This is a genomic window from Blastococcus jejuensis (assembly GCF_039534705.1).
In the GTDB taxonomy this organism is placed as follows: domain Bacteria; phylum Actinomycetota; class Actinomycetes; order Mycobacteriales; family Geodermatophilaceae; genus Blastococcus_B; species Blastococcus_B jejuensis.
The window spans coordinates 281,126-396,468 of record NZ_BAAAVV010000002.1 but is presented as its reverse complement, the minus strand read 5'-3'; the positions used below and the strand labels follow the sequence as shown (position 1 = coordinate 396,468).

Genomic DNA, 115,343 nt, shown 5'->3' with positions numbered 1-115,343 from the left:
CATCAGCGCCTTCCGCCGCGTCTGGCCGAGGCCGGGGACGTCGTCCAACAGGGACACCAGCATGCTGGTCGACCGCTTCTGCCGGTGATAGGTGATGGCGAACCGGTGCGCCTCGTCGCGGACCCGCTGGAGCAGGTACAGCGCCTCGGAGGTGCGCGGCAGGATCACCGGGTCGCTCTCCCCCGGCAGCCAGACCTCCTCCATGCGCTTGGCCAGCCCGCAGACGGCGACGTCGACGACGCCCAGCTCGTCGAGCGACCGGCTGGCCGCGGCCACCTGGGGCGCTCCGCCGTCGACGACGAGCAGGTTCGGCGGGTAGGCGAACCGCCGCGGTCGGCCCTCCTCGGCGGCGACGCCTTGCTCGTCGCGCCGGTCCTCTTCCTCCTTGAGGTGCCGGGCGAACCGGCGCCGCACCACCTCGGCCATCGCGGCGGTGTCGTCGGTTCCGTGTGTGACGGAGAACCGGCGGTAGTCGGACTTCTTGGCCAGGCCGTCCTCGAACACGACCATGCTGGCCACGACGTTGGTGCCCTGGACGTGCGAGACGTCGATGCACTCGATCCGCAGCGGGGCGTCGGGCAGCTCGAGGGCCTCCTGGAGCTCGCTCAGGGCGAGCGAGCGGGCGGTCAGGTCGCTGGCTCGCTTGACCCGGTGCCGGGCGAAGGACTCCTTGGCGTTGCGCTCGACGGTCTCGAGCAGGCTGCGCTTGTCGCCGCGCTGCGGGACGCGGAGGCTCACCCGGCTGCCGCGGAGCTCGCTGAGCAGCTCCTCGTAGACGTCGGCGTCGTCCGGGAGCTCGGGGACCAGCACCTCCTTGGGCACCGCCTCCCCCGCCTCGCCGATGCCGGTCTGCTCGTCGACGCCCCCGTAGACCTGCAGCAGGAACTGCTCGACCAGTTCGCCGGTGGTGACCGCCTCGACCTTGTCGACGATCCAGCCACGCTGCCCGCGCACCCGGCCGCCGCGGACGTGGAAGACCTGGACCGCGGCCTCCAGCTCGTCCTGCGCGAAGGCGACGACGTCGGCATCCGTCCCGTCACCGAGGACGACGGCCTGCTTCTCCAGCGCGCGGCGGAGCGCCCCGAGGTCGTCGCGCAGCCGAGCGGCCTTCTCGTATTCCATCGCTTCGGCGGCGGCGGCCATCTCCCGCTCCAGGCGCCGGATCATCTGCTCGGTGCGACCGGCCATGAAGTCGCAGAAGTCGTCGACGATCGCGCGGTGCTGCTCGGCGCTGACCCGGCCGACGCACGGCGCCGAGCACTTGCCGATGTAGCCGAGCAGGCAGGGCCGGCCGATCTGGTTCGCCCGCTTGAAGACGCCGTTGGAGCAGGTGCGGGCGGGGAAGACGCGGGTGAGGGTGTCGAGGGTCTCGCGGATGGCCCAGGCGTGCGCGTAGGGCCCGAAGTATCGGACGCCCTTCTTCTTCGGCCCGCGCATCACCTGCAGCCGCGGGTACTCCTCGTTGAGCGTGACCGCGAGGCTCGGGTAGCTCTTGTCGTCGCGGTAGCGGACGTTGAACCGCGGATCGAACTCCTTGATCCAGTTGTACTCGAGCTGGAGGGCCTCGACCTCGGTGCCGACGACGGTCCAGTCGACGCTCGACGCCGTCGTCACCATCTGCCGCGTGCGCGGGTGCAGCCCGGCCACGTCGGCGAAGTAGCTGTTCAGCCGCTGGCGCAGGCTCTTGGCCTTGCCCACGTAGATGACCCGCCCGTTCGGGTCGCGGAACCGGTAGACGCCGGGCGACTCGGGGATGCTGCCGACCGCCGGGCGGTACGTCGACGGGTCGGCCATGGGTCCAGATTAGGTCGGCGTGCCGACAGACCGCGGAGGTGTCGGCTCCCCCGTCACGGGCGTCACAGCGGTCGGGTGATCCCCGGGACGGTCTCGAGGTCGGAGAGCAGGAGCGCCCGGTCGTCGGCGTCCGCGATGTCGACGGCGAGAGCCAGGGAGACCTCCGCCTGCGCCGCCGCCGCGTCCCCCGCCAGGGCGTGTGCTCGCGCGAGAGCTTCGTGGGCGAAGCCCAGGTCCCAGTCGCCGATGCCGTGCTCCTCGCAGAGCTCGAGGACCCGCCGGGCGTGGTGGAGACACGGCTCGGCCCGGCCGAGCACCGCATAGACCCGGGAGCACTGCCACTCGCCGCGGGCCAGGTTCGCCGGCGCTCCGACCTGCTCCCAGTGGTAGCGCGAGGCATGGGCCATGTGCAGCATCCGGTCGTCCTGGGCCGGCGTGCGGTCCTCGGTCTCCATGAGCCGCCAGACCCCGTTGAACAGGTCGACGGCGAGCGTGCGCTCGTCGGAGCCGGCAACTGGAGCGCCGTCGTCCGGCGGCGGCGCGGGCAGGCCAGCCGGTGCGGTGGCGGGCTCCACGTCGGCCTCCATGCTGGCCTCCATGCTGGCCTCCATGCCGGCCTCCATGCCGGCCTCCATGTCGGTCAGCAGGTGGGTGAGCCGGTGCAGGTCGCCGCGCACGCGGGCACTCCGCGCCTCCAGCCGACGCTGGTGGGCCCGGAGCACCCGCTCGACGACCTCGGGGTCACCACCGGACTCCAGGCACTCGGCGACGCCGTCCAGGGGCACGCCGACGGACCGCAGACGCGCGAGGAGGCGTGCCTCCCGCAGCCGGTCGGCCCGGTACCAGCGGTAGCCGTTGCCGTCGTCGACGCCGTCGGGCCGGAACAGGCCGACGCGGTCGTAGTGCCGCAGCGCCTTGGGGGTCACGCCGACGGCATCGGCCAGCTGGCCGACGGTCATCCGTGTGCCTGCGCTCTCCATGGCGGCGACGGTAGGACCTTGCCCCGCGGCAAGGTCCAGCCCGCTCCCCCGATCTCCTGACACCGGCTCCGCCGGTCAGTAAGGCGGTGGATCGGTGCTGACGGTCAGCCCGGTGGGAGTGGTGACGGTGAGCGTGCCGTCGGAGTCGAGCTCGTAGCGCCAACCCGGAGCCTGGTGCTTGCCGCGGTGGTCGGTGGTGCAGTAGCCAGCCAGGTTCGCCGCACTGGTCTCCCCGAGGGGGTGGCGGGTGTTGTGGTCCAGTTCGCCACCGCGCGGCACCCTGCGGCGGCAGCCGGGGAAGCGGCAGCGACGGTCACGGGCGCGGACGAAACGGTCGAGCGGAGCGGATGGCCGATAGCCGTCGGTGGGGCCGGGCGGGCCGAGTCCGGGGCGACCCGTGAGGTCGTGGGTGCAGCGGTCGGGGTGCCGTGTGCACGCGGGCCGGCTGCAGTGCGCCGTGCGCCGGAGTTCGGGCAGGTCGGTCAGGGCGAGCAGGGCACCGGTGAGCGCGTCGGTGACCGCGATGCGCGGCCGGTCGACCAGTCCCCCGCCGCCCGTCGCAGCCAGCAGGCCGGCCAGCCAGGCACGCTGCGTCTCCTCAGCGGCGGCGAGCGCGTCCAGGGCGTCGACGGCTGAGCTGACCCGGCCCCCGGGGCCGGACTGCCAAGCGGACTCGTCCGCCGTGTCGGCGGCGGTCGCGGTGCGCACCGCCTGCCGGGCTCGTCCGAGAGACCGGGCGGCCTCCAGCGCCGCCAGTCCTGCCTCCTCGACGGCCCGGTCCGCGGCAGCCCACCACCCGTCGCGGACGGGCTGGCCGTTCACCCCCTCTGCAGCGGCCGGCAGATCGGCCGTTCGCTGGGCGGCTGCGGCCGGGTCGTTCGCCGGTTCCGCAGCGGCCGGCGCGACAGACCTAGCCACGTCGTCAGGGTCGCGGCCGGGTGGGTCATCGTGGAGCGCGTCGTCGGCCATCCACGCCAGGAAGAGCGGATCGATCGGACCGGCGCCGATCTGATCGTCGGGCAGCGGCTCGGGATCGGGATCGACGAGCTCGTCGGCGAGCACGCGCCGCTCCATCTCGTCCCACCAATCGGCCAGTTCCGCATCGTCGGCCAGTTCGGCCACGAAGGACGGCTCGGCATCGGACGCTGCCGCGGTCGGCGCATCCGCGCGCCGGTGCGGAGGCGGCTGGGAGTCGGCGGGGTCGTCGATGCCCGTGGGATCGGTGGCCGGCTGATCGCCTCGGTGGCCGGCGAGGGTGCGCAGCAGGGCGCGGACCATCTCGGCGGGCACCACCTGCCCGTCGATCTCCGCCGGCTCGTCCCCGCCGGCCAAGCCGGCGACCGACGCGACCACGGTCAGCAGCACACGCACCGGCGGCAGGTCGTGCTCACCGGGCCGCAGCACCAGGTCGAGCAAGCAGTCGGCCATCTTCTGTCCCCGGGTGCGCACCGGCCCATCCGGGTCGTCGGGGAGCGCATCGGCGTAGGCACCCAGGGCGCGGTACAGCGCATGCGCCTCGGGAACGGTCAGGTCCGAGGTCACCGAGGACATCCCGTCGGTCGCCGCCGACCGCAGGCGCACGCCCCGCTCCGCGATCGCCCGCTGCAGCCGGCGCAACGCGGCCCGGCAGTCCCGCCGGGTCACCTCTCGGCGAGCCTTAGCGCCGAGTTGTGCCGGCGTGGTGATCCGCCCGGCCGCCCAGCGCAGCAGCTCGGCCTCGACCTCCGCCCGCACCCGGTCGTCGGCGATCGGCGCGACGTGCTCGAGCATCGGCCACAGGTGCCCTTGATGCAGTGCCCCGGCCTCCAGCGCGGCCAGCGTGCCGGGCAGCCGGTGGACCAGGGTCAGCGACCTGGTCAGCAGCGACTCGGCGGCCCCCGCGGTGATCGACAGCGCCACCGCGAGCTCCTGCATCGCCCACTCGCTCACCGGGCGCAGCACGTCGGGACGAGCGGCCCACCGAGCCGCGCTCATCGCCCCCGGCTCCCCCTGCGCTCTGTCGGCGGTCGCCGGCCGGGACTCCGCGAACTCCGCCACCGCGCGCGCCCGGACCGAGGTCAGCCGGGCGATCTCCCGGTCGGCGGCCTGGACCGCTCCCAGCGGGCCCTCCGACAGCGCGACCGGCGGAGCGAACTCGGGCCACTCGGTCGATGCGGCCCCTGCCCGCCGGCGTCGGCTCGAGGCCACCGCACGGCGGCGCGCCTCCGCGTACCAATCGCCCGCCGACCCCTCCGTCATGCGTTCGATCATACGTTCGAACAAGCCACGCCACAAGACGAACGCCCTGGTCAGCAGGCATCTGTGGACGACCGGACCGTCTGTGGACGGCGCACCCATCGCTGCCTGTTCCGGGGCGCCCCGCAGCTTCGTCTTCACGCTCGCGCCGGCGATGGGGAGACCCCATCGCCGGCACGAGCGGGTCAGCTGGCCTTCTTGCGACTCCGCTTCTTCGGCGCCGCGGCCGCCGCGACGGCTTCCGGGTCGAGGATCGGGACCAAGTACCGCCCCGTGTGGCTCTCCGGCACCGTCGCGAGGAACTCCGGCGGCCCCTCCGCGACGACGGTGCCGCCGCGGAATCCGCCTTCGGGCCCCATGTCGATCAGCCAGTCGGCGCTCTTGATCACGTCGAGGTTGTGCTCGATGACGATGACCGAGTTGCCCTTGTCGACCAGGCCCTGCAGCACGAGCAGCAGCTTGCGGATGTCCTCGAAGTGCAGACCCGTCGTCGGCTCGTCGAGGACGTAGATACTGCGCCCGTTGGACCGCTTCTGCAGCTCGCTGGCCAGCTTCACCCGCTGCGCCTCGCCGCCGGACAGGGTCGTCGCCGGCTGGCCCAGCCGGACGTACCCCAGCCCGACCTCGGTGAGCGTGCGCAGGTAGCGGGCGATCGCCGGGATCGCGGCGAAGAAGTCGGCCGCCTCCTCGATCGGCATGTCGAGGACCTCGGCGACGGTCTTGCCCTTGTAGTGCACCTCGAGCGTCTCCCGGTTGAACCGGGCGCCCTTGCACACCTCGCAGGGGACGTACACGTCGGGCAGGAAGTTCATCTCGATCTTCAGCGTGCCGTCGCCGGAGCACGCCTCGCAGCGGCCGCCCTTGACGTTGAACGAGAACCGCCCGGGCAGGTAGCCCCGCATCTTCGCCTCGGTCGTGCTGGCGAACAGCTTGCGGACGTGGTCCCAGACACCGGTGTACGTGGCCGGGTTCGACCGCGGGGTGCGACCGATCGGCGACTGGTCGACGTGCACGACCTTGTCGAGGTGCTCGAGACCGGTGACCGTCCGGTGCCGGCCGGGGACCATCCGCGCACGGTTCAGCTGGTTGGCCAGCGTCGTGTAGAGGATGTCGTTGACCAGGCTGGACTTGCCCGACCCCGAGACGCCGGTGACCGCGACCAGCATGCCCAGCGGGAAGGTGACGTCGACGCCCTTGAGGTTGTGCTCCCGGGCGCCCTTGACGACGAGCTCGCGACCCGGCGTCGGCTCGCGCCGCTCCTTGGGGATCTCGATGGCCATGCGCCCGGACAGGTACGCCCCGGTCAGCGACCGCTCGCTCTTCATCAGGTCCTCGAGCTGGCCGCTGACGACGATCTCGCCGCCGTGCTCACCCGCGCCGGGACCGATGTCGACGATCCAGTCGGCGACCTTGATCGTGTCCTCGTCGTGCTCGACGACGATCAACGTGTTGCCCATGTCGCGCAGGCGGACGAGCGTCTCGATCAGCCGCGAGTTGTCGCGCTGGTGCAGCCCGATCGACGGCTCGTCGAGGACGTAGAGGACGCCGACCAGGCCGGACCCGATCTGCGTGGCCAGCCGGATGCGCTGGGCCTCCCCACCGGCCAGCGTCGCGGCGGGCCGGTCGAGGGACAGGTAGTCCAAGCCGACGTCGACGAGGAAGGACAGCCGGGCCTGGATCTCCTTGAGCACGCGGTCGGCGATCGCGCGCTCCCGCTCCCCCAGCTCCAGGGAACCGAGCCACTCGGAGGCCTCACCGATCGACAGGCCGGTGATGTCGGCGATCGAGCGGTCGTTGAGCTTGACGGCGAGGATCTCCGGCTTCAGCCGGGTGCCGTGGCACACGGGGCAGGGCACGTCGCGCATGTAGCCCTCGTACTTGTCCCGCATGTAGTCGCTGTCGGTGTCCTCGTGCCGGCGCTCCAGGAACGGCAGCACGCCCTCGAACGCGGCGTAGTAGCTGCGCTCGCGGCCGTACCGGTTCTTGTAGCGGACGTGGACCTGGTCCGGCGACCCGTGCAGGACCGCCTTCTGCACCTTGGCCGGGAGGCGCTCCCACGGGGTGTCCATGGAGAAACCGAGCTGCTGCGAGAGACCCGTGAGCAGCCGGGTGAAGTACTCGTTGCTCATCGACCCGGCCCACGGCGCGACCGCGCCCTGGCCCAGCGACTTCTCCGGATCGGGGACGACGAGGTCGGGATCGACCTCCTTGCGCGTGCCGATGCCGGTGCACTCGGGGCAGGCGCCGAACGGCGAGTTGAACGAGAACGACCGCGGCTCGAGGGCCTCGAACGACAGCCCGTCGTCGACGCAGGCGAGGTGCTCGGAGTACGTGCGCTCCCGGTGCGGGTCGTGCTCGTCGAGGTCGACGAAGTCGAGGACGACGAGGCCCCCCGCGAGCCCCAGCGCGGTCTCGACCGAGTCGGTCAGGCGCCGCTTGGCGCTCTCCTTGACCGTCAGCCGGTCGACGATCACCTCGATCGTGTGCTTCTCCTGCTTCTTGAGCTTCGGCGGCTCGGTCAGCGGGTGCACGACACCGTCGACGCGGACGCGGGAGAAGCCCTGGGTCTGCAGCGAGCTGAACAGGTCGACGTACTCGCCCTTGCGGGCACGGACGACCGGCGCGAGCACCTGGAAGCGGGTGCCCTCCTCCATCGACAGCACCTGGTCGACGATCTGCTGCGGCGTCTGCCGGGAGATCGGCTTGCCACAGTTCGGGCAGTGCGGCTGCCCGGCGCGCGCGTATAGCAGCCGGAGGTAGTCGTAGACCTCGGTGATGGTGCCGACGGTCGACCGCGGGTTGCGGTTGGTCGACTTCTGGTCGATCGACACCGCCGGGGACAGGCCCTCGATGAAGTCGACGTCGGGCTTGTCCATCTGCCCGAGGAACTGGCGCGCGTACGCCGACAGCGACTCGACGTAGCGGCGCTGACCTTCGGCGAAGATCGTGTCGAACGCCAGGCTCGACTTGCCCGAGCCGGACAGGCCCGTGAACACGATCAGCGCGTCGCGGGGCAGGTCGAGGTGGACGTCCTTGAGGTTGTGCTCGCGGGCGCCGCGGACGACGAGGCGGTCCATGAAATCCCTGTCGGTCGCTGTTGCTGGGAACGCTGGCTGGAGAATGCTCATCACTGGGGCCAAGGAACCGCGCGGGCGCGCTGTTCCGGAACACCGGCGCGTCGCCGTGTCGTCCCCGTCACGCCGGGTGACAGGGGGCGGACGGCGTCAGACGGGTGCCGTGGCCGGGGGTGCGGTGGCCTGGGGTGTCAGGGGGTCGAAGACAGGCGCGTGACGGCGCCACGGTTGCTGACGCTCCAGCTCTCCGGCGATCCAGAGTAGCCGCGTCTCGGCGCCGGGGGGCCCGACGAACTGGACCGCCAGCGGCAGCCCCTCGGGGCGCATGCCGGCGGGGAGGACGACGGCCGGCAGCCCGGCGAGGTTCCAGGCCGCCGTCCACGGGGCCCACCGCGCGTTGGCCGTCACGTTGGCCAGGAACGACCGCTCGTGCCACGGGCGGGCGGGCAGCGGCGGGCCGGTCGTCACCGGGGTCAGCAGCAGGTCGACGTCGTCGAAGAAGCCGCTCATGCGCTCGCGGAACCGCTCCGCCGTCCGTGGGCGGACCAGGCCGGCCCGCCGGACCGCCCGCCCGATGCGGGCGTGCGTGCGGCTGCGGGGCTGCAGCGCCGCGCGGTCGATGCCGAGGTGCTCGGCGTCGTCCTCGGCACCGGCCATCCACCGGGCCAGTGCCCCGGCGGCCGCGCCGGTGCTGATCGGCGGGTCGCGGCGGACGACGGTGTGCCCCGCGGCGGTCAGCAGCGCCACGACCGCGTCGACGGCGGCGCGCGTCTCGGCGTCGGCGCGCACCCCCGGCACCGGGGACCGCGTGCTGACGGCGATGCGCAGCGGCCCCTCGGCGTGCGAAGCGGGCTGCTCCTGCCCGGCCATCACCGCGTGGGCGACCGCGACGTCGGCCACCGTCGTCGCCAGCGCGCCGTTGACCGCCATGCCGGACCAGTCGTCGAAGCCGATGTCGGCCGGTACGACCCCCAGACCCGGCTTGAGCGTGACGAGCCCGCAGGCGGCGGCGGGGAGCCGCAGCGAGCCCATGCCGTCGTTGCCGTGCGCCAGCGGGACCGACCCCGAGGCGACCGCCGCCGCGCTGCCACCGGAGCTGCCGGCCGGCGACCGCGCGGTGTCCCAGGGGTTGCGCGTGACCGTGCCCGGACCGTCGGTGGCGGCGTACAGGCACAGCTCGGGGGCGCGGGTGATGCCGACGACGACCGCCCCCGCGGCGCGGAGGCGGGCGACCACCGGGTGGTCGGCCGTGGCGGTGCGCTCGGGGCAGGCGGGCGAGCCGTCGGTGCACACCTCGCCGGCGACGTCGACGTTGTCCTTGACCGCGATCGGCACGCCGGCGAGGGGCAGCGAGGAACGGTCGGGCGAGGCGTCGACGGCGGCCGCCTCGGCGAGCGCCGCCTCGGTTCGGACCACCCGGAACGCGCCGATCCGGGCGTCGACGGCCGCGATGTGCTCCAGGTGCGCCCGGACCGCCTCCACGGCGGTGAGGCGCCCCGAGCGCACGCGCTCGGCGATCTCCGTGGCAGGCAAGCCGACGACCTGAGCCGTGTCGAGACCTCCGCTAGCGTCCATGACGCCGACCGTATCGGCGGCCACTGACACTCACCGATCGGAGTCCTCGATGACCTACACCGGCGACGTCGAAGTGGGCGGTCCGGCCGACGTCCGCGAGCTGCCCGCGCTGACGATCTCCAAGCTGGCCGTGAGCGAGATGGCCAACAACGCCTACCTGCTCCGCTGCACGGCGACCGGCGAGGGGCTGCTGATCGACGCAGCGGCCGAGCCCGCGGCGCTGCTGGAGCTGATCGGCGACGGCGGTGTGCGCACGGTCGTCACGACGCACGGGCACTGGGACCACCACCGCGCCCTGCCCGAGGTGGTGGCGGCGACCGGCGCCGACACCGTCGCCCATCCCGCCGACACCGGCGACCTGCCCGTCCCGGTCACGCGTCCCGTCGAGCACGGCGACACCGTGCGGGTCGGCGAGCAGACCCTCGAGGTGATCCACCTGCGCGGGCACACGCCCGGCAGCATCGCGCTGGTCTGGCGGGGCGGCGACGCCGGCACGCACGTGTTCACCGGCGACAGCCTCTTCCCCGGCGGCGTGGGCAACACCCAGAAGGACCCGGCGCGGTTCGCCAGCCTGGTCGACGACGTCGAGGAGCGGCTGTTCGGCACGCTGCCCGACGAGACGTGGGTCTACCCCGGCCACGGCAAGGACACCACGATCGGCACCGAGCGCCCGCACCTCGGCGAGTGGCGCGAACGGGGCTGGTGAGGGGTCAGTCCTCCTCGAACAGGGCGATGAGGTCCTCGGCCGGTTCCGCGGCGTACAGCGGCACGACCGAGACCTCCCATTCCGGCCGCCGGTCGGCCACCTCCACGGCCAGGTCCCAGGCCTCCCGCGCCGACAGCGGGCCGAAGCACGCGTCGTCGTCGTCCTCGCCGAGGTCGACCTCGACCAGCCACTGGTCCGACAGGTCGGCGGCGAGCTCGCCGAAGTCCGGCGCCGCGTCGTCCGACGGCTCCGGGGAATCGGCCTGCACGGGATAGATGAGCGCCATGCGGGGACCGTAGCGGCCCGGGGCGCCGACGGTCAGAGCTGGATGCCCCGGGTCAGCGCCCCGTCGACCACGAGGTTGGTGCCGGTCGTGAAGCTGGACACCGGGCTGGACAGGAAGACCACCGCCCGGGCCATCTCCTCCGGCCGGCCCATCCGCCCCGTCGGGTTCAGCCCCAGCGCCATCGAGAACAAGTCGGGCATGCCCTTCTCGGCCCCCTGCCAGAAGCCGTCGTCGAAGTAGGTGTTCCCCGGCGAGACGACGTTGGCCCGCACGCCACGACCGGCCAGCTGGAACGCCAGCCCCGAGATGTAGCCGACGATCGCCGTCTTCATCGTCCCGTACGGGCCCGAGGCGAAGTCCGCCTCGCGCCCGGAGACGCTCGAGATCGCGACGATCGATCCGTTGCTGCTCGCCTCCAGATGCGGCAGCGCCGCCTGCGCGAGCCGCACGGTGTGCATCAGGTCGACGTCGAAGGAGGCCTTCCAGTTCTCCTCCGTGTCGGGGACGGCGAGGGCGCTGACGTTGGCGACGACGGCGTCGATGCCGCCCATCCGGTCGGCCGCCGCGGCCACCCAGCCGGTCAGCGCCGGGCCGTCGGCCACGTCGAGCTGGACGCCCGTGGCCCGGCCCGCGCGCCCGGCCAGGGCCTTCTCCGTCGCCTCGATCTCCGCGGCGTTCCGGGCGCAGAACTCCACGACGGCGCCCTCGTCGACGAACGTCTCGACGATCGCCCGGCCGATGCCGCGGGTGCCCCCGGTGACGAGCACGCGGGAGCCGGTGAGCTGCAGATCCATGACGGGGTCCTCCGGGAGACGGTCAGTGCGGGATGGTCAGAGCAGGGTCGCGGCGCGGCGCCGCAGGTCGTCGTGCAGCCCGCCGAAGGCCGTCGCCGGCGGGAGGAGCGCCTTGCGGGCCTTGACGACGGCGCTGTAGTTGGCGTCGACCACGTTGGCGATCGGCACCTCGGTGATCTGCGACAGCAGCTGGTAGGCGTCCATCGCGTGCAGGCCGTACAGCTCGCGGAACCAGTGCACGAGCTCGGTCTGGCCGATCCGCCAGGCGTCCTCGAGGGGCCGGCTCGACCCGACGGTCATCCAGTGCGTGTCGTCCTCGATCCGCGGCCAGCCCGGGGCGCCACCCTTGATCAGCTCGACGATCAGCGTCGTCGTCATCGCGCCCTCGACGGCCGTGCCGCAGGCCTCCCCCTCGCCCTGCCGGTAGTGGCCGTCGCCGACGGAGAACATCGCGCCCTCGACGTTGACGCCCAGGAAGCAGGTGGAGCCGGCCCGCATCTGCGGGGTGTCCATGTTGCCGCCGAACCGGTCGGGCACCAGCGAGCTGCGCACCTCGCCCCCGGCGGGGGCGACGCCGACGGTGCCGAGCATCGGCTCCACCGGCAGGTCGATCCGCAGATCGCTGTGCTGCGCGGCGAACGTGACGGTGTTGCGGGCCCGGTCGAGCTCGTAGATCCAGGTGGTGTCGGGCAACGGGTCCTGCAGGGTGGCGACGCGGTCGGTGCTGGTCAGGCCCCCGAAGAACGGGATCGCGGCGGAGGCGCCCCAGTCGCGGGCGGGTTCCAGCGCGACGAAGTGGAGCGCGAGGGTGTCGCCCGGCTCGGCTCCCTCCACGTAGAAGGGCCCGGTCTGCGGGTTGACGAACCGCAGGTCGACCTTGTCCGACGACAGGTCCTTCGTCGAGCGCAGGGCGCCGCAGAACGCGTCGTCCGACCAGAGCCGCAACGCGGTCCCCGGTGCGATGCGGCGCAGCGGCGCGACGCCGCCGAAGGTGAACGCGTACTGCTCGAACGTGGGCACGACCTCGACGACGTCCATGAGCCACCCTAGGAAGTCGCAGGTCCCGGCGGCAATGGCTCTCTTCAGGCCCGCAGTCGGACCCGGTCCGGGGTCAGCTCGGCGACCGACGCCACCCCGAGCAGCTGCATGGTGCGGGTCATCTCGCGGGTCATCAGGTCGACCACCCGCTGCACCCCGCGCTCCCCGCCGGCCATGAGGCCGTACAGGTACGCCCGGCCGATCAGGCAGCCCCGGGCCCCGAAGGCGACGGCGGCAACGACATCGGCGCCGTCGAGGATGCCGCCGTCGAGGTAGACCTCGGCCCGGTCGCCGACGGCCTGCACGACCGCGGGCAGCTGCTCGAGCGGCGTCGGCGCCCGGTCGAGCTGGCGGCCGCCGTGGTTGGAGACGACGACGGCGTCGGCGCCGGCGTCCACGACCGCCCGCGCGTCGTCCACCCCCTGCACGCCCTTGACGATCAGCGCGCCCGGCCAGGTCTCGCGCAGTGCCCGGACGTCGGCGATCGTCGCGGCCGGCTCGAACACGCGGTCCACGAGCTCGGCGACCGTGCCCTTCCACGCGCGCAGCGAGGCGAACTCCAGGGGCTCGGTGGTCAGCAGGTCCACCCACCACTGCGGGTGCCGGGCCGCGTTGGCCATCGTGCGCAGCGTGAGAGCCGGCGGGATGGTGAACCCGTTGCGGACGTCCCGCAGGCGCGGCCCGGCCACCGGGGTGTCGACGGTGAGGACGAGCGCCTCGTAGCCGGCCGCCCGGGCCCGCTCGACCAGCGCGGCGCTGGCCTCGCGGTCGCGCCACAGATACAGCTGGAACCACCGGCGCGCTCCGGGCGCCTCCGCGGCGAGCGCCTCCAGCGAGGTGGTGCCCATCGTCGACAGGGCGTGCGGGATCCCGACCCGCTCGGCCACCCGGCCGACGGCGAGCTCGCCCTCGACGTGCATGAGCCGGGTGAAGCCCGTCGGGGCGAACGCCAGGGGCAGCGCCGAGCGCGCCCCCAGGACCGTCGTCGAGGGGTCCACCGCGGAGACGTCGCGCAGCACGCTGGGCCGGAACTCGACGCGGCGGAAGGCCTCCCGGCTGCGGCGGAGGCTGATCTCCTCGCCCGCCGCCCCGTCGGTGTAGTCGAAGACGGCCCGGGGCACCCGGCGGCGGGCGATCTCGCGGAGGTCGCCGACCGTCGCGGCCCCGGCCAGCCGCCGCTCGGTCGCGTTCCCGACCGGCCGGCGGGGCCGGATCAGCTCCCGCAGCTCGGACCAGCGCGGCACCCGGCGATCCACCCCGAGCACGCTAGTGCCGCGACGCTCAGTCCACCCGGGTTGCCCGCACGGTGAGCGGCTCGACGGCGGGCTCGCCTTCCGGCACGCCGGCGTCCGACGACGGCGCCGGCTCGAGCTCGGCCACCTCACCGCCGTTCTCGGGGGTCGGCAACCAGCGCGCCCACCACCGGAGCACGTGCTCGAACCGGGCCAGCCGATGCCGCGGCCGGCCCGACCGGGACAGCTCGTGGCCCTCCCCCGGGAACAGCAGCAGCTCCGAGGGCACGCCGCGGCGCCGGAGCTCCACGAAGAGCCGGGCGCCCTGCTCGACCGGGCACCGCCAGTCCTCCTCGGAGTGGATGACCAGCGTCGGCGTGGTGATGCCGGGGGCGGCGGCCAGCGCGCTCTGCGCCGCGAGCCGGGCCGGATCGGTGCCGAGGTACTGGTCGGAGAAGACCCACCCGATGTCGGAGGACCCCACGAAGCTGACCGGGTCGAGGAAGGCGCGCTCGCTGATCGCCGCCGCGAACCGGGTGGTCCGGCCGATGAGCACCGTCGTCAGGTAGCCCCCGTACGAGCCCCCCATCACGCCGACCCGGTCGGCGTCGAGCGACGGGTCCTCCAGCGCGGCGTCGAGGAACGCCAGCACGTCGGCGGCGTCGCGGTCGCCGAACGCACCCCGGATCGCCTGCCCGTGCGCCGCCCCGTACCCGGAGGACCCGCGGGGATTGCACTGGACCACCGCGTAGCCCGCCGAGACGTAGGCCTGCGTCTCGTCGAACAGCTGCCAGCCGTACTGCGCGAACGGCCCGCCGTGGATGGTCAGCAGCACCGGGTGTGGACCGGGCCCGGGCGGCGCCGTCACCCACCCGTGCACCGGGTGACCGTCCGGGGCCGTCGCCGTCCGCTCGATCATCCGGTGCACCCGGCCCGTCTCGCCCAGCTCGCGGCCGAAATCGGTGAGCAGTCGGCGCCGCCCCGGGGTGATGGCGATGAGCTCCCCCGCCGACCGGTCGTGCGCGACGCAGGCCACCACGACGCCGCCGGCGGCCGCGATCCCGCGCACGGTGAACGGCCCGTCGACCAGGACGTCCGGCTCACCCCCGGCCAGCGGCACCCGGAGCAGGTCCACGGCCCCGCGGCGCTGCACGCCGACCAGCACGGCGTCGTCGACGACGACCGTCGCCCGCGTCTCGTCGCCGCGGTGGTGCAGCTCCGGATCGAGCAGCGGCCGCAGGGCGCCGGTGGCGGCCTCGACCCGGCACGGCACGGCCTGCCGCGCGACGAAGTCGACCCCGTCGGGTCCGAGGTCGGGGACGGCCGTGACGTAGAGCGTGCCGTCGGGCGCGAAGGTGGGCAGGGCGCAGTCGCCGCGCGATCCGGTCAGCCGCCGCAGGTCCGAGCCGTCGGGGGCGACCAGGTACACGTCGCGGACCAGGTCGCGGTCGGCGCGGTCGTGCCGTGCCGAGACGAATGCCAGCGCGGCGCCGTCGGGACGCCAGGTGACGTCCTCGCAGTCGGCGTCGCCGGTGGTGACCTGCACGGGTGCCGGGACCGGCGCGGTGTCGTCGGCGAAGTCCCGCGGGAGGTCGAGCACGAAGACCTGGCTGCGCCGGTCGACCAGGAAGCCGACACCGTCGCGGCGGTACTGCAGCGTCGTGATCAGCCGGGGCGGCTCGGCGGCGGGGGTCACTCCCTCGACCGTCCCGTACCGGCCGTGCTCCGGGACCCGGGCGGTGTAGGCCACGCGTCGGGAGTCCGGCGACCAGACCGGCGCCCCGGCGCCGAGGGGGTGGTCGGTCAGCCGCCGGCCGACGCCTCCCGCGGTCGGCAGCACGTGGATCTGCGGCTTGCCGCCCGGCTCGCTGCTCAGGTACGCCAGCCAGCGCCCGTCCGGGGAGAAGGCGGGATCGCTGTCCCGCTGCGTGGCCGTCAGCGGACGGGCCGGGGCGGAGGCGTCGGTGGGCACCGCCCAGAGCTGGCCGCGGTACTCGTCGGCCTCGAGGTCGGGGCGGGACACGGCCACGACCGCGATCCGACCGTCGGGCGACACGGTCGGGACGCCCGGGACCCGGAGCAGGGCGAGGTCGGTCGGCCGCATGGGGGCCGACGCTAGCTCAGCGCCGCGTCCGCTCCTCGTCGGCTTCCTCCGCGAGCTTGGCCTCGGTGGCGGCCGCCGCCTCGGGCCCGCCCGTGGGGATCTGCTTCGCGGTGTCGGTGTCGACGACCGGCTCGTCGACGTCGACCAGCTGCCCCCGCGTCTTCAGCAGGCTGGCGACGGTCGCGATGACCAGCACGCCCAGGATGATCGTCAGCGACAGCCAGATCGGGATGTGCGGCACCGCGTCGATCGGCTCCCGCTCGCCGGCGAACGGCAGCTGGTTCTCGTGCACGGCCTCCAGGATCAGCTTGACGCCGATGAAGGCCAGGATCACCGCCAGGCCCATCGACAGGTAGACCAGGCGCTTGAGCAGGCCGCCCAGGAGGAAGTAGAGCTGGCGCAGGCCCATCAGGGCGAACACGTTCGCGGTGAACACGATGAACGGCTCGCGGGTGAGGCCGAAGATCGCGGGGATGCTGTCGAGCGCGAAGATCAGGTCGGTCGTCCCGAGCGCCAGGAAGACGATGATCATCGGCGTCCAGTACTTCTTGCCGTCCTGCTTCACCCGGATCTTGGCGCCGTGGTAGTCCTGCGTGATCGGCAGCACCTTGCGCATCCGCCGGATGAGCGCGTTCTCCTCGTAGTCGTCGTCCTCGCCCCGGTGTCGGACGAGGTTCCACGCCGTGTAGATCAGGAAGACGCCGAAGATGTAGAAGACCCACACGAACCGCTCGATGACCACGGCGCCGAGCAGGATGAAGATCCCGCGCAGGACGAGGGCGATGATGATGCCGACCATCAGGGCCTCCTGCTGCAGGTGCCGGGGCACCCGGAAGCGGGCCATGATGATCACGAAGACGAACAGGTTGTCGACCGAGAGCGAGTACTCGGTGAGCCAGCCCGCGTAGAACTCCGTGGCGTACGTCGTGTTGGTGAACGCCAGCAACAGGACGCCGAAGATCAGCGCCAGGCTGACGTAGAAGCTGACCCAGAGACTCGCCTCCTTGATGGAGGGCTCGTGCGGGCGACGAGCGACGATGGCGAGATCGGCGAGCAGCAGGACGGTGAGTCCGACGAACGTCGCGATCTCGAACCAGACGGGAAGCTCCATGCGGGCGTGTTCCTCCGGGGACAGGCTGTCGTCAGCACCGGAGGTCTCTCCCACCGCGGGCCCGGAGGCCTACGACCGGCAGCACCGGAGGCCATGGGACCTCGTGATGACGACGCTGCCGCGGGGGGATACTCCCCTCCTGCGCATCCCCCCGGCGGCGTGACCGTCAGTGGTCGCGTCGGCCTGGGTTCGCGGCGCTCACCGTACCCGTTTCCCGGACGCCGTTCTCGCTGGCGTCCGGGAGCGCGTCGGCCGGGTCTCGTCCGCCGGCCGACAGTGAGGTGGGGCCGGACGCCGCGGCGTCGGCGGCGACCCGCTCCCGATCGTCGCGGCGCGCCCGCAGCAGGCTGGCGACCGTGGTGACGACGAGCGTCACGAGGATCACCAGCAGCGAGACCGACGTCGGCACCTCCGGCAGGAGGGTGACGTGCTCACCGCCGTTGATGAACGGCAGCTCGTTGGTGTGCAGGGCGTGGATGACCAGCTTGACACCGATGAAGCCGAGGATCACGGCCAGGCCGTAGGCGAGGTAGACCAGCCGGTCGAGGAGCCCGTCGATCAGGAAGAACAGCTGCCGCAGGCCGAGCAGCGAGAAGGCATTGGCCGTGAAGACGAGGAAGGTCTCCTGGGTCAGCCCGAAGATCGCCGGGATCGAGTCGACGGCGAAGATGACGTCGGCGGTGCCGATGGCGATCAGGGCGATGGCCAGCGGGGTCAGGAACCGCTTGCCGTCGAGCTTCACGGTCATGCGGTCGGAGTGGTACTCGTCCGTGGTCCGCAGCCGCTTGCGGGCGAACCGCAGGACGGCGTTCTCCTGGTAGTCCTCGTCGTCGCCGTGGCCGCCGCTGCGGGCCTGCACCCAGGCGGTGTAGATGAGGATGGCGCCGAACAGGTAGAAGACCCAGCTGAAGTTCGCGATCGCGGCGGCACCGACGACGATGAAGACCGTGCGGAGCGCGAGCGCGAAGGTGATGCCGAACAGGAGCACCTTCTGCTGCAGCTCCCGTGGCACACCGAAGCTCGCCATGATCAGCACGAACACGAAGAGGTTGTCGACCGACAGGCTCTTCTCGGTGACGTAGCCGGCGAAGTACTCGCCGGCGAAGCCGGCCCCCCAGCCCCACCAGACGAGGAAGCCGAACAGGATGGCGATCCCGACGTAGACGGCCGACCAGATCGCCGACTCGCGCAACGTCGGCGCGTGCGGCGTCCGCACGTGGCCGACCAGGTCGAAGACGAGCATGGCCACGATCGCGCCGACCGTGACTGCCCACACCCAGAAAGGGACGTCCAAGGCTCACTACCTCCGGAGACTCGGCGACGCCCGGGGACGTCGCACAGGGTCAGATCCGGAGGTCTCTCCCGTCGCCTCGGTGGACGACCGGCACCGCCGGAGGTCCACGGGGACCTCGTACTGACGACGGCGCCGCGGCGGGATACTCCCCTCCACAGCAGGACCACGTGCCCTCGAGAGGTCGCGTGGTCCTGCCGGTTCGAACGACCGGACCCGCCGTTGTGTTCCCGGGCGGCGTAACTTCCCCGGGCGGCGGAGCTTTCGCTCAGGCGTGCGCGGCGTCGAGCTGGCGGAGCTCCTTCTTCAGCTCGGACAGCTCGTCGCGCAGGCGGGCGGCGACCTCGAACTGCAGCTCGCGGGCGGCGGCGAGCATCTGCTCGTTCATCTGCGTGATGAGGTCGGCCAGCTCGTTGCGGGGCAGTCCCTGCACGTCGATCGCCCCGGCCTTGCTCTTGCCCTTCTTCGACGAGAGGCCGGGCACCGGCGACTTGCCCCGGGACTGCTGCCGGCCCGAACCGCCGATCAGCTCGCTCGCCTCGGAGTCCTCCGCCTCGCGGTAGATGCCGTCGAGGATGTCGACGATCTTCTTGCGCAGCGGCTGCGGGTCGAGCCCGCGCTCGGTGTTGTAGGCGATCTGCTTCTCGCGGCGCCGGTTGGTCTCCTCGATCGCGTGCGCCATCGACGGCGTGATCTTGTCGGCGTACATGTGCACCTGACCGGAGACGTTGCGGGCCGCGCGCCCGATCGTCTGGATCAGCGACGTGCCGGACCGGAGGAACCCCTCCTTGTCGGCGTCGAGGATCGCCACCAGCGACACCTCGGGCAGGTCGAGGCCCTCGCGCAGCAGGTTGATGCCGACCAGCACGTCGTACTCGCCCTGCCGCAGCTCCCGGAGCAGCTCGACACGGCGCAGGGTGTCGACCTCGGAGTGCAGGTAGCGCACCTTGATGCCGAGCTCGAGCAGGTAGTCGGTGAGGTCCTCGGCCATCTTCTTGGTCAGCGTGGTGACCAGGATGCGCTCGTCCTTCTCCGTGCGGATGCGGATCTCGTGCACCAGGTCGTCGATCTGGCCCTTGGTCGGCTTGATCACGACCTCCGGGTCGATCAGGCCGGTGGGGCGGATGACCTGCTCGACGAACTCACCCTGGGTGCGACCCAGCTCGTAGGGCCCCGGCGTCGCGGACAGGTAGACGGTCTGGCCGATGCGGTCGGTGAACTCCTCCCACTTCAGCGGGCGGTTGTCCATCGCCGACGGCAGCCGGAAGCCGTGCTCGACCAGCGTGCGCTTGCGGCTCATGTCGCCCTCGTACATGCCGCCGATCTGCGGCACGGTCACGTGCGACTCGTCGATGACCAGCAGGAAGTCGTCGGGGAAGTAGTCGATGAGGCAGGAGCCTGCGGAGCCCGGGGCGCGGCCGTCGATGTGCCGAGAGTAGTTCTCGATGCCGGAGCAGAAGCCGACCTGTCGCATCATCTCGATGTCGTAGGTCGTGCGCATGCGCAGCCGCTGGGCCTCGAGCAGCTTGCCCTGCTTCTCGAGCTCGGCCAGCCGCTGCTCCAGCTCCGCCTCGATGCCGCCGATCGCCCGCTCCATGCGCTCGGGACCGGCGACGTAGTGGGTGGCCGGGAAGACGAACAGCTCCTGCACCTCGCGGACGACCTCGCCGGTCAGCGGGTGCAGGTAGTACAGCCGCTCGACCTCGTCGCCGAACATCTCGATCCGGACCGCGAGCTCCTCGTAGACCGGGAAGACCTCGATCGTGTCGCCCCGGACCCGGAAGGTGCCGCGGGTGAACGAGAGGTCGTTGCGGGTGTACTGCTCGGTGACCAGGGTGCGCAGCAGCTCGTCGCGGTCGCGCTCCTCCCCCACCGAGATCTTCAGCGCGCGGTCGACGTACTCCTGCGGCGTGCCCAGGCCGTAGATGCAGGACACCGTGGCCACCACGACGACGTCGCGCCGGGTGAGCAGCGCCTGCGTGGCCGAGTGCCGCAGCCGCTCCACCTCCTCGTTGATCGAGGAGTCCTTCTCGATGTAGGTGTCGGTCTGCGGGACGTAGGCCTCGGGCTGGTAGTAGTCGTAGTAGGAGACGAAGTACTCGACGGCGTTGTTCGGCAGCAGCTCGCGGAACTCGTTGGCCAGCTGCGCGGCGAGCGTCTTGTTCGGCGCCATGACCAGCGTCGGCCGCTGCACCTGCTCGATCAGCCACGCCGTCGTCGCCGACTTGCCGGTGCCGGTGGCCCCGAGGAGGACGACGTCCTTTTCCCCGCGGTTGACGCGTTCGGCGAGATCCTTGATCGCAGCCGGCTGGTCGCCCGAGGGCTCGAAGTCGCTGACGACCTGGAAACGCCCCTGGGTCGGCCGGATGTCGGTGGTCGCGCGCACGGGGACGACGGTACGACGTACCACCGACAGGACGACGCCTGTGACAGAACGGGTGCCTGCGCCGTCCGGGGCGTCCGAGCGCGGCTGGGACGGGTGTGGGACGCGGGCTACTTGTCCCCGACGGCGGTCCCGGCCTAGCGTGCCTGGTCGCAGAGCGGTTCCGCTGCGGGCCAGCGCCACCCGGGCCTTTCCCGGGCGAGGTCGGCCGCGCGGAGCCCTGCGCACGATGCCCCCCGCGGCCCATGGCTGCGGGGGGCATCGTCGTCGCGTGGGGAGCCCGCCGGCCACGGAGACAGCGGTGGGTCTCACACGAAGTCCAGGTGTGCGGGAAGCTGGAGCAGGGCACCGACGCACAGCCACGCCCGACCCGACCTGCCCCCGCACCCCGGGGGCGCACGCAGGAGGAACGCCCAGGATGACCCAGGTCTGGCCCGGCAGTGCCTACCCCCTCGGGGCCACGTACGACGGCACCGGCACGAACTTCGCGATCTTCAGCGAGGTGGCCGAGAAGGTCGAGCTCTGCCTGTTCGACGACGACGGCAACGAGGAGCGCATCCGGCTCCCCGAGATGGACGGCTTCGTCTGGCACGCGTTCCTCCCCGGGATCCACCCCGGCCAGCGCTACGGCTTCCGGGTGCACGGCCCCTACGACCCGTCGCAGGGCCTGCGCTGCAACCCGAACAAGCTGCTGCTCGACCCGTACGCCAAGGCGATCGACGGTCAGATCGACTGGGATCAGGCGTGCTTCGGCTACGACTTCAAGACCAAGAAGCGCAACGACGACGACTCGGCGCCGCACATGCCGAAGTCCGTCGTCGTCAACCCGTACTTCGACTGGGGCGTGGACCGCCCGCCCAAGACGCCCTACAACAAGACGGTCATCTACGAGGCCCACGTCAAGGGCCTGACGATGACCAACCCGCGCATCCCCGAGGAGCTGCGCGGCACCTACGCCGGCGTCGCGCACCCCGCGACGATCGAGTACCTCACCGAGCTCGGGATCACCGCCATCGAGCTGCTGCCGGTGCACCAGTTCGTGCAGGACGACACCCTGGAGCAGAAGGGGCTGCGCAACTACTGGGGCTACAACACGATCGGCTTCTTCGCGCCGCACAACGAGTACGCCAGCGACACCACGGCGGGCCAGCACGTCCAGGAGTTCAAGGGCATGGTGCGAGCCCTGCACGAGGCCGGCATCGAGGTCATCCTCGACGTGGTCTACAACCACACCGCCGAGGGCAACCACAACGGCCCGACCCTGTCGTTCCGCGGCATCGACAACCGGACGTACTACAAGCTCGTCGAAGGCGACGAGCAGTACTACATGGACTACACCGGCACGGGGAACACGCTCAACGTCCGGACTCCGCAGTCGCTGCAGATGATCATGGACTCGCTGCGGTACTGGGTCACCGAGATGCACGTCGACGGGTTCCGGTTCGACCTCGCCTCCACCCTGGCCCGCGAGCTGCACGCCGTGGACCGCCTCTCCACGTTCTTCGACCTCGTCCACCAGGACCCGGTGGTCAGCCAGGTCAAGCTCATCGCCGAGCCGTGGGACGTCGGCGAGGGTGGCTACCAGGTGGGCAACTTCCCGGCGCTGTGGACCGAGTGGAACGGCAAGTACCGCGACACCGTGCGCGACTTCTGGCGCGGCGAGGACGCCACCGTCGGCGAGTTCGCCAGCCGGATCACCGGCTCGGCCGACCTGTACCAGCACTCGGGACGCCGCCCGTTCGCCAGCATCAACTTCGTCACCGCCCACGACGGCTTCACGCTCAACGACCTGGTCTCGTACAACGAGAAGCACAACGAGGCCAACGGCGAGGGCAACAACGACGGCGAGAGCCACAACCGCAGCTGGAACTGTGGCGTCGAGGGCGACACCGACGACCCGGAGATCCTGCAGCTCCGGGCTCAGCAGCGGCGCAACTTCATCGCCACGCTGATGCTCAGCCAGGGCGTGCCGATGCTGCTGCACGGTGACGAGCTGGGCCGCAGCCAGGGCGGCAACAACAACGGCTACTGCCAGGACTCCGAGCTGACCTGGATCGACTGGGAGAACGTCGACGAGGGGCTGCTGGAGTTCACCAAGGCGGTGACCAAGCTGCGCACCGACCACCCGACGTTCCGCCGCCGGCGCTTCTTCCACGGCCGGCCGGTGCGCCGCGGCCAGGGCGAGCCGGTGCCCGACATCGACTGGCTGACGCCCTCCGGCGACTCGATGACCGACGAGGACTGGGACGCCGGCTACGCCAAGTCGCTCGCGGTCTACCTCAACGGGCTCGGCATCCGCGAGACCGACGAGCGCGGCGAGTACGTCAAGGACGACCACTTCTACCTGGCCTTCAACGCGTCACACGAGCCGATCGACTTCGCCCTGCCCAGCGACGACTACGCCTCGGCGTGGACGCCGGTGATCGACACGTCGGCGATGGGTGACGTGGAGCCGAAGGACCTCAAGCCGGGCGACTCGGTCACCGTGGAGGGTCGTTCGATCGTGGTCTTCAGCGGTCCCGCGCTGTGACCGGGGCACACGGGGGAGCTCACGGGGGGGCTCACGGGGGTCCGGTCGTCGTCCCGGGCGGCGAGCGGCAGCGGGGCGTGCCGGCCGCGACCTACCGGTTGCAGGTGCACGCCGGGTTCCGGCTGGAGGACGCCGCCGAGGTGGCCGGCTACCTGGCCGACCTGGGGGTGACCCACGCCTACTCCTCGCCGCTGCTGCGCTCGGCCGAGGGCAGCAACCACGGCTACGACACGGTCGACCACGCGCACATCGACGAGGCGCGCGGCGGGTCGGCCGGGTTCGACCGGTTCGTCGCCGCCCTGCACGAGCACGGTCTGGGCCTGGTGCTCGACCTGGTGCCCAACCACATGGGCGTCGCCGATCCCGCGGCCGCCCCGTGGTGGTGGGACGTGCTGCAGCACGGGCGCGACAGCGAGCACGCCGCTGCGTTCGACATCGACTGGGAGTTCGGCGGCGGGAAGCTCCGCATCCCGGTCCTCGGCTCGGCGGACGACCTCGACGCGCTCGAGGTGGCGGACGGCGAGTTGCGCTACTACGACAACCGCTTCCCGATCGCGCCCGGGACCGGGGACGGGACCCCCCAGGAGGTGCACGCCCGCCAGCACTACGAGCTCGTCGACTGGCGGCGCGCCGACGGCGACCTGAACTACCGCCGCTTCTTCGCCATCAACACCCTGGCCGGCCTCCGCGTCGAGGACCCGGCGATCTTCGACGCGACCCACGACCTCGTGCTCCGGCTCGTGCGCGACGGCGCCGTCGACGGGCTGCGCATCGACCACCCCGACGGCCTGGCCGACCCGAAGGGCTATCTCGACCGGCTGGCCGAGGCATCGGGCGGCCGGTGGACGGTCGTGGAGAAGATCCTCGAGCCCGGGGAGGACCTGCCCGACGACTGGGCCACGGCCGGGACGACGGGCTACGACGCGCTCGCCGAGGTCGACGAGGTGCTCGTCGACCGGGCCGGCGAACCGGCGATCACCGCGCTGGACACCGAGCTGTCCGGCGGCGCCGTGGACTACGCCGCGCTCGTGCACGACTGCAAGCGCGAGGTCACCGACGGGATGTTGGGCTCGGAGGTGGCCCGGCTCGTGCGGGTGATCGGTGACCTGCCGGGTGTCGAGACCGCCGAGCAGACCGAGGCGCTCGCCGAGCTGCTGGCGACCTTCCCCGTCTACCGCAGCTACCTGCCCGACGGCCGCGAGCACCTGGACGCGACGGTTGCCGCCGTCCGCGACCGGCGTCCCGACCTGATCAAGGCCGTCGACGCCCTGCACCCGGTCCTCGCGCAGGCCGGCACCGAGGCGTCGACCCGGTTCGAGCAGACCAGCGGCCCGGTGATGGCCAAGGGCGTCGAGGACAGCGCCTACTACCGGTGGGCCCGCTTCGTCGCGCTCAACGAGGTCGGCGGCGACCCGGCGCGGTTCGGCAGCACGGTCGAGGAGTTCCACGCGGCGCAGCGGCGCCGGGCGCAGCGCCGTCCGCAGTCGATGACGACGCTCTCGACGCACGACACCAAGCGCAGCGAGGACGTGCGCGCCCGGCTGGCCGTGCTGGCCGAGATCCCGACCGAGTGGGCGCACCTGGTGCGGGGCTGGCTGGCCCGGCACCCGCTCCCCGACCGGCCCCTGGCCCACCTGGTCTGGCAGAACCTCGTCGGAGCGTGGCCGCTCTCCCGGGAACGGGCGCACGCCTACGTGGAGAAGGCGGCGCGCGAGGCGGGCACCTCGACCACGTGGACCGCCCCCGACGAGGAGTTCGAGGGCCGACTGCACGCCCTGGTCGACGCCGCCTTCGACGACCCGGAGACGGCCGGCGAGATCGAGGCCCTCGTCGCCCGCATCGCACCGTTCGGCTGGTCCAACTCGCTGTCCCAGAAGCTGCTGCAGCTGACGATGCCCGGCGTCCCCGACGTCTACCAGGGCACCGAGCTCTGGGACTTCTCGCTGGTCGATCCCGACAACCGCCGTCCGGTCGACTACGCGCTGCGGCGGAAGCTGCTCGCGCAGGTCGACGCCGGGGAGGTGCCGGCGGTCGACGCGACCGGCGCCGCCAAGCTGCTCGTCGTCTCCCGCGCCCTGCGCGCGCGGCGGGACCGGCCGGAGCTGTTCACCGGCTACGAGCCGGTGGCGGTCACCGGCTCGGGCGCCGACCACGCGGTCGCCTTCGACCGCGGCGGGGCGGTGACGGTCGCGACCCGCCTCCCGCTGGCACTGGCCGACGAGGGCTGGGGCGACGCCGCGCTGCAGCTGCCCACCGGGGCGTGGCGGGACCTGCTCACCGGCGAGCGGGTCGTCTCCGACGTCGCCGGGGTGGCGGTCGACGCCCTGCTCAGCCGTCTCCCGGTGGCGCTGCTGGTGCGGGACTAGCAGGGACCCCGCGAGCCGCGGCGAGCGCGCGGTCCCAGTCGGGATCGAGCCAGTAGTCGCTGTGCCCGCGGATCCCCGCGACGGCGCTGGTCTGGAACCGCCGGTCGGACGCCGGCGGGTCCAGCAGCCGCCACTCGCGGCCGCTCACGCGGCGGCCGGTGCACGGGTCGACGTCGTCGGGCACGGGCTCCGGCGGGCCACCCAGGCGGCAGGACCGGAGGACGCCGGCCGCGTCGCGGGTGTGCGCCCAGCTCGTCACGGGTCCGGCGATCGGGTCCGTGTCGCGGTACAGGCTGATCCAGTTGTGCCGTTCGGTGAGGGTGAGCAGGTCACCGGGCCGGACGTAGTGCGGGAACGCGCGGGGGAACTGCTGGCGCAGTTGCGAGCCGAACGTCACCCACCGCACCTTCGACCGGAGGTGCGGGGGCAGGCGGAGCAGCGCGGCCAGCGAGATCAGGCTCCCCTGGCTGTGCGCGGCCACGACGACCAGGTCGACCGGATGCGGGTTCACGTCGCCGCCGTAGCCACCTCCGTCGGCCGCGGCCGCGCCCGCGGGCTCCTCCCCCGGCGCGGCCGTGTCGGGCAACGGGTCGGGTTCGCCGAGGTGCCAGCAGATCCGCCGGATCAGGGCCGGCACGACCTCCTGGGCGTAGGGCGGCGGGACGAACGGGTGCACCGACCGCGGCCAGAACGCGATCACGTCCCAGACGACGTTGAGCGCGCGCCGCGGGCCCTCGGCGCGGATCGCCCCGCGCGCCAGGAGCACGGCGCCACCGGCCAGTCCGAGCAGCATGATCTGGCCGAGACCGATCACGATGTCGTCGCCGACCACCGGCTCCCCGGCCGCCGACGCGCTGCCGGTGAACCAGTCGACGACCGTCAGCGCTCCCCCGCCCATGCCGTCGGTCAGCCGCTCGAGCAGGTAGTCCACGGCCGCCGCGAGGGCCAGCACGGAGCCGACCGCGCCGAAGATCCAGAACACCAGCTCGAGGTGGTTCTTCAGCCGCGCGATCTGCATCGCGCGGCCGACCCGGGCCAGCCACAGCGGGTGCATCCGGGGCCGCGGGGCCTCGCCGTCCGGGGCCGGCCCGAAGGTGTAGGCGGCCGAGGCCGCCGCCACGAACCGGTCGCGCCGGCGGCGCAGGTGCCACACGGCGGCCCCGCCCAGGCCGACGACGACGACCGCGGTGACCCCCCAGGTGAACGACACCCGCTGCAGCACCTCCGGCGCGGCGACCGTCGGCCGGTTCTGCAGCCGGTTGAGGGCGCCCTGCACCGCGAGCGCGGAGCCGGCGGTCAGGCCGATGCCGACGAAGAACCCGACCGATGCCGCCAGCCACGCCGTCATGCCGGCGGCGAACCGGCCGAACGGCGCCGGCACCGGGCCGAGGGACGTGCGGGTGGACCGGGCCAACCCGAGGACGGCGACGAACAGCAGCAGCACCACCACGGCGCCGCCCAGGCCACCCAGCGCCGCGGCGTCCTCGATGCCCGGCAGCGGCCCCGCGCCGCCGGGCAGTTCGCCGGTGCCGCTCACCGGCGCCACGGCGATCGCGAACGCGGCCGAGAGCGCCGCCGCCAGCCCGAGCCGGTGCAGGAAGCGCGCGACCCGCTCGCTGGGCGGGTCACCTGCCCGCGCCTCGCCGTCGGCGGAAATGCCGTGCCACCAGCGTCGCCAGCCGCCGTCCCCGCCGGCGACGGTGGTGGTGCGCTCGGGGTCGCCGAGGACGACCACGACGACGACGGTCACGGCCAGCCCGATCCCCGGCGTCCACCGGCCGAGGTCGGCGAGCATCGGGCGGGACCCGGCGACGGCCGAGACGCCGACCCAGGAGACCAGGAACAGGGCCGCGGCGCGGTGCAGGTGCCGCAGCGAGGGGCTGTCGGGGTCCCCGTCGAAGAACGCCGTGTCCCGCAGGTCGGGCAGCCCGTCGGCCTCCATCGCCGCCCCGTACCGGCGGCGGCCCGCGTGCGACCGGCCCAGGAAGCTCAGCCCGTAGACCGCGACGACGGCGACGAGGACGGCGGGCGCGAGGACGACCCGGTCGTCACCGGGCAGGTCCATCCGCGCCAGCCACTGCCAGGCGAGCAGGTCGACGACGATCACGCAGACGCCGATCGCGAACAGCAAGGTCAGCAGCAGGGCGAGCAGGCGCAGCACCGCGCCGCTGGACGCGTGGAAGAAGCGGGACGAGGTCCGGTCCCCCGGCGAGGGCAGCATGAACTGGGCGGCGTTGACGATGCCGAACGGGATCAGCAGGATCCACAGCGCCTGGGTCCAGGACCCCGACGTCCAGCGGCCCCAGTGGAACGCCTCGACGACCTGGCCGTCCGGCCCGCGGGTCTCCCGCCCCTGGGCGTCGGTGGGCCGGAAGCAGCGGCTCCGGTCGTCCCCGGCCACCTGGCACACGTGCGCGCTCGCCAGCATCGACTCGGGCGGGGTGCCGCTGACTCCGTGGACGCGCAGCTCGACCCAGCCCGCTCGGTGCGCGTGCTCGTCCCGGTCCGGCATGACCGCTCCCCCGCCCCGGCGCGGGCCGTGTCACATGCGCGGTTGGGCACCGGGACTGCGGGCATGATGCTCGGAGCCGGTCGTCACTGACCAGCACCTTCCGCGCGTTCCCCTTGGAGGCACCCCGCATGTCCGCTCCCGTCGAGTTCGCCGTCTGGGCGCCCCTGCCCGAGCGGGTGCGGGTGCAGGTCGACGGTGCCGTGCACGACATGACCCGGGGCGAGGGCGGCTGGTGGCGGGCCGAGGTCGAGGCCGGCCCCGAGGCCGACTACGGCTTCCTGCTCGGCGACGGCGACAGTCCCCGCCCCGACCCGCGCTCGCGCCGCCAGCCCGACGGGGTGCACGGCCTCTCGCGGCGGTTCGACCCGGACACCCACGAGTGGGGCGACAGCACCTGGACCGGCCGCCCGCTGGCCGGCGGGGTCGTCTACGAGCTGCACGTCGGCACGTTCACCCCGGAGGGGACGCTCGACGCGGCCATCGGCCGGCTCGGCCACCTCGTGCGGCTCGGGATCGACTTCGTCGAGCTGCTGCCGGTCAACGCGTTCAACGGCACGCACAACTGGGGCTACGACGGCGTGCTCTGGTACGCGGTGCAGGAGTCCTACGGCGGTCCGGCCGCCTACCAGCGGTTCGTCGACGCCTGCCACCAGCAGGGTCTGGGCGTGATCCAGGACGTCGTCTACAACCACCTCGGCCCGTCGGGGAACTACCTGCCGGAGTTCTTCCCGATCTTCGCCGAGGGCGGCGCGAACACCTGGGGCAACTCGATCAACCTGTCGGGCCCGGACTCCGACGAGGTGCGCCGCTACGTCATCGACAACGCGCTGATGTGGCTGCGCGACATGCACGTCGACGGGCTGCGGCTCGACGCGGTGCACGCGCTGGTCGACGAGCGGGCCACGCACGTGCTGGAGGAGATGGCGCAGGAGGTCGACAAGCTGTCGGTCGCCGTCGGCCGGCCGCTGACCCTGATCGCCGAGAGCGACCTCAACGACCCGCGGATGGTCACGCCGCGGGTGGCCGGCGGCCTCGGCCTGACCGCGCAGTGGAGCGACGACTTCCACCACGCGCTGCACTCCGTGCTGACCGGCGAGGGCCAGGGCTACTACTCGGACTTCGCCGAGGCCGGCCTCTCCGGCCTCGCGAAGACGCTGACCGGCGCGTTCTTCCACGACGGCGCGTGGTCGAGCTTCCGGCGCCGGCACCACGGCCGGCCCGTCGACACCGCGACGCTGCCCGGCTGGAAGTTCCTCGGCTACCTGCAGGACCACGACCAGATCGGCAACCGGGCGGTCGGCGACCGGATCTCGGCGACCCTCTCCCCCGGCCTGCTGGCCGTCGGCGCGACGCTGGTGCTGACCAGCCCCTTCACCCCGATGCTCTTCATGGGCGAGGAGTGGGGGGCGAGCACGCCGTGGCAGTTCTTCACCAGCCACCCCGAGCCCGAGCTCGGCAAGGCCACCGCGGAGGGCCGGATCGGCGAGTTCGCCGAGCACGGCTGGGACGCCGACGTCGTCCCCGACCCGCAGGACCCGGAGACCTTCACCCGGTCGAAGCTCGACTGGTCGGAGCTCTCCCAGGAACCGCACGAGCGGCTGCTGGCCGTGCACCGCGCCCTGCTCGCGCTGCGCCGGGCACATCCCGACCTGCTCGACCCGGATCTGAGCGCCGTGCAGGTGGAGTGGGACGACGCCGACCGGTGGATTGTCGTGCACCGCGGGTCGCTGCGGGTCGTGGTGAACCTCGCCGAGCAGTCGCGCGAGATCGACCTGGACCGGCGCGCGGACGAGGTCCTGTTCGCGACCGCCGAGCTGCCCGGCCTCGACGGCGCCACGGTGACGCTGCCCGCGGAGTCCGCGGCCGTGCTGAGCACCCGCTGACCGTGCGCCGGCTGTTGCCCGACCAGGGTGAGCTGGACGAGGCCGCGCTGGTCGAGGCCTACCGGGTCCCGGCCGGCCGGCACCTGCGGGTCAACTTCATCGCCTCGCTGGACGGGGCGATCACGGTGGACGGGAAGAGCGCGGGGCTCGGCTCCCCGGGGGACAAGGCCGTGTTCCGGACCCTGCGCGCGCTGGCCGACGTCGTCCTCGTGGGGCACGGGACGGCGGCGGCCGAGGGGTACCGCCCCGTGGCCGCGGACTCCGCCGTGGGCCGGTTGCGGGCCGCGATCGGGCGGGCGCCGACCGCCCCCATCGCCGTCGTCTCCCGGCGGGCGTCGCTGGCCCCCGGGGACCGGCTGGCGGTTCCCTCGACCATCCTCGTCACCTGCGCGGCCGCCGATCCCGCCCGCCGGCAGGCGGTGGCCGACGCGGGCGTCGAGGTGCTGGTCTGCGGGGACGACGACGTCGATCTCGCCCTCGCCCTGGACCGGCTGGCCGAGCGCGGGCTCGAGCAGGTCCTCTGCGAGGGCGGGCCGACGCTGTTCCGATCGGCGCTGACCGCAGGTCTGGTCGACGAACTGGACCTGTCGATCGCGCCCGCGCTCGTGGGCGACGCGGCCCGGTTGCTGGGCGGGTCCGCGCTGCCCGATCCGGCCCGGCTCGCGCTCCGGCAGCTGCTCGCGGAGGACGACGTCCTGTTCGCCCGCTACGACCTGGCCTACGACGCGGCCGGCGGCCGGTAGCTGATCCCCTGGGCCTTGCCCATCGCCTCCATGGCCTCCTCGACCGTCAGCAGGACGGTCGTCTCCAGATTGGTCACCGCCCCGCCGCTGCCGATCGCCAGCACGACGGCCGCCATCGACACGTTGTCCGGGGCCTCCCAGAGCGTGAGCCCGTCGTGGGACCCGTAGGCGTACCAGAACCCGTGCAGCTTCCCGCCGACCGACTCGACGTAGGCGGTCGCGGCCTTCCGGCGGTCCTCCGGGTTGGCGATCAGTCGTTTCCAGGTCTCCGGGGTGTAGCTGAACCTCGTCAGGTACATGGTCATGGCGTCTCCTGGGCTCGGCCCCCCGCGGCGCGAAGGTTAGGGACCCGGGCGCTCTCGGTCGAGGCCCTCCGGCGCGCCGCAACTGCTTGACTGACCGGCATGGATCTCCCGCTGCTGCCGCCGGTGAAGCCGATGCTGGCCAAGGCCGCCACGAAGCTTCCGACGGGCGACGACCTGTTCTACGAGCCCAAGTGGGACGGCTTCCGGTGCATCGTCTTCCGCGACGGCGACGAGGTGGAGCTGGGCAGCCGGAACGAGCGCCCGCTCACCCGCTACTTCCCCGAGGTCGTCGAGGCGGTCAAGGCCAACCTGCCCGAGCGCTGCGTCGTCGACGGCGAGATCGTGGTGCCCGCGGGCGACCGCCTGCACTTCGAGGCGCTGCTGCAGCGCATCCACCCCGCCGAGTCCCGGGTGCGGCTGCTGGCCGAGCAGACCCCGGCCTCCTTCGTCGCCTTCGATCTGCTCGCCCTCGGCGACGAGTCGCTGCTGGAGACCCCGTTCGCGCAGCGGCGGGCCCGGCTGGAGGCGGCGCTCGAGGGCACCCGGCCACCGGTCTACCTCACCGGGATCACCCGCGACCCGGCGATCGCCCAGCGCTGGTTCGAGACCTTCGAGGGCGCCGGCCTCGACGGCGTCGTCGCCAAGGCCGCCGACCTCCCGTACGGGCCCGACCAGCGGCTGATGACCAAGATCAAGCACGTCCGGACGGCGGACTGCGTCGTCGCCGGGTTCCGGTGGCACAAGAGTGGGCCGATCGTCGGGTCGCTGCTGCTCGGCCTCTACAACGACGCCGGCGACCTGCAGCACATCGGGGTCGCGGCGTCCTTCCCGATGGCCCGCCGGGCAGAGCTCGTGGAGGAGCTCGAGCCCTACCGGGCCGACGCGCTCGACGGGCACCCGTGGCAGGACTGGGCCAACGCACAGGTTCACGAGAACGGTGAGAACCGCATGCCGGGCGCGGTCAGCCGGTGGAACGCGAAGAAAGACCTGTCGTGGGTGCCGCTGCGCCCCGAACTGGTGGTGGAGATCAAGTACGACCAGCTGGAGGGTCGTCGACTTCGTCACACCGGTCAGTTCCTGCGCTGGCGGCCCGACCGGGACCCGCTGAGCTGCACGTACGACCAGCTGGAGGTGCCGGTGCGCTACGACCTGGCCGAGGTGCTGGAGACCGGGGACTCACTCGATCGGCAGTGATCGCCTGCGCCGGCGCCGTCGGCCTCATACGCTCTTGGATCATGCGCTTGCATCGCGGCCTGCCGGCCGTCCTTCCGAGCCTGCTCGCCATCGGCCTGGTGCTGACCGGCTGCACCTCGTTCTCGGACACCCTCGCCGACGAGTCCGCCGCCACCGCGGCGCCCACCACCCCGGCCGAGCCCGACGTCGCCGACATCGAGTGGAGCGACTGCGACGCCGAGATCACGCGGCTGATCGAGGGGCAGCCCGGTGCCGACCGCGACCTGGCCTTCGAGTGCGGTCGCACCGAGGTGCCGATCAGCTACGACGAGCCCGAGGGCGCCACCCTGCCGCTGTTCCTCGTCCGGGTCGTGGCCGCGGGGCAGACCGAGCGCATCGGCTCGCTCGTGGTCAACCCCGGCGGCCCGGGCGGGTCCGGTGCCGACGCCGCGATCGGCCTGGCGCTCACGCTGCCCGACGACGTGCTCAACCGGTTCGACATCGTCGGCTTCGACCCGCGCGGGGTCGGCCTGTCGACCCCCGTGGAGTGCATCCCCGACGAGCTCAAGGACCGGGCCATCGCCGCCGAGCCACGCCCGACCACCGACGAGGACCTCGACGAGGCCTTCTCCCTCGCCCAGGAGGTGGCCGACGGCTGCGCCGAGGAGTACGGCGACGCGCTGGGCACCTTCAACACCGTCGACACCGCCCGCGACATGGACCGGCTGCGCGAGGCCCTCGGCGACGAGCAGCTGACCTACCTCGGCTACTCCTACGGCACCACGCTCGGCTCGACCTACGCCGAGCTGTTCCCGGACAAGGTGCGCGCGCTCGTGCTCGACGCGGCCGTCGACCCCGACACCACCGAGCTCGAGGACGCCGAGGCCAGCGCCGCCGCGTTCGAGCGCGGTTTCGACGTCTTCGCCGAGAACTGCAAGGGCCTGCTGGCCGGCTGCCCCCTGGGCGACGACCCGCGGGGCTACGTCGAGGCCGTCATGACGCACGCCGAGCAGGGGCCGATCCCGAGCAGCGAGGAGGGCGAGAGCCGCCGGGCGACGCCGGGCGTCGTCCTCACCGCCGTCCAGGCTGCCCTGTACGACACCGACTCGTGGCCGCAGCTGATCCAGGCCCTCGTGGCCGCCGAGGTGGCCGGCGACGCCAAGGGCCTGTTCTCCCTGGCCGACGGCTACACCGGCCGGCTCGACGACGACACGTACTCGAACCTGCTCGACGCCAACATCGCCATCAACTGCGCCGACACCGACGAGACGTTCGACGAGGGCGAGATCCGCGACCTGGCCGCCGAGTGGGACCAGGAGTACCCGCTCTTCGGCGCCGGGTCGGCCGTCAGCCTCTACACCTGCTCCGCGTGGGAGGCCGAGCGCACCCCGTTGCCGGAGCGCGACGCCGAGGGCAGCGACCCGATCCTCGTGGTCGGCAACACCGGCGACCCGGTGACCCCGCTGCCGGGTGCGGAGGACATGGCCGAGCAGCTCGACTCCGGCGTGCTGCTGATCTGGCAGGGCGACGGGCACACCGCCTACCCGAAGACCGACTGCATCACCGCCGCGGTGAACGCCTACCTGATCGATCTGACCGCGCCCTCCGATGGGCTGACCTGCCCCGCGTGATCGACCTCCGCCCGCACCGGCTGCGGTAGGAACATCCCCATGGCCAGCAGCAAGGACGCCCGTCGCGATGCAATAGTCCTGGACGTCGACGGGCACGAGGTCCGCGTCTCCAACCCGGAGAAGCCGTACTTCGCCGACCGCGGCATCCGCAAGATCGACGTCGTCGAGTACTTCATCGCGGTCGGTCCCGGCATCCTGTTCGCCCTGGAGGACCGGCCGACGACGCTGGAGCGCTGGCCGGGCGGGGTGTTCGAGGGCGCCCGCATCTCCACCCGGGTGGACAACACCGGCGACGCCTTCTACCAGAAGCGGGTGCCGAAGAACGCCCCCGAGTGGGTGCCCACGGCGCACATCACGTTCCCCAGCGGGCGGACCGCCGACGAGATCGCGCCCGACTCGGTCGCCGTCGTCGCCTGGTGCGCCAACCTCGGCACGCTCACCTTCCACCCGTGGCCGGTGTCCAAGACCGACGTCGAGTCGCCCGACCAGATCCGCATCGACCTCGACCCGCAGCCGGGCACCGACTTCACCCACGCGGTGGCGGTGGCCCCGCACGTGCGCGAGCTGCTGGCCGAGTTCGGGATGCAGGGCTGGCCGAAGACCTCCGGCGGGCGCGGCGTGCACATCTACGTGCCGATCCAGCCCCGGTGGACGTTCCAGGAGGTGCGACGGGCCGTCATCGCGTTCGGCCGGGAGCTGGAACGGCGGCTCCCCGACCAGGTGACGATGTCGTGGTGGAAGGAGGAGCGCGGCGAGAAGATCTTCCTCGACTACAACCAGATGGCCCGGGACCGCACGATCGCCTCGGCGTACTCCATCCGGCCCAAGCCGCACGCCCCGGTCTCCGCGCCGGTCGACTGGGACGAGCTGCCCGACGTCTCCCCGTTCGACTTCGACGTCCTGACGATGCCGGCCCGGTTCCGCGAGGTGGGTGACAAGCACGCCGGGCTGGCCGACCACGCGTTCGGCATCGAGCCGCTGCTCGAGCTCGCCGAGCGCCAGGCGACGGACGACGGCCTGGGCGACATGCCCTATCCCCCGGACTACCCCAAGATGCCCGGCGAGCCGATGCGGGTGCAGCCCAGCCGCGCTAAGCGGCCTACCAGCGAAAACACGTGATTCGACCCTGAAGTCGGCTTCAGAACAACGCTCAATCCCCGGATAGCCTCCCTCCGTGGCGATAGGTCTCCCTATCCGACGCCCGCGGGCGCGCCTCGGCGTGGCCGGTTCCGCGCTCGTCCTCGTCACGGTGGTGGCGATCGTTCTCGCTGGCTCATCCGAACCAGCGGAGATCCGAGGCGCATCGGTCAGCAACGACGGGCGCCGTCTGGACGTGGAGTACGCGGCTCCCGACGAGACCTGCGGCGGCGAGCCGCAGATCCGCGCGGAAGAGACGAGCTCTGTGGTGACTGTCACCGTCGAGATCCATCGACGCTTCGAGTTCGGTACCCGCGCGTGCTTGCTCAGGGGGCGCATCGCGTCAGCAGCCGTGGATCTGGCCAACCCTCTCGGCGACCGCCTGGTCATCGACAGTTCGACCGGCCGACCGGTCCCACTCACCGAGGACCACGACTGACCTGCCTCGAGCGCTGTGCAGGCTTCTCGCGGTAGGACACCTCGCTGAGCGATCGCGAGAAGAGCAGATCGGTTCATCCGGTCGGATGATCTGCGGCCCTTCGTCGGGCGAGAGGCTCCAGGAGGCCGCCGGCGGGGCCGACCACCTCAGGGTGAGGCTCGCCATCGTCGTGTACGGCGTGCTGTTCGTCGTGCTCGAGATGGTCGGGCAGTACCTGGGGTCCGTCGACTGGAGCCGGATCACGCCGCTGGACGTCGCCGCGGCGCTCGTCGACACCCTCCTCGCCGTCGTCGTCGCGATCGCGGTCCTGGTCGCCTACGACGTGGGCCGCCGGCGCTGGGTGCCGGCGTTCCGCGCCTGGCGACGGCGACAGCTCCGGTCGGCCGCGGCCCCGCGCGAGCCCATCGGCGTGCCGTCGTGGCGCACGGGGCCGGGCACGCGGGAGGTGCCGGGTGCCGGCCCGGGAACCAGGACGGCGACGGCCCCGCCTCGGGCGGTCGACGCCCCCGCCGTCCGGGCCGTCCCGGACCCGGACTACGGGACCAGGACGGTCGGACAGCGGTTCCCGGAGGGCCCGGGCCGGCTGCTGTAGCCGGCCCCGGCGGGGGTCAGCCGAGGAGCTCGGCGGCGACCGGGCGGAGGTCGTGGGCGGCCAGCGCGGCCGCACCGGAGGAGGCGATCAGGCCGGCGAGCAGCGCCGCGGCACCGAGCGGAGCCTCGGCGCCGCCGAAGCCGTAGTCCAGGCCGCCGGAGAGGACGCCGTGCAGATCGGCCTCGTGGAGGTCCTCGACGTCGACGACGTGCACGGGAGCCGGACGGCGCCGCTCGACGAACACCATGTCGCGGGGCGGGACCGAACCGGCGCGCCGCCGCTCGAGGAAGCCGACGAGCGTGGCGGGGACGAGGGCGGTGGCGGTGGCGGTCTCCATGACGGCTTCTCCTGGCTCGGTGGGCGCCGGATCCGTCCGGCAGCACCGACTCTCCGGCGCCGTCCGCAGGGCACCCGCGAGGAAACCGCAGGAAACCCGCAAGACCGCCCGTCGGCTCAGCCGACCCTGACGACCGTCCTGACCGCGTCGACCGCCGCCGCGGAGTGGGTGGACGTCGCGGTCACGACGCTCGACCGGGTCACGCCGGTCGCGGCGCCGCTGCCCACCGTGACCCGCATCTGGATCGACCTCGCGCCACCGGCCGCGACGCCGGAGAGCCGGTAGGTCCCGTTCACGACCGCGGTGGTGATGTCGGTGGTCCCGGCGAAGTACCGCACGGTGAACCCGGTCGAGCTCCCCGGCCCGCGCAGGACGAAGCCGTCGGCGGCGGCGCCGTCGTTCTGCACGTTCACGACGAACGTCCGCGTCGTCCCGCGGGCGGCGGTCACGGTGAGCGTCTGGTTTCCGCCGGTCGTGCCGTACACGTTGTTGCCCGTGTACGCCGACGCCGAGGAGAGCCGGACCTGCGCGTCGGGCCGGTAGGGCGGGTACTGGATCTCGAACATGTCCCAGGTGGCCGGGAAGGGCGGCGCCCCGCCGGAGGTCGCGATCACGCCGGTGGCCAGCGCGGCCCGGGTGAACCAGGCGGCCGGCAGGGCCAGTGGCGCACCCAGGTTCGTCCGCGGCCCCGTCGTCGTCCCGTCGTCGATCTGGTAGCTCGGCTGCACCGTGCGGTTGAGCGGGTTGACGGCGAGGAACAGGTCGACCTGGCCGGACGAGGGCAGCGGGACGGCGGCCGACCGGGTTGCGGTGACCGACCCCGCCACCTCGAGCAGCAGCGCGATCGAACCGCCTCCGGCGGCACTCACGACGAGCTTGACGTAGTTGTCCTGGTCTCCCGTGCCCAGCTGCATCCCGATCGATTCGGTCCCTGCGGGGGTGCGGCCGGCGAAGGGTGCCAGCACGCGCGTGTGCGGCGTGAAGACGGCGCCACGGGCCGAGGACAGCAGGAAGCCGTACTGGAACGCGTACGCCTGCGAGTTCGCCGGACCTCTGGCGTCACCCGGTCCGATCTGGTCCACGGTGAGCACGCCCCCGGCCCCGCCGGCGGTGAGCCTCGTCGGGTCGTACCGCGACTCGTAGTTCGCGGTGCCGCTCGTCATGAGCCCGGTGAAGCCGAGGTTGAGCAGGCCGCCGGCGTTCGGATCCAGGGTGTCGTCGAACGGGTGGTCCACCGGCAGCCGCGTCGAGGTGCCGTTCGCGCTGTCGATCGCCCAGGGGTCCGACGTGTCGGGCAACGAGTCGCCGTCGTCGTCCGGGTCGTTGAGGTTGGAGATCCCGTCGTCGTCCCAGTCCCTCGGCAGGTCGGCGGCCGAGCAGGGGTCGGTGGCGTTGTCGATCTCGTCAGCGTTCGAATAGCCGTCGCCGTCCTCGTCGAGGGCGGGGTCGTCAGCGCCCGTGCAGGGGCCGCCACCGCCGCCGAAGTCGTCGGGCTCGAAGACGAAGATCGTCCCGGAGACGTGGTCGGCGAGCCAGATCGTGCCCGGGAACGGCTCGGTGTCGCCGGTGGTCGTCACGTCGAGGGGATGGACGCTCACGTCGGAGAACAGCCGCGACTGGGCGGTCACGGCGGTGCCCGCGGCGTTCAGCTGCCAGCGGTCGACGTACCCGTCCCATTCGGCCGTGACGAGGTCGCCGCGCATCGCACCGCCGAAGTTCGAGGCCGTGTACTCCACGATGCCGTTGGTGGAACTGGGGTCCCACCCGATGGCGGACCGTTCCGGCGTCGGGTCCGCGCCGGCCGACGACCGGAAGTCGCACTCGACCGGGTTCTCCGCGGCGGCCGGGACGGGCGACTGGCCCCGGGCGAACGTGTTCGCGGTGTTGCCGCGGGTCGGGTTGGGATGGCCGCCGTAGTACCCGGGGCCGGTGACGTGGTGCAGGCCGTCGAACCCGGTGACCGGGCTCGCGTCGTTGGGGGCGTTCGTGCAGTTCGCCGTCCCCTCCCCGACGGGCGGACCGCCCTGGCCGGCGTTGTACCCGTTGTCGGTGACGTACAGCTTCCCGGCGTGCGACCCGACCGTCGCGATCTCCAGGTCGTAGGCGTTGCGGTAGCCCGGCGAGTGCACCTGGACGGGCCCGCCGGGGACGATCCGCGCCTGGTTGTTCCCGTCGTTCCCGCCGAAGGGGTCACCCACGTCCCACCCCGGCCGGCTCGGGTCGTCCGCGCGCGAGGGGTCGTCCAGGGTGGGCAGGTCGTAGGTCGTGTCGCCGATGGCATCGAGGTCGATCGACAGCACCGCCGCCGAGAGCGCGTACTCGGGCAGGTACTTGAACACGTTGCCCGGCGCGCCCTGGTTGGTGTGACCGCCGGCGGCCAGGTAGAGGGTGTTGGTGGCCTCGTCGAGCGCCATCCCGTTGACGGCGTGGTTCTCCTCGGAGCGCGGGAGCCCGCGCACGAGGTCCGTCCGCACCCACGCCGTCCCGTTCCACGTCAGCCGCGAGACCGTGCCGGAGTTCGTGTCGAGGTTGGTGTCCGCCGACGCGCCGTTGCCGAACCGCGGGTCGCTCGACGACACGTAGACGACCGGCCGGGCGGCGGTGCCCGTGACGAGCATGCCGGTGGCCGTGCGGCAGGGGGCCGTGCACGACCCCGGCTGGGCGGGGTTGCTCGGCGCACCGTCGTCGTCGTGGTTCGGGATGTTCTTGACCGACGTCGTCGTCGCCGTCGACGTGACGGCGTAGTCGTTCGCGCCGCGCCGGGCGACCCCGTAGATGTTGATCGTGCCGTCCTGGTGCAGCACGTAGAGCCGTCCGTCCGGGCCGAACTGGAGGGACGTCGCCCGGTCCTTCGCGACGGTGCCGACCAGCGTGCTCTTCCCGAAGCCGACCGTGGCCCCGCCGGCCGGCGACGCGAGGACGACGGCCTGGACCGTCGCGACGACGAGGAACAGCGCGGCCAGGGTCGCGAACGCCCTGCTGGTCGAGCGCGGCCGGGTCCGGCACCGGGCAGGAGGCGTCATCGCGGAACTCCCTCGGTCCGCTCTCCGTCGTCCACGCGGCCGTCGGCCGCCCGGGAGGTCTCCGCGGACCGGCCGGATCCTCCCCGACGGGCGGGGCCGGGATACGGGACGGCCACGTCTCGTCACGGCGCGAGCGATCGGGCGCGCCCCGGATCGGGCAACCCGGTCGCGCCGCGACACGTCCGGCTGTTCCCATCCGTCGCGATACGGCTAGGGTTGTGGCGTCGGGAAGGCCCTGCGCTATGGCAGGACCCCGATGCACTACCTCAGCTAGGAGCGAGCAATGCCCGAAGGAACAGTGAAGTGGTTCAACGCGGAGAAGGGGTTCGGCTTCGCCACCCCTGACGGTGGCGGACCGGACGTGTTCGTCCACTACTCGGCCATCCAGTCCAGCGGGTACCGCTCGCTCGATGAAGGCCAGCGGATCGCGTTCGACATCGAGCAGGGCCAGAAGGGCCCGCAGGCTGCGAACGTCACCCCGCTCTGATCGTCTGATCAGCTCCAGCGCCCCCGCCCGGTTCACCGGGCGGGGGCGCTGTCGTCTGCGGCCCGCTCAGCCCTTGCGCGGGACGTACCCACCGATGAGCGCCGACATGAGCAGCGCCCCGTCGTGCTCCCCCACGGCCGCCGCGGCGTCGGCGAACGCCCGCCAGCGCTGCCGCTCCACCTCGGTCGGCGCGCGCTCGGCCCGGGTGGCGAGCTGCTCGAGCAGCCGGTCCCACTCCCCCTGCGGCGTCGGCCACAGCCCGGCCAGCCGCCGCGCCTCCGGCGAGACCCCGGTGAACCGCACGATGTCGCCGGCATGGTTGGTCAGCGCGTCGGCGTAGCCGGCCGACACTAGCGCCCGCGCCGCGTTGACGACGTCGGCCTTCGGCAGGCCGCTCGCCGGGACGACCTGCCCCAGCAGGTAGGGCGAGCCGCCGTGGTCCCCCTCGTCCACGAGCCGCGTGATCGCCCGCAGCACGGGCAGGTCGCGGGTGAACCAGACGTCGGGCAGCGGTCGATCGGCGTTCGTCACGGACCCAGTCTCCCGGCCGGGGCGCGAAGGCCTCCTCCGGGTGGCGTGGTCGCCGTACGGTTGAGGGCATGACCACGTCCGCGGAGAAGCAGCCGACCGTCGTGAAGTCCGACGAGCAGTGGCGCGCCGAGTTGTCGCCCGAGGAGTACGCGGTGCTCCGCCAGGCGGGCACCGAGCGCCCCTGGACCGGCGAGTACGTCGACACCAAGACCGTCGGGGTCTACGAGTGCCGCGCGTGCGGCGCCGAGCTGTTCCGATCGGAGACCAAGTTCGACTCGCACTGCGGCTGGCCGTCGTTCTACGAGGCCTCTGCCGAGGACAACGTGCTCCTCCGCGAGGACCGCAGCCACGGGATGCTGCGCACCGAGGTGCTGTGCGGCACCTGCCACAGCCACCTGGGTCACCTGTTCGACGACGCACCGCAGACGCCCACCGGCGACCGCTACTGCATCAACTCGGTGAGCATCCGGCTGCAGCCCGCGGAGAACTGATCCACTAGAAGGGCGGTGGGTCGTCGTCTGGTTGGTCCGGGGGTGGCTCGGGTGGGGGTCTGCGCAGGCCCGGTGGCCGGGTGGTGCGGGTGATGCCCGACGGGGTGGTGACGTGCAGGGTGCCGTCGGGCTCCATGACGAAGCGCCAGCCGGGGGCGAAGGTCTTGAGCCGGTGGTGCGACCGGCACAGGCAGCACAGGTTGGTGCAGGCGGTCGGCCCGCCGCAGGCGTGTGGGACGACGTGGTCCAGGTCGGCCCAGCCGACCCGCTGCCCGCAGTTGGGCATCCGGCAGGTGCGGTCCCGGGTCTTGGTGAAGGTCTGCTGCCGGCCGGTGGGCTGGTAGCGATCGGTGGCGGCGGGCGCGCCCAGCACCGGGCAGTCGCAGTCCGCGCCGGGGTGCTGCGCGCAGCCCGTGGTGGCCACCCGTAGCAGCTCGGCCACGGTGGTGGTGGCCAGCAGCCGGCCGTCGGCGTCGGTGATCGCGAAGGTGAGGCTGCCGCCGTCGGGGGCGTGCAGCCCGAGTGCGCCGATGCGGGTGAGCAGCTCGCGGGCGTGCGCGGCGGTGATCGCCAGCCCGTTCACGGTGCCGGCGGTCGTGGCGGTGCCGGCCAGGGAGTCGAGGGTGGCGGTGATGGTCAGCTGCGCGGCCACGCCGGGCTGGGCGGGCCCGCCGGGGCGGCGCAGCAGCAGCGAGAACAGCTCGACCCGGATCGCCGCGATCGGCCGGGGGTCGCCGTCGGCCTTGGCCAGCCGGGCGAGCTGGTCGATGACCGCGTAGGCCTCCGCGGCCTCGTCCGCCGAGAGTTCCGCGCCCAGGGTGGCCATGCCATCTTGACCGGGCTGCAGGAACACGTCCGCGGACCGCTGGGCCTGCTCGCGGCGCTGGTCGGCGGCGGCGGCGGCGTCCAGCTCGGCCAGCAGCTCCAGGGCGCGGGCCCGCAGCCGGGCCACCGACAGGTCCACCGCCTCGGGCAGCACCATGGCCTCCACCGCCCGGGCCAGCTCGGGGCGGGTGTGCCCGAGCACGTCGGCCAGCGCGCCCGCACGCGCCACGTCCAGGTCGCCGGCGGCCAGCGCCGCGTAGGTGGCGGGCAGGTTCTCCCGCCACGCCTGCGCCCGGTGGTGCAGATGCCGGGCGGTGCCCCGGCCGCGGTTGAGCACCAGCGCCAGCTCCCCGGCGAAGAACTCACTCACCCCGGATGCCTCGTCGTCGTCGGCGGCCGACCAGCCGGGCGTGCGCGCCCCCGGGCTGCCGGGCTGCGGGTCGTCGTCGTCGGGGGTCAGCTCGGCCAGCCGCAGGATCAGCTGCGCCTCGTAGGCGGCGTCCATCGCCTGCCGCCGCTGCCGCCGGGCCAGCTCCCCGGCCGCCTGCGCCTTGGACAGCAGATCCACCGGCAGCCGCGGCGGCTCGACCGGCTGGCCCAGCGACCAGTCGATCAGCACGCCCTCGAAAGTCGAGGAGCCCGAGATCCGAGACACACCGACAACCTAAAGAAGGGGTACGACATTTCTCGGTCCCGCCTGGGGGTCAGGCTAGGTCGGCGATCAGCTCCGCCACGGGCTTGCGGACGCCGGTGTAGAACGGCACCTCCTCGCGGACGTGCCGGCGGGCGCGGCTGGCCCGCAGGTCGCGCATGAGGTCGACGATGCGGTGCAGCTCGTCGGCCTCGAACGCCAGCATCCACTCGTAGTCGCCGAGAGCGAACGCGGCGACGGTGTTGGCACGCACGTCGGGGTAGGGCCGGGCCTGCATGCCGTGCTCCTTGAGCATGTCCCGCCGCTCCTCGTCGGGCAGCAGGTACCACTCGTAGGACCGCACGAACGGGTAGACGCAGACGTAGCGGCGCGGCTCCTCGTCGGCGAGGAACGCGGGGATGTGGCTGCGGTTGAACTCGGCGGGGCGGTGCAGGGCCAGCTGCGACCAGACCGGGTCGAGGTGCCGGCCCAGCGCCGTGCGGCGTAGCCGGGTGTAGGCCTCCTGCAGCGCGTCGGCCGACGAGGCGTGCCACCAGCCCATGAGATCGGCGTCGGCGCGGAAGCCGGCCACGTCGTAGGTGCCTCGGACGACGACGTCCTTGCCCGCGAGCTCCTCGATCAGGTCGGCGACCTCGTCGGCCATCGCCGTGCGCTGGTCGTCGCCCAGGGGCCGGGCGAGGCGGAACACCGACCACATCGTGTAGCGGATCGTGGCGTTCAACTCGTTCGCCCGCTTGCCGATGCTGCGGTCCTGCTGCTCCGCGGTCTGCTCGCTCATGGGGCCATTGTCCCCCGCGGCCGTCGGCCGCCGGCCGCCGCCCGGGCGCGCTCGACGAGCGGGGCGTGCGCCACACGGCAGTCGGTGCAGGCGGCCATCCAGACGTGGTGGCGCAGGCAGCGGCGGGTGGTCGGAGGGAGCCGGAGATCCGGGTGGTGCGTGGTCACCCCGCTCTCAACCACGACGGCCGGCACGGGCATCCCGGGCCGGCCGTGCTGTCGGACACCATGGCGTCGGACACCCGTGTCAACGGCGAGTGAGCCACGCATCGATCGACACGGCGGGTGCCGCTCGCGTCGACCTCCACCGCCCCCGCGCTGCAGGCGAGCGCACCGTGGAGAGCCACGTGCGCAACATCCTGGCCAAGCTCGGCCTGACCAACCGGACCCAGATCGCCACGACCGCGAGCCCGGACTAGCGAAGCGCCTCCAGGGCGTGGTGGGCGTCGCGGATGCAGGCCGGGACGCCGACCCCGCGGAACGCCGCGCCGGCGATCGCCAGGCCCGGCACCTCGCTGACCGCCGCGCGGATCGCGTCCACCCGCCCGAGGTGCCCGACCAGGTACTGCGGCAGCCCGCCGCCCCAGCGCACCAGCCGCGTCGCCAGCGGCTCGGGACGGGAGAGCCCGAGCAGGTCGGCGACGTCGGCGACCACGGCGGCGGTGAGGTCCTCGTCGGACCGCTGCAGCTCGGCCTCGTCGCGGTACCGGCCGACCGACGAGCGCACCAGCAGCGCGTCGGCGGTGCCGGGACGCGGGGCCAGGTGCGGCCACTTCGCCGACGAGACGGTGACGCCCTTGACCAGCCGGCCGGCGACCGGCGGCACCAGGAGGCCGGAACCCGCGTCGACGTCCTGGGCGGGGAACGCCATCGCGACCACGGCCATCGAGGCGTACGGGATCGCGGTGAGCGGTTCGACGGCGCCGGGAGCGACGTCGCGCAGCAGCCGGGCCGCCTTCTGCGCCGGGGCGGTCACCAGCACCCGGTCGGCGGTCAGCAGCTCGGGAGCCGCGGCCGGGCCGACCGCCAGCTCGAAGCCGGTCGCCGTACGCCGGAGCCCGTGCGCCGGGGTGCGCAGCCGCACCTCGGCGCGGGCGGCGGCGACCAGGGCCGCCGGCAGCGCGCCGATGCCGTCGCGGACGGTCGCGAAGACGGGGCCGTCGTCGTCGCCCCGGCTGCGCACGCCGGCGTCGCGGGCCGCCGCCGCGGCCACGAGCACCGACCCCGTGCGGCGCAGGTGCTCGGCGAGAGCAGGCATGGTCGCGGCCAGGGAGAGCTCGTCGGCGCGACCGGCGTAGACGCCGCCCAGCAGTGGCTCGACCAGCCGGTCGACCACCTCGTCGCCGAGCCGCTCGCGCAGCAGCGCCCCCACCGCGACGTCACCGTCGAGGTTCACCGGCGGCAACGCGGCCTCGGCGCGGACCCGGGCGACGCCGTCGCCGGACAGCAGGCCGTCGAGGCCGTCGGCCGAGGCGGGGACGCCCAGCACCGTGCCGGCCGGCAGCGGGTGCCGGCCGTCGGGGAGGACGACGGACGCCTGCGTGGTCGCCGGGGCCACCAGCCGATCGGCCAGGCCGAGGTCCTCGACCAGCCGCACCGCCTCGGGCACCCGGGCCAGCACCGCCTCGGCGCCCGTGTCGTACCAGTGCCCGGCCAGCTCGACCCGCTGCAGCTTGCCGCCGATGCGGTCCCCGGCCTCCAGCACCACGATCTCGTCGTCGGGACGGCGGCGGCGCCACTCGAACGCGGCGGCCAGGCCGGTGATGCCGGCCCCGACGACGACGATCCTCATCGCGCGCTGAGCTCGTGCACCAACTCGGCGACGTGGGTGAGGACGCCGGGGTCGGTGTCGGGCAGCACACCGTGGCCGAGGTTGAAGATGTGCCCCCGCGCCGCGCGGCCCTGCCCGACGACCCGGCGCACCTCGCGGTCGACGGTCGCGCGGTCGGCCAGCAGCACGGCCGGATCGAGGTTGCCCTGCAGCGACCGGCCGGGACCCACCCGGCGCGCCGCCTCGTCCAGGGGCACCCGCCAGTCGACGCCGACCACGTCGGCGCCGGCGTCCCCGATCAGCGGCAGCAGCTCGCCGGTGCCGACGCCGAAGTGGATGCGGGGCACGTCCCGCTCCCCCAGCCCGTCGAACACCGCGCGCGAGTGCGGCAGCACCCGCTCGGCGTAGTCGGCGGCCGAGAGCACCCCGGCCCAGGAGTCGAACAGCTGCACCGCCGAGGCACCGGCGTCGACCTGCGCGCGCAGGAAGACGGTCGCCGAGACGGCGAGGCGGTCGAGCAGCCGCGACCACGCCTGCGGCTCGGCGTACATGAACGCCTTGGTGCGCGCGTGCTCCTTCGAGGGACCGCCCTCGATCAGGTACGTGGCGAGGGTGAACGGGGCGCCGGCGAACCCGATCAGCGGGGTGGGCCCGAGCTCGGCGACCAGCTGCCGGACGGCGGTCTGCAGGAAGGCCAGCCGCTCGGGCTCCAGCGGCGGCAGCGCGTCGACGTCGGCGACCGTCCGCACCGGCGAGGCGACGACGGGGCCGATCCCGGGCTTGATCTCGATGTCGACCCCGGCGACCACCAGGGGCAGCACGATGTCGGAGAAGAGGATCGCCGCGTCGACCCCGTGCCGGCGGACCGGCTGGAGCGTGATCTCGGTGACCAGGTCGGGGTCCTGGCAGGCGGCGAGCATCGCCGTCCCCGCGCGCAGCGCCCGGTACTCCGGCAGCGACCGGCCGGCCTGGCGCATGAACCAGACCGGGGTGCGGCTGACCGGCAGCCCTCGGGCGGCGCGGACCAGGTCGGATTCGGCAGGTGCGGAGGTCACGACCGGCCATCCTCCCAGACGGTTGCGGCGCGTCGGACGCCCTGTGCTACTCGGCGGCCTACCCTGCGCTCGTGGAGCCACGCAGCCTGGCCGACGCCGGGGCCAAGGGCACGGACAGCGGCGGGGACGAACCCCCCGCCGCGTTCCGCGCCGCCCTGGACGCCCTGGCCGGGGTCCGCGCCCGCCCGGAGATCGTCCTCGAGCACATCCCGGCCCCCCAGCGGCTCGCGCCCTACGCGTGCGCCCTGGCCGCGCGCGTGACCGAACCCGACGGGGACGACGACGAGTTCGAGATCGCCAGCGCGCGGTTCATCGTGCTGTTCGACCCCGACGGCCACGAGACCTGGAGCGGCACCACCCGCTGCGTGGGCTACCTCTCGGCGGCCACCGACGAGCAACTCGTCGACGACGCGATGTTCTCCGAAGTCGCCTGGAGCTGGCTGACCGACGCCCTGGCCGAGGCCGGGGCCGGGCACCACAACGTGGGCGGCACCGTCACCCGCACGGCCTCGACGCGCTTCGGCGACCTGGCCGGGCCCGAGCACACCGTCGACGTGGAGATGCGCGCGTCGTGGACCGCCGAGGACACCTCCCTCGACCGGCACCTCGTCGCCTGGCTGGAGGTCCTCGGGAACGCGGCCGGTCTGCCGCCGCCCGGCGTGCGCCTGCTGGGTCCCTCCGACCGGTCCGGCGGCGAGACTCACTAACATCGGTACTGCCAGTCGGGTGGACGCCCGCTGAGCCGGCGCATCCCCTTCCCTGTTCCCCGCGGCACGCCCGCGCGGGCGCTCGGGGGCCGGCGGCACGACGACGAGACCGGCGAGAAGGTGGACGGCAGCTGAGCACCCAGCCCACGCCCCGGCCGGAGCCCTACGACGCCCCGGCTCCGGACGACAGCGCACCCGGGATCGACGCCCCCGAGATCGACGTCCCCGACGCGATCCCCCTCCTCGCCCCCCGCGACGGCCTGCCGCCGGTGATCGAGACCTTCACCGCCCTGGTCGAGTACGCCGAGGCGCTGCGGGCCGGCACCGGCCCGGTCGCGGTCGACGCCGAGCGCGCCTCCGGCTACCGCTACGGGCAGAAGGCCTACCTCGTCCAGCTGCGCCGCCGCGGCTCGGGCACGGGGTTGCTCGACCCCGTCCCCCTCCCGGACCTCTCGGCCGTCCAGCAGGCGATCGTCGACACCGAGTGGGTCCTGCACGCCGCCAACCAGGACCTCCCCTGCCTGGCCGAGATCGGCCTCGTCCCGACGCGGATCTTCGACACCGAACTGGCCGCCCGGCTGGCCGGGCTGCCCCGGGTCGGGCTCGGTGCCGTCGTGGAGTCGCTGCTCGGCTTCTCGCTGGTGAAGGGGCACTCGGCCGCCGACTGGAGCACCCGACCGCTGCCCGAGGAGTGGCTGGTCTACGCCGCGCTCGACGTCGAGGTGCTGGTCGACCTGCGGGACGCGCTGGCCGACATCCTCGAGGAGCAGGGCAAGACCGAGTGGGCGCGGCAGGAGTTCGAGGCGGTCCTCGCCGCCGGGCCGCCCGCGCCCAAGCTGGACCCGTGGCGCCGCACCTCCGGCGTGCACGGGCTGCGCAACCGCCGCCAGCTCGGCATGCTGCGCGCCCTGTGGCAGGCCCGAGACGATCTGGCGCGCCGCCGCGACGTCGCCCCCGGCCGGGTGCTGCCCGACTCGGCGATGGTCTCCGCGGTGCAGGCCGACCCCGTCAACGAGGGCGCCCTGCTGGAGCTGCCGGTGTTCCGCGGCCGGGCCAACCGCAAGCTCGTCGCCCACTGGTTCGGCGCGATCGCCCGCGGCCGCGCCCTGCCCGAGTCCGAGCTGCCCCCGCACAGCAAGCCCGGCGACGGGCCGCCGCCGGTCAACCGCTGGGCCGACCGCGACCCGGCCGCCGCCACCCGGCTGCAGGCGGCCCGCGCGGGGCTGGCCGAGCTCTCCGAGAAGCACGCGGTGCCCGTGGAGAACCTGCTCTCCCCCGACCTGGTCCGCCGGCTGATGTGGACCCCGCCGGAGGCCGACCCGGCGACCGTGGCCGAGTTGCTGCGCGCCGGCGGCGCCCGGGAGTGGCAGGTCGGGCTCACCGTGGATCTGCTGGTCGAGGCGATCACCAAGGCCTGACCGCCGCGCGTCTTCCCCCCGGCCTCCCCGGCGTTCACGCTGGTGTTCTCATCCCGGCCGCGGAGGGCGGTGGGGCGATGGACGCCGGCCGGCGCTTGCTGTGGTTGGCGGCCGCCGCCGCTGCGGTCGTCGTCCTCGTCGTCGCGCCGGTCGACCGGACCGAGCAGGCGCCGGAAGCGGAGGCCGGCACCGTCGTGCCGACCGCCGTCCCGGTGCTCGGCACCGGACCCCCGCGCGGTTCGCTTGCCCACGACGCCGCGTTCGTCGAGGCCGTCCGACGGCTGCCCTGGACCGCGGACGAGGGACCGGGACCGGCCCTGGGCATCCGCTCGGTGGTGTTCGTCGGCGACGTGCCCGGCGGGCGCTGGGCGCTGGTGGTGGGCGAGGTCCTGGGACCACCCGATGCCCCGGGCAGTCCCGCCGACGGTCCGGCCGGGCAGTCAGGCCTCATGGCCGTCTGGTTCGGTGGCCGCCCGGGCGCCGCGGCCGCGGACCTCGTCCCCCTGACCGTCCCGACGAGGGCGCCGGCCGACGTCCCGGTCGCGCTGCTGGACCAGCGCACGGGCACGCTGGTTGTCGTCGCGGCCCCGGGCGACGTGGTCCGGGTGTCCGAACGCCCCGTCGTCCTCGACACCGGCCAGGTCGACCGGGCGTACCGCCCGATGGCGACCACCGACGGCATCGCGATCGGCCGGCTGCGCCCCAGCGACGTGCCGGTGACCAGCGCCGCGGCGTACGACGTGGAGCGCCGCGGCCGGACCGTGGCTCACGGCGTCCCGACGACGACCGGCAACCGGCCCGGGGAGGCGCTGCCGGTCCGCCTCGCCGAGCCGCGGGGGCCGACCCCGCACAGCGCCGCCGCGGTGGTCGCGTGGACCGCCGAACGGCTCGTGGCACCGCTCGGCCTGGCCCGGCACGAGCTGCGGCTCACCGTGCTGTGGGCGGGCAACGTGCCCGGGCCGGGACCCGAGTCCGGCACGGCCGCGGTGGTGGCGGCCACGCTGCCGACGGGCGCGGTGGTCGTGGACGGCGAGTGGATGCTCCCCGTCACCTCCTCCTCCGGGCGTTTCGTGCAGGGCGGGGACTGCGGCCTCGGGATCCTGCCCGACGGCCGGCCGGTCGAGGACCGGGTGCACGCGCTGGTCTGCGAGGTCCTCGACCCGAGCGGCGGCGGCGCGACCGTCCGCACGTACCTCGTCGTCCTCACCCCGCCCGGCGTGGCGTCCGTGCGCCTGTACGACGACGACGGCGACTTCCTCGAGGAGCACGAGAACGCCGACGGCGTCCTCGTGGTCCCGGCGCCCCGCGGGACCGCGACCGTCGAGGCGGTCACACCGGGCGGGGTCGGCCTGGGCCGCACCGAACTGCTCGGTCGGGGCGTCCTCTTCGAGTGATCTCCCCGACCGGTCGTGACCCGGCCGTGACCCCCGCGTGTGAGTCTCGTGCTCCGCCGGACCCGGGCAGGAGGTGGGACGTGCTGCACGACCTGGACGAGCCGTTCGCCGCGCTCGGCTCCGCCCAACGGGACGAGCTGGTGCAGCTGGCGGCCCTGCTCGCGGCGGACACGGGAACCGACGCGGGCCTGCTCGCCCGCTCGGCACTGGTCACGGCGGGCCGGAGCCGGCGCCGGACCGCCGCGAGCGAGCTCGTGTCGGCCGCCCGGCTCGAGCTGATCCGGCGCGCGATCGGACCGCAGGACCGGGGCGGAGCGGCGGCCGGCTGGGAGTCGAACACCCTGTCGGCGATCGCCCCGGGCGGCTTCGACGTCCTCCGCCGGGAACTGGCCCACCTGCCGCCCCGGACCCGGACCGCGCTCGTGCTCGGCCGCTGGGCGGGGTGGTCGGAGCAGGAGATCGCCGCGACGCTGCGGTGCCCGACCGACGACGTCGGCACCGAGATCGCCCGGGGCACCGACGCCCTCCGGTCCGCGCTGCACCCCGCCTCGGCCCACCGCCGCCCGGTGGAGACGTTCCTGCAGCCGGACGCCCACCGGCAGCTGCGCGAGGCGCTCGACGGCCTCGCCCGCTCGCTGGCGTCCTCTGCCACGCCGGTCCCATCGCCGGACGAGCTGCGCCGGGAGGTCACCCGGGTCCGGCGCCGGCGGTGGCTGGTCGCCCTCGCGGCGCTCTGCGGAGCCGCGCTCGTCGCCGTCGTCGTCCTGACCGGCGGCGGCAGCGGAACGCCCGGGGATCAGGTCGAGGCGACGACGGAGCGTTCCCCGGCCCCGCGCGACGTCGACGTCGCCGTCGTGGCGACACGGGGCTCGCTGGCCCAGGACGGCGTGTTCCTGGCCGGGCTCCGGGACCTGCCCTGGGCCGACCAGACCGTGACGGACTTCCCGCTGGACGTCCCGACGGAACCGGACAGCCGGCGGGTGCTGTTCGCCGGCGACGTCCCCGGGGGCCGGTGGGCCCTCCTCGTCGGCCGGCCGGTCCCGGTCGAGCCGAACGGGGGGCCCGGCGTCGCCGACGAGCTGCTCATGGCCTGGTTCGTCGGCCCGCCGGGGGCCACGCCCGAGCAGATGACGCTGGCCTCCTATCCGTACGGCATCGCTCCCGGTGTCGTCCCGGCGCTGTTCGACCCGCGCACCGGCACGCTGGTCGTCGTCGCCGCGGCCGGAGACTCCGTCGACGTGTCGCAGCGGGTCGACATCGACGCCGAGGGCCAGGACTCGCGGTCCTGGATCCCGGTCGAGCTGGATCACGGGATCGGCGTGGCGCAGCTGGACCCGGTGGGCCTGCCCTGGACCTGGTCGACGGTCCTCCGCGTGCAGCGGGACGGCCGGCAGACGATCACGTCGTCGCCCGACGGGATCCTCGTGCCTCTCCAGGAGCAGGTGCTCGACCTCGACATCGGGTTCCCCCGAACGCCGACGGAGGAGGAGCGGAACGCCGCCGAGTGGGCGGCGCAGGCCGCGCTGAGCGCCACCGGGTTCTCACCCGGCGAGGTCGCCATGACCGCGCGGGCGCTCGTGCCCGTGCCGGAACCCGCGCTCGGCTCGCTCGCGCTCGTCACGATCGAGTTGCCCAGCGGGGCCGTCGTGGTCACCGCGCAGTGGGCCCACGAGGCCGCGGAGGGCTTCATGGGCGGCGCCGACTGCGGCCTCGAGGTCCGGCCCGCCGAGCCGCCCCCGGAGGACGGCGTCCTGGCCGCGCAGTGCGAGCTGTGGCACCCGGTCGACGGGCGGCCGCTGGGCACCATGCTGCTGGTCGTCGCCCCGCCGCAGGTCGACCGCGTCCGCCTCTACCGCGGTGACGGCACGTTCCTGGTCGAGCACGCGGTCCCCGACGGCGGTGTGCTGCTCGTCCCCGGGCCCGAGGGGCTGGCCGACGTCGAGGCGGTCACGTCGGGCGGCGTCCTCCTCGGCCGCACCCGACCGCTGGGCCACTGGATGCCGACGGAGTGACCCGCCTGCTCGCCCCATTGGTTACTGGGGGGTAACTTAGAGCGGCCGTCGCCGTCCTGGCGGCGGGTTCGGGAGTTCCGCGGAGGTCACATGTCCCGCTCGCTGCGTGAGGTCGTCTTCGTCGACGGCGTACGCACCCCCTTCGGCAAGGCCGGCCCGAAGGGCATCTACGCCGAGACGCGTGCCGACGACCTGGTCGTGCGCTGCATCCGAGAGTTGCTGCGGCGCAACCCGTCGCTGCCGCCCGAGCGGGTCGACGAGGTGGCCATCGCCGCCACCACCCAGATCGGCGACCAGGGCCTGACCATCGGCCGCTCGGCGGCGCTGCTGGCGGGGCTGCCGAAGTCGGTGCCCGGCTTCGCCATCGACCGCATGTGCGCCGGCGCCATGACCGCCGTGACCACCACCGCCAGCGGCATCGCCTTCGGCGCCTACGACGTCGCGATCGCCGGCGGCGTCGAGCACATGGGCCACCACCCGATGGGCGAGGGCGTCGACCCCAACCCGCGGTTCCTGTCGGAGAAGATCGTCGACCCCTCGGCGCTGGTCATGGGCTCGACCGCGGAGAACCTGCACGACCGGTTCCCGCACCTGACCAAGGAGCGCGCCGACGCGTTCGCCCTGGCCAGCCAGCAGAAGTACGCGAAGGCGCTGGCCAACGGACAGATCGGCCCGGAGCTGGTCCCCGTCGCCACCCGCTCGGCCGAGCAGGGCTGGGGGCTCGCGACCGCCGACGAGCCGCCGCGCCCGCAGACCACGCTCGACGGGCTGGGCACGCTGAAGACGCCGTTCCGCCCGCACGGGCACGTGACCGCGGGCAACGCCGCCGGGCTCAACGACGGCGCCACCGGCTGCCTGCTCGCCGCGGAGGAGGTCGCGCTCGAGCTCGGCCTGACCGTCGGCATGCGGCTGGTCGGCTTCGGCTTCGCCGGGGTCGAGCCGGAGGTGATGGGCGTGGGTCCGATCCCGGCGACGGAGAAGGCCCTGGCCTCGACCGGCCTGTCGATCGACGACATCGGGCTCTTCGAGCTCAACGAGGCCTTCGCCGTCCAGGTGCTGGCCTTCCTCGACCACTACGGCATCGCCGACGACGACGAGCGGGTCAACCCGTGGGGCGGCGCCATCGCCGTCGGTCACCCGCTGGCGTCCTCCGGCGTCCGGCTGATGACCCAGCTGTCGCGCCAGTTCGCCGAGCGGCCCGACGTCCGCTACGGCCTGACCGCCATGTGCATCGGCATCGGCATGGGCGGCACCGTGATCTGGGAGAACCCGAACTGGGAAGGTGCGGCCAAGTGACTGCAGTGTTCGAGAACGAGGTCGTCACGCAGGCGCACGTGCGGTACCTGCGGGTGCCGGGCATGCCCGGTGAGCTGGCGCTCATCACGCTGGACAACGGGCACGACCACACCCGGCCGTCCACGTTCGGCCCGGGCGGGATCGCCTCGCTGGACGCGGCCCTGGACGAGATCGCGGCGCACACCCCGGCGCCGGCGGCCATCGCCGTCACCGGCAAGCCGTTCATCTTCGCCGTCGGAGCGGACCTCTCGGGCGTCCCGTCGGTGACCGAGGCCGCGCAGGCGCGGGAGATCGCCGAGGCCGGCCACCGGGTGTTCCGACGGCTGAAGGACTCGTCGATCCCGACGTTCGCCTTCGTCAACGGCGCCGCGCTCGGCGGCGGGCTGGAGCTGGCGCTGCACTGCCACTACCGGACGATCAGCGGCGGCACCATGGTCGCCTTCCCCGAGGTCTTCCTCGGGCTGGTCCCCGGCTGGGGCGGTACGCAGCTGCTGCCGAACCTGATCGGCATCGACCCGGCCGTCACCGTGATCGTCGAGAACGCCCTGGCCCAGAACAAGATGCTGCCCGCCCCGAAGGCGGCGAAGCTCGGCATGGCCGACGCGGTCTTCGAGCCGGCCGACTTCCTCGAGCGCTCGCTCGAGTGGGCGGCCGGGGTGCTCGCCGGTGACGTCGCCGTGTCCCGCCCGGAGATCGACCGCGGTGCGTGGGACGACGCGATCGCCCGGGCCCGCGCGATCGTCGCGGGGCGCACCCGCAACGCGTCCCCCGGCGCGCTGCGGGCCGTGGAGCTGCTGGACCTGGCGCGGGCCGGGATCGACGGTGACGCGTTCACGGCCGGCACGGCCGCCGAGGACGACGCGCTGGCCGAGCTGCTGATGAGCGACGAGCTGCGGGCGTCGCTGTATTCGTTCGACCTGGTCAACAAGCGCGCCAAGCGGCCGGCCGGGGCGCCCGACAAGGCACTGGCACGGAAGGTGACGAAGGTCGGCGTCGTCGGCGCGGGCCTCATGGCCTCGCAGCTGGCGCTGCTGTTCGTCCGCCGTCTCGAGGTGCCGGTCGTGCTGACCGACATCGACCAGGCGCGCGTCGACAAGGGCGTCGGCTACGTGCACGCCGAGCTGGACAAGCTCGCCTCCCGGGGCCGGCTGTCGGCGGACGCCCGCAACCGGCTCCAGGGCCTGGTCACCGGCTCGCTGACCAAGGACGCCTTCGCCGACGCCGACCTCGTCATCGAGGCCGTGTTCGAGGAGATGTCGGTCAAGCAGCAGGTGTTCGCCGAGGTCGAGGCCGTCGTCTCGCCCGAGTGCGTGCTGGCGACCAACACCTCGGCGCTGTCGGTGACCGAGATGGCCTCGAAGATGGAGCACCCGGAGCGGGTCGTCGGGCTGCACTTCTTCAACCCGGTCGCGGTACTGCCGCTGCTCGAGGTCGTGCGGGCCGAGCAGACCGACGACGCCTCGCTGGCCACCGCCTTCGCCGTCGGCAAGGCGCTCAAGAAGAGCTGCGTGCTGGTCGCGGACGCCCCGGCGTTCGTGGTGAACCGGCTGCTCACCCGCTTCCTCGGCGAGATCACCTCGTCCGTGGAGCAGGGCACGCCGGTCGCCGTGGCCGACCGCGCGCTCGACCCGCTCGGCCTGCCGATGAGCCCGTTCGACCTGCTCACGCTGGTCGGACCGCCGGTGGCCCTGCACGTGGCCGAGCGGATGCACGAGGCGTTCCCCGACCGGTTCTCCGTCGGCGAGGGCCTGAAGAAGATGGTCGAGCTCGGCAAGTCGTCGGTGTACAGCGAGCCCGGGGTCGTCGACCCCGACCTCGAGGGCATCGACGCCGGCGACTCGCCCCTGACCGAGGACGAGGTGCGGTCGCGGGCCGAGCGGGCACTGGCCGAGGAGATCGCGCTCATGCTCGACGAGGGCGTCGTCCAGGCGGTGCAGGACATCGACCTGTGCATGCTGCTCGGCGCGGGCTGGCCGTTCTGGCTGGGCGGCATCTCCGCCTACCTGGACCGCGCCGGCGTCTCCGAGGCGGTCACCGGCAAGCGCTTCCTGCCGAAGGGTGTGGCCTCGCTGCCCGCCTGACGCCCGTCGCGGCGCCACGAGAGCCGCCGTCCGACCGCGAGAGCCGCCATGCAGTCCGGCTCCAGCGGTCGTACGGCGGCTCTCGCCGTCCGGCGACCACGGTGGTCAGCGGGCGGCAGGGTCAGGGGCGGGCTCAGCGGAACTTCGACGTGAGGCTGTCCATCGTGCGGTCCACCGAGGCGACCTTGATGTGGGAGAGGCCGGCCGTGGCGCCGGCGGCGAGCATCGCCTCGTGCGCGGCGCGCAGGGTCGCCCACACCGCGTCGGCCTCGCCCTCGAGCGTCGTGCCGAGCGCGCCGACCTCGTAGCGCAGACCCGACGCCTGGATCACCGCGATCGCGGCCTCGACGTGCGCGTGCGGGTCGTCGGCGGTGCCCGGCGGTGCGGGGGCCACCTGGATCTCGGCGATGACCGTCATGACGTGCGGTCCTCGACCCGGTTCTCCTCGTCCTGCTCGGCCCGGTCGGCGAGCTTCGCGCTCCACTCGACGATCCGCCGCGCGACGTCCTGCTCGGTGAGCCCCACGTCGGCGAGCACCTGGCCGCGGCTGCCGTGCTCCAGGAACGCCTGCGGCAGGCCCAGCGTGCGCACCGGCACGTCGCACTCGCGGTCCTGCAGCGCCCGGGTCAGCGTGCTGCCCACTCCCCCGGCGCGGCCGCCGTCCTCGACCGTGACGACGAGGCGGTGCCCCGCGGCCATCTCCACCAGCTCCGGCGCAACCGGCAGCACCCAGCGCGGGTCGACGACGGTCACCTCGACGCCGTGGTCGGCGGCACGCTCGGCGACGGCGAGGCACATCGGCACCATCGAGCCGACGGCGACCAGCAGCACGTCCGCCCGGTCCCCACGACGCAGCACGTCGACCGGGCCGCGCCGCTCCAGCGCCGGGATATCCGGGGGCAGCACACCCTTCGGGAAGCGGAGGACCGAGGGCCCGTCGGTGATCGCCACCGACTCGCGCAGCGCCTCGCGCAGGGTCGCCTCGTCGCGCGGCGCGGCCAGGTGCAGGCCGGGCACGACCGAGAGGATCGACATGTCCCACATGCCGTTGTGCGAGGCACCGTCGTCGCCGGTGACACCGGCGCGGTCGAGCACGACCGTCACCGGCTGGCCGTGCAGGGCGACGTCCATGAGCAGCTGGTCGAAGGCCCGGTTGAGGAAGGTCGAGTAGATGGCGACCACCGGGTGCAGCCCCGCCATGCCCAGGCCGGCGGCCGAGGTGAGCGCGTGCTGCTCGGCGATGCCGACGTCGAAGGTCCGCTCGGGGAACCGCTCGGCGAACGGGGCGAGGCCGGTCGGGTGCAGCATCGCGGCGGTGATGGCGACGATGTCGGGGCGCTCCCCGCCGATGCGCACCAGCTCGTCGGCGAACGCGTCGGTCCAGGCCAGCCCGGCCTTGCGGGTGCTGGCGCCGCTGTCGGGGTCGAAGACGCCGGTGGCGTGCCAGGCGTCGATCTGGTCGGTCTCGGCCGGGGGGTAGCCGAAGCCCTTGGTGGTGACGGCGTGCACGATGACCGGCCCGCCGAAGGAGCGGGCCCGCCGCAGCGCGGACTCCATGACCTCCACGTCGTGGCCGTCGACCGGGCCGATGTACTTCATGCCGAGGTCCTCGAACATGCCCTGCGGCGAGAGCACGTCCTTGAGCCCCTTCTTGATCGCGTGCAGCGCGTCGTAGAGCGCCGAGCCCACGACGGGCGCCCGGTGCAGCGCCTGCCGGACGGCGAGCAGCGCGTTCTCGTACCCGGGGCGCAGCCGCAGGGTGGCCAGGGCGTCGGCCACTCCCCCGATGGTCGGCGAGTAGGAGCGGCCGTTGTCGTTGACCACGATGACGACCGGCCGGTCCTGCGCCGCGGCGATGTTGTTCAGCGCCTCCCAGGCCATGCCGCCGGTCAGCGCTCCGTCGCCGATCACGGCCACGACCGGGCGCTTGTCACCGCGGACGGCGAAGCCCTTGGCCAGCCCGTCGGCGTAGGACAGCGACGTCGACGCGTGGCTGTTCTCCACCCAGTCGTGCTCGCTCTCGCCGCGGCTCGGGTAGCCCGACAGCCCACCCCGCTGGCGCAACCGCTCGAAGCCCTCGACCCGGCCGGTGAGCATCTTGTGCACGTAGGCCTGGTGGCCGGTGTCGAAGACGATCGGCTCGCGCGGGGAGTCGAACACCCGGTGCAGCGCGATCGTCAGCTCGACGCAGCCCAGGTTCGGGCCGAGGTGCCCCCCGGTCTTGGCGACGCTGGTGACCAGCGCGTCACGGATCTCGGCCGCGAGGGCGGGGAGCTCTTCGGGCCGCAGAGCTCGCAGATCAGCGGGATCCCGGAGCGATCGCAGGAGCGGCACGGCTCGACGGTGTCCTCTCGGTCGGCGGCGGCTGCCGCGGCATCGCGGGCATCGCGAACGGCACCGCGATGTCCGCCGACCCACTGTAACCGCGCAGTTCCACCGGTTCCGGCGCAGCGGCCCACCCGGGTGAAGGTCACAGCGTCCGGGTCCGACCTCAGAGGCGCGGCACCCAGCGCTCCCCGCGCAGGGCGCCGGCCACGACCTCGATCCCGCGGGCGGCCGCCGCCAGCCGCGTGCCCTCCCGCTCGTAGGCGGTCATGGCCGCCTCGATGGCCTCGGCCGGCAACTGGTCGGCGAGCTCGACGCGCACCGTGCGCCAGCCGCGCCGGGCCGCCTCGAGCCCGGCGTCGACGTGGTCGGCGGCGAAGCGCGCGAGCAGCACCGGGTAGCGGCGCAGCACCTCGTGGGCGCGGTAGTCGGGCGGGACCAGGTCGAACAGCCAGGCCACCGCCGTCCGCTCCCAGTCGGGCGCGCCGGGCGGCCGGACCTGCTCGGGCCAGCCCGGCGGCACGGTCGCGTCGGACCGGGCGGAGCGGTCGGGCGGACCGGGCGGCACAGCGGTCAGCCGGGGATCAGGACGAGGACTGCCGCTTGAGCCAGAACTGCTCGAAGCCCCAGGTACCGGCGCCGCTGGAGTGGTAGCTGACCAGCTCCCACCCCTCGGCACCGAGCCGGTTGAGGACCGAGCTGGTGTCGCCCTGCTGGCGTTCCGACTGACCGCCGGGGAGCTTGACGCTCACTCCGGCCCGCTGCGATTCGGCGTCGTTGGCCGTGATGACCGAGGCGTATTCCCACGTGGGCACACCATGACCGTAACCAATGGCCGCGTCAGGCCGGGACGAGCAGCGCCACGCACTCGACGTGAGCGGTCATCGGGAAGGCGTCGAAGGCCCGGAGACCGGCCAGCCGGTAGCCGGCCGCGCCGAACGCGGCGACGTCCCGGGCCAGCGAGGCGGGGTCGCACGCGACGTAGACGACCGCCCGTGCGCCGGTGCCGGCGAGCAGCCGGCTGACCGCCGCCCCGGCGCCTGCGCGCGGCGGATCCAGGACGACGACGTCGGGCGGCGTGCCCAGCTCCTCGAGCAGCCCGGCCAGCCCCTCGGGGTCGACCTCGCCCTGCCAGACCTCGGCCTGGGGCAGGTCGGCGAGGTTCGCGTCCGCGGCGGCGCAGGCGCCGGCGTCGGACTCGACGCACACCACCCGGCCGTCCGGGCCGGCCGCGGGTGCCAGCGCCCCGCCGAAGAGGCCGGCACCGGCGTAGAGGTCCAGGACGGTCTCTCCCGCGCGCACCCCGGCGAAGGCGGTCACGGCGGCGACCAGGGCGTCGGCGGCGGCCGGGTGCACCTGCCAGAAGCCGGTGCCCTCGACCTCCCAGTCGCGCCCGCCGGCGTGCCGTTCGGCCCGGCCGTCCGGCTCGGCGGGCAGGTCGCCGCCCGGGCGCACCACGCGGGTCGAGGTCGGATGACCCCGCCGGTCCAGCCGCGTGGTCGTGACCGCCCCGGTGGCATCCACCGAGACGTCGACGGCGCCGGCGCCCGGCCAGCGGCGGGCCAGCACCGCGCGGGCGGCGTTCTCCTCGGTGATCGGGCAGTCGTCGAGGACGACGACGTCGTGCGAGCGGTGCCGCCGCAGTCCGGCCGCCCCCGACCGGTCGACGGCGAAGCGCGCCCGGGACCGCCAGCGCAGCGGCCCGCCCGGCAGCTCCTCCACGGTCACGTCGACGTCGCTGAGGCCGGCCAGCCGGGCCAGCTGCTCGCGGACGACGGCGGCCTTGAGCCGGCGCTGCTCCTCGGGCGCGACGTGCTGCCAGTCGCACCCCCCGCACCGGCCGGGGCCGCTGTGCGGGCACGGGCGCTCCACCCGGTGCGGCGAGGGCTCGAGCACCTCGACGGCGTCGGCGCGGCAGAACCCGGGGTGCCGGTCCTCGGTCACCCGGACGACGACGCGCTCGCCGGGCAGGCCGTGCCGGACGAACACCACGCGGCCCTCGTGCCGGGCCACGCAGTGGCCGCCGTGGGCCACCGGGCCGACGGTCACCTCGAACTCCGCGCCGGTCCAGCCGCCTCCGCGGTCCTCGCGCGGCGGGCGGGGGGCCCGCGGCCTCCGGCCGCTAGCCATACGGCGTCGAGTCGCTCGCCCCGTCGGTCAGCCCCCGGCGCAGCGCGCCGGGCGCCGGGCCCGAACCGTCGCCGTCGTCGCGTCCCAGCGAGCTCTCCAGCTGCCAGGGAACCGTGGTGATCATGACACCGGGCTGGAACTGCAGGCGGGCGCGCAGGCGCAGCGCGCTCTGGTTGTGCAGCACGTTCTCCCACCAGTGACCGACCACGTACTGGGGCACGAAGACGATGACGATCTCGCGCGGGCTGTCGCGGCGGATGTTCTTGACGAAGTCGACGACGGGCCGGGTGATCTCGCGATAGGGCGACTCCAGGACGGTCAGCGGGACGGGGATGTCGAAGCGCTCCCAGTCCGCCTGCAGCTGCCGGGTGTCGGCGTCGTCGACGTTGACCGTCAGCGCCGTCAGGGCGTCGGGGCGGGTGGCCCGGGCGAACGCCAGCGCGCGCAGGGTCGGCTTGTGCACCTTCGAGACCAGGACGACGGCGTGCACCTTGCTGGGCAGCGTGCGGGCGTCGGTGTCGGGCACCAGCTGCTGGGAGACGTTCGAGTAGTGGCGGTTGATCGCCTTCATCAGCCCGAAGAGGATCGGCATCGCGACCAGGACCAGCCAGGCCCCGTGGGTGAACTTGGTCAGCACGATGATCACCAGCACCACGGAGGTCAGGCTCCCGCCGACGGTGTTGATGATCTGCGACCGGCGCATCCGCCGCCGGGCCGCCGGGTCACCCTCGAGCCGCATCTCGCGGTTCCAGTGCCGGACCATGCCCCACTGGCCGATGGTGAAGCTGGTGAAGACGCCGATGATGTAGAGCTGGATCAGCCGGGTGACGTCGGCGTCGAACACGTAGATCAGCAGCGCCGCGAAACCCGCGAGCAGCAGGATCCCGTTGCTGAACACGAGCTTGTCCCCGCGGGTGTGCAGCTGCCGGGGCATGAAGCGGTCCTGCGCGAGCACCGACCCCAGCAGCGGGAAGCCGTTGAAGGCGGTGTTGGCGGCCAGGACGAGCACGAGCGCCGTGGCGGCCTGGATGACGAAGAAGCCGACCGACCCGTCACCGCCGAACACCGCGGCGCCGATCTGAGCGATGACCGTCCGCTGGGGTTCGGTCTCGCAGTTCGCGAAGCCCTCCAGGTCGCACGGGTGCTCGACGTACTTCACGTCCGAGAGGAGGGCCAGGGCCGTCACGCCGGCGAACATCGCCGCGGCGATGCCCCCCATCAGCGCCAGCGTCGTCGCCGCGTTCCGGCTCTTCGGCGGCTTGAACGCGGGCACCCCGTTGGCGATCGCCTCGACGCCGGTGAGCGCGGTGCAGCCCGAGGCGAACGCGCGGAGCGCGAAGAAGAGCAGCGCGAGACCCGCGACGTTCTCGTACGCCGGCTCGGGTGTGACCGTGTACTGCGCCGTCTCCGAGACCACCCCGGCATCGGTGAAGAAGTACCGGATCAGCCCGGTGACGATCATCACCGAGATGCCGCTGATGAACAGGTACGTCGGGACGGCGAACGCCTTGCCCGACTCCCGGACGCCCCGGAGGTTCACCGCGGCGAGCAGCGCCACCAGCCCCACGGCGATGAGCACCCGGTGCTCGTTCAGCGACGGGAACGCCGAGATGATGTTGTCGGTGCCGGCCGAGACCGACACCGCCACGGTCATGACGTAGTCGACCAGCAGGGCGCTCGCGACGACCAACGCGGCGAACTGCCCGTGGTTCTTCATGGCGACCTCGTAGTCGCCGCCGCCGGACGGGTAGGCGTGCACCACCTGCCGGTAGGAGAGCACCACCGTGATCAGCAGCAGCACGACCGCGACCGCCAGCCAGGGCGCCAGGTACAGGAAGGCCGTGCCCGCGAGGGTCAGGACGAGCAGGATCTCCTGGGTGGCGTAGGCCACCGAGGAGAGCGGGTCGCTGGCGAAGATCGGCAGCGCGTAGCGCTTCGGCAGCAGCGACTCGCCCAGCCGGTCGCTGCGGACGGCGCGACCGAGGACGAGTCGTTTCGGGAGATGTCCGAGGTCGGACAGGCTGGGCACGGCGGCGATGGTACGGACGGCGCGGCCCCTGGTGCGGCAGCAGGCGGCGCGCCCCGCCCCTTCGGGTCGAGTCGGCCGTCCGTGATCCGATCGACGTCGTACCGGGTGTAGCTTCGCGGCCGGTGATGCGCGGGCGGTCGGCGCCGGCGCTCCTTCGATCCCCCCGGGAGCTCGTCGTGCACGTGGTCGTCATGGGCTGCGGACGGGTCGGCTCTGCGATCGCCCGCCGGCTCGAGGAGATCGGCCACAGCGTGGCCGTCATCGACCAGGACCCGGAGGCCTTCCGCCGGCTCGGTCCGGAGTTCAGCGGCCGCCAGGTGACCGGTCTCGGCTTCGACCGGCAGACCCTGCTCGACGCCGGCATCGACACCGCCGGCGCGTTCGCCGCGGTCAGCAGCGGCGACAACTCGAACATCATCAGCGCCCGGGTGGCCCGCGAGACCTTCGGCGTCCAGCACGTCGTGGCGCGCATCTACGACGAGAAGCGCGCCGAGGTCTACGAGCGCATGGGCATCCCCAGCGTCGCGACCGTCCCGTGGACGGTGAGCCGGCTGCTGCGCGAACTGCTCTCGGTGAAGGTCAGCGAGCTGTGGCGGGAGCCCACCGGGAAGGTCGTGCTGATGCGCGTCACGGTGACCGAGAGCTGGGTGGGCCGCAAGCTCAGCGAGCTCGAGGCGGCGTCGGGTGCCCGCGCCGCCTGGATGGTCCGGTTCGGCGAGGCCCAGCTGCCGACCGCGAGCACCGTCCTGCAGGAGGGTGACCAGCTCGTCGTCGCCGTGACCGACGAGATCACCGGCCGGGTGCACGACGTGGTCGAGCGCGCCCCCGAGGGAAGGCACCACTGATGCGGGTCGCGATCGTGGGCGCCGGCGCGGTCGGCCGGTCCATCGCCGGGGAGCTGCTGGCCAACGGCCACACCGTCATGCTCATCGAGAAGGACGGGCGCAAGGTGAAGACACGCGCCGTCCCGGGCGCGGAGTGGGTGCAGGCCGACGCCTGCGAGGTCTCCTCGCTCGAGGAGGCCCAGCTGGCCACCTGCGACGTCGTCGTCGCGGCCACCGGTGACGACAAGGCCAACCTCGTCGTCTCGCTGCTGGCCAAGACCGAGTTCGCGGTGAACCGCGTCGTCGCCCGGGTCAAGGACCCCCGCAACGAGTGGCTCTACACCGAGGCCTGGGGCGTCGACGTCGCCGTCTCCACCCCCCGCGTGCTCGCCGCGCTCGTCGAGGAGGCGGTGACCGTCGGCGACGTCGTCCGGCTGATGAGCTTCCGCAAGGGCGCCGCCAACCTGGTCGAGATCACGCTCGCCGAGGACACCCCGTGGGTCGGCAAGGCACTGCGGGACGTGCCGCTGCCCCGGGAGACGGTGCTGACCGCGATCCTGCGCGGGGACCGCGTCATCACCCCCACCCCCGACGAGCCGCTCGAGGCCGGCGACGAGCTGCTGTTCGTCACCCACGCCGACGTCGAGGACCAGCTCAAGGACGTGCTCGCCCCGGAGAGCACCGGCCGGGCCTGAACGGTTAGGCGGCGGGCGCCGGTGACCGGTGCCGGTGCAGGCGGGAGACCACCCACAGGGTCACCAGGATCTCCACGGCGGTCACCGGCAGGCCCAGCACCAGGGAGACCGTGCCCAGGACCGTGACGTCGCTCTCGGAGACCCGGTAGATCAACCACGCGACCAGGCCGCGGACGACGAAGGTGCCGCCCCACATCACGGTGAGCCAGGTGTATGCGCGCCGCATGCGCGGGTCCTCGCGCCAGTGCAGTTCGGGCTCGGGATCGGGCTCGCCGCGGACCGGCGGGGGCGCCCGGTGGTGCAGCGTCGCGCTGGCCTCCTCGATCTTCCGGCGCAGGCCGGGCAGCCGGTGCGCGGCCATGGCACCGAGGTGGCTCGGGGCGAGGAACTCCGCGATCACACCGACCAGCGGCCGGCGCAGCGCGATCGAGCCGAGCAGGATCACGCCGACGGCCGCGTTGCGGAGGATGCCGACGACGAAGAAGTCCCGCGCCTGGCCGGACGCCGCGGCGATGGCGACCGCGATGCCGACGCCGAACAGCCCGCTCACGGCCTGCTGCACGCTCTGCCGGCGGACCAGGCGGAGGAGGAACACCAGGAACGCGGTGCCGAGGGCGGCCCAGATGCCGGTGCGCAACCCGTCGATCGCGTTGGCGACGATGAAGGCGACCGTGGGCAGGGTGGCGTCGACCATGCCGCGCCAGCCACCGAGCTGTTCGAGCACCAGGTGCCGGTCGAACCCCAGCGGATCGGGTGTCTCGTGCGCCGGGGCCTCCGGTGCGGTCCCCGCGGCGTCGGCGGTCGACCGGTCGGCCGGCTCACCTGCTGTGCTCACTCCGGCCTCCTGCTCCCCCGCTGCCCGGCCGGCTCCCCGGCGCCTGCGTCCCGCGCTGCCCGTCCTGTCGCGGTCAGCCGGCGCCGAGCTCGTACCAGGGGTTGTAGATGACCCGCCTGCCGTCGAAGGCCGCGAACCGGCCACGTGCGGTGACCGTGCGGCCGGGCACGATGCCGGGGATCCGGCGGCGCCCCAGCCAGACCAGGGTGACCGATCCGGAGCCGTCGAAGAGCTCGGCCTCGAGCGTCGGGACGGTCTCGCGCGGGGTGTAGACCACGGACTTGAGCCGGCCGGTCACGGTGACCACGGCTCCCTTGCGGCAGGACGCGAGCGGTTCGCAGCCGGCGCTCGCGGAATCGGCCCGCAGCTCCTCGGCGTCGATGGTGTGCTCGTCGGCGGTCAGTCGCTGCAAGGTGCGCGACAACCATCCCGGCGATCGGGTCTCGGTCACGGTTCCAGCGTAATCCGGTCTCAGGCGCCGGGGGCGGCGGGCGGCACGGCGGGCGGGGAGGCAGGCGGCGAGGCGGGCGGCGAGGTAGGAGGCGTTGCCGGCCGCCCGGCCGACTGCGCCTTCAGCGCCTCCTGCTGGCGGGCCAGCTGGGCGGCCGCCTGCGGCGGCAGGGACAGCGGCAGCTGCTCCCGCACGGGCATCGGCTCGGTCCCGCGGACGACGACGATGCCGCGGAACGCCTCCTCGAGGGCTGCCGCGGCCTCCGAGCTGCCCGCGGCGGGGCCGCTGATCAGGCCGCGCAGGAACCAGCGCGGCCCGTCCACGCCGAGGAATCGCGCGGGCCGGCGCACCGGCTGCGGCGGGCTGCTCTGCCCGGGCTGCGGCGGGGCCGGCGCCATGATCGAGCCGGCGAGCTCGGTGCCGAACGGCCCCTCGACCTCGGCGAGCTTCCCGCCCTGTCCGGACGCGCTGGTGGCGATGTCGGCCCGGACGTCGTCCCAGATGCCGCCGGCCCGGGGCGCGGCGAAGGCGGACACCTGCAACTGGGAGTCCCCGGCCCGCAGCGTCGCCCCGACCACCTTCTGCTGGGGGTTGAGCTCGACCCGCAGGTCCATGCCGGGCAGCGCCGGCAACCGGATCGAGCCGAGGTCGATGCGCACGATGCCGTCGTCGGGGGCGTCGGACTCGTCGTACGGGCCGGTCGTCTCGACGACCTCCCGCTCCCGGTTCTGCGGTTCGGGGGGCACCCCGCGCTCGCGCAGGCTGCGGTCGATGCGGTTGCGCCGCCGTCCGATCGGCATCGTCAGATCCGTCCCTCGAGAAGCGTGTCCACTGAACCGTGCCCGCCGGTCGAGCCGTGGCCGCCGGCTCCGCGCTCGCTGCCGGGCAGCTCGGCCACCGGCACGAAGCGGGCCCGCACCACCGGCTGCACCACGAGCTGGGCTATGCGGTCGCCGCGCCGCAGGGTCAGCGACGACGTCGGGTCGAGGTTGATCAGGTTCACCTTGATCTCCCCGCGGTAGCCGGCGTCGATCGTGCCGGGCGCGTTGACCATGCTCAGCCCGAGCCGGTGGGCCAGGCCGGAGCGCGGGTGCACGAACCCCGCGTACCCCTCCGGGATGGCGACGGCCACCCCGGTGCCCACCAGCGCCCGCTGGAAGGGGGCGAGCTCCACGTCCTCGGCGGCGGTCAGGTCCGCGCCGGCGTCGCCGGGGAGCGCGTACCGCGGCAGCGCGGCCGAGCCGTCCCCGAGGTCGGTCAGCAGGACCGGTACGTCCAGTTCGGGCGGGGGCGTCTCGGGCACGACGGCGACCCTAGCCGCGTGACCCGCCGGGGTGGTCGAGCGGCCGGGGGGCGCGCAGGTCGGCCAGCACCGTGCGCGCCAGGGCCTCGGTGGCGCGCCGGTTGCCGCGGCCGGCGAGGGCGGCGCCGATCAGGAAGGGCGCCGCGGTCGGGAGGCTGCCGGCGAGCTTGCGGGTGAGCCGCCGCCGCAACGCGTTGATGCCGGCGCTGCCGAGCAACGAGCCCAGACCCGCCGCGCCGGCCCCCTCCACCGAGCGCTGGGCAGACCAGCCGGCCAGGTAGGCCGAGGCGCGGGACCGCGCGTCACCGGGCGCCGGGCGGCCGTGCAGTTCGTGCAGCTCCCCGATGAGCACGACCTCTACCCCGGCGACGAGCACCGTCTCGGCACCCAGTTCCAGCGGCAGGGCCAGCAGCGACGGCGGCGCGAACCAGTGCGCGGCCGAGAGGCCACCGGTGGCCGCACCGATGCCGGCGGTGAGGCGGGCGGCGCGGGCGACCAGCGCGTCGGCGATCTCGGCGTCCGAGGCCCCGGGATGGGCCTGCCGCAACCGGGCGGCGTCGCGGATGGGCAGCCGCGGCGCGGCGGTGGCCAGGAGGTCGCCCAGCAGGGCCGCCGGCGTGCGCTCGCCGTCGGGTGACGGCGCCTCGGCGGGGCGCCCCGGCGACTGGTCACCGCCGGAGCGCTCGCGGGCGGCCCCGAGCGCCGCCCCCACCGTGCTCGCCACGGCGCCGACGACGTCGCGGAGACCGGATGCGGCCGAGCGCCGCGGCTCGCCCGCGGGACCGTCGTCCGCGCGCCCGGACACCAGGCCGGCGACGGCCTCGGCGACCGCGCGCGCCGCGCGGGCCAGGCCGTTCTCCTCGGGTGCCGCCGGGGGCGGCGGGGGCACCGGCCGCGGGGGCGGGACGTCCCGTGCGGCGCCGGTCCGTGGACCGCTGTCGCTCATGGCATCCCTCCCCGTCGTCCGGCCGCCCCTGCGGTGGTGCCCTCTGTCAGGCCGCGCAGTCGCGGCAGTACAGCTGGTCGCCCTTGGTGGCGGCGAGCCGACTGCGGTGCTGCACCAGGAAGCAGCGCGAGCAGGTGAACTCGTCCTCCTGCTTGGGCAGCACGCGGACGGTCAGCTCCTCGTTGGACAGGTCCGCGCCGGGCAGCTCGAGGTTCTCGTTGAAGTCGGTCTCGTCGACGTCGACCGACGAGGACTGCGCCTCGGCTCGCCGCGCCTTGAGCTCCTCGAGCGAGTCCTCGCCGAGCTCGTCGGCTTCGTTGCGGCGCGGGGCGTCGTAGTCGGTGGCCATGGGGTGCCCCTCCTCCGGGGTTCTCGCGGGTGTCGTACCCGCTCGTCTGACGCGGCGCCGGGGTGGGCCGTCGTCCTTGCCGGTCGCGGGGCGACCGGGTGGTCGGGAAGCCGGTCGCCCGCTCAGGGCTCCCGGCGCCGGGGTGTCCGACGTCGGTGGACGACGGAACGGAAAGGACCGGCAGCCCCCCAACGCCGTGCGACCCGGGTTTGTGCCCGCCCCGTCTTTCGCGGCACGTTCCCGGTCCGCCGGCCCGTCCGGGCTGCGGAGCGCCAGAGGTTACCCTGCCGCCGTGACGACTCCCGTGGGTGCTGATCCAGCCGTCGTCGGGCCGTATCTGGCCTCGGCCCTGGACGACGACCGGTGGCGCACGGTCACCGTGGAACTCATCGCGGCGGGTATGTCGAACCTCACGTACGTCGTGACGCCCGAGGGTGGCTCCCCCGACGAGGCGGTCATCCTGCGGCGACCCCCGACCGGCGCGGTGCTGAAGACCGCCCACGACATGGCCCGCGAGCACCGGGTCATCACGGCGCTCGGTCCGACCCCCGTCCCGGTACCGCGGACGCTGCACCTGTGCACCGACGAGTCGGTCCTCGGCGCGCCGTTCTACGTGATGGAGCGGGTCGTCGGCGTGCACGTCGTGCAGGCCTTCCCGCCGGGCTACGCCGACGAGCCCGAGCAGCGCCGCGCGGTCGGCGAAGGGCTGGTCGACGTGCTGGCCGACCTCCACCTGGTCGACTACGCCGCCGTCGGGTTGGCCGACTTCGGCCGCCCGGAGGGCTTCGCCGCGCGGCAGGTGCGCCGGTGGACCCAGCAGTGGGAGGCCACCCGCGACCAGGACCGGCCCAACCTCGACGCGCTGGCCGCCCGGCTGGCCGAGACGGTGCCGCAGGCGCAGCGGTCGAGCATCGTGCACGGCGACTTCCGGCTCGACAACTGCCTGCTCGACCCCGGGCTGCCCGGCCGCATCAAGGCGGTCCTCGACTGGGAGATGTCGACCCTGGGCGACCCGCTCACCGACCTCGGCCTGACGCTCGTCTACTGGCCGGAGGCCGGGGAGGACCGCCCGGCGACGCTGAGCCCGGTCACGACCCTGAGCGGCTTCCCCACCCGCCGGGAGGTCGCGGAGCGCTACGCCCGGCGCACCGGCACCGACCTGACCGACCTCAACTGGTACGTCGGATTCGCGTTCTTCAAGTTCGCCGCGATCATCGCCGGGATCCTCGCCCGTTCGGCCGCCGGGGCGATGGCCGGTAAGGACGTGGCGGGCTACGCCGAGCGCATCGACCCCTGCATCGAACTGGGACGCGCCGCGCTGGACGACGGTGCGATCTAGGGGCGCCCTCCGCATCTAGGATCACCGCCGTGACGCAGCGCACCGTCGACCGCCCTCCGGTGCGCGCCCGCAGTGGCCGCCGCCCGATCCCGCCGTTGATCTTCCTGCTGGTCCTCGCGCTCGCCGCCGCCGGCGTGTGGTGGAACGTGCTGCGCAAGGACTCCGAGCGCAAGGCCGAGGAGGCCGCGGCGTGCTCGACGGCGCAGGAGGCCCCGCCCTCGCTGGACCCGACCACGCTGTCGGTCCGGGTGCTCAACGCCACCGACCAGGGCGGCATCGCCTCACAGGTGGCCGATGAGCTGCGGAACCGGGGCTTCACCATCGCCGAGGTCGGCAACGACGACACCGGCCGCGAGGTGACCGGCCCGGGCGAGGTGCGGCACGGCCCGCGGGGTGCCGACGCGGCGCGGTTCGTCGCGCTGGTCCTCCCCGGCGCCGGCGACTACCCCGACACCCGCGCCACCGAGCAGGTCGACCTCGTGCTCGGCCCCGAGTTCGTCTGGCCGCAGAGCCTGGCCACCCCGGAGCAGGTCGCGGCCGCGCTCAGCACCGCGACCAGTGCCGCCGCAGCCTGCTAGTGCAGCCGGTCGAGTAGCTCGACGAACGCGTCGGCGACCGTCGGAGCGGCCGCGATCCCCAGCGGTTCGGCGAACGGCCGCCCCGGCAGCCCGGTGACCACCAGCCCCGCCTCCGCCGCGACGAGGGCGCCGGCGGCGTAGTCCCAGTGGTTGAGGTGCAGCTCGTAGTAGGCGTCGATGCGCCCCGCGGCCGCCGCGCACAGATCGAGGGCCGCGCTGCCCACCCGGCGGATGTCGCGCACCTGCGGCAGCAGCGCAGCCACCACAGCACCCTGCGCCCGCCGCTGCTCGGCCTGGTAGCCGAAGCCGGTGCCGACCAGCGTCTGCTCGAGCGAGGACGGGCGGCTGCCGGTGAGCCGCACCGGTTCGGGACGGGCCGGGGACGACGACCACGCGCCGCCGCCGGTGGTGGCGGTGAACAGCTCGCCGGTGGCGGCGTTGAGGACGGCGCCGGCGCGGACCACCCCGTCGACCTCCGCGGCGATCGACACGGCGTAGGCGGGCAGCCCGTAGAGGAAGTTCACGGTGCCGTCGATCGGGTCGACGATCCACCGCACCCCGCTGCCGCCGTCCCGGGCGGCGCCTTCCTCGCCGAGCACGGCGTCGTCGGGGCGCGCGGCGAGCAGCCGGCCCACGATCAGCCGCTCGCTGGCGGTGTCGACCGCGGTGACGACGTCGACCGAGCTGGACTTGACGTCGACCCGGTCCCCGGCGGACGCGCGGCCGTCGGCGACGAGCCGGGCCGCCTCGCGGGCGGTCGCGACGGCGAGGGCGAGCAGCGCGGCGGGGTCCGGGGGCGTGCCGGGCGAGGAGGTCACGGATCGATCCTGCCGGAGGTCCACCCGGACGCGGGACGGTGCCCGGTGGCCGGCGTCACTACCCTGTCGGCGTGCGGGGCTTCGGCGTGGACATCGGCGGCAGCGGGATCAAGGGGTGCCTGGTCGACCTCGAGAAGGGCCAGCTCATCGGTGAGCGGGTCCGGATCGAGACACCGCAGCCCTCGCATCCGGCCGCGGTCTACGCCGCGGTGGCCCGGATCGTCGAGGAGTTCGGGTGGACCGAACGCACCGGCGTCACCTTCCCCGGCGTGATGAAGCACGGCATCGCCTACACGGCGGCCAACGTCGAGAAGAGCTGGATCGGCACCGACGTCGACGCCGGCCTCGAGGAACTGCTCCCCGGCACGGTGGTGACGCTCAACGACGCCGATGCCGCCGGGATCGCGGAGATGCGCTACGGCGCCGGCCGCGACCAGGACGGCGTCGTGCTGATGCTGACCTTCGGCACCGGCATCGGCAGCGCCCTGTTCACCGACGGGCACCTGGTGCCCAACACCGAGTTCGGTCACATCCAGGTCGACGGGGAGGACGGCGAGCGACGCGCCTCGGCGGCTGCCCGGGACCGGGAGGACCTCAGCTACCCGCGCTGGGCCGAGCGCGTCGACCGCTACCTCGACGTCCTCGAGTCGGGGTTGTGGCTGGACCTGATCATCGTCGGCGGCGGGGTGAGCAAGAAGGCCGACAAGTGGGTGCCGCTGCTGTCCACGCGGACGCCCGTCGTCCCGGCGCAACTGCAGAACGACGCGGGCATCGTCGGCGCCGCCCTGGTGGCGCACGAGCGCGACCAGGGGTGACCGAGGGGCGCGTGGTGCGGCCCGGCAACCCCGTTCGCGGGCACCCCACGGAGGGGTGATCACCCGCTCGGAGCAGGTCCCCCGCCTCGTCGGAGCGAGACGACCGCGTGCGGGACGGTGGAATCACTCGAACACGCCGTTACAATGGGAGAGCCCCAGCCCGTCGCCCTCCAGCCGGGAGGGATCCCCTGCCCGATCCGCGGCCGAACGCCGCGTCGGTTCGCGGGGTCCTCTCATCCGTCGCTGGGCTTCGGTCGGAGCCGCTGCCCGGGGATCAGACGGTCCCCGGGGAACGAATCCAGCACGGGAAGGAACCTGAGTGCCCGCCGACCAGCCAGCACCGGAAGCAGCCGCAGCGAGCACCCCCAAGCGCTCCAAGACGGTTGCTGCCGGTACCCGGGCCCCCCGGGCCACCGCCGCGGTCCCCGCGAGCACGCCCGAGGGCGGCACGGTGGGCACGAAGTCCGCGGCCGCCAAGAAGGCACCGGCCAAGAAGGCCGCGGGCAAGACCACGACCGCGGCCAAGCGCGCCAAGCCGGCCGTCGTCCCCTCCCCCGGTGCGGGTGAGGGTGCCGTGCTGACCGCCGTCGCCAGCGACGACTCCGCCGTCGCGGTGGTCGACGCGGGCTCCGAGGGTCTCAAGCTCGACGAGACGGTCGTGGCCGGCCCCGACGGTCCCGCCGTCGAGGCCGTCGCCCCCGAGGAGGAGACCGCCGAGGGCGGCGACTTCGAGTGGGACGACGAGGAGGAGTCCGAGGCGCTGCGGCAGGCCCGCAAGGACGCCGAGCTCACCGCGTCCGCCGACTCCGTCCGGGCCTACCTCAAGCAGATCGGCAAGGTCGCGCTGCTCAACGCCGAGGAGGAGGTCGACCTCGCCAAGCGGATCGAGGCCGGTCTCTACGGCTCCGAGCGCCTCCGCCAGGTCGAGGAGGAGGGCCAGAAGATCTCGCCGCAGATGCGCCGCGACCTCAACTGGATCGTCCGCGACGGCGAGCGCGCCAAGAACCACCTGCTCGAGGCCAACCTGCGTCTCGTCGTCTCCCTCGCCAAGCGCTACACCGGCCGCGGCATGGCGTTCCTGGACCTGATCCAGGAGGGCAACCTCGGGCTGATCCGCGCCGTCGAGAAGTTCGACTACACCAAGGGCTACAAGTTCTCCACGTACGCCACCTGGTGGATCCGGCAGGCCATCACCCGCGCCATGGCCGACCAGGCGCGCACCATCCGCATCCCGGTGCACATGGTCGAGGTCATCAACAAGCTCGGCCGCATACAGCGCGAGCTGCTCCAGGACCTGGGCCGCGAGCCCACGCCCGAGGAGCTGGCCAAGGAGATGGACATCACCCCGGACAAGGTGCTGGAGATCCAGCAGTACGCCCGGGAGCCGATCAGCCTCGACCAGACCATCGGCGACGAGGGCGACAGCCAGCTCGGCGACTTCATCGAGGACTCGGAAGCCGTGGTGGCGGTCGACGCGGTGAGCTTCACGCTCATGCAGGACCAGCTGACCAGCGTGCTGCAGACCCTCTCCGAGCGGGAGGCCGGCGTCGTCCGGCTGCGGTTCGGCCTCACCGACGGCCAGCCGCGCACGCTCGACGAGATCGGCCAGGTCTACGGGGTCACGCGTGAGCGGATCCGGCAGATCGAGTCCAAGACGATGTCGAAGCTGCGCCACCCCAGCCGCTCCCAGGTACTCCGGGACTACCTCGACTAGGAGAGGCGAAGCCGGTCACGCCGAGTGGGCCCCGGCGGGGTCCGCGCAGGCGTGACGCAGCAGCTCCACGCAACGGGGGACGGCACCTGGCCGCGGTGCGGCCCGGAGGGCCGCAGTGTCATCGCCGCGGTGTCGGCTGGAGGCCGACAGACCACATCGACAGATCACATCGTCATCACGATCTCACTCGTGCGCGCTACTCCGGCGGTGTACGCGGCGCGCCTCCGGGTAAGCGGCGTAGCGTGGGTGCGGTCAAGAAAGAGCAGTGGACCCACGAACCGGCTCCCAGCCGGTGACCGAACGACAAGCACGACCCGATAGATCGACCGGTAAGACCCAGTGACGTCCCCTGCTTCTCCGCTCCATCACCTGCCCCAGTGGCACCGACCTCACCAAGTCCGGCGAGTCAGGTCACATCGGCAGTGGAACGGGAATCCGGGGGTCCATCCTGGCGCTGTGCAGGAGGCCGATCCGCAATCGCGGGTCCGTGCGGTAGAGAGCGAGTGATGAGCCAGATGACCCAGACGCTGACGACGACCCCGCCCACCGATGACCTCGTCGTTCCCTTCCACTGCGACCGCTGCGGTGCTCTGGCCAAGGTGCGTGTGGTGCTTGCCAATGGCAGTGACCTCGTGTTCTGCGGTCACCACGCACGTGAGTACGAGACCAAGCTCCGTGACATCGCGGTCGACATCATCGACACAGACGGCGAGCAGCGCGTCACTGCCTGACAGAGGCGCTATCGTCGCGCCGCGATGACAGCTTCACCCGACGACGCCGCCGCGTCCGACTCCCCGCCCCGTGCGGATGTCGGGCCGGCGGCTCCGTCGTTCCCGGGGTCTCCCGGTCGACGGCGACCTGAGGACCACCCCATGTCTCAGCACACCCCTGCGCCCGACGAAACCGTGCGCATGCGCGCGGACGGCCCCACCGGCCGCCCTGCGCCCGACGGCACCCGCGTGTCCCCGCCGGCCGTCGGCACGGCCACCGGCCAGACGGCGGTCCACGCCCAGGGATCCGGCCAGGGCTCGGCTGCGGCACCGAGCCCGGCGCAGGCCGAGGCGCCGGTCGACACCCCGGTCGAGAGCCCGGTCGAGAGCCCGGTCGCGGCCGAGACGCCGGCACCGGAGACTCCACCGGCCGGCAGCACCACCGACCACGAGATCGACGACACCCGGCCGGTGACCCGCGACTGGCTCTCCGGGGCCCCGCAGGTGACGAGCGAGGACCGCGTCGACAGCGTCGGCACCGCCGACACAGGCGACACAACCGACACAGCCGACACCGCCGACGACGCCACGGGTGTGCTGGCCGACGCCCCCCTCGTCGTCGACGACGTCCCCGGCGAGCAGCCGGCCGACCGACCGGCCCTCACCGAGAGCCCTGCCGGCGACGGCCCGGACACGCCGGGCGGCCCGCCGCCGGCCGACGAGCCGCCCGCCGGAGGTCCCCGGCGCCCCTGGTGGGGCCGCAAGGCCGTCCTCGTGCCGGCCGCCGCGGCCGGCGTGCTGGCGGCCACCTACGGCGTCGACCTGTTCCTGTCCTCGGGCGAGATCCCCCGCCACACGGTCGTCGCCGGCGTCGACATCGGGGGCCTGTCCCCGGCCGCGGCCGCCGAGCTGCTCGAGCGGGATCTGGCACCGCGCGTCGTCGCCGACCACACCGTCGTGGCGGCCGACGTCGAGGCCACCCTCTCCCCCGCCACCGCCGGCATCGCGCTGGACGTCGACGGCACCGTGGACGCCGCCTCCGAGCAACCGCTCAACCCCTGGACGCGGATCGTGTCGCTCTTCAGCGACCGCCCGGTCGAGCCGGTGATCACCGGCGAGGAGACGTCCCTGGCCGCGCAGATCGAGACCATCGCCGCGCAGGTGGACCGCGCCCCCGTCGACGCCACCATCGTGCTGGAGAACACCACGCCCAGCCTGGTGGAGCCGGCCGACGGGCGGGTCCTGGACCGCGAGGGGGCCGCCGAGGCCATCACCGACGCGCTGGCGTCCGGCGGCGACCCGGCCACCCCGATCGAGTTGCCGGTCGACGTCTCCCCGGTGCACGTGCAGACCGAGGAGGCGCAGCGCGTCCTCGACGAGGTCGTCACCCCGGCCCTGGCCGCGCCCGTGCAGGTCAGCAGCCAGGACGGCGGCACCTCGGCCGAGGTGCCCGTCGCCGCGATCGCGGCCGGCCTGGTCTTCACGCCCCAGGAGGACGGCGAGCTCGCGGTGTCCATCGACCCGGCCGCGCTGCAGGCGGCGCTGGGCGACGGGCTGGGCGCCTTCGGCACACCGGCCGAGGACGCGCGGTTCGAGGTGAGCGGCGGCTCGGTCTCCGTCGTCCCGTCGGTGGACGGCACCGGGGTCGACCCCGCGCGGCTCTCCGAGCAGCTGATGGACGTGCTGGCCGACCCAGCCCCGCGATCGGTCACCGCCGAGCTGGGCCCGGTCCCCGCCGACTTCACCACCGAGGAGGCCCAGGCGCTGGGCATCCGCGAGGAGATCAGCAGCTTCACCACCAACTTCACCAGCCCCGCGAGCGGAACCAACATCCGCGTGGTGGCCGAGGAGGTCGACGGCGCGCTGATCATGCCCGGCGAGACGTTCAGCCTGAACACGTTCACCGGCCCCCGTGGCACAGCCCAGGGGTACGTGCCGGCCGCGGTGATCAGCGGCGGAGAGCTGTCGACGGCGGTCGGCGGCGGCATCAGCCAGTTCGCCACCACGATGTTCAACGCCGTCTTCTTCGCCGGCCTCGAGGACGTCTACCACAAGCCGCACAGCTTCTACATCAGCCGCTACCCGGCCGGCCGGGAGGCCACGGTGTACGAGGGCGTCATCGACCTGGTGTGGAAGAACGACAGCGACACCGGGGTCTTCGTCGACACCAACTGGGTGCCCGGGGCGATCACGGTGACCTTCTACGGGACCAAGCGCTACGAGATCGAGTCGATCAGCAGCGAGCGGACCAACTTCCGGCAGCCCGCGGTCCAGGAGAAGGTCGACGACGGCAACTGCACCCCCCAGGGCGGCATCACCGGCTTCGACATCACGGTCACGCGGGTCTTCCGCGACCTGTCGTCGGGGGCCGAGCTCCGCCGGGAGAACTTCCACACCAGCTACGCGGCCGAAGCGGTGATCCGGTGCGTGCCGCCGCCGACCCCGACCCCCGGGCCGGAGGGCACGCCGCCGGCGGCGCCGTCCAGCCCGGGCGGTCGCCGGCCGGGCGCGCGCAGGGGCGACTGAGCTCTCGCCGGTCCCCCGGCGGAGGGACGCTCCCGGCCCGTCACCGGCCGAGCGGGCCCTCCGGCGCGAACCGCCGTGCACACTGGGCGGATGAGCGCTGTCCTGCCCAGCGGCTCCCCGGCCACCGCCGGGGACGCCCAGGACAGCGCCATCCCGGCGGAGGACGACGGCCCGGCCGTCCCGAGCGTCACGGAGCAGGGGCGGCTGGCCCACTGGCCGAGCGTCGTCCGGACGCCCCTGCAGGTGCTGGGTCAGACGGTGGCCAAGGCCTGGCAGGACCGGATCCTGGGCCTGTCCGGCGAGGCGGCGTTCTGGCAGATCCTCTCCGTGCCGCCGCTGCTCATCGGGCTGCTGGGCACGCTGGGCTACCTCGGCGACGTCATCGGCGACAGCTCCGTGCGCCAGATCGAGGAGCGGCTGCTGACGGCGTCGGCGGAGGTGCTGACGCCGAACGTCGTGGACACGCTGGTCGCCCCCACGCTGAGCGACATCCTGGCCGGGGGACGCCTCGACGTCGTGAGCCTGGGCTTCCTGCTGTCGCTGTGGGCGGGGTCGTCGGCGACCGCGACGTTCATGAACACGATCGTCATCGCCTACGACCAGCGGGACGTGCGCGGGCCGGTGCGCACCCGGCTCAAGGCGCTCTGGCTGTTCATCGTGGGCATGGGCGTGGCGGTGGTGACGCTGCCGCTGCTGGTCCTCGGCCGCGCGGTGCTGGTGTCGCTGCTGCCCGACGACTGGCAGGCCACGGCCACGCTGCTGGTCGACGCCGTCTACTGGCCGGTGGTGCTCATCGGCCTGCTGCTCGCCCTCACGAGCTTCTACCACGTCGTGCTGCCGAACCGCCTGCCGTGGCGGCGGCACCTGCCGGGCGCGGTGCTGGCCCTGACGTTCTTCCTGATCGCGGCCCTGCTGCTGCGGGCCTACGTCAGCGACATCCTGACCACGGCGCTGCCGTACGGGGCGCTGGCGACCCCGATCGGCGCCCTGCTGTTCTGCTTCTTCTTCGGCATGGCGGTGCTGCTGGGCGCCGAGCTCAACGCCACCATCCAGGCCCGCTGGCCGGCCCCCCTGCGCCGCCACGACCGGCGCCGGCGGGAGCGCCGGGCCGCCAAGCTCGCCGACGAGGCCCGCAAGCTCGGGCTGTGACTTCGCGGTCCTCCGGACCGCACCGCGGCCAACGGCCGTCCCCGGCGCGTGGGGCCCTGCGTCGGTCCTTTCACTCCCCCTTGCGGAGTTGCTCGTAGACCTCCTTGCACGCGGGGCACACGGGGCTGCCCGGCTTCGGGCTCTTGGTCACCGGGAACACCTCGCCGCACAGGGCCTCGACCAGCGTGCCCATCACGGCGCTCTCGGCGATCTTGTTCTTCTTCACGTAGTGGAAGACCTCGTTGGCGTTGCCGGTGTCGCCCTCCCGGACGTCCGGCCGCTCGAGGATGTCGGACTGGCTCACGTGCCCTCCTCGCCGGCGCCCGTCGGCGCCTGTCGACTGCCGTCCATGATGACAGGGTGACCGCCTCTCCTCCTCCCCTTCCCGTCCTGTCGCCCGAGGTGGCCGGCGCGCTCGGTGCCGGCCGCCCGGTCGTGGCCCTCGAGAGCACGCTGCTCGCTCACGGCCTGCCGCGCCCGGACAACCGCGCCGCGGCCGACGAGGTCGAGGCCGCCGTCCGCGCCGGCGGCGCGGTGCCGGCCACGATCGCGGTCCTGGACGGCGTGCCGCACGTGGGCCTGACAGCGGACCAGGTGGACCGGGTGTGCGCCGACCCCGACCTGGCCAAGCTGGGCGTCCGCGACCTGCCGATCGCCGCGGCCCTGGGCATGAGCGGGGCGACGACGGTGTCGAGCACGGCGCTGCTGGCCGCCGCGGCCGGCATCGGCGTCTTCGCCACGGGCGGGCTCGGCGGCGTGCACCGGCACGCCACCGACACGTTCGACGAGTCCGCGGACCTCACCGCGCTGTCGCGGACCTCGCTGGTCGTCGTCTGCGCCGGGGTGAAGTCGATCCTCGACGTCCCGGCGACGCTGGAGCGGTTGGAATCCCTGTCGGTCACCGTCGTCGGCTACGGCACCACCACCTTCCCCGGCTTCTACGTGGCCGACTCGGGGTCCTCGGTCGACTGGGCCGTCGACGACCCGGCGCAGGCGGCCGCGGTGTTCGCCGCCCGGCGCCGGCTGGCCCCCGGTGCGGTGGTCGTGGCCAATCCCCTGCCGGCCGACGAGCAGCTCGATCCCGCCCTGCACGACCGCGTCATCACCGACGCGCTGGCCGCCGCCGACGCCGCGGGCGTCCGCGGCAAGGAGGTCACGCCGTTCGTCCTCGACCACCTGCACCGGGCCAGTGACGGCGCGACCCTGGCGGTCAACGTGCGGCTGGTGCTGCGCAACGCCGAACTGGCCGGGCGGATCGCCGCGGCCCTCGCCGACCTGCCGCGTCCGTGACCGTCGTCGTCGTGGGCGACGTCGCCACCGACGTCGTCGCGGTGCTCGACGGGGCCCCGGCTCCCGGCTCGGACCGCCCCGCCGCCATCAGCACCCGCGGCGGCGGCGCCGGCGCGAACGTGGCGGTGCACCTGGCGCGACTGGGCACCGAGGTGCGCATGGTCGGCTGCGTGGGGAACGACCCGGCCGGCGTCGGCCTGGTCGCCGAGCTGGCCGCCGCCGGCGTGCGGCCCGCGCTGCGCACCGTGCCCGGGACGTCGACCGGCACGATCGTGAGCCTGGTGGAGCCCGACGGCCAGCGCAGCATGCTCGCCGACCGCGGTGCGAACCTGGCGCTCGAACCCGGCGACGTCGCCCTCGCGCACGTGCGGCACCTGCACCTGTCGGGCTACACGCTGCTCGACCCCCGCCCCCGGGTCGCCGGGCTGGCCGCGCTGGCCGCCGCAGCCGCCGCCGGCGCCACCATCTCGCTGGACCCGGCCTCCACCGCACCCCTGGCGGCCTACGGCGTCGACCGGTGGCTGACCGACACCGCGGCCGCCACCGTCGTGCTCCCCAACGCCGCCGAGGCACGACTGCTGACCGGCTGCGCGGACCCGGCCGACGCCGCCCGCGCACTGGCCGGCCGGCACCGCGTCGCCGCGGTGAAGCTGGGTGCCGAGGGGGCCCTCTGGGCCTCCGGTGACGTGCTGGTGCACCGCCCGGCGCTGCCGACGACCGTCGTGGACACGACCGGGGCGGGGGACGCGTTCGCGGCGGGCCTGCTGGCCGCATGGCTGGCCGAACCCGGCATCCCGCCGGAGCGGGCGCTGGACGCGGGGCTGGCCCACGCGGCGCTGGTGGTGGCGCGGGTCGGCGCCCGCTGAGCCCGGTTCAGCCGTCGATGACGCGCGCGGGCTTGGTCTCGAGGACGCGGTCGGGCCGGGGGTCGTAGCGGTTGACGTGCAGCTTCTTCTTCGGCGGTCGGTCGTTGGCCATGACGACGGCGACCCACGGCAGCACCGTGCCCAGGATCGCGAACAGGAGCATCAGCCAGACGATCTGGTAGAAGACCGCGGCCAGGATGATGAAGACCAGCCGGATCCCCATCGTGATGGCGTAGCGCTTCTTCCGGGCGGCGTGCTGCTCGGCGACGCTGGGCTCCGCCTCGGTGATCAGCACGGGCTCGGGGCGGCGCTCGCGCGGGGACTGCTGGCTCGAGGCCACGGGCTCCATCCCTCTCCGGCCGGCGGTTCCGGGGATCCCCCGGGCACTGCGCGGTGCACAACCCATCGTGCCACCGCGGGCGGGCGGATGCCCGCATCCGGTCCCTGCTTCGGTCGCTACTTCGCGGCGGCCTTCTTGGCCGCCTGCTTCTGCTCCTGCTTGAACGCCCGCACCTCCGACAGCGACTCGGCCCCGGTGATGTCGGCGACCGAGCGCCGCGAGCCCTCGAGCCCGTAGTCACCGGCGGCCGCCCGCCAGCCCGGCGGGGTGACGCCGTACTGCTTGCCGAGCAGGGCCAGGAAGATCTTCGACTTCTGCGCTCCGAAGCCGGGGAGCTCGCCCAGCCGCTTCAGCAGCGCGGCCCCGTCGGGCCCGTCGGCCCAGAGGTTCTCGGCGCGGCCGTCGTAGCGCTCGACGATCAGACGGCAGAGATCCTGGGTGCGCGCGGCCATCGAGCCCGGGTAGCGGTGCAGCGCCGGCGGCCCCTGGAAGACGCGGGTCAGCTCCTCGGGGTCCGCCCCGGCGAGCTGGTCGGCGGAGAGCGCGTCCACGCCGAGGCGGTCGGCGAGCAGCCGGGGCGCGGAGAACGCGCGCTCCATCGGGAACTGCTGGTCCAGCAGCATCCCGATCAGCAGCGCGAGGGGGTCACGGCCGAGCAGCTCGTCGGCCGCCGGGTCCTGGGCGATGCGGACGGTCGGCATGTCCCGGGATCCTGCCCGATGCCCCGGCCGCGGGGGTGAGTCGGGGCCATGTGGACCGGGACCTGCTCAGTCCGGCCGGATGTTCTGGTTGATCCGGAACACGTTCGCCGGGTCGTACTTCCGCTTCAGCGTCCGGAGTCGCTGGTACTTCGCCTCCCCGTACGCCTCCCGCACGCGAGCGTCCCCCTCCTCCATGAGGAAGTTGACGTAGACGCTCGTATGGAAGGGCGCGAGCGCGGACCAGTAGTCGCGCGCCCACTGCCGCTGCTCGTCGAACCCGTCCGCGGTCGCCGTGTTGCCGTTGATGTTGAAGGTGAAGCCGGCCCCGCGGCCGTTGAACGCCGTCTCGTCCTCGCCGACCCGCGCCACCGCGCCACCCATCTGCCACAGCGCGATGCTGCTCAGCGGCGAGCTGATCCGGCGGCCGTGCTCGACGACGACGTCGATGACGTCGTCGCTGAGCTCGGCGACGTCGCAGGAGCGGACGTAGTACCAGCACCCGTGCCGGAACGACGGGTCGAACATCTGCTGGTGAGCCAGGAACGGCTTGGACGCGAACAGGTCCAGCACCGGTGAGCCGAAGTCGCGCATCGGCCGCAGCACCCGCTCCCCCTCCTCCACGTCGCCGGCGTAGCAGGCGACGACCGCGATCACCGGCCGCCCGACCAGCTCGTGCGGGACGACGGGCAGCGGCGGAGCCAACCGTTGCACGACCAGCGTCATCAGCTCGTCCGGGCAGCCCGCGAGCCAGTCGCGGTGGCGCCGCAGCACGGACGCCGCCTGCTCCATCGGCCAGAACGTCGCGCCGGCCATGACCTGCGGGCCCAGCGGGTGGAGGCGGAACCGGAAGTGGGTGACGATGCCGAAGTTGCCGCCCCCGCCGCGGAGCCCCCAGAACAGGTCCGCGTTCTCGTCCTGGCTCGCGCGCACGAACTCGCCGTCGGCGGTCACCACGTCGGCCGACAGGAGCGAGTCGACGGTCAGGCCGTACCTGCGCTGGATCCAGCCGATCCCCCCGCCCAGGGTCAGGCCGGCCAGGCCGGTGTGGGAGACGATGCCCGCCGGCACCGCGAGTCCGTGCTCCTGGGTCGCCGAATCGAGTTCCCCGAGCAGCACTCCCGCCTGGGCGCCGGCCGTGCGGGCGTCGGGATCGACGCGGATGCCGCCCATCTGGCGCAGATCGATGAGCAGGCCGTCGTCGCAGGTCGACAGCCCGGGAAAGCTGTGGCCGCCGCTCCGGACGGCGATCGGCAGCTGCTGGTCGCGGCCGAAGCGGAGGGCGGCGCGGACGTCGTCGACCCCACGGCACCGGGCGATGAGCGCCGGACGGCGGTCGATCGACCCGTTCCAGACACGGCGGTGCGCGTCGTAGCCGTCGTCGGCCGGACCGACCACCTCTCCCCCGAGGACGCGGCGCAGTCCGGCGACCGCGGTCGGACCGGGCCGGCGCGTGGGGGTGGCTTCTGCACTCCTCGTCATGGCCATGCACGGCAGCCTGGGCTCACCGCGGGGGTCTGACAGGAACCCAGGTTCCACCCTGTTCGCGGCTGAGCCGGATCGGGTCGACGACGTCGATGCGGTCGGGGTACGTGCAGACGACGCCCGCCTCCCGAAGGTCACGGAGCACCCGCACGACGACCTCGCGGACGGTGCCGACGGATTCGGCGAGCTGCCGCTGGGTGACCGGGACCGTCAGCACCGACGGCGCCTCCCCGGTGACCCGAACCTCCTGCGCGGCCAGGTCCAGCAGATGGCGGGCGACGCGCTGGCGCACGCTCGTGAAGGCGCTACCGGTGATCTCGTGGATGTAGCTGAGGGCACGGTCGGCCAGCTCCCGCAGGAGAGCGTCGGCCACGCGGGGATCCGCCGCCGCGGTCCGGCGGACCACGTCCGGGGACAACCGCAGCAGTTCGGCGTCGACCACGGCCTGGATGCCCGCGGGCATCCGGAACCCGGTCGCGTACATCGACACCGCGCCGATGAGCGCCCCCTGCCGGCAGTAGCGCATGGTCAGCGTGCGGCCGTCCGGCGCGGTCACGAAGGCCCGCACGAGACCGCCGACGACGAGCTCCAGGTGCTCGGCGGTCTCGCCCTCCCGATGGGTGACCGAGCCGGCCGGGATCCGCACCAGGCGGGCCCGGGTCAGCAGGCGCTGGGTCGCCGGGACGGGCAGGCATGTGAGGCTCGATGCAGCCAGCGCGGCTCGGACGCCGTCGTCCACCGGCCCACCGTAGGGCGCTCCCCGTGGCGCCGGACGCTCACCGGCCCTCCGGTGTCCGCCGTCCGCTCACGGTCACGTGCTGCGCCGCAGGAAGGTCAGGATCTCGGCGGTGAACAGGTCCGGCGCCGTCAGCATCGCGACGTGGCCCTGGCCGGCCAGGGTGACCACGCGGGCCCCGGGCAGCGCGGCGGCCACCGCGGCCGTCGACTCCGCCTCGCTGGGCGGGCTGTCCGCGCCGAGCAGCAGCAGGGTCGGGACGGCGAGGGAGCCGAACCGTTCGGGCCGCAGCCGGTAGCCGTCGTGCGCCCGCACCTCCCGGACGACGGTGTGCGCGGCCGCCACGCGGTTCGGCCACGACGGCAGCGTCCGCATGCTCGCCAGCTGGTCGGGGGTCACGCCGGCGGCCACGGTGAGGAGCTCGCTCACGACCTCCTCGCGACGGCCGTCGGCCAGCAGCGCCGTGAGTTCGTCGGCCAGGCCGGGCTCGGTCGGCACGCCGGCACCGGCTTCGTACAGGACCGCGCGCCGGATCCGGGCGGTCAGCGCCATCGCCTCCAGCAGGCACAGGCCGCCGTAGGAGTGGCCGAGCACGTCGACCGGCCCGCCGGTGGCGTCGGCGACGGCCTCCACGACGGCGGCCACGTCGGCGCCCTCCTCCTCGATCCGGTAGTCGGCCGCGTCGCCACTGTGCCCGCGCCCCCGCCGGTCCATCGCATAGACGGCGACGTGCGGCTCCAGCAGCGGCAGCACCGTCTCCCACCGCGAGTGATCGGCCGTGGCGCCGTGCACCAGGATCAGCGCCGGCCCCTCTCCGCTGCGCCAGTAGGCGATCCGCGTGCCGTCGCGTGATGTGGTCGTCAGCCGGGTCTCGGTCCGGACGTCCATCGTGCACCCCTCCCACCGCTCGGTTCTGGTGGTTGCAGGGTGGTCCGGGCCTACCGGAGCGGCATCGGGCGATCGCCCCATTCGCCGAGCAGGTCGTGCTCCATCGCGAACAGGGCCGCGGCCGGGCGCGTGGTGACGCCGATCTTGGCGTAGATGTGCTCGACGTGGTGGCCGACGGTCTTCGCCGAGATCCACAGCCGCCGGGCGACCTCCCGGTTGGAGTGGCCCCGTGCGATCAGCCGGAGCACCTCCACCTCCCGGTCGGAGAGCCCCGCCGGTCGAGGAGCGCGAGGGCGGGCGGCAGCCGGGCCGTCCGCGGACAGCAGCGCGTCGACAGCCGTCCGGTCGAGCCTGCCGTCGGCGGCCTCGCGCCACAGCACGTCGCGGGCGGCGGCCGCGGCCAGCGCACGGCGGTGCGGCCGGTCCTCGCGGAGCGCCGTCCACACGTCGCCGGCGGCGAGGAGGCGCGCCGCGCTCGACAGCTGCGGAGCACCGCTGCCGCGGTGGTAGCCGGAACCGTCGAGCCGCTCGTGATGGGCGCCGGCGAGCGCGGCGACCGGACGCAGGCCCGCGCATCGGCCGAGGACGCGTTCGGAGAGGTAGGCGTGCAGCCGCACGCGTTCGCTCTCCTCCACGCCGAGCGGCCCCCGGCGCTCCCAGACGCCGCTCGGGACGCCGACGGCCCCGACGTCGGCGACCAGTGCCGCGCGGGTCAGGGTCGCGACGTCGGAGGCGGGCAACCCGCATGCCCGGCCCGCGGCGCGTGCCGTCGCGGCGAGCCGCGAGGAGCGACCCCGCGTCCACGTCGACCGCAGGTCCGCGAAGTCCCCGACCGCGGCCAGCGCACGGTCCAACCCGACGGCGCCGAGCCGGTGCACCGGCTCGGGCTCGCCCGCGAGCACGTCCTCCCACGCCGTCGGATCGTCGGCCTCGGGGAGCCCGACCGCGCGGACCGCGTCCACGACGGCCGGGTCGTAGGCCCTGCCCCGCCGCCGGGACAGGACGTCGATCGCCGCGGCAGTGCCGGCCATCCGGTGCCACAGCACCGCGTCGCGCGCGACGACGACGACGCGGACCGGCACCGGGATCTCCACGCCCGACAGGCCGCCTGGCAGGCCCCGGCCGTCCCACCGCTCGTAGGCGTGCGCCAGTGCTTCGACGACCCCGGCACCCAGTCCGAGTCGAGCCGCGAGCCGGGCACCGACCTCGCAGTGGGAGACCTCGGTGCGTGAGTGGGCCAGCGCCTCGGCGACGAGACCGGCCCGACGCGGCAATGACCGGCCCCGGCCGGCGGCGTGCACCAGCGTCCGGAGGCCCTCGCCGGCCGACCCCATGTAGACCGGGGCGAAGGCGGCCATCAGGGCGAGGTTGTCCCCTCCGGCGAGGTGCGCCATGTCCGGCGCGTCAGCCGTGCAGCCGAGGAACCTCAGCAGCGCGACGTAGTGGACGTCGGCCACCGTTCCGGAGTCCAGGCCCAGATGGCGTGCCACGGTCACCGACAGCCGGCAGGTCCGCAGCGCGTGCTCCATCGGCTGGCCCGTCACCAGGTCGGTGGCCAGTGAGATCGCCGCGACGAACTCGGTCAGTCGGAGTCCCTCGTCGTCCGGGGAGCGGACCACGGCCCACAGTGTCGCGCTCCGGGACCCCGATGAGCCGGGTCTCGCGCGCCCCAGTGTCGGCCCGGCCGGAGGAGGATCACTCCCTGTCGTCGCGCGCTCCGGACTGGGGGTCTGCCGTGGACGAGGTCGAGGTCGAGGGGCTCCGCATCGCCTACCGGCGCGCCGGACACGGGCCGCCGTTGGTCCTGGTGCACGGGTTCGTGGGAGACGCGTCCAGCACGTGGGGCGGCCAGCTCGAGGCGCTGTCCGACGAGTTCACCGTCGTCGCCTGGGACGGCCCCGGCGCAGGAGGGTCGGCCGATCCCCCGGACTGGTTCCGCCTGCCCCAGTTCGCGGAGTGCCTCGCCGGCTTCGTGGCCGAGCTGGGGCTGGAGCACCCGCACGTCGCCGGGCTCTCGTTCGGCGGGGCGATGGCGCTCGAGCTCTACCGCGGGCACCCGGGCCTGCCGCGGACACTCGTCCTGGCCGGCGCCTACGCCGGGTGGGCCGGATCGCTGCCCCCCGAGACGGTCGCCGAGAGGCTGCGCTTCTGCCTCGACGTGGCCGACCTGCCGCCGGACGACTTCGTCGAGGCGATGCTGCCCAGCATGTTCTCGCGCTCCGCAGCCCCGGAGCGCGTCACCGCGTTCTCGGCCTCGATGCGGCAGTTCCACCCCGACGGCTTCCGCGCGATGGCCAGAGCTTCTGCCGAGGCGGATCTGCGCTCCGTGCTCGGCCGGGTGTCGGTCCCGGCGTTGGTGCTCTGCGGTGATCAGGACGCGCGCGCCCCGCTCCCCGTCGCCGAGACCCTGCACGCAGCCATCCCGGGTTCCGAGCTGGTCGTCCTGGACGGCGTGGGTCACGTCAGCGCTGTGGAGGCGCCCGAGCTCTTCAACGCCGCGGTCCGAACGTTTCTCCGCCGGTCCGGTCCGTGATGTGCCTTCCCGCGGGGTGCGTCGTCGGGTCGCTCCGACCCCATCGCCCAGGTCGCTCCGACCCCATCGCCCAGGTGATGTGGGACCAGGCGACGAGCGGGTTGCTGTCGGGCAGCGGGCGGCTGGCGACGTTCCTGTCGGTCGATGGGCGCCTCGCGCCGCCCCTGGACCGTGGAGTCGGCCACCGACATGCTCTGATGAACCCGTGCGCGCGGTGGTGAGCAGGGTCGCTACAGCGGCTGTAACCGTCGACGGGGCCGTCGTCGGGGAGATCGGGCCGGGATTGCTGGCACTGGTCGGGGCGTCCCGCGACGACGACGCCCACCGGGCCCGAGCACTGGCCCGCAAGATGCACGAGCTGCGGATCTTCCCGGGCCCCGACGGCGAGGTCTCGGCGGCCGACCTCGGCCTCCCGCTGCTCGTCGTGAGCCAGTTCACCCTCTACGCCGACACGCGCAAGGGCCGGCGACCCTCCTGGCAGGACGCCGCACCCGGAGAGCTCGCCGAGCCGCTGGTGGACGAGGTCGTCGGCGAGCTGCGGCGCCGCGGCGCGGCCGTGGCCACCGGGGTCTTCGGGGCGAAGATGCAGGTCACGTCGGTGAACGAGGGGCCGATGACGCTGCTGCTGGAAGTCTGAACGACAACGGTCGGATCTCCCCGGTTGCGGGTGCCGTGCCGACGGGTACAGGGGCGTGACCGAACACACTCCCTGTCGGTTTCCTGTGAACGGCGCGCCGGCGGAACACAGCACCCCGTCCGCGCCGTTGTGCAGGGCGTACCACATCGGACCAGAGAGCTCGGGACCGCACCGGAGACACCGGGGTTCCTGGCACAAGACGCCCGGGACGCGTCGACGCCGCACCACCGATGACCGGCGGATGCATCCCGAACCACAGGCAAGGACGAAGACACATCGTGACGCTGCTCCAGTCTTCCCCCACAGACTCCCTCGACGTGCGCGCCCCGCGCCGCGAGCCAGACACCAGCGGACTGGTGTCCACCGACCTGGTCCGCGTGTACCTCAACACCATCGGCAAGACCGCGCTGCTCACCGCCGAGCAGGAGGTGGAGCTGGCCAAGCGCATCGAGGCCGGGCTGTACGCCGACCGTCTCCTGAAGGAGAAGCAGGGGCTCACCGCCGCCCGCAAGCGCGACTACAAGGCGCTCGCGATCGACGGCAAGGCCGCCAAGGCGCACCTGCTGGAGGCCAACCTCCGGCTGGTCGTCTCCGTGGCCAAGCGCTACACCGGCCACGGCATGACGTTCCTGGACCTCATCCAGGAGGGCAACGTCGGCCTGATCCGCGCGGTCGAGAAGTTCGACTACACCAAGGGCTTCAAGTTCTCGACCTACGCCACCTGGTGGATCCGCCAGGCGATCACCCGGGCGATGGCCGACTCCGGGCGCACCATCCGGCTGCCCGTCCACCTGGCCGAGCAGGTCAACAAGGTGGTCCGCACCCGCCGGCGGATGCACCAGGAGCTGGAGCGCGAGCCCACCCCCGAGGAGCTGGGCCTCGAGCTCGACATGCCCGAGGAGCGCATCACCGAGCTGCTCGAGTACAGCCGTGACCTGGTCAGCCTCGACCAGACCGTGGGCGCCGACGAGGAGTCCCGCCTGGGCGACTTCATCGAGGACGCCGACGCCGCCGTCGCCGAGGACGCCGTCGCGTTCCAGATGATGAAGGGCGACGTCCGGACGGTCCTGTCGACGCTGGAGGACCGCGAGCGGGACGTCGTCATCCTCCGGTTCGGTCTCGACGGCCACCAGCCGCGCACGCTCGAGCAGATCGGCAAGCAGTTCGGGCTCTCCCGCGAGCGGGTGCGCCAGATCGAGCGGGAGACGATGGCGAAGCTCCGCGACCCGCAGCGCGCCGACGCCCTCCGCGACTACCTGGCGTGATGTCGATCAGGTGACCTGATCACACGGGGTCCTGGCTCACGATCGACGGTGAGCCAGGGCCCCGTGTGCTGAGCCAGGTCAGCTCCGCACGCGCCAGCCCGACGGCGATCAGCTCCGACCGGGTGTCGACACCGATCTTGGCCATGACGTGTCCCACGTGGTGCTCCACGGTGCGCTTGCTCAGGAACAGCCGGTCGGCGATCTGCTGGTTCGACAGGCCGTCCACGACCAGACGCAGCACCTCGCACTCCCGCGGGGTGAGCCCTGCCGGCGTCCGCGGTGACCGGGGTGCGGGGATCCGGACCCCGAGCTCGCGGAGGAGCTGCGCCGCCTCGTCGGCGTCCCGGCGCGCGCCGAGGGTGCGGAACACCTCCAGTGCCGCGCGCGCCTCGGCGGCAGCCAGCTCGGGCAGGTCGGTCCGGTGGGCACGGACGATGGCCAGCCGGCACCGAGCGGCCTCGTAGGGCAGCTCCGCCTGGGTGAAGGCGACGAGCGCGGCCTCCAGGTGCAGCAGCGCCGAGCGGCCGGCGAGCAGTCCGGCGACCCTCTCGGCGAGCCCCCGGACGTGCGGCAGCCCGGTCCGGGAGGCGAGGGCGCGCAGCCGGGCGAGCACCTCTTCCGCTTCGGACCGGTGGCACCGCACCGCACGGACCTCGGCGAGCAGTGCGAGGACCGGCGCATCCTGCAGACCCGTCCGGGCGGCGTCGAGCGAGCGGCGCAGCACCGCGTCCGCCACGTCGAGCTCACCGCGGGCCAGGTGCAGCAGGGCCGTCGGCACGATCGCCTGCTGGTCGGCCTCGTGACCCTCGAGCAGCCGGGCGGCTTCGGCGAACCTCCCCTGCCGCACCCGCAGCCCGGCCAGCCGGACCGCGGCGCCGGCGCGCAGGGCCCGCATGCCTGCGTCGTGCAGCCGCAGCGACGACGCCAGCTGTTCCTCCGCCTCGGTCCAGCGGCCGGCCGCGACGAGGATGCCGCCGTAGTGCATCCGGCAGATCGCCGACACCCACAGGTCGTGGGAAGCACGACCGCACGCGTCGGCAACGGCGATCCACTCCTGCGCACGCCGGACGTCGAGGGCCAGCTCGCAGCAGAGCAGCATCTTGCAGTAGATCTCGCCGACGACCAGGTGGTCGCGGACCTCCCCGGTGGTCGCCGCCAGGGCCGCCTCGTCGACCCGGCGCATCCCCTCGGCGACCCGCCCGCGGAGGACCAGGCTCGCGCCCGCGTACCCGAGGGCGCAGAAGTGCAGGTCCTGGTCGCCGGCGCGCCGCGCGATGCCGGTCGCCACGTCCACGTGGGCGTCGATCGCGTCCGGGTCGTCGGTGACCATCGCCTCGGCGAGCTCGACCCACCCGGTCTCGGAGCAGTCGCCTGCCTCGTCGGCAAGCCCCCTCGCCCGCGCCAGCCAGCCGCCGGCGGCCGCGCCGTTCCCGTAGACCGCCGCGTGCAGGAAGGCCAGCTCCCGGCCGGCGATCAGCGCGGGCAGCGCCGTCTCTCCGCGCGCCCGGTACCCGCTGTAGGCGCGCTCGTAGGCCGTGACGGCCGCGCCGAAGTCGCCCGCCCACTCCGCGGCGCGGGCCAGCCCGTACCAGGCCTCGGGGACGTCCGTCCCCTCCAGAGCGGTGGCGAACAGCGGCCGGGCCGCGGCCCAGTCACCCCGCTCGAGCGCCGTCCACCCGGTGGCGACGAGGTCTGCGGGCAGCAGGTTCCGGCCGGTCGAGGCCATGCGGGAAGCATCCCACCGCCCTCGGGCCGCCGGTTCCGCTCAGGGCCCGGAATCAGGGCACGGTCATGGGTGCGTGCACCCATGACGCGGAGCCGATCCGGCGCCATCGTCGAGGCGTCCCGCCACGCAGCCGGAGGAGAGTTCGATGACCACCACGGAGGACTTCCAGGTCTCGGTCGAGGCGGCCGAGCAGTACGAGGCCAGGTTCGTGCCGGCGATCTTCGCCGAATGGGCGCCGCTCCTCTGCGACATCGCCGGGGTCCGGACCGGGCAGGCGGTCCTCGACGTCGCCTGCGGCACCGGGATAGCGGCGCGGACGGCCGCCGAGCGGGTCGGCCCGACCGGACGCGTGACCGGCGTGGACCTCAACGAGGGGATGCTCGCCGTCGCGCGCCGGGTCCGGCCGGATCTCGAGTGGCGGCAGGGGGACGTCGCCGCACTGCCGTTCGCGGACGGGAGCTTCGACGTGGCCCTCTGCCAGATGGCGCTGATGTTCTTCCCCGACCAGCTGGCCGCCCTGCGGGAGATGGTCCGGGTCGCCCGGCCCGGTGGGGTGGTCGCGCTGGCCGTGCCCGCCTCGCTGGACGCCCAGCCCGCCTACGGGCCCTTCGTCGACATGGCCGTGCGGGCCGCCGGCTCCCAGGCGGCGTCCCTGCTCGGCGCCTACTGGGCCTGCGGTGACCTCGTCGTGCTGAGCGACCTGGTCGCGTCCGCCCGCCTGGAGGTCACCGACACGTGGACCCACCTGGGTACCGCCGCCTTCGACTCACCGGGCCAGCTGGCCGCGACCGAGGTGGAGGGGTCACCCCTCGTCGACCGGATCAGCGCCGACGTCTACGCGCGGATCCGTGCCGGGGCCGAGGACGTCCTGGCGCCGTTCGTCGGGCCCACGGGTCGGCTCGACGCGCCGCTCCGGGGGCACCTGGTGGCCGCCCGGGTGCCTGGCGGGTGACCCGCGATCAGACCGGTGACCGCATGCGGCGGGGGCCGGGCTCGACGCGCGCGGTGGGCGGGCCGACGCGGGCCGTGCCGCCGGCCACCACGAGCGAGCGCCCCCCGTGCCAGGGCTTCGGCGGCCCGACGATGACCGGTTCGAGGGTGAGCCGCAGCACCTCGGGCAGGTCGTCGGCCAGCCGCGCCACCCGCAGCAGCAGGTCCTCCAGCGCTGGTACGTCGACCGGCTCGGACCCGCGGTAGCCGTCCAGCAGGGGCCAGGCCCGGGGCGCGCGCACCAGTTCGGCCGCATCGAGGTCGGTGAGCGGCAGGGTGCGGAAGGCCCGGTCGCCGAGCAGGTCGGTGGCCACTCCGCCGAGCCCGAAGCTGACCAGCGCGCCGAAGGACGGGTCGTCGACGATCTCGACGACCGTCGCCACCCCCGGGGCGGCCATCTCCTGCACGATCACCGGGTCGCCCGACGGGATCGCGGCGAAGGCGGTGCGCACCGCCTCGGCGTCGGGCAGGTCCAGCCGGACGCCGCCGAGGTCGGACCGGTGCCGCAGCCAGGGTGCGGTGGACTTGAGCACGACCGGGTAGCCGACCTCCGTCGCCGCCGCGACGGCCGCGTCGGCGTCGGTGACGGTGCGGGTCGCGAGCAGCGGGATGCCGTAGGCGGCGAGCAGTTCGATCAGCTCGTCGTCGGTCAGCTCCCGGCCCTGCGGGGCCGCGGCGAGGACGCCGCGCACCAGCGTCCGGGCGGCGTCCTCCTCGACGTCGGGGAGTTCGGGCACCTCACCCACCGGACGGCGTCGCCAGCGGGCGTACTCGGCCACCTTGGCCAGGGCGATGACCGCGCGCTCGGGGGTCGCGAACGACGGCACCGAGCCGCGCCCCGGCATGTCGGTCTCGTCGAGGACCGCGAGCTCGGGCGGGATCCCCTCGGTGGACAGGAAGGTGGCGACGATCGGCTTCGCCGCGTGCCGGGCCACCTCGCGCAGGGCGGGGCCGTACTCCTGGGAGCCGGCCATGAGCGGGGGCAGGAAGACGGCGACGACGGCGTCGACCCGCTCGTCGTCGACCGCCTCCTGCAGCGCGGCGCGGAAGCGCTCCGGTCCCCCGGTCACACCGATGTCGACCGGCGCCTCGTGCGCCAGCCGCATCCCCTCCTCGAGGACGGCGTCGGCGACCAGCGCCCCCATCGCGGTGGAGTTGCCGACGATGGCCACCCGGTCACCCTCGGGCAGCGGCTGGTGGGCCAGCAGGGTGCCGACGTCGAGCAGCTGGGCGACCGTGTCGACCCGGATGACGCCGGCGGAGGCGAACAACGCGGCCACCGACTGCTCGGGGACCGCCACCGACGTGCCCGCGAGTCCCGGCGTCATGCCCACGTGCCGGCCGCTCTTCACCGCCACGACGGGCTTGGTGCGCCCGACGGTGCGGGCCAGGCGGGCGAACTTGCGCGGGTTGCCGAAGCTCTCCAGGTACAGCAGCACGACCTCGGTCGCCGGGTCGGTGGCCCAGTACTGGAGCAGGTCGTTGCCGCTGACGTCGGCGCGGTTGCCGGCCGAGACGAAGGTCGACAGGCCGATGCCGCGGCTGCGGGCCCGCTCGAGCAGGGCGACGCCCAGCGCGCCGGACTGGGCGAAGAAGCCGACCCGCCCGCGGCCGGGGACCATCGGGGCGAGGCTGGCGTTGAGCCGCACCTCGGGGTCGGTGTTGACGATGCCCAGGCAGTTGGGGCCGACGACGCGCATCCCCGACGCCCGGGCGGCAGCGACGAGGCGACGCTCGGCGTCACGACCCTCGAGGCCGGACTCGCCGAACCCCCCGGAGATGACCACCAGCCCGCGGACCCGCTTGCGCCGGGCGGCCTCCACGACCTCTGCCACCTCGTCGGCCGGAACCGCGAGGACGGCCAGGTCGACGTCGTCGGGGATCGACTCCAGGTCGGCGTAGGCGGGTACCCCCCGGACGTGCCGGGCGCCGGGGTTCACCGGGTAGACCGGTCCGGCGAACCCGTAGTCGAGCAGGTGCCGCAGCACCGCGTTGCCGATCTTGCCCTCGTCGTTGCTGGCGCCGACGACGGCGACCGACGAGGGCGTCAGCAGCCGGGCGATCGACCGCGACTCGCTGCGCTGCTCCCGCTCGTACGTGACCGCGAGGGCGTCCTCGGTCTGCGCGATGGGGAAGGTCAGGTGGACGACGCCGTCCTCGTAGGAGCGCGCGGCCTTGTAGCCGGCGTCCTGGAAGACCCGCACCATCTTGCTGTTCTGCGCCAGCACCTCGGCCACGAAGCGGGTGATCCCGCGCTCGCGCGCCGCGGCGGCGAGGTGCTCGAGCAGCACCGACCCCAGGCCGCGGCCCTGGTGCGCGTCCTCCACCAGGAAGGCGACCTCGGCGTCGTCGGTGTCGGGGTACCGGTCGTAGCGGCCGACCGCGACGACCTGGTCGCCGAGCAGGATCACGAACGCGACCCGCTTGTCGTGGTCGACGTGGGTGAACCGGTGCAGGTCCTTGTCCGACAGGCGCTTCATCGGCCCGAAGAACCGGTAGTAGCGCGTCTGGTCGCTGCTGCGATCCATCAGCCCGGTCAAGCCGTCGGCGTCCTCCGGGCGGATCGGCCGCAGGTGCACGGTGCCGCCGTCGGCGGCCACGATGTCTGCCTCCCAGTGCGGGGGCGGTGCCGGGTCTACGGATTCTTCGGTCATCACAGCAGCCTCCGGCCGCCCAGCAGAGTCGCGCCGCGAGCGTGCGAGGGGTGGGGGGCTGGGTGGTGCTCAATCACGGGGGTCGTCCGGGTCCAGGCCGAAGTAGGGGAACGAGGCGCGGCGGGTGCGCTGGACGGCGCGGTCCACCCGGGACTCGGTGAAGCTGTCCCAGCGGGAAAAGCCGGTGTAGCCGCCCTCGGTCATGTGCGTCGGTGGCCGCGACCGGAGCCCGCGGGCGACGACGTCGTCCCGCCAGGCCTGCGGGATCTCGGTGTGCGGGTCCAGCGGATCGCCGCTCACCTCGGCGAGCAGGTGCGTCCAGGCTCGGGGGACGCAGCGCACCAGTCCGTAGCCACCTCCCCCGAGCGCGATCCAGCGCCCGTCGCTCACCTCGTGGGCCAGTTCGTGCATGGCGCGGTAGCTGGCGCGCTGACCGTCGATGGTGAGGGCGAGGTCGGCCAGCGGGTCCTCGTGGTGGGCGTCGCAGCCGTTCTGCGTCACCAGGATCTGCGGCGCGAAGGACTTCAGGACGCTGGGCACGACGGCGGTGAACGCGCGCAGCCATCCGGAGTCGTCGGTGCCGTTGGGCAGGGCCAGGTTCACCGCGCTGCCCAGGGCCTTCTGCGGGTCCCCGGTCTCCTCGGGGAAGCCGGTGCCCGGGAACAGGGTCAGCGGCGTCTGGTGGACGCTGACGGTGAGTACCCGCGGGTCGTCGTAGAAGGCCGCCTGCACCCCGTCGCCGTGGTGGACGTCGACGTCGACGTAGGCGATCCGCTCGTAGCCCTGCCGCAGCAGCCAGGCGATCGCGATGGAGGCGTCGTTGAAGACGCAGAACCCGGAGGCGGAGTCGCGCATCGCGTGGTGCAGGCCGCCGGAGATGTTCACCGCGTGCTGCGACTTCCCGCTGTGCACCTGCTGGGCGGCGAGCACGCTGCCGCCGGCGATGAGCGCGGCCGCGTCGTACATGCCTTCGAAGATCGGGTTGTCGGCGGTTCCGAGCCCGTGGCCCACCCCGGGGTCCGACGGGGCGCGGCGGACCGCCTCGAGGTAGGCGGGGTCGTGCACGAGGGTGAGGAGCGCCTCGTCGGCCGGCGTGGGCCGCATCAGCTCGATCCGGTCGGAGGCCAGGACGCCGAGGCTCTCGGCGAGCCGCATCGTGAGGTCGAGCCGCACCGGATGCAGCGGGTGGTCGCCGCCCATCGTGTAGCCCAGCAGTGCGTCGTCCCAGATCACGGCGACGGAGTCACTCACGCGACCTCCCTCCCGACGCCGGGCGGAACCGCGTCTGCGCCGGTGCCGCTTCCGCGTCGGACGCTACCCGGTGGCCGCACCGGCCACCCCGGCCCCGTTGCCGGCCCTGACGTGCGCCGACGGCCCTCCGACGCCCGTCGCGGGACCGGCCCGCGCGCCGCTCACCCGTAGACTCGCCGCCGACACGGAGGAGTAGTTGTGAACGACCTGATCGATACCACCGAGATGTACCTCCGGACGATCTTCGAGCTCGAGGAGGAGGGGATCGTCCCGCTGCGGGCGCGCATCGCCGAGCGGCTGCACCAGAGCGGCCCCACGGTGAGCCAGACGGTCGCCCGCATGGAGCGCGACGGCCTGCTGACCGTCGAGGGCGACCGGCACCTCCAGCTCTCGGAGCTGGGCCGCCAGCTGGCCACCGCCGTGATGCGCAAGCACCGGCTGGCCGAGTGCCTGCTCGTCGACGTGATCGGCCTGGACTACGCCGACGTCCACGAGGAGGCGTGCCGCTGGGAGCACGTGATGAGCGAGGCGGTGGAGCGCAAGCTCCTCAGCCTGCTCGGCAACCCGACGGTGTCGCCGTTCGGCAACCCCATCCCCGGCCTGGACGCGCTGCGCGGCGAGGAGTCGCTGGGCGGCGAGACCTCCGCCGTCCTGGACTCCCTGACGCTGCTGTCGACGACGGCGACGTCGGAGGGGCGCACGGTCGTGGTCGAGCGGATCAGCGAGCAGTTGCAGGAGAACACCGACCTCCTGCGGGAGCTGGCCGAGCTCGGCGTGCGTCCGGGCGCCTCGATGGAGGCGCGGGCGGTCGACGGATCGGTGACCCTCGACGGGAAGGCGCTGCCGGCCGGCGTCGCCCAGCACCTGTTCGTCACCGCGGTCGACGGAGAGCTCACCCCGCTGGAGGCGGCCACCACCTGAGCACCCCTCGCCGGCAGCGCCGGCGCGACGACGCGAGCCGCGGTCCTGCCCTGGGCCGCGGCTCCCGTCGTTCCCGGAGGCGTTCCCGGAGGCCGGACAGAGTCCAAATACCCTTGCCACTCGGATAACGTCGGTATCCAATCTGTCCATGACCACGCGGCTCACCCGGCCACAGCAGGTCGAGCGGAACCGGACCTTGCTGCTCGACGCCGCTCGACGCACGTTCCTGGCACGCGGCTACGCGGGGGCCACGATCGACGCCATCGCCGAGGAGGCCGGGTTCTCGAAGGGCGTCGTGTACTCCCAGTTCGCCGGCAAGGCGGACCTGTTCCTGACGCTGCTGGAACAGCGGATCGTCGATCGCGCCGCGGAGAACGGCCGCCTGGTGGCCGAGCACTCGGGCCCGGACGCGCTGCGGAGCCTGCTGCGCACCAGCGCCCGGCGGTCCCGGCACGGGTCGGACTGGGGGCGCCTGCTCATCGAGTTCCGCCTGGTCGCCGCACACGACCCCGAGCTGAACGCGCGCTACCGCGTGCTGCACGACCGCACGATCGATCTGTTCGCCGAGACGGTGACCGCTGCCCTCGCACGCGACGGTCTGGCGCCGGCGTACCCCGCGCGCACCTTCGCCCAGCTCGTGCTCGCCCTCGACACCGGCGTCGTCCTGGAGCGCGCCGCCGACCCCGACGCACTGCCGCTGGAGCTGGCCGAGCACGTGCTGGCACGACTCGTGGCCCCGGGATAGGGCCGCTACCGACCTACGGGGGAACCGATCGGCCCACCCAGGAAGGAACCCACCATGCAGGCGACCGCCGTGGCCCCGTTTCCCCTGCAGCGAACCCGACTCCAAGCCGAGATGCTCGCTGCCTACGACGAGCTCATCCCCCGGATGGCGTGGAACCGCAACCGGCTGCAGGACCACCAGCGGGGGCGACTGCGGGCGCTGCTCCGGCACGCGTCCGGCCGTTCCCCCTTCCACGCCGGACGTCTGGCGGGCCTGGACGTCGACGCCATCGAGCCCGAGGACCTCTCGGCGCTGCCGGTGATGACCAAGGCCGACCTGATGCACCACTTCGACGACGTCGTCACCGACCGCCGGATGACCCTCGCCGCCGCCGAGGACGCCCTGGCCGCCGCCCGCGACGAGCCGGCGATCGTGAACGGCTCCGCGCTGGCCCTCGCCACCGGCGGCAGCGCCGGCCGGCGCGGGGTCTTCCTCGCGGACGGGCCGGCGTGCGTGCAGGTGCTCGGCTCGCTGTCCCGGGGTCTGGTGGCGACGCTGCGGGCCGCCGGCGCTCCGCCGGGCGGACTCCGGATCGCCATGGTGGCCGCCGATTCCCCCGTGCACGCCACCGGTGCCGCGTCCTGGCTGACCGCCGGCGGGGGCCTGCCGTTCCACTTCGTCCCGGTGCCGGTGACCGTGCCGATGGACGAGCTGGTGGGGCGTCTCAACGCGATCGCGCCGATGGCGCTGTACGGGTACCCGACCATGCTCGCCCGGCTCGCCGCGGAGCAACGGGCCGGCCGGTTGCGCATCAACCCCGCGATGGTGACCTGCACGAGCGAGACCCTGACCGCGGAGCTGCGGACAGCGATCCGGACGGGCTTCGGGGTGCCGGTCATCAACACCTTCGGCTCGACCGAGGGACTGATCGGCAGCTCGCTCCCCGATGACGACGTGCTCACCTTCGCCGAGGACGGCTGCATCGTCGAGCTCGTCGACGAGCACGACCGACCCGTCGCCACCGGCACCCCCTCGGCCGCCGTGCTGATCACCGTGCTGGAGAACCGGCTGCAACCGCTGATCCGCTACCGGCTGACCGACACCTTCGTCGAGCAGCCGCCGGTCGAGGCGCACGGGTACCTGCGCGCCCGGGTGGACGGCAGGTCCGACGAGGTCCTGCACTTCGGCGACGTGTCGCTGCACCCGCTGGTGGTGCGGTCGGTGCTCGCCCACACCCCGAACGTCGTCGACTACCGGGTCCAGCAGACGCCACGCGGCGTAGCGGTCAGCGCGCTCGCCCCCCACGGCGCCGACCCGGAGCCCCTGCGCGTCGGGCTCACCACCGCCCTGGCGTCGGCCGGCCTGCCCGATCCGGAGGTGACGGTGGACGTGGTCGCCGAGCTCCGGGGTGACCCGTACTCGGGCAAGCTGCGCCGCTTCGTGCCGCTGCCCTGACCGGGGCGGCCCGGGCGCACCGCGGGACGTCGGCTCACTACGGTGGGGCCGACGTCCCGCCGTCCCTGAGAGAAGGCCCTGGTGAGCAAGCCCGCAGCCGCGTCCGAGCCGCCCGCAGGCGACGCCCCTGCCCCCACCCCGTTCCATCGCCTGGCCGACTTCGTCGCGCTCCCGCGGATCGGCGGACTGGCGCTGTCGCCCGACGGTTCGCGGCTGGCGATCACGGTGCAGACCCTGGACGCGGAGAAGAAGAAGTGGCAGACGGCCCTGTGGGAGGTCGACCCCGCAGGGAACCGCCCGGCGCACCGGCTGACCCGCAGCGCGCCCGGCGAGGCGTCGCCGGCCTGGGCTCCCGACGGCTCGCTGCTGTTCACCTCGGCCCGGCCCGACCCCGGCGCGAAGGAGAAGGACGACCCCAAGGCCGCGCTGTGGGTGCTCCCGGCGGCCGGCGGCGAGGCCCGGCCCGCCATCTCCCGGCCGTCGGGCATCGCCGCGTTCACGGTCGCCGCCGACACCGGCGACGTGGTCGTGGCGGCACCGACCATGCCGGGCGCGCCGGACGCCGAGGCCGACGAGCAGCGGCGCACGAAGCGCAAGGACGCCGGGGTCTCCGCGATCCTCCACGAGGCCTATCCGGTGCGGTACTGGGACCACGACCTGGGGCCCGCGGTGCCGCACCTGTTCTGGGCCGGCCCGCTGCCGGCCGAGGGGCCGGCCGGGGCCGGGGCCCCGGCCGTCGAGCTGCGTGACCTCACCCCCGACGCGGCCCCGCCGGACGGCGCCGGTGACGACATCGCGCTCTCCCCCGACGGCCGGCTGCTCGCCCGCTCCGAGCAGATCGCCGACGGCCCGGCCGGCCGCCGCACGCGACTGGTGCTCACCGACACCGGCGACGGGAGCAGCCGGGTGCTCGTCGACGACCCGCTCGCCGACGTGTACGCCCCCCGGTTCTCCCCCGACGGCGCGCAGTTGGTCTGCGTCCGGGAGGCGAAGTCGACCTACGCCGAGCCGCCGGACTACACCCTGCTCCTCGTCGACCCGGCCGACGGGGCCGCGCACGAGCTCACCCCCGGCTTCGACGGCTGGCCCAGCGCGCCGCAGTTCTCCGCCGACGGCGCGGCCGTGTACTTCCTCGCCGACGTCGACGGCCGGCACGCGATCTACCGCGTGCCGGTGGACGGCGGCGAGCCGGTGCGGCTGACGGCGGACGGCGCGTACAGCGACCTGCAGGTCGCCCGCGACGGGAGTGCGCTCTACGCGCTGCACTCGGCGTGGGACTCGCCGTCGGCGCCGGTCCGGCTCGACCCGGCCGCCCCCCTGCAGGACCCCCGGGTGCTGCCCCACCCCAGCGCGATCGACAGGCTGCCCGGCACCCTGCACGAGGTGGTGGCGACCGCCGCCGACGGCGCCCGGGTGCAGTCGTGGCTCGTGCTGCCCGACGGGGCCTCGGCCGACGCGCCCGCCCCGCTGGTCCTGTGGATCCACGGCGGCCCGCTGATGAGCTTCAACGCCTGGTCGTGGCGGTGGTGCCCCTGGCTGCTCGCCGCGCGGGGGTACGCGGTCCTGCTGCCCAACCCGGCTCTCTCGCAGGGCTTCGGCCAGGACTTCATCCGCCGCGGGTGGGGCGAGTGGGGCGGGGCGCCCTACACCGACCTGATGGCCGCGGTGGACGCCGCCCTGGAGCGGCCCGACCTCGACTCCTCCCGCACGGCGGCGATGGGGGGCTCGTTCGGCGGCTACATGGCCAACTGGGTCGCCACCCAGACCGACCGGTTCCGGGCGATCGTCACCCACGCCAGCCTGTGGGACCTCGACGCGTTCACCGGCACGACGGACGCGGCCTACTACTGGGAGAAGGAGTGGGGCGACCCGCTGACCGAGCCGAAGCGGTACGAGCAGAACTCGCCGCACCGTTTCGCGGACGCGATCCGGACGCCGATGCTCGTCATCCACGGCGACAAGGACTACCGCGTGCCCATCGGCGAGGGCCTGCGGCTCTGGTACGACCTGCAGAAGCGCGGGATCCCGTCGAAGTTCCTCTACTTCCCCGACGAGAACCACTGGGTGCTGACCCCGGGAAACGCCGCGGTCTGGTACGAGACGGTCTTCGCGTTCCTCGCCGAGCACGTCCTGGAGCAGGAGTGGCAGCGGCCCGAACTGCTCTGAGCCGGCCACCTCAGCGGGCAGGCGCGTCGTCGTCGGCGATCGCGCCCCCGGCGATCAGCAGCCGCAGCTCGGACGGTGGGAGGCACGCGGCCAGCGCCTGGCCGAGCAGCCGGGCCAGGCGGTAGCGGCGGTCCGCGGCCAGCGCCCGCTCGAGGGCGACGCCGGCCATGGCACCGTCGCCGCGCAGCCAGGCCCCGACCGCCAGCAGCGTGGCCGGCGCGGGGACGTAGCGCCGCGGCGCGCGTCGGGTGCACTCGGTCCACAGCGAGTCGACCGCGGCGTCGTCGTCGGCCAGGGCCAGCCGCAGCGCCCGGTCGCGCACCGCCGTGTCGCGCAGGCCCCAGAGGATCCGCGCCAGGGCCGCGTCGCTCAGCGCCGTTCCCGCGCGGCAGTGCGCCAGGCCGGCGAGGACCGCCGCCCACGACTCCTCGGCCACCACGTCGAGACCGACCGCGAGCGCACGGGCCGAGGACTCGGCCGCGATCCGTCGCGCCGCCGCCGCCATCGAGCTGCGCGCCGGGCCGTCCACCGGCGCGATCCGCGCGGCGAGCGCCTCGCGGCTGTCGGCGACGGTCACCCCCGCGGCGACGCTCGCAGCCTCGAAGGGGCTCGTGCCCACCGGGAGGGGCGTGCCGTGGGCCGGGCGGCAGCAGTCGGCGGGGCAGTCGTAGGACCACCACCGGCCGTCGCGGACCAGGAGGGCTTCGCGCACCGGGATGCGGTGGCGATGGAGGGCGACGGTCAGCTCGTGCACGAGCGGCCGGTGCGGAAGGTCCGCGCCGCCACCGGACCCCCCGTCGTCCGGGAGGCCCCCCGGGAGGTCCTCCGAGATCACCAGGAGGACGACCGCCGCCGGCCGGTCGGTGCGCACCCTGCGGCCGAGTTCACCGGCCACGTCCGCCGCGTGCTCGGGCGGCGGGATGTCGGCGCGGACGGTCAGGCCGACCTGGGCGCCGCTCGGGCCGGTGAGGCTGATCAGCACCACCGATTCCCGCGGTCGGAAGCCCAGCAGCCGCGGGACCGCCGCCGCGAGCGCACCGGGGTCGCCGAGCGAGACCCGGTAGGGAGGGGCGAGGTCGGGGTGGCTGTCCATGGCCCGACCCTGGGTGGCGGGAGCGCCGGACGGGGCGTGCCCGGGACATCTGTGGACGGCCGCGAGGCTGGGGACGGCGCCGGGTGCCGGCCCGTCCGTCGGTGCGATCCTGGCCGGTCAGGCAAGGGCGATCAGGCAGGGGCGGTCAGGCAGGGACGGTCAGCCCAGGGCGTCGGCCTGCACGTCGTAGGCCTCGCCGAGCAACGCGGCGAACGCCGCCGCGTCGGGGGCCGGGGCGTTCGGCGTCCGCGGGTCGGCGAGGGAGGTGAGGATGCCGAGGCGGTCGCCGTCCTGGAACACCCCGATCAGGGCGGGCACGGTGACCTCGGTGCCGTCGGCGGCGGCGACCACGGTCGTGAACCTGAGCCCGATCGCGCCGTCGCCCAGGTCGGGCACCGGGACCTCCTCGAAGGTGACCGTCGCGGTGCCGATCCCGGGCGAGCTGACCTGCGCCTGCGGGCACACCTGCACCGCCGAGGCGAGCAGCTCCACCGCGCCCGACGTGGGGCCGCCGCGCAGCAGGATCTCGACGGTGACCCCGGAGGGCGACGTGGCGCTCAGGCCGACGACGTCGTCGAACGCGTCGAGGTAGGGCTGGGTGCCCTGGACGGCGGGGGCGCACTCCTCGGGGGTGACGGTCAGGTCGTCGCCCATGCCGGCGAGGCCCGCTCCGGCCCGCAGCTGCTCGAGGCTGACCGCCACCACGGTCGCGGCCGGGTCGAAGGCCTCGGCGGTCAGCAGCCCGGAGGCGAGGTCGGGCGCGGTGGTCTGCGCCGCCGTCGAGGTGGCCGGGGCCGAGCTTCCGGCGGCAGTCTCCGAGCCGCCCCCGCCGCCGCAGCCGGCCAGCAGCACCACCCCCGTGGACACGGCGACGAGCGCGCGGACAGGGGTGGAAGAGGCGGCGCCGCTCACCCCGCCGACGGTAGCGCCGGCGAGGGCCGGAGACACCGGCCGAAGGTCTCAGACCTCGAACTGGACGGCGCTGCGTGCGGCGAGGAACGGCCGGATGTGCTCGGCGATCATCGCCTGGTGCACCGGATCCTGCGCGTACCTGCGGTAGGCCTCGACATCGGGGAAGTCGACGATCAGCACGGCGTCGGCGTTGCCGTCGGAGAGCCCGGCGTCCTCGCCGACGGTCAAGGCGGTCATCCCGCCCACGTCGTCGGGCAGCCGGCGCAAGGCCTGCACCGAGCGCGCGCGGCGCTCCGCGTCGGCGGTGTCGGACCAGGTGAACATCACGACGTGACGGATCATGGACCGCACCCTGCCAGGCGACCCGACGGGCGGCCCGCACCGGCGGTTACCGGCTGGTAGCCGGGAGCGCGGAACGGCTCGTTAGAGTTCCGGCGCATGGGACGGTCGCTGCGCATCGCACTGCTGTCCTACCGGAGCAAGCCGCACAGCGGCGGCCAGGGCATCTACGTCCGCGCCCTCTCCCGCGAGCTGGCCGAGCTGGGGCACCGGGTCGAGGTGCTCAGCGGTCAGCCCTATCCCGAGCTCGACGCCGGCGTGCCGCTCACCCGGGTGCCCAGCCTCGACCTCTACCGGGAACCCGACCCGTTCCGGACGCCGCGGCCGTCGGAATTCCGCGACTCCATCGACGTCCTGGAATGGGCGACGATGTGCACCGCCGGCTTCCCCGAGCCCCTCACGTTCAGCCTGCGTGCCGCCCGGATGCTGCTCCCCCGCGCCGCCGACTTCGACCTGGTGCACGACAACCAGTCCCTCGGCCACGGCCTGCTGCGACTGCAGAAGGCCGGGCTGCCGACGGTGGCGACCGTGCACCACCCGATCGCCATCGACCGCGACCTCGAGCTGGCGGCCGCGCAGAGCGTCCGCCGCCGCATCACGCTGCGCCGCTGGTACGCGTTCACGCGGATGCAGTCCCGCGTGGCCGCGCGCCTCGACGGCCTGACGACGGTGTCGGAGAACTCCCGCCGCGACATCGACACGCACATGGGCGTGCCCGCCCAGCGGATCGAGGTGATCCCGGTCGGCATCGACCCGGCCGAGTTCCGCCCCCCGCCGGACGGGCAGCCGCGCGACCCCGACTCGATCCTGGTGATCACCAGCGCCGACGTCCCGCTCAAGGGGCTCGTCCACCTGCTCGAGGCGGTCGCCAAGCTCCGTACCGAGCGGTCGGTGCGGCTGACGGTCGTCGGCACCGCACGGCCCGGCGGGCCCGCGGAGGCCGCTCTGGAGCGGCTCGCGCTGCGCGACGCGGTGCGGTTCACCGGCCCGGTGCCCGAGGCGGAACTGGTCGACCTGCTGCAGCGCGCGGCCGTCGTCGCCATCCCGTCGCTCTACGAGGGTTTCTCGCTGCCCGCCGTCGAGGCGATGGCCTGCGCGACCCCGCTGGTGACCACCGACGCCGGGGCGCTGCCCGAGGTGGTCGGCACGGAGGCGGGGCTGCGGGTGCGGGCCGGCGACGTCGGGGAGCTCACGGCGGCGTTGCAGCAGGTGCTGGACTCGCCGGCACTGGCCGAGCGGCTGGGCCGCGCCGGGCGCCGCCGGGTGCTCGACCGCTACACCTGGCGGTCGACGGCGCAGCGGACGGCCGACTGGTACGCGGAGATCCTGGAGAAGAAGTGCTGACCGTCGACTACGACCGCCTCGACGTGCGCCCGGGCATGACCGTGCTCGACCTGGGCTGCGGGGAGGGCCGGCACGCGTTCGAGGCCTACCGGCGCGGGGCGGAGGTCGTCGCCGTCGACTGGGGCGCGCACGAGGTGGAGACGACGAAGCGCTGGCTCGGCGCCATCGCCGAGGCCGGGGAGGCAGGGCGGGCGGACGACGACCGGGCTGCGCGGTACGAGGTGGTCCGCGGCGACCTCACGGCCCTGCCGGTACCCGACGCCAGCGTCGACCGCGTGATCGCCTCGGAGGTGCTCGAGCACATCCCGGACGACGCCACCGCCTTCGCCGAGATCGCGCGGGTGCTCAAGCCCGGTGGCCGGGTGGCGGTGACGGTCCCCCGCTACGGCCCCGAGCGGATCTGCTGGGCTCTCTCGGACGCCTACCACGCCAACGAGGGCGGCCACATCCGCATCTACACGCGGGGCGTCGTGCGCACCCGCCTCGCCGCCGCCGGCCTCACGCCCGGCGCCAGCCACCACGCGCACGCCCTGCACGCCCCCTTCTGGTGGCTCAAGTGCGCCGTGGGCGTGGAGCGGGACACCGCCGTCGTCCGCGCCTACCACCGGCTGCTGGTGTGGGACCTGATGGAGCGACCGTGGCTGACCCGCACCGCCGAGCGGCTGCTCGACCCGGTGTTCGGCAAGAGCCTGGTCGTCTACGCCGACAAGCCCGCGGTCGCCCTCGGCACGTCGGCGTCGGGGTCCGCCGGGGGCGGCCCGCGCGAGTGGGAACAGACCGCTGCGGCCCGCTGACCCGGCGCTCCCGGAGCTGCCCGGGGTGCTGAGCGGGGACCAGGTCCGGCAGACGGTCGCGTCGATCGCCGAGGAGCAGGACGCCGACGGCGCGCTGCCCTGGTTCCGGGACGGCCAGCTCGACCCGTGGGACTCCGTCGAGGCCGCGATGGCGCTCGACGTCGGTGGCGCGCACGACCGCGCCCGCGCCGCCTACCGGTGGCTGGCCGACCGCCAGCGGCCCGACGGCTCCTGGGCCGCGGAGTACCGCGGCGGCCGCGAGGCCTCGCCGGCCGCGGAGAGCAACCACGCCGGCTACCTCGCCGTCGGCGCCTGGCACAGCTGGCTGATCAGCGGTGACGAGGAGCTGGTCACCGAGCTGTGGCCGACCGTGCGGCGCGGGCTGGACCTGGTGGTCCGGATGCAGCTGCCCGGCGGCGCGGTGGGCTGGGCGCTGCGGCCCGACGGCACGCCCGACGGCACCGCCCTGCTGACCGGCAACGCCAGCCTGTTCCAGGCGCTGCGCTGCGGCATCGCCCTCGCCGCGCTGCAGGGCGAGGCGCAGCCGGACTGGGAGCTGGCCGTCACCGACCTCGGGACGACGCTGCGCACGCGGCCCGACGCCTTCGCCGACCGGTCCCGCTACTCGATGGACTGGTACTACCCGGTGCTCGGCGGCGCGGTCGCCGGGGAGGCGGCCCGCGACCGGCTGGCCGCCGACTGGGACCGCTTCGTCGTCCCCGGGCTGGGGGCACGCTGCGTCTCCGACCACCCGTGGGTCACCGGCGCCGAGACCTGCGAGCTCGCCCTGGCGCTGGCGGCCGCCGGTCAGCACGACGCGGCCATGGAGCAGCTCGCGGCCATGCAGCACCTGCGCCACGACGACGGGTCCTACTGGACCGGGTACGTCTTCGCCGACGACGCCCGGTGGCCGATCGAACGCACCACCTGGACGGCGGCGGCCGTGGTCCTCGCCGCCGACGCGCTGTCCGGCGCCTCGCCCGCGTCGGGCCTGTTCACCGACCCCGCCGCGCTGCCCGTCGCCGGCACCCGCGACGACGAGCCGGACGCCGCGAACTCCCTGCCGAGAGGCCCCTGATCCGGCCGGCTCGGGGCTAGCTCCCGAGCGCCCGCGCGAGGAGCGCGCGACGGCTGCGGGTCCCGCTCTTCTCGAAGACGTTCTTCAGGTGGTCCTGGACGGTGTGCGCCGACACGAACATCTGCTCGGCCACGACCCGCGTGTCCGCGCCTGCGGCCAGGTGCCCGAGCACTTCGGCCTCCCGGTCGCTGAGTCCGCAGCACCGGGCGAACAGCGCGAGGCGGTCGGCCGGCGAGCACTGCTCGATGGTGACCGCGATGTCGCCCCCGTCGCCGGCCGGGCCGAGCCGGGCGGCGCGGAGCGTCAACCAGAGCCCGCCGGCGAGGTGGACGCGCGCCCGCGGCTCGTGCGCGTCCACCCCCGCCTCCACGGCGAGCAGCTGGGCGGCGACGTTGTACGCCGCGGCCGGCACGGTCGGGCCGCCGTCGTCGCGCGGCTGCAGGACCCGGAGCGGATCGGACGTGCCGGGGGTCTGCCGGATCACCTCGAGGTCGGGCGACAGCAGCAGCACGAGCGGCCCGGGCAGCCGGGCGGTGACCGGCTCGGCGAACGTGCGCGCCTGGGACCTGCGCAGGGCCTCGGTGGCGGGGACGACGACGTCGCGGAGGAACGCCGCGTCGGCCGGCCCGAATGTGGCGCCCCGCGTGCGCCACAGCTCCAGGAACGCCCAGCAGCCGAACCGGTCGCGGAAGACCACCGACACGGCGTCGGAGACGTCGTAGCGGCTGAGGACCTCCCGCCACAGCCGGCTGCGGCGCAGGTCCCCACCCGTGGCCGCGGCCAGCAGCGCGACCGGGTCCTCGGCCAGCGTGGTCCACCGGTTCAGCCCGGTGCTGTAGCGGAGCCTGATCAGCGCGGGGAGCTCGGGCAGCGCGGGCACGTCGGCCAGCGGGGCGGCGCCGACGGTCGTCTCCGGGTCCGTCATCACCCACGCGTACGCGTCGAACGGGACGACCCGCCGGATCTCGGCGAGCAGGCGCACCCGCAGGGTCCGCGCGTCGCCGCCGGCGGCGCAGCTCCGCTCGATCCGCTCGCGGACCGCCTCGAGCCGGGACCGCGGCCGGGACACAGCCACGGCGGCGAGGCTACGACCGCGACGCCGACGTCGGGGCGATCGCCGGGGCGGAATCCCAGATCCCTGGGATGGGCCGCGGGCCGGTGAGTTCCTAGCGTCGGCACCGACCCCCGGACCACGAGGAGAGCCGCCATGACCACCCTGCACATCGAGCACGCCATCACCGACCTGGGCACCTGGCGGGGCGCCTACGACCGGTTCGCCGAGCACCGCCGCGCGGCGGGCGTGACGGCCGAACGTGTGGCGCAGCCGCTCGACGACGACCACTACGTCGTCATCGACTTGGACTTCCCGGACCGGGTGCGCGCCGGGCGGTTCCTGCAGTTCCTCGAGACGACCGTGTGGGCGTCGCGCGAGGCCTCGCCCGCGCTGGCGGGCACCCCGCGCACCCGCCTGCTCGAGCCGGTCGGCTAGCGGTCAGCGGGCGCAGTCGATGCAGGTGCGCGCCGCGGGGCGGGCCGCCAGCCGCTCGGCCGCGATCGGCCGGCCGCAGGTCTCGCAGGTCCCGTAGTCCCCCGCCTCCCGGCGGGCGAGCGCCGCCTCGACGTCGGCCAGCCGCCGCTGCGCCTGCTCCAGCAGCGCCACGACCTGCTGCCGCTCGAACGCGATGGTCGCACCCTCGGGGTCGTGCTCGTCGTCGGCGTTGGACGCCTTCGACGCCTCGACCACGCCGTCGAACTCCCGCGTCAGCGCATCGATCTGGGCCAGCGCCGCCTCCCGCTCGGCTGCGAGTGGATCGTTCACCGCAGCCTCCGCAGCAGCCGGAGCGAGCCGGTGCCGGACAGCTCCTCGAAGTCGCCCGAGGCGACCACCCGCGTGTAGACGCCGAACGGCGCCTGCCCGCCGTCGGCCGGGTCGGGGAACACGTCGTGGATCGCCAGCGTCCCGCCGACCGCGAGCTTGGCCACCCAGGAGTCCTGGTCGCGCCGGGCGGACTCCTCGGTGTGGCTGCCGTCGAGGAACAGCAGGGCCAGCGGCGTGGTCCACAGCGGGGCGAGCGTCTCGGACCGGGCGACGACGGCGACGACGACGTCCTCGGCGCCGGCGTCGGCGATCGTGCGGCGGAAACGGGGCAGCGTGTCGATCAGGCCGACGTGCGGGTCGACCAGCGACGGGTCGTGGTACTCCCAGCCCGGCTGGTGCTCCTCGGAGCCGCGGTGGTGGTCGACGGTCACGACCTGGCGGCCGGTCTCCCGCGCCGCCGCGGCCAGGTAGAGCGCCGACTTGCCCATCCAGCTGCCCACCTCGAGCAGCGGCCCGGGGACGGCGACCGCGCGGGCCGCCGCGTACAGGGCGCGGCCCTCGTCGTCGGGCATGAAGCCGGGCGCGGCCTGCGCGGCGGCCAGGAGTGAAAGGACCCCGTCCTCCTCCCGCCTCGCAAGCTCGGCGCGAGCCTCGGGACGGGGCCAGTTGTTCGTCACCGGGCGAATCTTGCCCGCAAGGCCGTCATGCCCCGTTCGGTGGCCGCCCCGGCCGCGGTGTCCGCCGCCTTGGCGAAGAACGCACCGGCCGCCGTCGTCACCGGCACGGCGAGCACCAGGGCGATCGCACCGACCATGGTGCGGATCACCTCCTCGGCCAGCGCGGAGCTGGTCACGACGACCTCCCACGGCTGCGAGTAGATCTCGAACAGCAGCAGCAGGGGCAGCGCGGCACCGGCGTAGGCGAAGACGATCGTGTAGACGGTCGAGGCGATGTGGTCCCGGCCGACGGCCATCCCCCGCTTGTACAGCTCCCGCCAGGTCATGCCGGGGTCCACCTCGTGCAGCTGCCAGATGGCCGAGGCCTGGGTGATCGTGACGTCGTTGAGCACGCCCAGCCCCGCGACGATGATCCCGGCCAGCACCAGGCCCGAGAAGTCGATGGTCGGGTCGTAGATGTTCAGCCGGGTCGTCTCGTCGCTGGTCAGGCCGGTCAGCCGGGCCGTGGCGACCGCGATCGCGCCCATCACGGCCACCAGCGACAGGCCGAAGAGGGTGCCCACGAGGGCCGTCGTCGTCCGGGCGGAGAAGCCGTGCGCGAGGTAGAGGACGACGAACATGATCGCCGCCGACCCGACGAGGCTGACCAGCGTCGGCGACTGCTCGGACAGCAGGCCGGGCAGCACGAACCGGAGCAGCACGAAGAACGCGAACGCCAGCCCCAGGAGGGACGCCAGCCCGCGCAGCCGCGCGACCGCGCCGACGACGACGGCGAACATGATCGCCAGCACGACCATCGGGGTGCCCCGCGCGAAGTCGAAGAATCCGTACGAGGGGCCGCCCTCGGCGCCGCCGTCCCGCGTGAGCACGAGGGTGTCCCCCTCGGCGACACCGTTGGCCACGACGTCGGCCGCCAGGTCGATCGACTGGTAGTCCCCGGCTCCCTCACCGTCGAGGACCTCGACGACGGCGACGGCGCAGGTGGCCGACACCGCCGGGTCGGTGCCGCACTCGAACTCGTCGACCGAGACCACGCGCGCGTCGGGGTAGGTGGTGCCGGGCGGCAGTTGGACCTCGGCCGCCTGCTGCGCCTTGGTCGGCTCGCCGGAGGGCCACAGCACGAAGAGACCGACGAGGGTGGCCAGACCGACCGGGACCAGCAGCAGGAGCATCAGCCAGACGGCGCGCCGGCGACGCCGCAGGGCCTCGAGGCTCGGCGGTGGCGCGTCGGGGTCGTGGGCGTGGCTGTGGGAATGGCTGTCGGGCACCCGGTCAGGCTAGGAGCCGCGCGGGCAGCGGACCCTCCGACACCGCGAGCGGGTCACGACCCGGCGTCGCCGGGCTGAAGGCCCTCGGGGACGTCGACCATCGGGAAGCGGTGCCACAGGCCCGAGAGCTGGAGGGGCCGGATCACGGCGGCCGGGGGCGCGACCAGGACGACCTCGATGCCCCGTGGCGCGGCCATGCGCTGCACCTGGACGAGGACGGCCATGCCGGCGGAGTTCATGAACGTCACGCCGGCGACGTGCAGCTCGACCCGCTGCAGCGGCCCGTGCGCCAGCAGGAGGTCGGTCAGGACGCGGACCAGCGGGCGGCGGGCCGCCTCGGTGAGCTCGCCCCGGACGGTGAGGCGGGCCGTCTCGGCCTCGACCGACTGCTCGACCGTGGGCTCGGGGTGGTTCGTCGCGTCCGGCACGATCCCTCTCTTCCCCCGGATGCGCGGTTCACCCCTGGCCCGCACCGTCGCCGACCGGGAACAAATTTCTGCGTCAGAACTTTACCTGGATGACTGTCGGAGATAATCTCTAGTCGCCACTAGAGGTTGACCCTCGGGCAGCGACCCAGAACGACCAGATCGCATCTCGGAGGTTCCCAGCCATGATGCTGACCGCCTACGACCCGTTCGCCGCGACGTCGGCCGCCTTCCGCGCACTCGACCAGCTCACCGGTCGAGCCGGCTCCACGACCGCGCGCCCGCTCTCGGGCATGCCCATGGACGCCTACCGCGTCGGCGACAACTTCGTCGCCCACTTCGATCTGCCCGGCGTCGACCCGGGCTCGATCGACCTCTCCGTCGAGGGGAACACGCTGACCATCAGTGCCGAGCGCTCGGTGCCGCAGCTCGAGAACGCCGAGTGGAGCGTCGCCGAGCGGCCGTTCGGCAGCTACACGCGGCAGCTCGTACTGGGCCGCAGCCTCGACACCGACCGGCTCGAGGCCAGCTACCACGACGGCGTGCTGACGCTGAGCATCCCCGTCGCCGAGAAGGCCCGCGCCCGCAAGATCACCGTCTCCCGCGCCGACTCGCCGGCCCCGGTCGAACCGCGCACCATCGAGGGCGACCAGGCGGAGCAGAAGGCCGTCACCAGCTGATCGGCCGACGGCCGGAGGGCCGGGCCCGGCCGGGCCCGGCCCTCCGGCTTTCCCGCGAGTCGGCATCCGCACGAGGAGGAGGCGCGGACATGACCTCTGACCCCGACCCGGTCAGCCGGCTCGACGACCCCGACTTCCCGGCACTGACGATGAGCCAGGCGGCGGACCTCCTGGGGGTCCAGGCCGCCTTCCTGCGCAGCCTCGACAGCTCGGGCATCCTGCATCCGCACCGGTCCCCAGGCGGGCACCGCCGGTACTCCCGCGCCCAGCTGACCCTGGCCGCCCGGATGCGGAGCCTCCTCGACGACGGCCACTCGCTGGCCTCGGCGGAGACCATCCTGGGCCTGCAGGACGATCTCGCGTCCGCCCGCGCCGATGCCGACCGCCTCCGGACGACCAATGACGACCTCCGGACGACCGTCGACCGCCTCTCGGCGGGTGGAGACCCCCGCCCGGGGTCGCGCAATAAACCCTAGGGGGGTATAGTTCCCGTCGCCGCCGCGTCCCGCGGTCGGCAGGAAGGACCGGCATGGAGCTCGCCGAGCACCCCGACAGCAGTGGGCACCCCGAGGGGGCCCACCAGCACGGCTACATCCACCGCAAGGACGAGTACCTCAAGCGGCTGCGCCGCATCGAGGGCCAGGCCCGGGGGCTGCAGCGGATGGTCGAGGACGAGAAGTACTGCATCGACATCCTCACCCAGGTGTCGGCCATGACCAAGGCCCTGCAGGCGGTCTCGCTCGGCCTGCTCGAGGAGCACCTGAGCCACTGCGTCGTCGAAGCGGCGAAGGTCGGCGGACGCGAGGCCGACGAGAAGGTGCGCGAGGCCTCCGAGGCGATCGCCCGGCTCGTCCGGTCCTGACCCCACCCCCCACCGAGAGGAACCCATGAGCACCGCCAGCTACACCGTCGTCGGCATGACCTGCGGCCACTGCGTCAACGCCGTCACCGAAGAGGTCTCCCAGCTGCCCGGCGTCACCGGCGTCGACGTCGACCTCTCCAGCGGAGGGCTGACCGTCACCAGCGAGGCGCCGGTGGACGAGTCCGCCGTGCGCGCCGCCGTCGAGGAGGCCGGTTACGAGGTGGCCGGCCGCTGACGCGGCCGCACGCCATGAACACACCGCTCAAGCTCTCCGCCTTCGCCCTGGGGCTGGCCGCCGTCTTCGGCGCCGCCCTGGGCGTCGGCGCAGCCGTCGGTCCGGACCCGTCGACGGCGGAGGCCGCCGACCACGGGGCCGACGCCGAGGAGCACGGCGGCGAAGCGACGCACACCGGGGAGAGCCCGGCCGAGGAACTCCCCGCCGGGCTCCTGGTCTCCGAGGCCGGCTACACGCTCGACCTGGCCGAGGACGCGCTTCCCGCCGGCACGGCCGCCCCGGTCTCCTTCCGGATCCTGGGCCCCGACGGTGCGCCGGTGACCGCCTTCGACGTCGAGCACGAGGAGGACCTCCACCTCGTCGCCGTCCGCCGCGACCTGGACGGGTTCCAGCACGTCCACCCGACCCTGGGCGCCGGCGGTGTCTGGACGACGACGCTGGACCTGACCGCGGGCGCCTGGCGGCTGTTCGCCGACTTCGTGCCGAGCGCCGACGGCGAGAACCGCATCCTCGGCGCCGATCTCGCGGTGGCCGGCTCGTTCGATCCCGCTCCCCTGCCGGCGCCCACCGCGACCGCCGAGGTCGACGGCTACACCGTCGTCCTCAGCGGTCAGCTCGAGGCCGGCACGGAGACCGAACTGCAGCTCAGCGTCAGCCGGGACGGCGTCCCGGTGACCGACCTGCAGCCCTACCTCGGCGCCTACGGCCACCTGGTCGTGCTGCGCGCCGGCGACCTCGGCTACCTGCACGTGCACCCCCTCGGCGAGCCCGGCGACCCGGCCGTCGCCCCCGGCCCGCACGTCGAGTTCGCCACCACCGCCCCGTCGGCGGGCACCTACCGGCTGTTCCTGGACTTCCGGCACGGGGACACCGTCCGCACCGCCGCCTTCACTGTGACCGTCCCCGAGGAGGCCGGACCGTGACCACCGCCCCCGGCACCCACGCCGTGGCCGACGTCGAGCTGCTCATCGGCGGCATGACCTGCGCGTCGTGCGCCAACCGCATCGAGAAGAAGCTGAACAAGCTCGAGGGGGTCACGGCCACCGTCAACTACGCGACCGAGAAGGCGAAGGTCACCTTCGCCGAGGGCATCACGCCCGCCGACCTGATCGCCACGGTCGAACAGACCGGGTACACGGCGGCCCTGCCCGCGCCGCCGGTGGCGGAACCCGCGGCCGAGGACGACCCGGCGCGGTCGCTCCGCGACCGGTTGCTGATCTCCACCGCGCTCACCGTGCCGGTGGTCGCCATGGCGATGGTCCCGGCGCTGCAGTTCGAGTACTGGCAGTGGCTGTCGCTGACGCTGGCGGCCCCCGTCGTGGTGTGGGGCGGCGCGCCGTTCCACCGCGCCGCGTGGACCAATCTGCGGCACGGCGCCGCCACCATGGACACCCTCGTGTCCCTCGGCACGATCGCGGCGTTCGCGTGGTCGCTGTACGCGCTGTTCCTGGGGTCGGCCGGCATGCCCGGCATGACCCACCCGTTCGAGCTGACGATCGTCCGCGGCGACGGCAGCGCCAACATCTACCTCGAGGCCGCGGCCGGGGTGACGACGTTCATCCTCGCCGGGCGGTACGCCGAGGCCCGGTCCAAGCGCCGGGCCGGAGCGGCACTGCGCGCGCTGCTCGAGCTCGGCGCGAAGGACGTGGCGGTCCTCCGCGACGGCGTCGAGCGCCGGGTACCGGTGGCCGAGCTCGCCGTGGGCGATGAGTTCGTGCTGCGTCCCGGCGAGAAGATCGCCGCCGACGGCGAGGTCACCGAGGGTTCGTCGGCCGTCGACGCCTCGATGCTCACCGGGGAGCCGGTGCCGGTCGAGGTCGGTCCCGGCGACATCGTGGCCGGGGGCACGGTCAATGCCGGCGGCCGGCTGGTCGTGCGGGCCACCCGCGTCGGCTCGGAGACCCAGCTGGCCCAGATGGCCCGGCTGGTCGAGGACGCGCAGAACGGCAAGGCCGAGGTGCAGCGGCTCGCCGACCGGGTGTCGGGCGTGTTCGTGCCGATCGTGCTGGCGCTGGCCGTCGGCACCCTCGGCTTCTGGATCGGCACCGGCGCGGGCCTGCCGGCGGCGTTCACCGCGGCCGTCGCCGTGCTGATCATCGCCTGCCCCTGCGCGCTGGGCCTGGCCACGCCGACCGCGCTCATGGTCGGCACCGGCCGCGGCGCGCAGCTCGGCATCCTGATCAAGGGCCCCGAGGTGCTCGAGTCGACCCGCCGGGTCGACACCGTCGTCCTCGACAAGACCGGGACCGTCACCACCGGGCACATGACCCTGCGCGACGTCGTCCCCGCCGCCGGGCAGGACGCCGAGGAGCTGCTGCGGGTGGCCGGCGCGCTGGAGGCCGCCTCGGAGCACCCGATCGCGCAGGCGGTCGCCCGGGCCGCCGCCGAGCGGGCCGGTGACCTGCCCGCGGTCGAGGGCTTCGCCAACGTCGAGGGGCTCGGGGTGACCGGGGTCGTCGAGGGCCGGGCGGTCGTCGTCGGGCGCCGGGCGCTGCTGGCCGACTGGTCGCTGCCGCTGCCCGCCGAGCTCGAGCGGGCCACCGCCGACGCGGAGGCCGCCGGGCGCACCGCCATCGCCGTCGGCTGGGACGGCGCCGCCCGCGGCGTGCTGGTCGTCGCCGACGCGCTCAAGCCGACGTCGGCCGCGGCCGTCCGGCAGCTGCGCGACCTGGGGCTGACCCCGATCCTGCTGACCGGCGACAACGCCGCGGCGGCACGAGCGGTCGCCGCCGAGGTCGGCATCGACCCGGACGCCGTGATCGCCGAGGTGCTGCCCAAGGAGAAGGTCGACGTCATCCGGCGGCTGCAGGACGAGGGCCGGACCGTCGCCATGGTCGGCGACGGCGTCAACGACGCCGCGGCCCTGGCCCAGGCCGACCTCGGGCTGGCCATGGGCACCGGCACCGACGTGGCGATCGAGGCCAGCGACCTGACCCTGGTGCGGGGCGACCTGCGCGGCGCCGCCGACGCCATCCGGCTGGCCCGGCGCACGCTGGCCACGATCAAGGGCAACCTGTTCTGGGCGTTCGCCTACAACGTGGCCGCGATCCCGCTCGCGGCCGCGGGGCTGCTCAACCCGATGATCGCCGGCGCCGCGATGGCGTTCAGCTCGGTCTTCGTCGTCACCAACAGCCTGCGGCTGCGCGGCTTCGCGCCGCTGCCGGAGAACCGGGACGCGGTGACGGCCGTGCCGGCGGGGGCGCTAGCGTCCCGGGCATGACTCGGGGTGGGCACGACGACGTCGGGCACCGCAGGCTGACCCGGCTCCTGGCCGGGCTGGGGGCGGCCTCGGGGGCGGTGCTGCTGACCCGGCCGCAGCGGATCGTCGACCGGCTGTGCCCCGAGCTCCCGCACGACCGCGTGTGGCTGGTACGCCTGCTCGGCGCCCGGCTGCTGGTCCAGCACGGCGCGGTGCTCGTGCTGCCCGACCCGGCGCTGGTCCGGGCGGGCTCGGCGCTCGACCTGCTGCACGCGGCGAGCATGGTGCCGTTCGCCGGGTCCGCCCGGTACGGCCGCGCGGCGCGGATCAGCGGCACGCTCGCCGCGGCCTACGCCGGGATCGCGATGGCGGCCGCACCCAGGGCGGCGCCCCGGTAGCACCGGAAGGCGCGGTCGCCAGGCGCGGCAGCCCGATCACGATGTCGTATCCGTGCGGCACAGTGCCGCGCATGGACGCGTCCTTCACCGGTTCGGTCTTCCTCGGCATGAGCGTCGACGGGTTCATCGCCCGCCTCGACGGCGACATCACCTGGCTCACCGGCGGCGACGACAGCGGTGGCCCACCCGACGACGGCGAGGGCGGCGACTTCGGCTTCGGCGGGTTCCTCGCCGGGATCGACGCGCTGCTCATGGGCCGCAGCACCTACGAGTTCCTCGCGCCGTTCGAGGAGTGGCCCTACCAGGGCAAGCCGGTGCACGTGCTCAGCACGACGCTGGAGCCCGGCGCCGATCCGCGCATCACCGTGCACGGCTCGTTCGCCGACGCGGTCGCGGGGCTCAACGCGGCCGGGTACCGGCGGGTGTACGTCGACGGCGGCCGGACGGTGCACACCTTCCTCTCCGCCGGGCTGATCGCCGACCTGACGCTCTCGCGCGTGCCCGTGCTCATCGGCAGCGGTCACACGCCCTTCGGCGAGCTGCCGGCCGACGTGCTGCTCGAGCACGCGGGCACCCGCACCTTCGCCGGCGGCATGGTGCAGTCGACCTACCGGGTGCGCGGGGCGACCTGAGGCGCCGGGTCAGGCGTCCGGGACGGCGACCGGGATCTCCGGGCCCAGCTTCGCGCCCTGCAGCAGCTCGAGGTCGTCGCCGGACCAGAAGCGGCCCGGGTCGTACCAGTTCTGCGGCCGGTGCGCCGGGAGCAGCTCCATCGCGGTGTAGGTGGCCGCGACGAGCTCGGCGCAGTACACGGCCTCGGTCGTGGTCTGCCGCCGCAGCCGCCCGTTGATCCAGCCGGTGGCCAGGCCGCGCGTGGTCGGGAACGGCTTGCCGTCGAGCCGGGCGATGGTGCGCAGGACGGCGTCCTCCATCGCGGGTGTCACGCCGCCGTCGTCGGCGGGCCCGACCAGCTGCCGCAGCCACGCCCGCTGCGCGTACCGGCGGTGCCAGGTGGTGACGGCGTCGCGCAGGTCGTGCAGCTGCACGCCGCGCTGGTGCTGCCCGGTCCACGCGTCGGGCAGCGACTTGCCGAGCTCCGCGTGCCACATCAGCGGCGGCAGGTCGTCGAGGACCACGGCCATGCCGACGTGGTTGACCGGCGCGTTGGTCAATGCCCGGATCGCCCGGTCGGCCACCGACTCGCCGCGGAAGATCCAGACGTCGCCGGTGCGGGTGAGGTCGACGGCCTCGTCGAGCGTGAGCTGGGGCACGGGCGACTACGTTAGGC

At 73.9% G+C, this 115,343-nt stretch carries 104 protein-coding genes (1 of these 104 cut by a window edge); 50 read left to right on the top strand and 54 right to left on the bottom strand.

Going from position 1 to position 115,343, the window contains the following annotated elements:
• The 5 genes from uvrC to ABD644_RS05585 form a co-directional block, all read right to left on the bottom strand.
• Window positions 1–1,794 carry the 5' portion of an excinuclease ABC subunit UvrC gene (gene uvrC, locus ABD644_RS05605; protein ID WP_344687654.1) on the bottom strand. 174 nt of this gene lie to the left of the window's left edge, so only the first 1,794 of its 1,968 coding nucleotides appear in the window; it begins with the start codon at window positions 1,792–1,794; the stop codon falls past the left edge of the window.
• 62 nt (window positions 1,795–1,856) lie between these two features.
• Window positions 1,857–2,774, bottom strand: coding sequence for a MerR family transcriptional regulator (locus tag ABD644_RS05600; protein WP_344687653.1), 918 nt, complete (start codon window positions 2,772–2,774; stop codon window positions 1,857–1,859).
• A 75-nt stretch (window positions 2,775–2,849) separates the two neighbouring features.
• Window positions 2,850–5,012 carry a DUF222 domain-containing protein gene (locus ABD644_RS05595; protein ID WP_344687652.1) on the bottom strand — a complete coding sequence of 721 codons (2,163 nt, stop codon included), beginning with the start codon at window positions 5,010–5,012 and terminating at the stop codon, window positions 2,850–2,852.
• A gap of 182 nt (window positions 5,013–5,194) precedes the next feature.
• Window positions 5,195–8,086 carry an excinuclease ABC subunit UvrA gene (uvrA, locus tag ABD644_RS05590; protein WP_344687651.1) on the bottom strand — a complete coding sequence of 964 codons (2,892 nt, stop codon included), beginning with the start codon at window positions 8,084–8,086 and terminating at the stop codon, window positions 5,195–5,197.
• Between the two features lie 147 nt (window positions 8,087–8,233).
• Entirely contained in the window at window positions 8,234–9,658 is a 1,425-nt protein-coding gene (locus ABD644_RS05585; protein WP_344687649.1) for an amidase, read from the bottom strand.
• A gap of 49 nt (window positions 9,659–9,707) precedes the next feature.
• On the opposite strand from ABD644_RS05585, the gene ABD644_RS05580 reads away from it, so the two are divergent.
• On the top strand, window positions 9,708–10,364 hold the full coding sequence (locus ABD644_RS05580) for an MBL fold metallo-hydrolase (RefSeq protein WP_344687648.1): 657 nt from the start codon (window positions 9,708–9,710) through the stop codon (window positions 10,362–10,364).
• 4 nt (window positions 10,365–10,368) lie between these two features.
• On the opposite strand, the gene ABD644_RS05575 is transcribed toward ABD644_RS05580, so the two are convergent.
• The 8 genes from ABD644_RS05575 to uvrB form a co-directional block, all read right to left on the bottom strand.
• A complete protein-coding gene (locus ABD644_RS05575; RefSeq protein WP_344687646.1) occupies window positions 10,369–10,650 on the bottom strand; it encodes a hypothetical protein in 282 nt (93 codons plus the stop codon).
• Between the two features lie 32 nt (window positions 10,651–10,682).
• The gene (locus tag ABD644_RS05570; RefSeq protein ID WP_344687645.1) at window positions 10,683–11,444 is read right to left on the bottom strand and encodes an SDR family NAD(P)-dependent oxidoreductase; all 762 of its coding nucleotides are present in this window, start codon (window positions 11,442–11,444) and stop codon (window positions 10,683–10,685) included.
• Window positions 11,445–11,480: 36 nt separating this feature from the next.
• A complete protein-coding gene (locus tag ABD644_RS05565) occupies window positions 11,481–12,482 on the bottom strand; it encodes an acetamidase/formamidase family protein (RefSeq protein ID WP_344687644.1) in 1,002 nt (333 codons plus the stop codon).
• A gap of 44 nt (window positions 12,483–12,526) precedes the next feature.
• Window positions 12,527–13,738 (bottom strand): alpha-hydroxy acid oxidase, encoded by a 1,212-nt coding sequence (locus ABD644_RS05560; protein ID WP_344687643.1) that lies wholly within the window; start codon window positions 13,736–13,738, stop codon window positions 12,527–12,529.
• 25 nt (window positions 13,739–13,763) lie between these two features.
• Window positions 13,764–15,818, bottom strand: coding sequence for a S9 family peptidase (locus ABD644_RS05555; protein ID WP_344687642.1), 2,055 nt, complete (start codon window positions 15,816–15,818; stop codon window positions 13,764–13,766).
• A 16-nt stretch (window positions 15,819–15,834) separates the two neighbouring features.
• Entirely contained in the window at window positions 15,835–16,929 is a 1,095-nt protein-coding gene (locus tag ABD644_RS05550; RefSeq protein ID WP_344687640.1) for a TerC family protein, read from the bottom strand.
• A gap of 166 nt (window positions 16,930–17,095) precedes the next feature.
• Complete coding sequence (locus ABD644_RS05545; RefSeq protein WP_344687639.1) at window positions 17,096–18,223, bottom strand: TerC family protein; 1,128 nt, start codon at window positions 18,221–18,223, stop codon at window positions 17,096–17,098.
• Between the two features lie 265 nt (window positions 18,224–18,488).
• Entirely contained in the window at window positions 18,489–20,606 is a 2,118-nt protein-coding gene (gene uvrB, locus ABD644_RS05540) for an excinuclease ABC subunit UvrB (RefSeq protein ID WP_344687638.1), read from the bottom strand.
• Between the two features lie 415 nt (window positions 20,607–21,021).
• On the opposite strand from uvrB, the gene glgX reads away from it, so the two are divergent.
• Both glgX and treY read left to right on the top strand, forming a co-directional pair.
• Window positions 21,022–23,133 carry a glycogen debranching protein GlgX gene (gene glgX / locus ABD644_RS05535; RefSeq protein ID WP_344687636.1) on the top strand — a complete coding sequence of 704 codons (2,112 nt, stop codon included), beginning with the start codon at window positions 21,022–21,024 and terminating at the stop codon, window positions 23,131–23,133.
• Between the two features lie 77 nt (window positions 23,134–23,210).
• Window positions 23,211–25,499: a malto-oligosyltrehalose synthase gene (treY, locus tag ABD644_RS05530; RefSeq protein WP_344687635.1), complete on the top strand. Its 2,289-nt coding sequence runs from the start codon at window positions 23,211–23,213 to the stop codon at window positions 25,497–25,499.
• On the opposite strand, the gene ABD644_RS05525 is transcribed toward treY, so the two are convergent.
• Window positions 25,462–28,011, bottom strand: a complete 2,550-nt coding sequence (locus ABD644_RS05525; RefSeq protein ID WP_344687634.1) for a hypothetical protein — start codon at window positions 28,009–28,011, stop codon at window positions 25,462–25,464. The two genes, treY and ABD644_RS05525, sit on opposite strands and share 38 nt — an antisense overlap.
• A gap of 128 nt (window positions 28,012–28,139) precedes the next feature.
• Between ABD644_RS05525 and treZ the strand changes: the two genes are divergently transcribed.
• Complete coding sequence (treZ, locus tag ABD644_RS05520; RefSeq protein WP_344687633.1) at window positions 28,140–29,894, top strand: malto-oligosyltrehalose trehalohydrolase; 1,755 nt, start codon at window positions 28,140–28,142, stop codon at window positions 29,892–29,894.
• Window positions 29,895–29,896: 2 nt separating this feature from the next.
• Window positions 29,897–30,637, top strand: coding sequence for a dihydrofolate reductase family protein (locus ABD644_RS05515; protein ID WP_344687632.1), 741 nt, complete (start codon window positions 29,897–29,899; stop codon window positions 30,635–30,637).
• Here the strand turns inward: ABD644_RS05515 and ABD644_RS05510 are convergent.
• Window positions 30,613–30,942, bottom strand: coding sequence for a GYD domain-containing protein (locus tag ABD644_RS05510; protein ID WP_344687631.1), 330 nt, complete (start codon window positions 30,940–30,942; stop codon window positions 30,613–30,615). The two genes, ABD644_RS05515 and ABD644_RS05510, sit on opposite strands and share 25 nt — an antisense overlap.
• 99 nt (window positions 30,943–31,041) lie before the next feature.
• On the opposite strand from ABD644_RS05510, the gene ABD644_RS05505 reads away from it, so the two are divergent.
• The 5 genes from ABD644_RS05505 (at window position 31,042) to ABD644_RS05485 (ending at window position 35,914) form a co-directional block, all read left to right on the top strand.
• Window positions 31,042–32,136, top strand: coding sequence for an ATP-dependent DNA ligase (locus tag ABD644_RS05505; protein WP_344687630.1), 1,095 nt, complete (start codon window positions 31,042–31,044; stop codon window positions 32,134–32,136).
• Window positions 32,137–32,177: 41 nt separating this feature from the next.
• Window positions 32,178–33,746 (top strand): alpha/beta hydrolase, encoded by a 1,569-nt coding sequence (locus ABD644_RS05500; protein WP_344687629.1) that lies wholly within the window; start codon window positions 32,178–32,180, stop codon window positions 33,744–33,746.
• 39 nt (window positions 33,747–33,785) lie between these two features.
• Window positions 33,786–34,865 (top strand): DNA polymerase domain-containing protein, encoded by a 1,080-nt coding sequence (locus ABD644_RS05495; protein ID WP_344687628.1) that lies wholly within the window; start codon window positions 33,786–33,788, stop codon window positions 34,863–34,865.
• A 55-nt stretch (window positions 34,866–34,920) separates the two neighbouring features.
• Window positions 34,921–35,322 carry a hypothetical protein gene (locus ABD644_RS05490; protein WP_344687627.1) on the top strand — a complete coding sequence of 134 codons (402 nt, stop codon included), beginning with the start codon at window positions 34,921–34,923 and terminating at the stop codon, window positions 35,320–35,322.
• 151 nt (window positions 35,323–35,473) lie between these two features.
• Window positions 35,474–35,914, top strand: coding sequence for a hypothetical protein (locus ABD644_RS05485; RefSeq protein ID WP_344687625.1), 441 nt, complete (start codon window positions 35,474–35,476; stop codon window positions 35,912–35,914).
• A 16-nt stretch (window positions 35,915–35,930) separates the two neighbouring features.
• Here ABD644_RS05485 and ABD644_RS05480 read toward each other — a convergent pair whose 3' ends face one another.
• On the bottom strand, window positions 35,931–36,251 hold the full coding sequence (locus tag ABD644_RS05480) for a hypothetical protein (protein ID WP_344687624.1): 321 nt from the start codon (window positions 36,249–36,251) through the stop codon (window positions 35,931–35,933).
• 116 nt (window positions 36,252–36,367) lie between these two features.
• A complete protein-coding gene (locus ABD644_RS05475) occupies window positions 36,368–39,274 on the bottom strand; it encodes a PQQ-dependent sugar dehydrogenase (RefSeq protein WP_344687623.1) in 2,907 nt (968 codons plus the stop codon).
• A gap of 283 nt (window positions 39,275–39,557) precedes the next feature.
• Here ABD644_RS05475 and ABD644_RS05470 point away from each other — a divergent pair, with 283 nt between their 5' ends.
• Complete coding sequence (locus ABD644_RS05470) at window positions 39,558–39,761, top strand: cold-shock protein (RefSeq protein WP_014377016.1); 204 nt, start codon at window positions 39,558–39,560, stop codon at window positions 39,759–39,761.
• Window positions 39,762–39,827: 66 nt separating this feature from the next.
• Here ABD644_RS05470 and ABD644_RS05465 read toward each other — a convergent pair whose 3' ends face one another.
• Entirely contained in the window at window positions 39,828–40,292 is a 465-nt protein-coding gene (locus tag ABD644_RS05465; RefSeq protein WP_344687621.1) for a hypothetical protein, read from the bottom strand.
• Window positions 40,293–40,360: 68 nt separating this feature from the next.
• Here ABD644_RS05465 and msrB point away from each other — a divergent pair, with 68 nt between their 5' ends.
• Window positions 40,361–40,783, top strand: coding sequence for a peptide-methionine (R)-S-oxide reductase MsrB (gene msrB, locus ABD644_RS05460; protein WP_344687620.1), 423 nt, complete (start codon window positions 40,361–40,363; stop codon window positions 40,781–40,783).
• A gap of 4 nt (window positions 40,784–40,787) precedes the next feature.
• Here the strand turns inward: msrB and ABD644_RS05455 are convergent, their stop codons facing one another.
• Together ABD644_RS05455 and hemQ are read right to left on the bottom strand one after the other, a co-directional pair.
• Entirely contained in the window at window positions 40,788–42,263 is a 1,476-nt protein-coding gene (locus ABD644_RS05455; RefSeq protein ID WP_344687619.1) for an HNH endonuclease signature motif containing protein, read from the bottom strand.
• 49 nt (window positions 42,264–42,312) lie between these two features.
• Entirely contained in the window at window positions 42,313–43,038 is a 726-nt protein-coding gene (gene hemQ, locus ABD644_RS05450) for a hydrogen peroxide-dependent heme synthase (protein WP_344687618.1), read from the bottom strand.
• A gap of 256 nt (window positions 43,039–43,294) precedes the next feature.
• On the opposite strand from hemQ, the gene ABD644_RS05445 reads away from it, so the two are divergent.
• Entirely contained in the window at window positions 43,295–43,456 is a 162-nt protein-coding gene (locus tag ABD644_RS05445) for a LuxR C-terminal-related transcriptional regulator (protein ID WP_344687617.1), read from the top strand.
• Here the strand turns inward: ABD644_RS05445 and hemG are convergent.
• Window positions 43,453–44,829, bottom strand: coding sequence for a protoporphyrinogen oxidase (gene hemG / locus ABD644_RS05440; RefSeq protein WP_344687616.1), 1,377 nt, complete (start codon window positions 44,827–44,829; stop codon window positions 43,453–43,455). The two genes, ABD644_RS05445 and hemG, sit on opposite strands and share 4 nt — an antisense overlap.
• A complete protein-coding gene (hemE, locus tag ABD644_RS05435) occupies window positions 44,826–45,863 on the bottom strand; it encodes a uroporphyrinogen decarboxylase (RefSeq protein WP_344687615.1) in 1,038 nt (345 codons plus the stop codon). The genes hemG and hemE overlap by 4 nt, the downstream gene beginning before the upstream one ends.
• A gap of 71 nt (window positions 45,864–45,934) precedes the next feature.
• Between hemE and ABD644_RS05430 the strand changes: the two genes are divergently transcribed.
• From ABD644_RS05430 to ABD644_RS05405, 6 genes are all read left to right on the top strand, one after another.
• Window positions 45,935–46,570, top strand: coding sequence for a DUF3000 domain-containing protein (locus tag ABD644_RS05430; protein WP_344687614.1), 636 nt, complete (start codon window positions 45,935–45,937; stop codon window positions 46,568–46,570).
• A gap of 269 nt (window positions 46,571–46,839) precedes the next feature.
• Window positions 46,840–47,988 (top strand): HRDC domain-containing protein, encoded by a 1,149-nt coding sequence (locus tag ABD644_RS05425; protein WP_344687612.1) that lies wholly within the window; start codon window positions 46,840–46,842, stop codon window positions 47,986–47,988.
• 77 nt (window positions 47,989–48,065) lie between these two features.
• Entirely contained in the window at window positions 48,066–49,382 is a 1,317-nt protein-coding gene (locus tag ABD644_RS05420) for a hypothetical protein (RefSeq protein WP_344687611.1), read from the top strand.
• A gap of 80 nt (window positions 49,383–49,462) precedes the next feature.
• A complete protein-coding gene (locus ABD644_RS05415; RefSeq protein WP_344687610.1) occupies window positions 49,463–51,394 on the top strand; it encodes a sigma factor-like helix-turn-helix DNA-binding protein in 1,932 nt (643 codons plus the stop codon).
• Window positions 51,395–51,484: 90 nt separating this feature from the next.
• Window positions 51,485–52,690, top strand: a complete 1,206-nt coding sequence (locus tag ABD644_RS05410; protein WP_344687609.1) for a thiolase family protein — start codon at window positions 51,485–51,487, stop codon at window positions 52,688–52,690.
• Window positions 52,687–54,771, top strand: a complete 2,085-nt coding sequence (locus tag ABD644_RS05405) for a 3-hydroxyacyl-CoA dehydrogenase NAD-binding domain-containing protein (protein ID WP_344687607.1) — start codon at window positions 52,687–52,689, stop codon at window positions 54,769–54,771. The genes ABD644_RS05410 and ABD644_RS05405 overlap by 4 nt, the downstream gene beginning before the upstream one ends.
• A 133-nt stretch (window positions 54,772–54,904) precedes the next feature.
• Here ABD644_RS05405 and ABD644_RS05400 read toward each other — a convergent pair whose 3' ends face one another.
• From ABD644_RS05400 to ABD644_RS05375, 6 genes are all read right to left on the bottom strand, one after another.
• Window positions 54,905–55,189, bottom strand: coding sequence for a thiamine-binding protein (locus tag ABD644_RS05400; protein WP_344687605.1), 285 nt, complete (start codon window positions 55,187–55,189; stop codon window positions 54,905–54,907).
• Window positions 55,186–57,105: a 1-deoxy-D-xylulose-5-phosphate synthase gene (gene dxs, locus ABD644_RS05395; RefSeq protein ID WP_344687604.1), complete on the bottom strand. Its 1,920-nt coding sequence runs from the start codon at window positions 57,103–57,105 to the stop codon at window positions 55,186–55,188. The genes ABD644_RS05400 and dxs overlap by 4 nt, the downstream gene beginning before the upstream one ends.
• A gap of 157 nt (window positions 57,106–57,262) precedes the next feature.
• Window positions 57,263–57,664: a hypothetical protein gene (locus ABD644_RS05390; protein ID WP_344687603.1), complete on the bottom strand. Its 402-nt coding sequence runs from the start codon at window positions 57,662–57,664 to the stop codon at window positions 57,263–57,265.
• Between the two features lie 16 nt (window positions 57,665–57,680).
• The gene (locus ABD644_RS05385; protein ID WP_344687601.1) at window positions 57,681–57,911 is read right to left on the bottom strand and encodes a DUF4177 domain-containing protein; all 231 of its coding nucleotides are present in this window, start codon (window positions 57,909–57,911) and stop codon (window positions 57,681–57,683) included.
• Between the two features lie 25 nt (window positions 57,912–57,936).
• Entirely contained in the window at window positions 57,937–59,226 is a 1,290-nt protein-coding gene (locus ABD644_RS05380; protein ID WP_344687600.1) for a class I SAM-dependent RNA methyltransferase, read from the bottom strand.
• Window positions 59,219–61,255: an APC family permease gene (locus ABD644_RS05375; protein WP_344687599.1), complete on the bottom strand. Its 2,037-nt coding sequence runs from the start codon at window positions 61,253–61,255 to the stop codon at window positions 59,219–59,221. The genes ABD644_RS05380 and ABD644_RS05375 overlap by 8 nt, the downstream gene beginning before the upstream one ends.
• A gap of 176 nt (window positions 61,256–61,431) precedes the next feature.
• On the opposite strand from ABD644_RS05375, the gene ABD644_RS05370 reads away from it, so the two are divergent.
• Both ABD644_RS05370 and ABD644_RS05365 read left to right on the top strand, forming a co-directional pair.
• Window positions 61,432–62,100, top strand: a complete 669-nt coding sequence (locus tag ABD644_RS05370; protein ID WP_344687598.1) for a potassium channel family protein — start codon at window positions 61,432–61,434, stop codon at window positions 62,098–62,100.
• Complete coding sequence (locus tag ABD644_RS05365; protein WP_344687597.1) at window positions 62,100–62,774, top strand: potassium channel family protein; 675 nt, start codon at window positions 62,100–62,102, stop codon at window positions 62,772–62,774. The genes ABD644_RS05370 and ABD644_RS05365 overlap by 1 nt, the downstream gene beginning before the upstream one ends.
• Window positions 62,775–62,778: 4 nt before the next feature.
• On the opposite strand, the gene ABD644_RS05360 is transcribed toward ABD644_RS05365, so the two are convergent.
• From ABD644_RS05360 to ABD644_RS05335, 6 genes are all read right to left on the bottom strand, one after another.
• The gene (locus ABD644_RS05360; RefSeq protein WP_344687596.1) at window positions 62,779–63,609 is read right to left on the bottom strand and encodes a DUF3159 domain-containing protein; all 831 of its coding nucleotides are present in this window, start codon (window positions 63,607–63,609) and stop codon (window positions 62,779–62,781) included.
• Window positions 63,610–63,682: 73 nt separating this feature from the next.
• Window positions 63,683–64,060, bottom strand: a complete 378-nt coding sequence (locus ABD644_RS05355) for an OB-fold nucleic acid binding domain-containing protein (RefSeq protein ID WP_344687594.1) — start codon at window positions 64,058–64,060, stop codon at window positions 63,683–63,685.
• A 20-nt stretch (window positions 64,061–64,080) separates the two neighbouring features.
• The gene (locus ABD644_RS05350) at window positions 64,081–64,860 is read right to left on the bottom strand and encodes a DUF3710 domain-containing protein (protein ID WP_344687593.1); all 780 of its coding nucleotides are present in this window, start codon (window positions 64,858–64,860) and stop codon (window positions 64,081–64,083) included.
• A gap of 2 nt (window positions 64,861–64,862) precedes the next feature.
• On the bottom strand, window positions 64,863–65,363 hold the full coding sequence (dut, locus tag ABD644_RS05345) for a dUTP diphosphatase (protein WP_344687591.1): 501 nt from the start codon (window positions 65,361–65,363) through the stop codon (window positions 64,863–64,865).
• Between the two features lie 10 nt (window positions 65,364–65,373).
• Window positions 65,374–66,309, bottom strand: a complete 936-nt coding sequence (locus ABD644_RS05340; RefSeq protein ID WP_344687589.1) for a hypothetical protein — start codon at window positions 66,307–66,309, stop codon at window positions 65,374–65,376.
• A 46-nt stretch (window positions 66,310–66,355) separates the two neighbouring features.
• Window positions 66,356–66,658: a DUF4193 domain-containing protein gene (locus tag ABD644_RS05335; protein WP_089306675.1), complete on the bottom strand. Its 303-nt coding sequence runs from the start codon at window positions 66,656–66,658 to the stop codon at window positions 66,356–66,358.
• A 292-nt stretch (window positions 66,659–66,950) separates the two neighbouring features.
• On the opposite strand from ABD644_RS05335, the gene ABD644_RS05330 reads away from it, so the two are divergent.
• Both ABD644_RS05330 and ABD644_RS05325 read left to right on the top strand, forming a co-directional pair.
• The gene (locus ABD644_RS05330) at window positions 66,951–67,997 is read left to right on the top strand and encodes a phosphotransferase family protein (protein WP_344687587.1); all 1,047 of its coding nucleotides are present in this window, start codon (window positions 66,951–66,953) and stop codon (window positions 67,995–67,997) included.
• A 29-nt stretch (window positions 67,998–68,026) separates the two neighbouring features.
• Window positions 68,027–68,575 carry a LytR C-terminal domain-containing protein gene (locus tag ABD644_RS05325; RefSeq protein WP_344687586.1) on the top strand — a complete coding sequence of 183 codons (549 nt, stop codon included), beginning with the start codon at window positions 68,027–68,029 and terminating at the stop codon, window positions 68,573–68,575.
• On the opposite strand, the gene ABD644_RS05320 is transcribed toward ABD644_RS05325, so the two are convergent.
• Window positions 68,572–69,393, bottom strand: a complete 822-nt coding sequence (locus ABD644_RS05320; protein WP_344687585.1) for an inositol monophosphatase family protein — start codon at window positions 69,391–69,393, stop codon at window positions 68,572–68,574. The genes ABD644_RS05325 and ABD644_RS05320 overlap by 4 nt on opposite strands.
• 71 nt (window positions 69,394–69,464) lie before the next feature.
• Here ABD644_RS05320 and ppgK point away from each other — a divergent pair, with 71 nt between their 5' ends.
• From ppgK to ABD644_RS05295, 5 genes are all read left to right on the top strand, one after another.
• Window positions 69,465–70,208 (top strand): polyphosphate--glucose phosphotransferase, encoded by a 744-nt coding sequence (gene ppgK, locus ABD644_RS05315; protein ID WP_344687584.1) that lies wholly within the window; start codon window positions 69,465–69,467, stop codon window positions 70,206–70,208.
• A 319-nt stretch (window positions 70,209–70,527) separates the two neighbouring features.
• Window positions 70,528–71,922 carry an RNA polymerase sigma factor gene (locus tag ABD644_RS05310; protein WP_344687583.1) on the top strand — a complete coding sequence of 465 codons (1,395 nt, stop codon included), beginning with the start codon at window positions 70,528–70,530 and terminating at the stop codon, window positions 71,920–71,922.
• Window positions 71,923–72,428: 506 nt separating this feature from the next.
• Window positions 72,429–72,653, top strand: coding sequence for a DUF7455 domain-containing protein (locus tag ABD644_RS05305; protein ID WP_344687582.1), 225 nt, complete (start codon window positions 72,429–72,431; stop codon window positions 72,651–72,653).
• A gap of 141 nt (window positions 72,654–72,794) precedes the next feature.
• Entirely contained in the window at window positions 72,795–75,158 is a 2,364-nt protein-coding gene (locus ABD644_RS05300) for a VanW family protein (RefSeq protein ID WP_344687580.1), read from the top strand.
• A 90-nt stretch (window positions 75,159–75,248) separates the two neighbouring features.
• On the top strand, window positions 75,249–76,307 hold the full coding sequence (locus ABD644_RS05295; RefSeq protein ID WP_344687579.1) for a YihY/virulence factor BrkB family protein: 1,059 nt from the start codon (window positions 75,249–75,251) through the stop codon (window positions 76,305–76,307).
• A 70-nt stretch (window positions 76,308–76,377) separates the two neighbouring features.
• On the opposite strand, the gene ABD644_RS05290 is transcribed toward ABD644_RS05295, so the two are convergent.
• Window positions 76,378–76,611 (bottom strand): DUF3039 domain-containing protein, encoded by a 234-nt coding sequence (locus tag ABD644_RS05290; protein WP_344687578.1) that lies wholly within the window; start codon window positions 76,609–76,611, stop codon window positions 76,378–76,380.
• A gap of 56 nt (window positions 76,612–76,667) precedes the next feature.
• Between ABD644_RS05290 and ABD644_RS05285 the strand changes: the two genes are divergently transcribed.
• Together ABD644_RS05285 and ABD644_RS05280 are read left to right on the top strand one after the other, a co-directional pair.
• Window positions 76,668–77,597, top strand: a complete 930-nt coding sequence (locus ABD644_RS05285; RefSeq protein WP_344687577.1) for a pseudouridine-5'-phosphate glycosidase — start codon at window positions 76,668–76,670, stop codon at window positions 77,595–77,597.
• Window positions 77,594–78,463 (top strand): carbohydrate kinase family protein, encoded by an 870-nt coding sequence (locus ABD644_RS05280; RefSeq protein ID WP_344687576.1) that lies wholly within the window; start codon window positions 77,594–77,596, stop codon window positions 78,461–78,463. The genes ABD644_RS05285 and ABD644_RS05280 overlap by 4 nt, the downstream gene beginning before the upstream one ends.
• A gap of 7 nt (window positions 78,464–78,470) precedes the next feature.
• On the opposite strand, the gene ABD644_RS05275 is transcribed toward ABD644_RS05280, so the two are convergent.
• From ABD644_RS05275 to ABD644_RS05250, 6 genes are all read right to left on the bottom strand, one after another.
• Window positions 78,471–78,812 carry a DUF3099 domain-containing protein gene (locus tag ABD644_RS05275; RefSeq protein ID WP_344687574.1) on the bottom strand — a complete coding sequence of 114 codons (342 nt, stop codon included), beginning with the start codon at window positions 78,810–78,812 and terminating at the stop codon, window positions 78,471–78,473.
• Window positions 78,813–78,919: 107 nt separating this feature from the next.
• Window positions 78,920–79,504, bottom strand: coding sequence for an HhH-GPD-type base excision DNA repair protein (locus ABD644_RS05270; RefSeq protein ID WP_344687573.1), 585 nt, complete (start codon window positions 79,502–79,504; stop codon window positions 78,920–78,922).
• A gap of 66 nt (window positions 79,505–79,570) precedes the next feature.
• A complete protein-coding gene (locus ABD644_RS05265) occupies window positions 79,571–80,983 on the bottom strand; it encodes an FAD-binding oxidoreductase (protein WP_344687572.1) in 1,413 nt (470 codons plus the stop codon).
• A 22-nt stretch (window positions 80,984–81,005) separates the two neighbouring features.
• Window positions 81,006–81,725, bottom strand: a complete 720-nt coding sequence (locus tag ABD644_RS05260) for a Crp/Fnr family transcriptional regulator (protein ID WP_344687569.1) — start codon at window positions 81,723–81,725, stop codon at window positions 81,006–81,008.
• 72 nt (window positions 81,726–81,797) lie between these two features.
• Window positions 81,798–82,610: an alpha/beta fold hydrolase gene (locus ABD644_RS05255; protein ID WP_344687568.1), complete on the bottom strand. Its 813-nt coding sequence runs from the start codon at window positions 82,608–82,610 to the stop codon at window positions 81,798–81,800.
• A gap of 50 nt (window positions 82,611–82,660) precedes the next feature.
• Complete coding sequence (locus ABD644_RS05250) at window positions 82,661–84,229, bottom strand: HD domain-containing phosphohydrolase (RefSeq protein ID WP_344687567.1); 1,569 nt, start codon at window positions 84,227–84,229, stop codon at window positions 82,661–82,663.
• A gap of 116 nt (window positions 84,230–84,345) precedes the next feature.
• Here ABD644_RS05250 and ABD644_RS05245 point away from each other — a divergent pair, with 116 nt between their 5' ends.
• The 3 genes from ABD644_RS05245 (at window position 84,346) to sigB (ending at window position 87,045) form a co-directional block, all read left to right on the top strand.
• Window positions 84,346–85,143 (top strand): alpha/beta fold hydrolase, encoded by a 798-nt coding sequence (locus ABD644_RS05245; RefSeq protein ID WP_344687566.1) that lies wholly within the window; start codon window positions 84,346–84,348, stop codon window positions 85,141–85,143.
• Between the two features lie 217 nt (window positions 85,144–85,360).
• Complete coding sequence (gene dtd / locus ABD644_RS05240; RefSeq protein ID WP_344687565.1) at window positions 85,361–85,780, top strand: D-aminoacyl-tRNA deacylase; 420 nt, start codon at window positions 85,361–85,363, stop codon at window positions 85,778–85,780.
• Window positions 85,781–86,058: 278 nt separating this feature from the next.
• Window positions 86,059–87,045 (top strand): RNA polymerase sigma factor SigB, encoded by a 987-nt coding sequence (sigB, locus tag ABD644_RS05235; RefSeq protein WP_344687564.1) that lies wholly within the window; start codon window positions 86,059–86,061, stop codon window positions 87,043–87,045.
• Window positions 87,046–87,064: 19 nt separating this feature from the next.
• Here sigB and ABD644_RS05230 read toward each other — a convergent pair whose 3' ends face one another.
• Entirely contained in the window at window positions 87,065–88,771 is a 1,707-nt protein-coding gene (locus tag ABD644_RS05230; protein WP_344687563.1) for a LuxR C-terminal-related transcriptional regulator, read from the bottom strand.
• Window positions 88,772–88,916: 145 nt separating this feature from the next.
• Between ABD644_RS05230 and ABD644_RS05225 the strand changes: the two genes are divergently transcribed.
• On the top strand, window positions 88,917–89,723 hold the full coding sequence (locus ABD644_RS05225; protein WP_344687561.1) for a methyltransferase domain-containing protein: 807 nt from the start codon (window positions 88,917–88,919) through the stop codon (window positions 89,721–89,723).
• Window positions 89,724–89,730: 7 nt separating this feature from the next.
• On the opposite strand, the gene ABD644_RS05220 is transcribed toward ABD644_RS05225, so the two are convergent.
• The gene (locus ABD644_RS05220; RefSeq protein ID WP_344687560.1) at window positions 89,731–92,415 is read right to left on the bottom strand and encodes a bifunctional acetate--CoA ligase family protein/GNAT family N-acetyltransferase; all 2,685 of its coding nucleotides are present in this window, start codon (window positions 92,413–92,415) and stop codon (window positions 89,731–89,733) included.
• Between the two features lie 69 nt (window positions 92,416–92,484).
• Window positions 92,485–93,666, bottom strand: coding sequence for an acetoin utilization protein AcuC (locus ABD644_RS05215; protein WP_344687559.1), 1,182 nt, complete (start codon window positions 93,664–93,666; stop codon window positions 92,485–92,487).
• A 198-nt stretch (window positions 93,667–93,864) separates the two neighbouring features.
• Between ABD644_RS05215 and ABD644_RS05210 the strand changes: the two genes are divergently transcribed.
• From ABD644_RS05210 to ABD644_RS05195, 4 genes are all read left to right on the top strand, one after another.
• Complete coding sequence (locus ABD644_RS05210; protein WP_344687557.1) at window positions 93,865–94,587, top strand: iron-dependent transcriptional repressor DtxR; 723 nt, start codon at window positions 93,865–93,867, stop codon at window positions 94,585–94,587.
• A gap of 148 nt (window positions 94,588–94,735) precedes the next feature.
• Window positions 94,736–95,332: a TetR/AcrR family transcriptional regulator gene (locus ABD644_RS05205; RefSeq protein ID WP_344687555.1), complete on the top strand. Its 597-nt coding sequence runs from the start codon at window positions 94,736–94,738 to the stop codon at window positions 95,330–95,332.
• Between the two features lie 54 nt (window positions 95,333–95,386).
• Complete coding sequence (locus ABD644_RS05200) at window positions 95,387–96,766, top strand: AMP-binding protein (RefSeq protein ID WP_344687554.1); 1,380 nt, start codon at window positions 95,387–95,389, stop codon at window positions 96,764–96,766.
• A gap of 81 nt (window positions 96,767–96,847) precedes the next feature.
• Window positions 96,848–98,932, top strand: coding sequence for a S9 family peptidase (locus tag ABD644_RS05195; protein WP_344687553.1), 2,085 nt, complete (start codon window positions 96,848–96,850; stop codon window positions 98,930–98,932).
• 10 nt (window positions 98,933–98,942) lie between these two features.
• Here ABD644_RS05195 and ABD644_RS05190 read toward each other — a convergent pair whose 3' ends face one another.
• The 3 genes from ABD644_RS05190 to ABD644_RS05180 all read right to left on the bottom strand — a co-directional run bounded on the left by ABD644_RS05190 (window position 98,943) and on the right by ABD644_RS05180 (window position 101,279).
• Window positions 98,943–100,025 (bottom strand): DUF4192 domain-containing protein, encoded by a 1,083-nt coding sequence (locus tag ABD644_RS05190; protein ID WP_344687552.1) that lies wholly within the window; start codon window positions 100,023–100,025, stop codon window positions 98,943–98,945.
• Window positions 100,026–100,184: 159 nt separating this feature from the next.
• Complete coding sequence (locus ABD644_RS05185) at window positions 100,185–100,937, bottom strand: hypothetical protein (RefSeq protein WP_344687550.1); 753 nt, start codon at window positions 100,935–100,937, stop codon at window positions 100,185–100,187.
• A 48-nt stretch (window positions 100,938–100,985) separates the two neighbouring features.
• Window positions 100,986–101,279, bottom strand: coding sequence for a Dabb family protein (locus tag ABD644_RS05180; RefSeq protein ID WP_344687549.1), 294 nt, complete (start codon window positions 101,277–101,279; stop codon window positions 100,986–100,988).
• 96 nt (window positions 101,280–101,375) lie between these two features.
• Here ABD644_RS05180 and ABD644_RS05175 point away from each other — a divergent pair, with 96 nt between their 5' ends.
• From ABD644_RS05175 to ABD644_RS05165, 3 genes are read left to right on the top strand one after another with little or no spacing between them, the layout of a single operon-like run.
• On the top strand, window positions 101,376–102,620 hold the full coding sequence (locus ABD644_RS05175; protein WP_344687548.1) for a glycosyltransferase family 4 protein: 1,245 nt from the start codon (window positions 101,376–101,378) through the stop codon (window positions 102,618–102,620).
• Window positions 102,614–103,414, top strand: coding sequence for a class I SAM-dependent methyltransferase (locus tag ABD644_RS05170; RefSeq protein WP_344687547.1), 801 nt, complete (start codon window positions 102,614–102,616; stop codon window positions 103,412–103,414). The genes ABD644_RS05175 and ABD644_RS05170 overlap by 7 nt, the downstream gene beginning before the upstream one ends.
• Window positions 103,415–103,439: 25 nt before the next feature.
• On the top strand, window positions 103,440–104,492 hold the full coding sequence (locus ABD644_RS05165; RefSeq protein WP_344687545.1) for a prenyltransferase/squalene oxidase repeat-containing protein: 1,053 nt from the start codon (window positions 103,440–103,442) through the stop codon (window positions 104,490–104,492).
• 16 nt (window positions 104,493–104,508) lie between these two features.
• Here the strand turns inward: ABD644_RS05165 and ABD644_RS05160 are convergent, their stop codons facing one another.
• Window positions 104,509–105,567, bottom strand: a complete 1,059-nt coding sequence (locus ABD644_RS05160; RefSeq protein WP_344687544.1) for a helix-turn-helix transcriptional regulator — start codon at window positions 105,565–105,567, stop codon at window positions 104,509–104,511.
• Between the two features lie 132 nt (window positions 105,568–105,699).
• On the opposite strand from ABD644_RS05160, the gene ABD644_RS05155 reads away from it, so the two are divergent.
• Window positions 105,700–105,981 (top strand): hypothetical protein, encoded by a 282-nt coding sequence (locus tag ABD644_RS05155; protein ID WP_344687542.1) that lies wholly within the window; start codon window positions 105,700–105,702, stop codon window positions 105,979–105,981.
• Between the two features lie 3 nt (window positions 105,982–105,984).
• Here ABD644_RS05155 and ABD644_RS05150 read toward each other — a convergent pair whose 3' ends face one another.
• The 4 genes from ABD644_RS05150 to ABD644_RS05135 are packed head-to-tail and all read right to left on the bottom strand — an operon-like array spanning window position 105,985 to window position 108,684.
• Window positions 105,985–106,311, bottom strand: a complete 327-nt coding sequence (locus ABD644_RS05150; protein WP_344687541.1) for a TraR/DksA family transcriptional regulator — start codon at window positions 106,309–106,311, stop codon at window positions 105,985–105,987.
• A complete protein-coding gene (locus ABD644_RS05145) occupies window positions 106,308–106,988 on the bottom strand; it encodes a class I SAM-dependent methyltransferase (protein WP_344687540.1) in 681 nt (226 codons plus the stop codon). The genes ABD644_RS05150 and ABD644_RS05145 overlap by 4 nt, the downstream gene beginning before the upstream one ends.
• On the bottom strand, window positions 106,985–108,256 hold the full coding sequence (locus ABD644_RS05140) for a YibE/F family protein (RefSeq protein ID WP_344687539.1): 1,272 nt from the start codon (window positions 108,254–108,256) through the stop codon (window positions 106,985–106,987). The genes ABD644_RS05145 and ABD644_RS05140 overlap by 4 nt, the downstream gene beginning before the upstream one ends.
• 53 nt (window positions 108,257–108,309) lie before the next feature.
• Window positions 108,310–108,684, bottom strand: coding sequence for an STAS domain-containing protein (locus ABD644_RS05135; protein ID WP_344687537.1), 375 nt, complete (start codon window positions 108,682–108,684; stop codon window positions 108,310–108,312).
• Between the two features lie 182 nt (window positions 108,685–108,866).
• Here ABD644_RS05135 and ABD644_RS05130 point away from each other — a divergent pair, with 182 nt between their 5' ends.
• From ABD644_RS05130 to ABD644_RS05095, 8 genes are all read left to right on the top strand, one after another.
• Complete coding sequence (locus ABD644_RS05130) at window positions 108,867–109,361, top strand: Hsp20/alpha crystallin family protein (protein WP_344687535.1); 495 nt, start codon at window positions 108,867–108,869, stop codon at window positions 109,359–109,361.
• A gap of 89 nt (window positions 109,362–109,450) precedes the next feature.
• Window positions 109,451–109,837, top strand: coding sequence for a MerR family transcriptional regulator (locus tag ABD644_RS05125; protein WP_344687533.1), 387 nt, complete (start codon window positions 109,451–109,453; stop codon window positions 109,835–109,837).
• Window positions 109,838–109,890: 53 nt separating this feature from the next.
• Window positions 109,891–110,223, top strand: a complete 333-nt coding sequence (locus ABD644_RS05120; protein WP_344687531.1) for a metal-sensitive transcriptional regulator — start codon at window positions 109,891–109,893, stop codon at window positions 110,221–110,223.
• A gap of 25 nt (window positions 110,224–110,248) precedes the next feature.
• Window positions 110,249–110,458, top strand: coding sequence for a heavy-metal-associated domain-containing protein (locus ABD644_RS05115; RefSeq protein ID WP_344687530.1), 210 nt, complete (start codon window positions 110,249–110,251; stop codon window positions 110,456–110,458).
• Between the two features lie 14 nt (window positions 110,459–110,472).
• Window positions 110,473–111,381 (top strand): hypothetical protein, encoded by a 909-nt coding sequence (locus ABD644_RS05110; protein WP_344687528.1) that lies wholly within the window; start codon window positions 110,473–110,475, stop codon window positions 111,379–111,381.
• 53 nt (window positions 111,382–111,434) lie between these two features.
• Window positions 111,435–113,678 (top strand): heavy metal translocating P-type ATPase, encoded by a 2,244-nt coding sequence (locus ABD644_RS05105; protein ID WP_344688020.1) that lies wholly within the window; start codon window positions 111,435–111,437, stop codon window positions 113,676–113,678.
• Window positions 113,675–114,055: a hypothetical protein gene (locus ABD644_RS05100; protein ID WP_344687527.1), complete on the top strand. Its 381-nt coding sequence runs from the start codon at window positions 113,675–113,677 to the stop codon at window positions 114,053–114,055. The genes ABD644_RS05105 and ABD644_RS05100 overlap by 4 nt, the downstream gene beginning before the upstream one ends.
• Before the next feature lie 71 nt (window positions 114,056–114,126).
• Window positions 114,127–114,687: a dihydrofolate reductase family protein gene (locus ABD644_RS05095; protein ID WP_344687526.1), complete on the top strand. Its 561-nt coding sequence runs from the start codon at window positions 114,127–114,129 to the stop codon at window positions 114,685–114,687.
• A gap of 9 nt (window positions 114,688–114,696) precedes the next feature.
• Here the strand turns inward: ABD644_RS05095 and ABD644_RS05090 are convergent, their stop codons facing one another.
• Window positions 114,697–115,326, bottom strand: a complete 630-nt coding sequence (locus tag ABD644_RS05090) for a hypothetical protein (RefSeq protein WP_344687525.1) — start codon at window positions 115,324–115,326, stop codon at window positions 114,697–114,699.
• Between the last annotated feature and the right edge of the window lie 17 nt (window positions 115,327–115,343).

Coding starts and splice junctions, on each gene's coding strand:
- ABD644_RS05600 (WP_344687653.1), bottom strand. CDS start 2,774: ATGGAGAGCGCAGGCACACGGATGACCGTCGGCCAGCTGGCCGATGCC.
- ABD644_RS05595 (WP_344687652.1), bottom strand. CDS start 5,012: ATGACGGAGGGGTCGGCGGGCGATTGGTACGCGGAGGCGCGCCGCCGT.
- uvrA (WP_344687651.1), bottom strand. CDS start 8,086: ATGGACCGCCTCGTCGTCCGCGGCGCCCGCGAGCACAACCTCAAGGAC.
- ABD644_RS05585 (WP_344687649.1), bottom strand. CDS start 9,658: ATGGACGCTAGCGGAGGTCTCGACACGGCTCAGGTCGTCGGCTTGCCT.
- ABD644_RS05580 (WP_344687648.1), top strand. CDS start 9,708: ATGACCTACACCGGCGACGTCGAAGTGGGCGGTCCGGCCGACGTCCGC.
- ABD644_RS05575 (WP_344687646.1), bottom strand. CDS start 10,650: ATGGCGCTCATCTATCCCGTGCAGGCCGATTCCCCGGAGCCGTCGGAC.
- ABD644_RS05570 (WP_344687645.1), bottom strand. CDS start 11,444: ATGGATCTGCAGCTCACCGGCTCCCGCGTGCTCGTCACCGGGGGCACC.
- ABD644_RS05565 (WP_344687644.1), bottom strand. CDS start 12,482: ATGGACGTCGTCGAGGTCGTGCCCACGTTCGAGCAGTACGCGTTCACC.
- ABD644_RS05555 (WP_344687642.1), bottom strand. CDS start 15,818: ATGCGGCCGACCGACCTCGCCCTGCTCCGGGTCCCGGGCGTCCCGACC.
- ABD644_RS05550 (WP_344687640.1), bottom strand. CDS start 16,929: ATGGAGCTTCCCGTCTGGTTCGAGATCGCGACGTTCGTCGGACTCACC.
- glgX (WP_344687636.1), top strand. CDS start 21,022: ATGACCCAGGTCTGGCCCGGCAGTGCCTACCCCCTCGGGGCCACGTAC.
- ABD644_RS05525 (WP_344687634.1), bottom strand. CDS start 28,011: ATGCCGGACCGGGACGAGCACGCGCACCGAGCGGGCTGGGTCGAGCTG.
- treZ (WP_344687633.1), top strand. CDS start 28,140: ATGTCCGCTCCCGTCGAGTTCGCCGTCTGGGCGCCCCTGCCCGAGCGG.
- ABD644_RS05510 (WP_344687631.1), bottom strand. CDS start 30,942: ATGACCATGTACCTGACGAGGTTCAGCTACACCCCGGAGACCTGGAAA.
- ABD644_RS05505 (WP_344687630.1), top strand. CDS start 31,042: ATGGATCTCCCGCTGCTGCCGCCGGTGAAGCCGATGCTGGCCAAGGCC.
- ABD644_RS05500 (WP_344687629.1), top strand. CDS start 32,178: ATGCGCTTGCATCGCGGCCTGCCGGCCGTCCTTCCGAGCCTGCTCGCC.
- ABD644_RS05495 (WP_344687628.1), top strand. CDS start 33,786: ATGGCCAGCAGCAAGGACGCCCGTCGCGATGCAATAGTCCTGGACGTC.
- ABD644_RS05480 (WP_344687624.1), bottom strand. CDS start 36,251: ATGGAGACCGCCACCGCCACCGCCCTCGTCCCCGCCACGCTCGTCGGC.
- ABD644_RS05475 (WP_344687623.1), bottom strand. CDS start 39,274: ATGACGCCTCCTGCCCGGTGCCGGACCCGGCCGCGCTCGACCAGCAGG.
- ABD644_RS05470 (WP_014377016.1), top strand. CDS start 39,558: ATGCCCGAAGGAACAGTGAAGTGGTTCAACGCGGAGAAGGGGTTCGGC.
- msrB (WP_344687620.1), top strand. CDS start 40,361: ATGACCACGTCCGCGGAGAAGCAGCCGACCGTCGTGAAGTCCGACGAG.
- hemQ (WP_344687618.1), bottom strand. CDS start 43,038: ATGAGCGAGCAGACCGCGGAGCAGCAGGACCGCAGCATCGGCAAGCGG.
- hemG (WP_344687616.1), bottom strand. CDS start 44,829: ATGAGGATCGTCGTCGTCGGGGCCGGCATCACCGGCCTGGCCGCCGCG.
- ABD644_RS05420 (WP_344687611.1), top strand. CDS start 48,066: ATGGACGCCGGCCGGCGCTTGCTGTGGTTGGCGGCCGCCGCCGCTGCG.
- ABD644_RS05410 (WP_344687609.1), top strand. CDS start 51,485: ATGTCCCGCTCGCTGCGTGAGGTCGTCTTCGTCGACGGCGTACGCACC.
- ABD644_RS05400 (WP_344687605.1), bottom strand. CDS start 55,189: ATGACGGTCATCGCCGAGATCCAGGTGGCCCCCGCACCGCCGGGCACC.
- ABD644_RS05380 (WP_344687600.1), bottom strand. CDS start 59,226: ATGGCTAGCGGCCGGAGGCCGCGGGCCCCCCGCCCGCCGCGCGAGGAC.
- ABD644_RS05365 (WP_344687597.1), top strand. CDS start 62,100: ATGCGGGTCGCGATCGTGGGCGCCGGCGCGGTCGGCCGGTCCATCGCC.
- ABD644_RS05350 (WP_344687593.1), bottom strand. CDS start 64,860: ATGCCGATCGGACGGCGGCGCAACCGCATCGACCGCAGCCTGCGCGAG.
- ABD644_RS05340 (WP_344687589.1), bottom strand. CDS start 66,309: ATGAGCGACAGCGGTCCACGGACCGGCGCCGCACGGGACGTCCCGCCC.
- ABD644_RS05335 (WP_089306675.1), bottom strand. CDS start 66,658: ATGGCCACCGACTACGACGCCCCGCGCCGCAACGAAGCCGACGAGCTC.
- ABD644_RS05305 (WP_344687582.1), top strand. CDS start 72,429: ATGAGCCAGATGACCCAGACGCTGACGACGACCCCGCCCACCGATGAC.
- ABD644_RS05300 (WP_344687580.1), top strand. CDS start 72,795: ATGTCTCAGCACACCCCTGCGCCCGACGAAACCGTGCGCATGCGCGCG.
- ABD644_RS05295 (WP_344687579.1), top strand. CDS start 75,249: ATGAGCGCTGTCCTGCCCAGCGGCTCCCCGGCCACCGCCGGGGACGCC.
- ABD644_RS05275 (WP_344687574.1), bottom strand. CDS start 78,812: ATGGAGCCCGTGGCCTCGAGCCAGCAGTCCCCGCGCGAGCGCCGCCCC.
- ABD644_RS05270 (WP_344687573.1), bottom strand. CDS start 79,504: ATGCCGACCGTCCGCATCGCCCAGGACCCGGCGGCCGACGAGCTGCTC.
- ABD644_RS05265 (WP_344687572.1), bottom strand. CDS start 80,983: ATGACGAGGAGTGCAGAAGCCACCCCCACGCGCCGGCCCGGTCCGACC.
- ABD644_RS05255 (WP_344687568.1), bottom strand. CDS start 82,610: ATGGACGTCCGGACCGAGACCCGGCTGACGACCACATCACGCGACGGC.
- ABD644_RS05230 (WP_344687563.1), bottom strand. CDS start 88,771: ATGGCCTCGACCGGCCGGAACCTGCTGCCCGCAGACCTCGTCGCCACC.
- ABD644_RS05225 (WP_344687561.1), top strand. CDS start 88,917: ATGACCACCACGGAGGACTTCCAGGTCTCGGTCGAGGCGGCCGAGCAG.
- ABD644_RS05220 (WP_344687560.1), bottom strand. CDS start 92,415: ATGACCGAAGAATCCGTAGACCCGGCACCGCCCCCGCACTGGGAGGCA.
- ABD644_RS05205 (WP_344687555.1), top strand. CDS start 94,736: ATGACCACGCGGCTCACCCGGCCACAGCAGGTCGAGCGGAACCGGACC.
- ABD644_RS05200 (WP_344687554.1), top strand. CDS start 95,387: ATGCAGGCGACCGCCGTGGCCCCGTTTCCCCTGCAGCGAACCCGACTC.
- ABD644_RS05190 (WP_344687552.1), bottom strand. CDS start 100,025: ATGGACAGCCACCCCGACCTCGCCCCTCCCTACCGGGTCTCGCTCGGC.
- ABD644_RS05180 (WP_344687549.1), bottom strand. CDS start 101,279: ATGATCCGTCACGTCGTGATGTTCACCTGGTCCGACACCGCCGACGCG.
- ABD644_RS05175 (WP_344687548.1), top strand. CDS start 101,376: ATGGGACGGTCGCTGCGCATCGCACTGCTGTCCTACCGGAGCAAGCCG.
- ABD644_RS05155 (WP_344687542.1), top strand. CDS start 105,700: ATGACCACCCTGCACATCGAGCACGCCATCACCGACCTGGGCACCTGG.
- ABD644_RS05130 (WP_344687535.1), top strand. CDS start 108,867: ATGATGCTGACCGCCTACGACCCGTTCGCCGCGACGTCGGCCGCCTTC.
- ABD644_RS05125 (WP_344687533.1), top strand. CDS start 109,451: ATGACCTCTGACCCCGACCCGGTCAGCCGGCTCGACGACCCCGACTTC.
- ABD644_RS05120 (WP_344687531.1), top strand. CDS start 109,891: ATGGAGCTCGCCGAGCACCCCGACAGCAGTGGGCACCCCGAGGGGGCC.
- ABD644_RS05115 (WP_344687530.1), top strand. CDS start 110,249: ATGAGCACCGCCAGCTACACCGTCGTCGGCATGACCTGCGGCCACTGC.
- ABD644_RS05110 (WP_344687528.1), top strand. CDS start 110,473: ATGAACACACCGCTCAAGCTCTCCGCCTTCGCCCTGGGGCTGGCCGCC.
- ABD644_RS05105 (WP_344688020.1), top strand. CDS start 111,435: ATGACCTGCGCGTCGTGCGCCAACCGCATCGAGAAGAAGCTGAACAAG.
- ABD644_RS05100 (WP_344687527.1), top strand. CDS start 113,675: ATGACTCGGGGTGGGCACGACGACGTCGGGCACCGCAGGCTGACCCGG.
- ABD644_RS05095 (WP_344687526.1), top strand. CDS start 114,127: ATGGACGCGTCCTTCACCGGTTCGGTCTTCCTCGGCATGAGCGTCGAC.